Source organism: Planctomyces sp. SH-PL14, assembly GCF_001610835.1.
In the GTDB taxonomy this organism is placed as follows: Bacteria; Planctomycetota; Planctomycetia; order Planctomycetales; family Planctomycetaceae; genus Planctomyces_A.
Genome location: NZ_CP011270.1, coordinates 1,038,090 through 1,153,432 on the forward strand (window position 1 = coordinate 1,038,090; position 115,343 = coordinate 1,153,432).

A 115,343-nucleotide genomic window follows, 5' to 3' on the forward strand; every position below is an offset into this window, starting at 1 on the left:
CTCGCTGGCGAGGTTCATCAGCTCCGGTGCGCTCGTCTGCAGCCGGAAGGCCATCTCGTAGGAGTTGATGCGGGTTGCGATCTCGGGGTCGGCCATCTCGTCGAGCTGGATCCGGTTCAGGTCGCGGACGAGGTCCAGGGTGTTCCGCTGGCGGCCGGCATCGATCCCGGGCGGGTTCGCGACGTTGAGGATCGGGTCTCCCTGGTTCCGCAGCCGGACGCCGGTGTAGACGGTGGGGAGGAAGCCGCTCGACCAGTTGGCCGAGCCGCCGCTGATCCCGCTCCCCGTGCTCATGACGACGAACGCCGGAAGGTTCTGCGTCTCACAGCCGAGGCCGTAGGTGACCCACGAGCCGATCGACGCCCGGCCGGGCTGGGCGAACCCCGTGTTGAACAGGAGCTGCGCCGGGGCGTGGTTGAACTGGTCCGTCGAGACCGCCCGCAGGAGGCAGACATCGTCCGCCACGCTCCCGAGGTACGGCAGGGGGGAGCCGAGTTCCATTCCGCATTCGCCGTACTTCGAAAATGGGAACCGCGGAGCCATGACGGCGGCGTCGGGGCGAATGAAGGCGTAGCGCTGGTCACCGTAGACGGATGGCGGGAGCGGCTTGCCGTCGTGCTTGATGAGCTCGGGCTTGCGGTCGAAGAGGTCGATGTGCGACGGGGCTCCGGCCATGAACAGGTGAATCACGGCCCGCGCCGGGCCGGGGAAGTGGCTCGGCCGGGGTGCGAACGGTCCGGCGCCTGGGGCAGTAGGAGCCGCGGACGCGGAGGAGGAGCGGAGCCCGTCCTGGGCCAGGAGCGTCGCCAGCCCGATCCTGCCGAGCCCGACGCCGCACTGCTGCAGGAACCATCGCCGGGCGACCGTTGTCTGTTGGGTCCATTCCGTCATTTCGTCTCTCACTTCCCGCGCGATCTCTTCATTGGCGTGTCAACCGCCCCCTCGGCTCCTCCCATCTGTGTTGATCTGTGTTCACCTGTGGCTCCTGTCCTTTTAGCCACAGATGAACACAGATGCACACAGATAAGAGACTCTTCCAATCGCCTGCGATTCCTAGTTCCGCATGACCGTTTCATCCAGGTTCAGGAGGGCTCGGGCGACGGCGGTCCAGACCTCGACTTCCCGGGCCTGTTCCGAATGATCCTTGTTCTGGCGGGCCCGGTCCCGTTCGATCCCGACGAACTGGGTCAGTCGGCTGAGTTCGAGTCCCGACGGGACGCGTGTTGTGCAGTGGCGGAACAGGTCGCGGAGCCGGTCCGAGTCGGAGCGAGATTCGCCGGCGAGCCGCGTCCCGATCTTTCCCGCCGCCTCGTTGATCGCGGGATCGTTGAGGAGCGTCAGGGCCTGGAGCGGTGTATTGGAGGTCTCCCGCTGGGCGACGCAGCTTTCGCCGGTCGGGCCGTCGAACGTGGTCAGCATGGCGAACGGCGCCGTTCGCTTCAGGAAGGTGTAGAGGCCGCGGCGAACGCGGCTCTGTCCCTCGCTCACCTTCCAGTCGTTCTTGCCGTAGGCGACGTCCACGACTCCGTCGGGCTGCGGTGGGTAGACGGGCGGACCGTCCATCGTGTCGGAGAGCAAGCCGCTGATTTCGAGCGAGATGTCCCGGATCGCTTCCGCCTCGACGCGGAGCCGCGGGGCTCGGGCGAGAAGCCGGTTCTGCGGGTCGAGGGCGAGCAGTTCCGACGAGACGGCGGATGACTGGCGGTAGGTCGCGCTCGTCACGATGAGTCGGTGCAGGGACTTGAGGGACCAGCCGGAGTCCATCAGTTCGACGGCGAGCCAGTCGAGCAGCTCCGGATGGGTCGGGACGTCCCCCTGGACTCCGAAGTCTCCTGTCGAGCGGACCAGACCCTGGCCGAACAGAGCGGCCCACTGCCGGTTGGCGACGACGCGGGCGGTCAGCGGATTGCGCCGCGAGACGAGCCATTCGGCGAACTCGCGGCGGTTCGCGGGGACGGGGCCGCTCTCGCTACGGAGGATCTCCGGAAGCCCGGCGGCGACGGTCTCCTTGGGCTGAAGGAATTCGCCCCGGTCGTGGCGGTGCGTCGGCCGCGGCTGGTCCGTTGGACGCTCGCGGAAGACGAGGGCTGTCGTCACGGTGCTGGGCCGCTGCAGGTCGCGGATTGCTTTCGTCCGCTCAGCGAGTTCCGGGGCCTGCATCAGGAAGGCGTTCCGGAGTTCGTCCTGCTCGGTTGCGGTGAGTTGCTCGGCGGGCATTCGCAGGAGTTCTTCCTGCCGCGGCGTGAGGTCCTGGGCGACGGCACCGCCGGCGTGCGTGGTGGCCGACAGTCGGAACCGTCCCAGGGAGGCGGCGAAGTGTCGGCCGAACCGCATTCGGACCGTGGCTGGGCCGGACGTCGCCGTGGGCGCTTCCAGGACGTAGACCGCCGTGTGCCGCTCGCCGGGGCGGCCGGCACAGGTCCAGCCGGACTGCGGATTGCCGTCGAGCGTCAGCGAGGCAGAGGTCTTCAGGGAGCCGAAGTGATTCTTGGCGTAGCTCTCGGTGGCACTCGCCAGCTTGAGCGGCTGGCCCTCCCGCAGGAGCTGAAACTCGCCGAGGTAGAAGTCTCCTTTGGGGCCTTCGTAGTAGGCCAGTCCCGGGCCGTGAGCGGGGAGGCTGTCGTGCGGCAGGGCTTCCAGTCGGATTGCGGTGACGCCGGCCGGGATCTCGGCGAATTCGACATCGTAGGTGTCGTCCTTCGTGATATCGCCGGAGGCCAGGACGGAGCCGTCATTGAGAATCGTCAGCAGCGGCAGGTTCGACTTCGCCGAGCGCGGAACGAGCGTGGTCCAGGCGACCGTCGAGGCCCGGCGGGCGGCCAACCACTCGCCAGCCGCCCGGTCGAGCCGCTGTGCTCGCTCCTTCGCGAGTTCTTCCGGCGTCCGAATCACGTCGGCGGCGAACCGAAAGCGGAGGCGGCCCGGCATCTCTTGTGGCTTCGTTCCGGCCGAGACGCGGATCCGCCAGCGTCCCGATTCCTTCCCGGCTCCGGCTGCCGCCAGACGAAAGACTGCTGTCTGGGCCTTTGCGTCCTTTGCCCCCGGGACCGTCCAGGCGGTTTCCGGCTTTCCGTCGAAGGCGTGGGCCACCGGTGAGCCCGCGGGCGAGGTGTCCGCCGTCGCGCTCTCGATCTTGACCGGCTGCCAGACGGGCTCTGTACCGGACCGCTCAGCGGGAGGCTTCGGAGCAAACTCGACGGAGAGTTCGGCGACCGAGAGCTGTCCGTTGGGCCCTCGGCCCGGACCGTGACTAGGGAGGGCATCGTCTAGGGGAGCGAGCAGCTCGATCTGATCGACGCGGCCTTCGAACTCGTAGACGAACGTGGCTGAGTCTGGAACGGGCGTGCCCGCTGGCAGGGCGACGGACTGGTCATCCCGGAGGGTGCCGAGCGTACTGATCGTGGCAAAGGCGTCGACGGGCCGCGGCGCGGTCCAGTTGGGCGGATCCGTGACCGGCCATTGGGACGGAAGGGTCTTCAACAGGTCCTGCGCCTTCTGCTCACGCTCCGCTGTCTTCTGCTGATCGGCGGAGTCGACGAGGTCGATCTCCGGCTCGTCGGCGTTGTTGAGGAACGCCATCAGCCCGTAATACTCGGAGTGGCGGATCGGGTCGTACTTGTGGGTGTGGCACTGGACGCAGCCGAGGGTCAGGGCCAGCCAGGTCGTTCCGGTCGTGGCGACCCGGTCGGTCATGGCGTGGAAGCGGAACTCGAGGGGGTCGATTCCGCCTTCCTCATTCAGCATCGTGTTGCGGTGGAAGCCGGTCGCGATGAGCTGATCGCGGGTGGGATCGGGGAGCATGTCGCCGGCGAGCTGCTCGACGGTGAACTGTGAGAACGGCATGTCCGCGTTGAGTGACCGGACGACCCAGTCGCGGTACGGCCACATACTGCGGGGGCGGTCTTTCTCGTAGCCGTTCGTGTCCGCGTAACGGGCGAGATCGAGCCACTTGCGTCCCCAGCGCTCTCCGTAGTGGGGCGATGCGAGCAGCGCGTCGACAAGCCGCTCGTAGCGGTCCGGCCGGGGGTCTGCGAGGTAGGCATCGACTTCCGCCGGAGAGGGGGGAAGGCCGATGAGGTCGAGATAGAGTCGCCGAACGAGCGTTTCGGCGGGGGCCTCTGGTGACAGCGTGAGACGGGATGCCTCAAGCGTCGCGAGGATGAAGCGGTCGATCGGATTTCGGACGGAATCCGGGCTTCGGGTTGTCGGGACTGGTGGGCGGCGCGGCGGCAGGAAAGCCCAGTGTTGCTGGTAGGTGGCTCCTTCGGTGACCCAGCGTTTCAGGATTTCCTTCTGGCGATCGGTCAGGTGCTTGTGGGAGTCGGGCGGGGGCATCTGTTCGTCGGCGTCGGCGGTGAGGATCCGGCGGACGAGTTCGCTCTGGTCGGGTTTTCCGGGAACGATTGCCGGCGTGCCGTCGTGGGGGGCGGTTGCGCCGTCGAAGGTGTCGAGCCGGAGGTCTGCGGCGCGTCCGGAGTCATCGGGGCCGTGGCAGGCGAAGCAGTTGGCGGCGAGGATCGGTCGGACGTCGCGGCTGTAGGAGAGGTCGTCTCCGCGGGCGGCGCGGAGTGATAGACAGGCGGCAAGGCACGAGACGAAACCGAAGCTCCAGACCGATTGCAACATCCGGAAGGCTCGCTGGTTGACGGGACGAGGCCGGGAGGACGTTTGGGGTGTCGACCCGGTAATCCTTTCATCGTACACGGCTGTCGGTTCGGGGACAGCCCGTTGCCATTGGTGGAGGCGCCTTAGGTCCACCGGGTCCAGGGGCACCCTGGTCAGGGGGTGCAGGGGGCAGAATGCCTCTTGCCCGCCGGAGGCCTGGCCGTCGAGAGATATCTGTAGGTGGGCGTGTCCAAACGCGGACACCGTGTCGTATGCCCCCACATTGAAGACGCGGGGATTGCAAAGCAAGCGGTTTGGTTTGAGGGAGTCCTCAACGCCGGTTCCACAAAGGGGACGTCCGTTGTGTCCCACGGTTCCTCATGGAAGTGCCTCCGGCGGCAAGGGGGCGAGGCCCCCTTGACCCCGGTTGCCGTGGCACGTTGGGCTCGAGCCGGCATAGCCGTGCCGGCAAGGACGCGGTGGGTTTATGCACCCAGCGAAGACCGTAGACGGGCCAGCTGATCCTCAACTTCCGCCAACCGCGATTCCAGATCCGCGATCCGGTCCTTGAGAGACTCGACATCCGCAGAGCGGGGAGCAGGGGCCACCGGAGAAGGAGCCGCAGCGGGCGCTGGAGACGAAGTCCGCTCCACCGGCCCTTCCTCCTGATACGTCATCCGCCGGTTCTCAGTCTCCTCATAGAACGTGTGATCCAGCTCGACTCCGCGGCGATCCAGCGGCCCGTTGGTCTGGATCCACCCCTGATCCTGCATTCCCTTGAGCTCGCGCCGGAGGTCTTCGAGAGACTCAATGGCATACATCCGGCTCGCCCGAGCACGAAGCTCGCCAACCTGCTGGCGTCCGCGTAGAAGCAGTTCCCCCAGAATCGCCAGCTGCTCTTCGGAGATCGCAATCCGCTTGCGGACGTAGTGGCGGAAGCGCTCGGTCCGGCCACCGTCGGTGTGGACCGTCGCCACCAGCCCCATGCCGCGAAGCTCGTCGAGAGCCTCCTCGATCGCCTCCTCCGGGTAGTTCGTGACGGGGTCCCGGTTGTTCTTCTGGTTGCACCCCGATGTCGCCGCTTTCAACGTCAGCGGATACTGGTCCGGCGTCGTGAAGCCCTTCTCGATCAGGACCCCCAGTACTCGGCGGGCGCACCGACCAAAGGAGGTCGGGAGAGGCTCGTTGGAGACTTCGGAGGAATTCGCGTCGGACATGGGGCGTTGAGCGTCGAAGGGTGAGCGTCGGGAACGTCGCAGCGGATCGCGGTCAGCGGTCCATCAGCGCGGCGCCAGGAACTGGACTCCCTTCACCATCTCCAGGTCGCTCCCCTCCATCTGCGGAAGAAGGGAGGTCTCGACGGCGAAGACGAACGACATCTGCCGTCCGGACGGGTCGGCGATCAGGTAGTAGATCCAGGTCATCGGGATCTCGACCGCCCCCTTGTTTCCCGTGATCTCCGCCATCCCCTCCGCTTCGACGCGGTAGATGAACCGGCCGTTCTCGGTCGGGACGACCTGCTTTCTGCCGAACTGCTTGAAGCGGGCTCCAAGCGAGCGCTCGATGTCCTTATCGAACTGCTCCTGCGGGGCGTGCTGGCCGGCGGGAGCGGCGGGAAGGTTGGTGACGTTGCACTGGCAGACGAGGCTCCCCCGGTCGATCCGCCGCAGGATGACGACCTGCTGCGAGCCTTCGAGAACCGCCTGGAAGACGTGCCAGTTCCGGTCATGCCGCAGCCGGGCGTTCCAGGGGGCGGCGTGGAAGACGAGCTGTTCGGCGACGGCCGGAGCCTGGACCGGGATCTGCTCCAGGACGGTGTCGGCCAGGCGGCCCGGTGCTTCCGCGACACGACGCACGAGCGTCACGTCGAGCTTGCCGTCGATCCCGGGGGTGATCGTTCCGATCGTCGACTTGGTTTCGTACAGGAGAGCCGCACCGCTCACGGCGTTCTCTTTCGTATCGAAGTCGAACGTGCCGACGATCTTGACGTCGGTGTTCGCGCCGAGACGCTGGCCGCGGACGTGGTTGCGGACGCTGATCCGGGCGACCCCGGCATCGACGTTCTCCAGCTTGCACGAGGCCTCGACTTTTTCGACCGCTTCGACAGCGGCGAACATCTGTGAGACCCACTCAGGAGGCGTCCACTCCGCCCCCACTTCCACCGGCTCGGCGGGGAGGAGGGCGGTCAGGATCAGGGGATCGGCGGGAAGTTCCAGGAGGTCGAGGCTGTCGCGGGAGAGGAGCGTCGTGGGGGAGTAGGCGCTGACTCCTTCGAGCTGGCCGGAGGAGATGATGATCCGTTCCATCGGCAGGAGTTCGGAGGTGGTCCGCTTGTCGCTGACGAGCATCTCCATCCGGGCGGCCTGGAAGTCCCGGACGGCCCGTAGCGCCTGGGCATCCCGTCCACCGGGGGGGAGCCGCCGCTCGATGAACTCGTAGGTCGCGGCGGCGGTCATGGTGTGCCGCTCGCTCTGTCCGCCGGAGCGGCTCGTGAAGAGATGGCCGCTTGACTGGACCTTGATCTGGGCGGAGAAGGGCCGCTTGTCGGTGTAGGGCTGCTCGAGTTTGACCGGCTCCGCCGCGGCGAAGGTGCCCGCGAAGACCGTCAGGATCGCGGCCGTCGCGGAGGCGATCCCGTGGCGACGCGTGACGAGATGCGTCCTCGAATGAGCGGTTGCTCTCTCCATCCGCGGCGCTCCGTGCATGCTCCTGAACTCCTTCGGGCCAAAGGCCCTGAGACTCCGTTTTCAGCTACGACGGACGTATAGCAGCGCGGTCACTCGTGGAGAAGCCGATTCCGCGGGGAGCGGGGCTTGCGCGTTCCCAAGTGTGCGGCGACATCGCTTGCCCACCGGGGTCCAGGGGGCCCCCCCTGGTGGGGAGTGCAGAGGGGCAACGCCCCTTTGCCCGCCGGAGGCCGTCTCGTCGAGAGATGTCTGAAGGAGTACGTGTCCAAGCGCGGACAACGTGTCGTATGCCCCCTCACCAACCCGCGGGGATTACAAAGCCTGCGGTGAGGTGTGAGGGAGTCCTCAACGCCGTGACCACAAAGGGGACGCCCGTTGTGTCCCACGGTTCCACAACGAAAATGCCTCCGGCGGCAAGGGGGCGAGGCCCCCTTGACCCCAGCGGCCGTGGCACATTGGGTTTGAGCTATCAGAGCCGTGCCGGCAAGGACGCGGTTCGAGTCAGCGGGATCCGGCCGCTTTGAAAACATCCGCAAAACTTCGCCGCGGCTTTGCGTAGTTCTGAAGTGCAGGCAGAGAACAACGCGACGGTGGAACGCTCCCCAGCCTCGCAGGCGATGCCCGGCGGTTAACAATCGCCGCATCGAGAGTCATCCGCCGCATCGCTGTTTCACCTACGCCCGATCGACGGCCGGATGCTCCGCGCCGCCGGGGCAATCCCCTCGTTTTGATGGAGTCCCGTCATGAACAGACACATTCGCCGCGGTCGATCCCTGATCTTTGGCCTGGCAGCCGTGGTCGCCCTAGGAGTCGCGGCCCCCAGCGTCCACGCCCAGCAGTGCCAGGGAATGGCGGGCGGCGGTGGTGGAACGATGGCGGGCGCGACCGGGGCCGGAGCCGGCATGGGGCAGGCCGGGGCGTTGCAGGCCCAGATGGTGGCTCAGCAGGCGATGCTCAACCAGCAACTCATGGCGATGCAGCAGGCCCGGCAGGCGCAGATCCAGCAGGCCCAGATGGCCGAATATCAGAAGACCGTCGCGGAGCAGAACGCGAAGACGGCTGAAGCGACGGAAGCCCGGAAGTCGGCCCGGTCACGGGCGATCGCGTCGAAGCTGGCGGCCGCCAAAGCCAAGTCCAAGGAGGCGGCCGACAAGAAACTGGCCGCAGCGGCCAAGAGCAGCGTGAGCCCGACGTCGCTGTCACAGAAGTAGCGGATCCCGAAGGATCGGGCCGACAGCGGCCTGCGAAAACCCTTTCCCGCGTGAGGCGCGGCGGTGCCGATTTCTCCTCCGGCACTGCCGCGTCTTCGTTTTTGCCGCGTCGGCAGTCGTCAATCAGACTTTGTTCGTCGTCCGCTGGCCCAGGAAGCGGCCGCCGCTGATGAACATGCCGTTTTCACACGGCTGGCACCACTCGATCTGAACGTCGTATTCGAATTCGCGGGTCTCGCTCGCCATCCGGACCTTCACCTGGCCGGGCGAGACGCTGCCGCGATGCACGAGGCCGATCCCCGTGCGGCTGATTTCACGGGTCATGGAGGCGATCGTGTTGCCGCGGCTGGTCTGGATTTCGGCGGGGACCGAGAGTTCGAGACGCTCGGCTTCCCGTCCATGCTGGACGGGGGACTTCCCGATCGACTCCAGGATGGCACGCAAATCTTCCAGGGTCGGACGGCTCCACGGATCACGCGACATATTCGGCTCCAGACGGCGGCGGATGATGCCGCAAACGTAGGTGCGCCGGACGATGCCGCATTACAACGCGTCACATTTTTGGACGAGGAGGCGTCGTCTCTCCTCATCGCCGCGCTCGCTTCCGCGCAACCGCTACAACCGGCACAACGGCCGCGGGGAACGACGGGGCGTCGTTTACATCCGTACATGCCCTTCGGCGACCGCCATCTCCCCGGCGTGGTAGCTCGACCGGACGAAGGGGCCGCTGGCGACCATGGTGAAGCCGAGCTTGCGGCACTGCTCGCCGATCAAGTCGAACTCCTCCGGCGGAACGTAGCGTTCCACGGGGAGGTTGTTCGGGGTCGGCTGGAGGTACTGGCCCAGGGTCAGCATGTCGCAGCCGACGCCGCGGAGGTCGGCGGCGACTTCCAGGACTTCGTCCATCGTCTCGCCGAGGCCGAGCATCAGGCCACTCTTGGTCGCCATGTCGGGCGCCTCGTCCTTGACCTGCTTCAAGAGGTCGAGCGTCCGCTGGTACTCCGCGTTGCGGCGGACCCGGTTGTAGAGGCGAGGGACCGTTTCCGTGTTGTGGTTAAACACGTCCGGCCGGGCTTCCACGACCCGCGAGATGGCGGCCCGGTTCCCGAGGAAGTCCGACGTCAGGACTTCGACCTGGGCCCCCGTCTTCTCACGCACCGCGAGGACGCACTTGTAGAAGTGGTCCGCCCCGCCGTCCGGCAGGTCGTCGCGGGTGACGCAGGTGATGACGACGTACTTGAGTCCCAGCCGCAGGGCCGCTTCGGCAACCCGCTCGGGCTCATCGTGTTCGACCTGCTCGGTCTTGCCGCGGGGGACGGAGCAGAAGCCGCACGGGCGGGTGCAGACGTTCCCCAGGATCATGAACGTGGCCGTTTTCTGCGACCAGCACTCGTTGCGGTTGGGGCACTTGGCGCTTTCGCAGACGGTCTCGAGCCGCAGGTCGTCGATGACGCTGCTCGTGAACGTCATTTCCGCCGACGGCAGGGGACGCTTGAGCCACGGCGGGAGGCGGCGGCGCTTCTCCGTCGGCATCGATTCCGTGGGATCGAGGACCGGGAGGAGCGGGCTGGCGGCGGAGGAATTCGAGAGGATCGGCAGCTCAAACATGCAGGCAGACTTTTCTGGACGTCCGCCGCAGGAGCGGGTGTCCGGTGTAGATGTGAGATTCGGTGTAGCCGAACAGGTTCTGGACGTGCCGCAGGAGGGCTTCCCGGACGCGGTTCATTGGAATCCGCTGGAGAAGCTGGGCCTGCATGGAGGTCGAGGGATCGTCCGCGGGACTGGACCGGCAGACGGACAGGAACGAGGGATCGGTGGCGACGTTCAGGAACAGGCCGTGGAACGTGACGCCGTTCTTGTAGGCGATTCCGGTCACGGCAAGTTGCCCGGCCCGTCCCCAGACGCCGGGGGTCGAGGCCAGTTGCCGGGCCGGGACGTGGACGTCGCGGCAGGCGGCGATGCAGGCCTCTTCCAGGTTGTTGCGGAAGGTCGAGAGGGTGATCCCCAGCCGGTCGACGGGGAGGAGGCAGTAGAGGGCGAGTTGGCCGGGGGCGTGGCAGCAGGCGCCGCCGCCGCGTCCGAGCCAGCGGGTGTCGATGCCGTCGCGGGCGAGTTCGGCGGGCTCGCGGAGGAGGTCGGCGGAGCTCGCGTCGGCCCCGAGGGTAACGATCGGCGGGTGTTCGCAGATCAGGAGGGCGCCGGTGTGGTCGGTTCGGCCGGAGAGGTCGAAGACGAGTCGTTCCTGAAGCGCAAGGGCGGCGTCGAAATCCACGAGTCCGAGCAGGTGGATTTCCAGTGAGCCGTCGGGCGCTTGTTTTCCTTCCGTCATTGCCGTTCCGCAGGAGCCTCGCTCGCCGGTGTCGGGATCCGATCCGAAACGCCGGAGCGACCTGTCGATTCTATGGATCGAGGGGAGAAGGAACAATCGGGCGTCAACCGCGTCCTTGCCGGCACGGTTCCCATAGCTCAAACCCAACGTGCGACGGCAGCCGGGGTCAAGGGGGCACCCCCTTGCCGCCGGAGGCACTCCTGTGAGGAACCGTGGTACACAACGGAAGTCCCCTTTGTGGTACCAGCGTTGAGGACTCCACGCTCGCTTTGCAATCCCCGCGGGTTGATGTGGGGGCATACGACACGTCGTCCGCGCTTGGACACGCTCTCCTTCAGACATCTCTCGACGAGAGGGCCTCCGGCGGGCAAGAGGGGCGTGGCCCCCCTTGCATCCCCCCACCAGGGTCCCCCTGGACCCGGTCAGGAAGGCGGTCGCATCGTCCGCCCCTCTACCTTTCACCTTCAGCCTCCAGCCTCTCCCCACACAGATTGGTGCGAACCCACCCCGACAGATAGAATCCCCCCCACCTCCACTCTCGTGCCCTCTCAGGTGCCCCATGGGTCTGCTCGACAAACTTCGCGGCGAACTGATCGACATCATCGAATGGGTCGATGACTCCCGGCACACGCTCGCCTGGCGGTTCCCCCGATACCAGAACGAGATCAAGAACGGAGCCCAGCTCATCGTCCGCCCCGGACAGATGGCCGTCTTCGTCCACCGCGGAGAAATCGCCGACACCTTCGAGCCCGGCCACTTCGAACTCAAGACTGACAACCTCCCGATCCTCGGCACCCTCCAGGGCTGGAAATACGGCTTCAACAGCCCCTTCCGGGCCGAGGTGTATTTCGTCACCACGCGGCAGATCACCGACCTCAAGTGGGGAACGCCGAATCCGATCATGCTGCGGGACGCGGACTTCGGTCCGATCCGCCTGCGAGCCTTCGGGACCTACACGCTCAAGGCCCAGGACCCCAAGATCCTCCTCAAGGAACTGATCGGCACCGACAGCTCCTTCCAGGTCGATGAGATCAACGAGCTGATGCGGTCGATCATCAGCTCCGCCTTCGCCGACCTCGTCGCCAAGTCGAAGATCAGCGCCCTCGACCTCTCGGCCAACTATCGCGAACTCGGTGAACAGCTCCGGAAAGCGGCGCTGGAACGGGTGGACGACGAGTACGGACTCGACATCCCGCTGCTCAACATTGTGAACGTCTCCTTCCCCGAGGAAGTCGAGAGGGCCCTCGATACTCGAACCAGCATGGGGGTCGTTGGCGACGTCGCGAAGTACCAGCAGTTCCAGATGGGGAAGGCGATCCTCGAAGCGGCCCAGAACCCGGCCGGCGGCGGAGCGGCCGAAGGGTTGGGACTCGGCGTCGGCATGGCGATGGCCAACCGCATGGGACAGGCGAGCGGCGGGGCTCCGATGGCTCCTCCTCCCCCGCCGCAGACCGTGTGGCACGTGGCGGTCAACGGCCAGAGCCAGGGACCGTACGGGACCGAGCAGCTGATCCAGGCGGTCCAGGCAGGACAGGTCTCGCCGCAAACGCTCGTCTGGTCGCCGACCCTCAGCGGCTGGACCGCCGCGAGCCAGGTTCCGCAGCTCTCAGGCTACTTTGCCCCCTCCCCTCCTCCTCTTCCTCCGAGCCCGTAGTCCCCGGCTCGCCGCACCTCACGCGTTGATCGCACCATGAAGTGTCTGTTCGTCAGCAGCGACCTCTTTTCCTCGTCCCAGTTCGCATCGGCGATCCGCCAGGCGGGAGTCGACGTCCAGACCGCCTTTGCTCCGCCCGCGTCGCTCGAAGCGGACTGTGGGGCGGCGGTTTTCGACCTGGAGACTGCGGGAGCGATCGAGGCGATTGCGGCCCTCGCCGGCTCCGGCCGCCCGCTGATCGCCTTCGGACCGCATGTGAAGGTCGGCCTGCTCGACGCCGCTCAGCAGGCGGGAGCCAAAGCGGTCCTGACGCGGGGGCAGGCGATGCGGGACCTGGGACCACTCGTGAAGCGGGAGCTCGAGTCCGCGGCGCCTCGCTCCTGAGCGGGTGCGAGGATCTTCGTCGCGGCCAAGCATCCGGGGGTTACGACTCGATGTTGCCCGCCGCGTGCGGGTGGGCGTGCTCGTAGGTCTCGCGCATCCGCCGCGTGCTGACGTGGGTGTAGATCTGGGTCGTCGTCAGGCTCTTGTGCCCCAGGAGCTCCTGCACGCTGCGGAGGTCCGCGCCGCCGTCGAGCATGTGCGTCGCGAACGTATGCCGAAGCGTGTGGGGCGACGTGATCTGGTCGAGCCCCGTCTGCTGAAGGTACAGCTCCAGCATCCGCCCGACGCTGCGGGTCGTGAGCCGCGTACCGAACTTGTTGAGGAACATCGCGTCGGCGTCCTTGGCCTTCGCCTTGGGGGACGGGACGCGGACTTCGACCCAGCGGGAGAGCGCCTTGGCGGCGTACTTGCCGATGGGGGCGATCCGCTCCTTCTTCCCCTTACCGAAGACTCGCAGGATGTTCGCGCTGCGGTCCCAGCTCCGGACGTCGAGGCCGACAAGTTCGGCGACGCGGAGGCCGGCCGAGTAGAGAGTCTCCAGCATCGCCCGGTCCCGCATCCCGGCGATCGAGTTCGCCGGGGGGGCCTCCAGGAGCTGGACGATCTGCTCGTTCGTCAGGAAGTGCGGCAGTTTGCGGCCGACGCGGGGGGTCCGGAGCGCCTTGGCCGGATTGGTGGCGGTCATCCCCTCGCGGGTCGTGAACCGGAAGAAGCTCCGCAGGCAGGCCAGGCGGCGGGCGATCGTCGTCCGGGCGTACTGGCACTCGTGAAGGTACTGCACGTACCCGCGGAGGACCGGGATATCGATCTCCGTCGCCGGGGGGACCGCGCCGACGCGGTCCGTCAGATAGTCGAGAAAACTCTGGAAGTCCTCGTGGTAGGACTTCGTCGTCATCTCGGACGAGTTGCGTTCGTTCTTCAGATAACGAAGGAACGCGTTGATTTCACTCTGCACGGGCCGTCTCCCTGGCGTGATGCCGTCCGTCGATCGGACCGGGCATCGGGAATCCCGTCGAAGGGGCCAGCCAGATCGGATCAGGCGGACCGCCGGACGTCGGGAGTCGTACGCTCCTGCGATTCCTTCAGCCGACGAACCTTCTGGCTGAGGACGGCCGCATCATACCAGCTGAAGCTCATTTCCGGATCGGCGGCGTAACGTCCAAGGGTCTGAAGCAGTTGCGGCGTGCTCTGTTCGTCGTACAGGAAGATGAAGCGCTCTCCGTCCTTCATGAGGGCCAGCACGTTGATGCTTCGTTCCATAGTCTCTCCGCCCTCGCTACGCCGCTTCCGCTCGCCGCACTGCCGGGTCCGGCCGTCTTGACCGAAGCGCCGGCATCCCTACTGGTATCGTCCGAATCGGCCGGCAAGATTCCCCCCGTCGGCGACTTCACCCGTTCGCCAGGACGCGGCCTCGTCAAAGAAGTTGCCGTCGGCAAAGTTTCCCCCGCTTCTCCAGATCGACATTCGGCGGGCGGAATTCGCAAAGGCCCGCGCGGTCAGCGGCTTGCTGTTCCTAACCAGAAGCGTTTGAGAGCGTTTTCGAGGGCTTCCCTGTCCGGAAACTCGACCCGCGCTCGCTTTCCAGTCCATCGGTCCGGCGTCGATTCCACGAGCACGCGGACCGGAGTGCCGGCCGGAAGGCGGCCCGCCAGCCACCGGGCGAGGGCGAGGCGGTAGCGGCCCTGGGGATAGACCGGACAGCGACGGGTGCGAAAGCTCCAGTCATCCCACCGGATGTCGCACCAGTCCGAGAGAGGGGCGGGCGGGGATGCCGTCAGCCCGGCGGGGAGATGGTCCCGGTCCTGATCGCGAATCGAAACCCGCACGATCTCGGGCCGATCCGAGTAGACCGACCAGGCGGGCCAGTGATCGTAGAGACCGAGCGGCTCCAGCGCCGGCGCCACGATGGCGGTGAACAGCAGACCCCGGCCAACGACGGTCGCGATGCTCACCCCTCGGTCCTGGTCCGCGGCCCGATCATCCAGCCGAGAACCGAAGAGAATCGGATTCTGGCAGAGAAAGAACAGGTTCCAGAGCAGGACGCCCGCATGGTGGTTGTGCCCGAGTGGACCGAGGGCGATGAGGAGGGCGGTGTGCAGGGCGGTCGCGAGCCACACGCCGTAGCGGCGCGTGGAAGGGACCGAGAGAGCGGCGGCGGTCACGAGTTCGCCGATCGGCAGGAGCCACGCCAGTCGCTGGAGCTTGGCCGCTGGAATCATCGCCGGCTCGAGCCCCAGGCCCTGCAGGAGCCCCCCCAGCAGCCACGGACCGCGTTCTTGAAGGAATGAGACGTCGAGTTTGGATGCCGCCGACCAGACGTAAAGACTGATGACGAGCCACCGGATCGCGGGCTGCGATTGCCGGGGGCCGAGGCTCGCGATGGCCGCCGCTTCCAGCCAGAAGAGCCAGGCCCACGGTTGGAAGCGGTGTTGGTCGAGGAGGCACAAGCCTCCCAGGGCGATGAGGTATCCGCCCCAGGCAAAACGCCCGCAGCGGGAGCCGCCCAGCACCAGCACCGCCGCGGACGCACACAGACCAACGGCCAGCACGCGATCGACGCTTCGCGGAACGCTCTGCAGAACGTCGAAGAACAGGATGCACGGGTAATCGCCGGAAGCCCACCACATCGGCCAGGTGGAGACGATGAGCGCCAGCGTAAACAGACCGATCAGCCGCGAAGACCAGCGGGACCACACTCCACCGGCCGGTTGGGCGGCGGCCTTCACTCCGATGTTGGCCGGCGGAGGCGCGTCCGACGGCGCGTTCACGGCTGGCCCCAGCGCTTGACGAGGTCAACCGGAACGCCGAGCTGGTCACAGATCCGGCTCACAACGAAATCGATCAGGTCATGGATCGTCAGCGGCTGGTGATAGAACGCCGGCATCGCGGGGAGCACGACCGCGCCGGCGTCGACAAGACGCTTCATGTTTTCGAGCTGGATGCTCCCGAGCGGCGTCTCGCGGGGGACGACGATCAGCTTCCGTCGCTCCTTGAGATGGACATCCGCCGCCCGGTGAATCAGGTTCTGCGACATCCCGTTGGCGAGGCACGCGAGGGTCCCCATCGAACAGGGGCAGACGACCATGCCGGCCGTGGGGAACGACCCGCTGGCGATGCCGGCGTTGTAGTCCTGGTAGCGGTGGTACGTCAGCCGGCCCGGCTGCACGTCGGAATCGCTGAAGATGGAGCTTGCCTGCGGGCCGCTTCGCGACCGGAGGAGCTGCAGCTGGGGATCGACCTGGGCGTGCGGATCGGGAAGAAGCTGCTCCGGCACAAAATGATCGAGATCGACCTTCAGGCCGAGCTCGTGAGCCAGCACCTGCGTCGCCGCGGGACTGATGACGAGGTGCACGTTCCGCCCCGCCGCCAACAAGACTTCGAGCAGGCGGACTCCGTAGACGGCTCCGCTGGCGCCGGTCATGGCCAGGACGACATTATTCATGGGAGGAGGAATCGGCCGAGGTGAGGCGGAGCAGGGAGGTCAGTTGCAGCAGGGAGACGAAGGCCAGGAGGCCGAGGACTCCCTCGATCAGCGCCAGCGGAAACAGCACGGGGTAGAACGCGAACCGTATCGCCATGGCCCCGAGAAACAGCAGGACGACCACGATGCCGAACCGGACGTTGAGCCGCCGATGAAGCGCCCGGGCAGAGAGCGCGGAAAACGTCCCGAGGACCGCGTATCCGGCGCCGGCCATTGCGACGCGAGGCGACTGGAACAGCCCGATCACGACCGCCGGAATTCCCACAAAGATCGCCCCGACGCCGAGCACCAAGAGCCCGTTGACGGCGGTCGATACCTCTCGGGACGGCGCGGTCATGGCGGGGAACTCAATGACGATCTCGGGCGGGCGGCGGGCGTCAGCCCGCTGATCCTGGCGGCGGTAGGAATGTCTCGGCGCCGTGCGACAACGAACAGGTCCTCTACTTCGCCGGATCACCGGACTCCGGCCCGGCGTGTCCTCCGCCACAGCACGGGGGCGAACCGGAGGCAGGGGGCAACAGGTGTCCCATCTTCTGCCGCTTCGTCTCCATGTAGCGGTCGCGATGCGGATTCGACGGCGCGACGATCGGAACCTGGCCGACCACCTTGAGGTCGACCCACTGCTCGAAGGCTTCGGTCTTCTTGGGGTTGTTCGTCAGGATCCGGACCTTCGACAAACCCAGGTCCTTGAGGATCTGCAGGCCCACCATGTAGTCCCGGAGGTCCGCCTTGAACCCGAGCCGGTGGTTCGCCTCGACGGTGTCGAGCCCCTGGTCCTGGAGCTGGTACGCCTTGAGCTTCGAGACGAGGCCGATCCCCCGCCCTTCCTGCGGCAGGTAGACGACGGCGCCGGTTCCTTCCTCCGTGATCATCGACATCGCCATGTGGAGCTGGTCGCCGCAGTCGCAGCGGAGCGAGCCGAGGATGTCGCCGGTGAAGCAGGAGGAGTGCATCCGGACGAGCGGGGCCTCGACCGACGTCAGGTCCCCCCAGACGAGGGCCAGCGGCTCCTGGTCGTCGTGCTCCACCCCGTAGGCGATGAACCGCGGCGTGCCGTAGAGCTCCGTCGGGATCGGCACGTCCGCCTCGCGGTGGATCAGCCGCTCCCGCGTCCGCCGGTACTGGATGATGTCGGCGATTGAGATCATCGGGATCGAGTGCTTGGCGGAGAACTCCCGCAGCTCGTCGATATCCGCCATCCCGTCGCCGCGCTGGCTGCAGATCTCGATCAGGCAGCCGACCGGCGTCAGCCCGGCGAGCCGCATGAGGTCCACCGTCGCTTCCGTGTGGCCGGCGCGGCGGAGGACGCCGCCGTCGCGGGCGAGCAGCGGGTTGATGTGTCCGGGACGGACGAAGTCATCGGCAACCGACCGCGGATGGGCAAGGCTCGTCAGCGTCATCGCGCGGGAGAGGGCGCTCACGCCGGTCCCGCTGTTCGCGTGGTCGACCGGGATCAGGAACGGGGTCTGATGGGCCGAGGTATTCCGGTCCTGCTCGACGATCGGCGTGAGCTGGAGCCGGGCCGCGACTTCCGTCGTCAGCGGGGCGCAGAGGACGCCGGCCCCCTGTCGCAGCATGAAATTGACCTGCTCGGGCGTGATCGACTGCGCGGCGCAGATCAGATCCCCCTCGTTCTCCCGCTCCTGGGCGTCGAGAACGATCACCATTTTGCCCGCCCGCAGGGCCTCCAGCGCGGCGTCGACAGAATGCGTGGAGGTGGAAAGATCACTCATCACAGGCTTTTCGGGGACGATGCGGGAAACAGGTTCCCGGAGGGGGTTCGTTCCCGCATTGTTTCACCGGGGGGGAATAGTTCAATCCCCCGGAGGTCGATCGGCCCGGCCGGCGATCACTTGGGCGTGCCGCTGCCCGGTTCCGCCGCCGTCGGCGAGGAGACCGCGGCCGCCGGAGCGGGAGTGCTCGGTGCGGGCTGGCGAGGCGGGGGGAGACGTTCCGCCTGCCGCAGCGGCTTCCCGAAATCGAGACGGAACACGTCCGGTCCGCTGGCGAAGACCATGTCCCCCGGCTGGACGTTCAGCACGACCAGTTCCAGGTCCGCCCGGCGGATCAGGTCGCCGGGATGCAGGCGGAGGGTCTGATTGGTGGTCCGATCGTGGAGGATCGCCTCCCCTTTCCCGTCTCCCTCGGCCAGGCAGCCGACGAGATAGGTGTAGGCGGCGGCATCGTCCTCGAACTTCACGTTCAGGACAGCGGTCGCTTTGAGCGCCGGATCGCCGTTGTCCGAGACGGCCACGTTAAACGTCTTGCTCCCGAGCTCGGTTTCCGGCGGAGCGAGCCAGTCGATGCGTCCCGTCCGGGAGTCGATCCGGGCACCGGCGGGGGCGTCCCCTTCGAAGGCGTAGGTCAGCCGATCGTCCGGCAGGTCGACGTCCGCTCCCTTGAGCTCGATCGTCGCGTTCCGTCCGAGGTAGACCGTGACCGCCTGGGGGACCACCAGCGTGGGGGCGTGGTTGTCCGGACGGACTTCGAGGGTGAACTTGGTCGAGATCGGATCGCCGTTGTTGTTCGACGGGCGGGCCACCGCGGTGAGGGCAACCGGGCCGAGCTTCAGCGTCGTCGGCGGGGTCCAGGTCACGGCTCCGGTCGCCGGGTCGAGCTTCATCCCTTCCGGTGTGCCGTCGCCCAGTTCGAAGACCGGCTTGCCGAAGGCGGGGTTCCAGCCTTCGACCTTGAAAGTGTACGTGTACGGGACGCCGCGAGTGGCCCGCTGGTCGGAGATCGACGCAAACCGCGGGCGGTAGACCACCGGGGGCTGCGGCTTGGCGAAGAACCGCCCCGCGCCGAGCCGGGCGAGGATCGAACGGGGGTCTTCCCCGTCCTGCGACGGCGGCCGGATCGGAAACAATTCCACCGAGGAGCCTTCGATGTGCTCCTGCGCGATCGTCTGATCGACGCCCCGTTCGACCGTCCAGGTGTTGCCTTCGACGGCCGTCACGTGGAGGAACTCATGGCCGGACCGGACCAGGAACGGCGGCTTCAGCGTGAACTCTTTGGCGTCCGACACCTGCAGCGTCGTTCCCCGGGCGTCGAGGTCGGATGCGAGCGTGGCCAGCGGAAAAAGCCGCGAGCGGGGTTTGGCATCCCGCATCGCCAGGCCTTCGGCACCGATCGTGACGGTCAGCCGGGGATCGCCGTCGCTGCTGGGACTGACGGCGTGGAACTTGGCGAGGCGGTGCAGGAGGTCGGCCGACTCAAAAAGCCGGACGAAGCGGAGGACCTGCTCCGTCGTCGCTTCACCGACGATGGTGACCGGGATGGTGACGAAGGTGTTTTCGACCGCCTGCTGGCTGTTGATGGTGATCTTGAGGTCGGAGAGCCCGGCGATCTGGGCGATGTCCGTGATCCATTCCAGGTAAAGGCGGTGGGCGTCCTGCGGGTTGGGGGGGAGGCTTTGCCGCTTGTAGCCTTTGAGGCGGGCCTGAGCCTTCATCAGCTGGACTTCGCTCACCCCCTTGTCGCTCACTTCCTGAGTCAGCGAGGTAATCTGCTCGGCCCGTTCCGAAAGCGGGGTGACAAAGAGGGCTTTGAACGTGTCCTTGGCGAACCAGAGGCCGCCGACTGTGAGCAGTCCGGCCAGCAGGAGTTTTTCTCGCTGTTGCATAGGTGATCTGTGGCCGCCCGGCGACGGGGAGGTGGCGGCGGTGCGGCGGGACGGAGACCTGCCTGAATGGCGTGTTCAGTTTCCCGCGTTGGGCCATCCTAGCACGCTGCGGGACGCTGGTGAACGGCCTTTTAAACACTTCCAAGGCCTTAACTTCCGCTAAAGCCACCAGCGTCCCGCTGGACCGGGCTGCCGTGGCACGATGGGTTTGAGGTCGCGGAGTCCGTCCGGCGAGTGCGGTGTTCGAGGGAATGTCGGAAGGCGGGCCCAGGGGACGGGGGTTCATTGCGCGACTCGATGTCACTCGCCCAGTAGGTCCAGGGCGAGCGCGACTCGGCGTTGAGTGCCCCCTCACTTCTCCGTGATCTCTGTGCCTCTGTGTTTTCTTCCCCCCGAAGAGTTTTGAAACACCGAAGAACGGAGGACACCGAGAAGACGCGGAGAGAGGGGGATCCCCGGCGCCGTGTCGAGGGGGGATCGGCCGCGGGTGCCACCGTTGCGGCTCGGCTGGAGCCTCGCCCTCCCGGGACGCGGCGTCTGAGCCGTCGGCGGAACTCGGAAGTCGATCGGCGCGCGGGAGCGTTCGGCGCGTCTCGGACGGTGGGGGATTCGCCTTGATGGCAGGGGCGGGTTGGCAGAAGATCGCTCGCTTGTGTTTCCCGATCCTTGAGCGTTCCCTTGCCGATTGACGATCCGCCGCCGCCGCGTCCCTCGCTTCGAGGTGTCCTGTCCCCCGTCGCGCGGGGGATCCGGAAAGCGATCGAGCATCTCGGTCAGTACGAATTCAATGTGCTGGCGACGGCGATGGCGGTCGTGGGCGCGGTCCTGTTCTTCATCTGGATCGCGGATGCGGTCAGCGAGGGGGAGACCCTCCGCTTTGATGAGTGGGCAGTGCAGGCCCTCCGCCGGGCGAATGATCCGGCCGTCCCGATCGGACCGGCATGGCTTTCCGAAATGGGGCGGGATGTCACGGCGCTGGGGGGCGTCGGGTTCCTGTTCCTTCTGACGGCGATCGTGGCCGGATTTCTGTGGCTGCAGCGGATGTATGCGGCGATGGCGCTCGTCGTGGGATCAACGTTGGGGGGGACGGTCGTCAGTCTCGTTCTGAAATCGTTCTTCGATCGCCCGCGGCCGCAGCTCGTCCCCCATCTGTCGATCGTCCACACCAGCTCCTTCCCCAGCGGACACGCCATGATGTCGTCCGCCGTATTTCTGACGCTGGGGCTGCTGCTGGGGCAGTTTGTCGACTCCCTGCGTCTCAAGGCGTACTTCTTCATCGTCGCCCTCCTGATGACGTTTCTGGTGGGGTGCAGCCGGGTCTATATGGGCGTCCACTATCCGACTGACGTCCTGGCCGGCTGGGCGGCGGGGATGGCGTGGGCCCTCGCGTGCGGGCTGGTGGCCCGGTCCCTGCGGCGGCGGGGGCTGGTCGAGGACCTCGACGTCACGACGCACAATGCCCGGCCCGAGTCTCCGGCCGGGTGAGCGGCGATGCGTGTCGAGGCCCGCGGGGCCGAGTTTGGCAAAAGCGGCATGCGGGCGCCTCGCGAAGTCGCTAGAATGGCGTGTTCCCCGTGGGCCCGGCGAGAGTGCCGGAGGCCCCAGTGCGGGGGGAGACCGTGAGATTTCGTTCGCATGTCGCGTCGCAGCAAAGCCCGGGAAGTCGTCGTCCAGATGCTGTATCAGGTGGACCTGAACCCTGATGTGGCGACGCCGACGGTCTTTGGGATGATCGACGAGCAGATCGGCGACGAGAAGACCGCGAACTTCGCCAAGCAGCTCTTTGGCGGCGTTCTCAAGTTCCGCGACATGCTGGATGAGAAGATCACGGCCGTCGCCGAGAACTGGTCGCTCTCCCGGATGGCGGCGACCGACCGCAACGTCCTCCGGCTGGGGGCGTTCGAGCTTCTCCAGACCGAGACGCCGCACCCGGTGGTCCTCAACGAGGCGATTGAGCTGGCGCGGAAGTTCGGCAACGATCAGTCGCCGCAGTTCGTGAACGGGATCCTCGACCGGCTGGTTCCGGCGGAGAAGCGGACGAAGACTCGGCCCGCGTCCGGGACGCCGCGCCCGGCGGGACCGGGGCCTGCTCCCGCGGCCCCCTGACCGATTTCGACCCGCCCCCCCGCCCCCTTGTGCGCTGTCAGTGGAGGTAGGGCCAGAGCGGTGCCGCGCAGAAGAGGGCCGTGAATCCCGCGAGCGTTGCCAGCGGGCTGAGAATTCTGCCAGTTCGCGTTGAGCGGTCGAGACGGGCCCAGAGCCAGGCGAACGGGGCGGCGGGAATCAGGCCGAGGAGGAAAGCCCACTCGTGGGGCAGGCTCTGCGACCGCAGCGCGGCGAAGTAGAAGAGGCAGAGGCCCAGGAAGCCGAGATCGCATGCGCGGCGGAGGAGTCCGCTGGAGCAGCGGTTCGCGGCGACGACGAGCAGGAGACCGCCGTAGAGGGCGGCGGGCCAGGTGAAGGTGAACGCTTCCTGGCGGACGTTGAGGATCGGCGTGACCGACAGGCCGAGAACGATCCAGAGGAGCGGTTCCGTCAAGCCGGGGGTCGAGCGGTTGGCGGAGAGATCCGCTTCGGCCGGCGGATCCGTGGCACTGAAAGGGGACTTGCGACGGCAGAGACGGGCCAGCATCGCGAGGACTGAGGCGGGCAGCCAGACGAACAGGACCGAGGCCCGGTACCAGTCCCACAGCTCGTCTCGCTCCGGGCGCATGAAAGGGTGTTCTCGCTCGCCGCCGAGGAACGTTCCGAGGCGGAACCGACTCCATACGGGTCTCGGAGAGGGGGCCGCGGCCGTGGTGGCCCGGGAGGATGTCTGTGAAGTGGAATGCTGCGCGAGGTCGACGGCGGCGAGGCGGGACTGGGTTCGCAGGTAGAGACGGCCGCCGCTGAGAGCGGGGGCGGTCCAGCAGATCTCGTCCTGAAAGACCGTGGTTCGGCCAAGCTCGACGTATCGGGTGCGATCGGCGCGGAGGAGGATCAGCTCGCCGGCGTCGTTGAACAGGATCAGCTTTCCATCGGCGGCGAGGACCCCCGCGTGCCCGGGGAGCTCGGAGGACCAGAGGACTTCGCCCGACGACACGTCGAGGCAGCGGAAGGTGCCGCGCGAGGGGCGGTGGGCTTTGGCCTGCTGGTCCCGGAGGTCAAAGCCGTAGAGCGCGCCGTCGACGATGACGCTCGCGGCGACGTCATTGGAGAACGCGCGGGTGTGCCAGCGATGGTCCCCGCGGAGGCTCCAGTTGGCCGGCTGGGGATCGTCACCCGGCTTGATGGAGAGCGTCAGCGCCGTGGCGCCGGCCCGGAACGGGGCGGCGACGATCAGGATCGGCTCGGCGTAGAGCGGCGGGATGGAGTGTTCGTCGTATCCCTCCGAGATCTGGTGCTGCAGCAGGATCCGGCCGGTGTCGGGATCGTGGAGGAGGAGGTGGTTCCGCATCGAAGTGGCGATCAGGTCGCGGCCTTCGAGGCGGATCGGGAGGCAGGAGGCGTAGCTCGCCTGGACCGACCCGGATTTCCAGACCACCTCTCCGCTGGCGAGGTCGAAGGCGACGACCGCGGCCCCCTCTCCGCCAACCGGGACGATCACCTTCCTGCCGCGGACGAGCGGGGAGGCGGAGTAACCGAACTCGGTCCCCTTCCCCTGGAACTTCTCTCCGAGGTCGACCGTCCAGAGCTCGCGCCCGTTGCGGATGTCGGCACAGTGCAGGACGGTGTCAGGGGAGACGAAGAGCAGCTTGCCGTCGGCCGCGGCGGGGGTGGAGCGGGGGCCGGGGTAGAGTCCGAGCTGCTCGTACGTCGGACCGAACGAGGTCTCCCACAGCGTTTCGCCGCCGCGGATGTCGAAGCACAACAGATGCTGCTGGAAGGCGGACTGGTAGAGGGTGTATCCCCGGCCGTTGACGATCGTGATGCTGGAATAGCCCTGTCCCAGGTAGCGGTTCCAGACGATCGGAGGCCCGCCCGACGGCCACGTGGAGGGGATGGTTTCGCCCGGGACAATGCCGTCGAGGTTCGGGCCGCGGTAGGAGGGCCAGTCCGCGGCGGCGGACGGCCTTGAGCTCAGCAGGAGTGCCGTGAAGGCGAGGGCCGGGAGAAGCCCGCCGAGGCGCGGAGCGGAGATCCAGCTCTGCGAACGGCTTGTTGTTCCCTGGCGGACTCGTGTTCTTGCCGACCAGACTTCCATTGCGTCACCCCGTGTGCCACGGCCACCCGGTCCAGCGGGACGCTGGCTGCTACGAAATCGGCCGTTCCAACGTGAACGCGAAGTGCTATACTTTCGCCAACTTCCTCGATCCCTGCGTCCTCCGAGACGCATTGAGATGACGAATGAGAAACTGCGGCGGCAGATCGTGTTCGAGGCCGCCCGGCTGATGTATACCCGCCAGGAATCCGAATATTTTCGGGCCAAGATGCGGGCAGGCAAGAAAATCTGCGGCGGCTGGGTCAAGACCCGCGATCTGCCGTCCAACGCCGAGATCCGGGACGAGATCCTGCGATTCGCGGCGCTGTACGAAGGGGAGTCGCGGTTCGACAAACTCCGCGACATGCGGCTCGCCGCACTGCGGATGATGCGGCTCCTGCACAAGTACCGGCCGCGGCTGATCGGGAGCGTCCTGACCGGGCATATCCGGCAGGGGAGCGACATCGACCTGCACGTCTTCGCCAGCACGGTCGAGGCGATCGCCGGGGCGCTCGACGAGGCGGGGCTCTCCTATGAGGTCTCGCACAAGCACATCCGCAAGAACGGCGAGGAGGCGCTCTACACCCACGTCCATGTGGCGGGGGAGTTCGAGACCGAGCTGACCGTGTATTCGCCGGACAAGCTGGGGTACGTCTTCAAGAGTTCCATTACCGGGAAGGCCATCGAACGGGCGAGCCTGCCGGAGTTCGAGGAGTTTCTGAAAGAGACGTACCCGGACATTGCGCTCGACGGGCTCGATGAGGTCGAGGGGCAGCTCGATCGGTTCGAGATGTACCGCGCGCTGCTCGTTCCGCTGGCGTCGGTGAAGCAGCACCGGAAGTATCACCCCGAGGGGGACGCGCTCTACCACAGCCTGCAGGTGTATGACCTCGCTGCTGACGAGCTGCCGTACGACGAGGAGTTCCTGCTGGCGGCGCTGCTGCACGACATCGGGAAGGCGATCGATCCGGAGGACCACGTCCAGTCGGGGCTTCAGGCGCTCGACGGGTTCATTACGGACCGGACAAAGTGGTTCATCGAACACCACATGGAGGCCCAGAAGATTCTCGATGGGACGATCGGAGCCCGGGCGCACCGACGGTTGCGGGAGCATCCGGACTACGAGGAGCTCGTGACCCTGGCGCGGTGCGACCGGGGGGGACGGGAGGCCGGCGTCCAAGTCCCGGAGCTGGAAGAGGCGCTCGAGGCGATCCGCGATCTGGCGCAGATGTATGGGTGAGGCGAGGTTGCCGCCTCGCTCGGCGAGAACGCCACATCCCGCGGTCATCTGCGGCGAATCCGAAGGGATCAGCCACAGATGAACACGGATGGACACAGATCAGAGATCTAGAGAGAGGGCTCCGGCGATGTCAGGCCGAAAGCCTTCTGCATCTGCTTGCGGACGGTCGTTAGCCGTTCGAGGCCGCCGCCGCCGACTTCGGCCGTGGTCCAGCCGGTGAAGCCAATCTCCTGGAGCCCTTCCCGGACTTCGTTCCAGGGGAGGTCATCTTCTTCCGAGGTGATGTCGACGAACTTGCTCTTGGCCCGGCTGAAGCCTTTGACGTCGAGCTTGACCGCCCGGTGACCGAAGGCTCGCAGCCATTCCCGCGGCTGGCCGTACTTCCAGTGGTTGCCGATGTCGTAGTACATCCCGACCCACGGGCTGTTGAAGCTGTCGACGAACTTGATGAACCGCTCCGGCGACTGCTCGGGGGGAGAGTCGTGGTCGTAGTGCATCTTGTTCCAGACGTTTTCGAACAGGATCGGCTGGCCGAGAGCGGCGGCGAGGGGGAGGAGCTTTTTGATTTCCGTGCGAGCCCGTTCGTCGATCTCGTCGGCGGGACCGTCGTCACCGCGGCCGATGACGATCAGGACGCCGCTGCCGCCGATGGCGTGGGCGACGCGGATGCAGTGCTCGATGTTGGCGACCCCTTTGGCCCGCTCCTCTTCCTTGGCGCTCGTCAGCCGCTGCTGCCAGTGGGCGTGGTTGATGGCGTTGTGGCAGAAGACCCCGGACTCCTGGACCGCGGCGCGGGCTTCTTCGGGGGTGAAGGAGCCGGCTTCGTCGAAGTCGACGCCGTCGAATCCGGCGTCGCCGGCCATCTTGAGGCGTTCGACCAGGTTCAGCGCCCGGTCGCCGTCTTTCTTGGCGATCATCCCGAGCTTGCAGGAGATCAGGATCCGCTTGCCGACGGGGGGGAGGACGATGGTTGGTTTGGCCGCTTCGGCTCCCTGGGCCTTCGTTCCGGGGAGGAGGGCGGCGGAGACGGCGCCGGCTCCGGAGAGCAGGAGGGAACGACGGTTGAGTTGGAAGCGGGATGACGGATGCACGAACGACTCCTCAGTAACACCGGACGACCGAGCGCGACGCATCAACGCAGGGTGATCGTTCCAACGTCGCTGAGCAACCCCACCAGCTCTTTACCGGGTCCAGGGGCACCCCTGGTGGGGAGTGCAGAGGGGCAACGCCCCTTTGCCCGCCGGAGGCCTGGCCGTCGAGAGATGTCTGAAGGAGTGAATATCCAAGCTCGGACAGCGTGTCGTATGCCCCCTCACCAAACCGCTGGGATCCCAGAGCGAGCGGTGTAATGTGATGGAGTCCTCAATGCTGGAACACAAAGGGGACGTCCGTTGCTTACAGCGGTTCCTCACAGGACTGCCTCCGGCGGCAAGGGGGTTGCCCCCCTTGACCCCCAGTGGCCGTGGCACGTTGGGATTGAGCGAGCAGAGTCGCGCCGGCAAGGACGCGGTTCGAGACAGCGGGACAAGTGACCCCTCCCTCGTTGACCGACCACCATCCAGCGAATGCACCCGGTTCAGGGCGGACCCTGGTGGGCGGGCACGGGGAGCGGCGCGCTGAAGCGTGAACTCCAACGGCCATCAGCGGAGGACCGGGATCGTTTCGTCGGTCCAGTTATCGGAGGTCGTCGAGAGACCGCGCGGGAAGGGGCGGGTCTCGCCGACGGGGGCAAGCGGCTTGGCGTCCTTCGCAGGGGCGACCCTGGGAGGGGCGGAGGCTTCGGCAGGGGCCTTCTTCCAGGGGGCGGTCGAAGGGGGCGCGGCCGGAGCCGGATCCGGCTCGACGTCGCGCGGCGGCGGGACCGGACGGGCGTCGCCTTCAGGCGCGGCGGTCGGAGACGTGTCTTTACTGGCCCAGGGGGAGGGCTTCGCGCCGAGAGCGGGCTTGGCGTCGATGTCCTCGACCGTGACGTCCTCGAGGAAGTCGAGCTGGGCGCGGCCGACGCTCACGGGACCGGCCTCGACCGAGACTGTCTGAACTTCGTCCGGCGTTGTGACCCGCGAACGGCGGGGCATGGCAGACAGCGGCGCAAGCTTCGCCTGGCTCACCTGCTGAAGTTGAGCGGGAGGGACAATCCGGCCCGGGGCGGCGGCGAGGCCGGGGCGGACGTTGATCGTCTGGTTCGTGTCGAACTGGCGGCCGTCGGACGTCACGAGCCGGGCGTGGACGAGGATTTCCTTCCCGCCCGGGGTCTGTTCCCAGGGGAGATGAAACTGGAAGCCGGAGCTCAGGAAGCCGCTGTGCCAGTGCTTGCGGGCCTCGCCGGAGTCGAAGACCCAGCGGCCGACCCGCTTGTCCTCGCCCGTGCGGGACATGTCGTAGGCCTCGATCTCCATCTGGCCGGCGACCTTCACGAGGTCGCCGTCGGCGTCGTGCGGGGCGACGATGAGCTGGAGGGCTTCATCGGCCTGATCGCCGTCCTGGTCCTTGCCGCCGGACATGAGCCTGTTGATCGAGAGGCCGGAGATCCGGGCCAGAGCCTGTGTCTGTTCCGGGAGGCCGCTGGACGAAGGGCCGTTGGCGGCCGTCATCTGCTGCCGAAGAACTTCCTTCTCGCGGTGGGCGAGGTCGAGTTCTGACTGGACCTTGGCCATCCGCTGCTCGGAGTGCCGCAGGCTGTCCTGGGTCTGGCGAAGCTGGGCTTCGAGCGCTTCGACGTTGCCGCGGCTGGCGCAGCCGGAGGAGGAGAGAGCGGCGGACGCGAGCGCGGCGGAGGTCAGCACCAGCCATACGGGCGCGGAGCGTCGCCGGTCGCGATCGCTGCGCTGTGCGGACGTCCCTGTCCTGCCGCCAATCATCAGAACGCCATCCTCGCGGTCTGGAAACGAATCGGGGGCCTCGTTCCGAAGAACGATAGCCCCCGAAGTGTCTCAGGTTTTCTGAAACGGGCAAAGAGCAACTACGCCTGGGCGCCCGGCAGCGGGTGCGGAAGGCGGTCCAGGACCTTGTCGATGAGCTTGTATTCCACCGCTTCCTCGGCGGACATGAAGTTGTCGCGGTCGGTGTCCTTTTCGATCTGCTCCACGGTCTTTCCCGTGTGCTTGATCATGATTTCATTGAGTTTCCGCTTCATCTTGATGAGCTCCTTGGCATGGATCTCAAGCTCGAGAGCGGTCCCTTCCATCCCCGCGAGGGGCTGGTGGATCATGATCCGGGAGTTCGGCAGAGAATGCCGCTTGCCCGGGGCTCCGGCGGTCAGCAGCAAGGCTCCCATGCTGGCCGCCTGGCCGATGCAGTAGGTCGCCACGTCGCAGGTGATGTACTGCATCGTGTCGTACATCGCGAGACCGGCGGTAACCGAGCCCCCCGGCGAGTTGATGTACATGTGGATGTCCGCCTTCGGGTCGTCGAACTGCAGGAAGAGCAGCTGGGCCACGATGGCGTTGGAGACCTGGTCGGTGACCTGGCTCCCCAGGAAGATGATCCGGTCCTTGAGGAGCCGGCTGTAGATGTCCATGGCCCGCTCTTCGCGGCCGGACTTTTCGATGACGTAGGGAACGAGAGTGGTCATGGTTTGGTCGAGGGTCTAGGGATTAGGGGCTAGGGGCAAGAGGGAACAAACAGCACGCAACATTCGAGGAGACCAGGAGGGAGAATCCCCCGCCCTGGTCCCTCGTCCCTAGACCTTCTTCTTCTCGGGCCGGGTGACGATCTCGTCGACGAGGCCGTATTCCTTGGACTGCAGGGCGTGCAGATAGCGGTCGCGCTCGGTGTCCTTGGCGATCCGTTCGATCGGCTGCCCGGTGTGCTCGGAGAGGATCTTGTTGAGGACTTCGCGGGTATCGATGATTTCCTGGGCTTGGATCTCGATATCGGAGACCTGCCCGCCCACCTGCCCGTAGGGCTGGTGGATCATCATCTTGGCGTGCGGAAGAATGAACCGCTTCCCCTTGGTCCCGCCAGCGACAAGCACCGCCGCGCCGCTCGCGGCGAGCCCGACGCAGTAGGTCGCGACGTCGCACTCCAGGAACCGCATCGTATCGTAAATCGCCAGGGTCGCCGTGACCGAGCCGCCGGGCGAATTCACGTACAGAAGGATGTCCTGGCGCCGGTTCTCCGTCTGGAGGAACAGCATCTTCATGACGATCAGGTTGGCCATCGCGTCATGGATCGGCCCGTCCAGAAAGATGATCCGGTTTTCCAGCAGCAGGTCCCCGATTGTCATCTGCCGCGTGCGGGTGTAGTCCCCGCTGTTCTGCGTCTCCATCGGAGAGGTTCGTGCCATTCGCAACGGGTCCATTGAGGCTGATCCTTCTCTGAGACACGCCCGTGTCCGTCACGTCCGGCGTGCTCTCCCTGTTCCATCGCGTGATCTGTCTCCGGCAGTTGTCCGGTCACGCCGTCAAGCCGAAGGGCTGACTCCCTTGAATGAAGAGGATTTGCGCAGCGGCCTCCCCCCTTCAAACAGGTCGGGGGATTGTTCGTAAGAGAGGAAAAACGGTCAACCCCGCGGAAGACTTGTCGAAACAGCGGTCGCGGCGGGGCCAAGATCCATCGGGAAGATGGCCGTCAGAGACCCATTTTCGCCCGCTGCGTCTCGGCCCACTGGGCCAGCAACTCGCGGTTGATTTTGACGTTATGCCGCGTATCGACGGGGAGCGATTCGTGGAACAGGAACTTGTCGATGGAAGCGGTCAGCGGGTTCGCCTTGCCCAGCTCCAACAGTTCGCGCGCGAAGGTCTCTGTGGCGGCCGGGTCGCGGGGGAACTGTCCGGGTTCCGGCTCAACGACGATCACCGGCAGTTGATGCGGCTTGGGACCGATCCCGACCAGGGCGCAGCGATAGACGTCGGGATGGTTCTCGAAGATCGCCTCGCAGCAGACGGAGTACATCTTTCCTCCGTCCGTCTCGACGATGTGTGCCTTCCGGCCGCAGAACCAGAGGAGCCCTTCGTCGTCCAGATAGCCCACATCGCCGATCCGGTGCCAGAAGCGGTCGCCGTCGGGGATCTTCGCCAGCCGCGTTGCCTCGGGACGCTGGAAGTATTCGCGCGTCACGGACGGGCCGCGGACGATGATCTCGCCGATCTGGCCCGGAGGGAGAATCCGTGCTTCCTCGATGGAGCCGATGGGGCCTGCGGTCTCGGCGATGATCCGGGCGTCGATCCCCGGGAAGACGCGGCCGACACAGGTTCCCCCCCCTTCGCGGGTGCGGAAGGCGGTGCGGTGCAGGACTTCGTTCCCGCCAATCGAGGCGACCGGGAGGCTCTCGGTCGCTCCGTAGGGGGTGTGGAGGTCTGCCCCCTCGCGGCTGAAGGTCCGGGTCATCCGGTCGAGGACGTGGTTCGGGACCGGGCCCCCCGCCGAAAGGCCGCGGCGGATCGTCGGGAGCTTGATGCCATGCTCGTCGCAGTAGCGGCCGATCCGGTTCCAGAAGGCGGGCGAGCCGAAGGACTGCGTCACGCCGTTGTCGCGGATCGCCTCCAGGATCTTGAGCGGATCGACCTGCGCCGGGCGCGTCGGGTCCATGTCGGGGATGACGGTCGTCACGCCCATCGCCGCGTTGAACAGGGCGAACGGCGGAAAACCCGGGAGGTCCACTTCGCCCGGCTGAATGTTGTAGAAGTCCCGGATCAGGTCGACCTGGGCGTTGAACATCCCGTGCTCGAACTGGACCCCCTTCGGCGCGCCGGTGCTGCCGCTGGTGAAGATGATTGCCGCGGGATCGGTGGAGCGGGTCTCGGCGATCGGCGTTCGACTCCACTCGCGGCCGAGGAGGGCGCAATACGACTTCATCGCCCCGGGGACCCGCGGACCGACGGAGACGTTCCAGCGGGCGTTCGGAAACCGCCGCCAGTTCCACATCCGGATCGCGTGAACGACCGGAATCGCCACGAAGCCCTGCGGATCGACCTCTTCCAGGCAGTGAAGGATGTTCGTCTTCCCCATCCCGGGGTCGACGAGGACCATCACCATCCCGGCCTTGAACAGGCCGAACGTCAGGGCGATGAACTCCAGGCTCGGGCGGACCATCAGGACGAGCCGCGAACCGGCCGGGACCCCCCAGTCCTTCAGGCCGCGGGCGATGCGGTCGCTCTCCTGGTCGAGCTGGGCGAACGTGAACTGCGAATAGGTCCGCCGCCCCATCCAGTCCCGGCCGGCGGGGCAGACGACGGCCCGCGCCGTGGGCCACTGGCGGGCGGAGTTTCGCAGACGGTCGGCGATGTTCAGCGGCTGGGACATGCACGCAAATCGAGGGGGAGACGGACACCGGCGGCCGGCGGTGTGCTCCGCATGATGAGCGTGCAAATGGAGTTCACAAGTCAAACGGCCCGCATCCCGGCCGAGTCCCGGAAAACCGAAGCGGCGAAGGGCCGATTATTTCGCAGACGAACCAACCCGGAGGGGGTCCCCGCCGCAAAAAAACGGGCAGCGCGCAATCTCCGATAGGACGCGATTCGGAGCGACGCTATTCTGAAGACGCCCTCCGCACCCCCATTGCGCTCCGCGGACTCACGTCATGTCGTCGCACGCAATTACCGAAGTCATTGTGAACCGGATCCTCGTCGTGGAAGACGACCGGGCCGAAGCGGACTTCCTCAAGACGTTCCTGGGACAGAAGAAATTCGCGGTCGATCTGGCCCGCGACGGCGGCCAGGCGCGGGCCGCGTTCACGATGCACAAGCCGGACTTCGTCCTGATGGACGTGATCCTGCCGCACGAGGTCTCGGGCTTCGAGATCTGCGAATGGATGAAGTCCCAGTCGGACACGATCCCGGTGATGATGCTCACGGCGATCGACATGGACGACTCCCGCGATCTGGCGCGGCGGGTCGGCGCGGACGGCTACATGACCAAGCCGTACGATCCCGACGAACTCGTGAAGTCCATTCACGACGTCGCGAATGCCCTGTGGGCGAAGCATCACCTGGGCGCGACTGACACGCACGAGGTCATCAGCTTCGCCTGCCCCGAGTGCGGCAAGAACCTGCGGGTCCAGTCGAGCTACCGCGGCCGGATGCTGAACTGCTCCAAGTGCGGGCAGCACGTGCAGGTTCCTCGGTCGGCTTAGAAGGTTAAACACCAAGACACCAAGGAGGCACCAAGGACACGAAGAGGAGAAAGGTGAAGCCGAGACCGCTGGACCGTCGGGCGTTCGTGAACGAATGGCTCCCTGTCTGGCTCAGCGAGGAACGTCACAGCCCTTCTCAATCTCCCTCTTCTTTGTGATCTTCGTGCCTCCTTGGTGTCTTGGTGTTCAACTCCTCTCTCCTCCTGCGTCCCGCCCGTGCCGTTCACTGATCCCGTCGAGGGGCTTCCCGTCATCGAATCGTGCGATGGGTGCGGGGCGTGCTGTCTCGAGCAGGAGGCGCCGCCGGATTATGTCGCCCTCCGGACCCGGCCGGACTTTGCGCAGGATCCGTCGTTCGCCGAGGACTGGGAACGGCTTCAATCGCTGCCGGCCGAGGCGCTGCGGCTTCTCGATGACTTTCTCGTTCGCCGCGACGCGGGGGAGACGGGGAGCGACCGGACCTGCGTGTGGTTCGATCCCGAGTCCCGCGGCTGCCGCTTCTATGAGTGGCGGCCTTCGACGTGCCGCGTCTTCGAGCTGAACTCGATGGGCTGCCGGATCTACCGGCACCGGAACGGCCTCGGCGGGCCGGGGGAACTGCCGGCGGGCGTGTCGCTGCCGACGGGTACGCCCTCCCCACCCGCTTCGGACGCCGGGCGATAGAATTCCGGGGGGCGGTACGGTAGAAACGATGGTTTGCTCCGCCCGGCGGACTCTCTCCCTGCGAAGTGCGGGAGGAACCGGCGGCAGAATTTCCGTGGCGATCGGCAGCGAGGCCCGGCGCCGGATTGGTTTGTGACGAATGCGTGCTTTTGCGTTGACCCTGGCGTTCGCCCTCCTCCTCCCGATGAGCCTCCGCGGGGCGGATGCCCCTCCGAGCGCGGTCGGCTCCGTTCTGAAGCTCCTCCAGAGCGGGCGGGTGCCGGAGAAGAACCTCGGAACGATCATCAAGATGATCGGCGAGCGGGGGAACGAGCACGACCTCGCGTTCCTGCTCGATCAGGTCCTGACCTCGGACAAGTTCGCTCCGGCGGTCAAGGTCCAGATGCTCGAAGGCTTGGCGACCGCCGCCACGACCCGCAAGCTCCAGCCGGCGGACCATCGCGACGGAATCGCGACGCTCCTGGCTCCCGGCAAGGCCCAGAACTCGAAGCTCCAGCTGGCGGCGATCCGGCTCGCCGGCCTGTGGAAGGTGACGAGCGCGGCCGGCCCGCTCCACGATCTGGCGGTCGCAACCGATTCCTCGACCGCTCTCCGCGAGGCGGCGCTGGCGTCGCTCACGGCGCTGGGGCCCGAGTTCTCGAAGAAGACGACCGTCGCGCTGACTGCCGCCGACCAGCCGTTCGCGGTGCGGAGCCTGGCTGTCGCGGCCCTCGCCCAGCAGGACCTCGATGCCGCGGTCAAGCTGGCAACCGACGTCCTTCTTTCGGCAAAAGAACGGGACGATCCCGCCCGGCTGATGGATGCGTTCCTGGGACGACAGGGGGGGCCGGAGAAGCTCGCCGCGGCGCTCGAGTCGCGGCCCCCTTCGACCGACACCGCCAAGCTCTGCCTGCGGCACATGTATGCCGTCGGCCGGAGCGATGCCGGTCTCCAGGCGGTCCTCGGCAAGCTGGCGGGGATCGAGACGAATCCGAAGCCTCTCTCCAAGGACGAAGCGGCTGCCCTGATGGCCGAAGTCGAGAAGCACGGCGATGCCGGCCGGGGAGAGCAGGTGTTCCGCCGGAGCGATCTGAGCTGCATGAAGTGCCACGCCGTCAGCAAGGCGGGGGGGCAGGTGGGGCCGGACCTGAGCGGGATCGGTGCGAGTTCGCCCATGGAGTACCTCGTCCATTCCGTGTTCGATCCCGACCAGGCGATCAAGGAGGCCTACATCTCCAAGACCGTCATCACCGTCGACGGGCAGACGTTCAGCGGGATCGTCGCCGACCGGAGCGACTCGGAGCTGAAGCTTAAGAACGCCGACGGCCGGGAGATCGCGATTCCCCTCGCCGACATCGACGAGGAGATCGAGGGAAAGTCGCTGATGCCGAAGGGACTCCCCTCGCTGATGACGAAGGGGGAGATCATCGACCTCGTCAAGTTCCTGTCGATGCTGGGACGGCCCGGCGAGTATGAGGTCCGCTCGACCGCCCGGATGCAGCGGTGGCGGGTCTTCGCGAAGGCGGACTCCCTTGGCGCCGAGATCCCGGATACGAACACCTTCAAAGTGCGGATCCTCGACGCCGACAACTGGGTGCCGATCTACGCGACGACGAGCGGGAAGCTTCCGCTGGCGGACGCGGCTCGGGTCAGCGAATCGGCGTTCGTTTACCTGAAGGGCGAACTCGACGTCGTCGAGGCGGGTCCGGTGGAGGTCGCCCTCGACTCGGCCGACGGCGTTCTCGTCTGGGTCGACGGGAACGAGCATCCCGACCTGTCGACGCCGCTCGAACTCACCCCCGGCCGGCACTCGATCGTCCTGCGGGTCGAGACCGCCAAGCGGGCTTCGCCGTTCCTCAAGCTCGAAGTCCGGAAACCGGCCGACTCCGCCGCCCAGTTCAACGTGGTCGACGGGCAGTAGACGCTCAGCGTTGTGGGTTTCGCCGTGAGCGTCAGAATCCGCTGACGATGGCTCCACATCGTGTCGGCCCCCCGACGCGGTTGGTCGATCCGTCCTGTTCCGAATCCCTCCCTTTTCCCATCCAGTTCTGCCGTGTCGCTCTTTCGCCCGGATGTCGATCGCATCGCCGGATACGTTCCCGGCGAACAGCCCCAGGACGCGGGCTGGGTCAAGCTGAACACGAACGAGAACCCGTACCCTCCCTCGCCGCAGGTGGCGGAGGCGACGGCGGCTGCGGCCCGGCGGCTCCATATCTATCCCGATCCGCTCGGGACGTCGTTCCGCAAGGCGGCCGCCGAGTTGTTCGGCCTCGATCCGGACTGGATCCTTCCCGGCAACGGCAGCGACGAGATCCTGACGATCCTCGTCCGGACGTTCGTCGATCCGGGGGAACTGATCGCCTATCCGTACCCGAGCTACATCCTCTACGAGACCCTCGCGGACCTGCAGGGGGCCCGGCACGAGCGGATCCGGTTGAATCCCGACTGGTCGTGGAACCCCGGTGTCTCGCGGAGCATTCTGGAGCGGACGAAACTTCTCTTCTCGCCGAATCCCAACTCTCCCTCCGGCAACCGCTGGTCGGATGAGACGATGCTGGGACTCATCCCGCCGAAGGGTCTGCTCATCCTCGACGAGGCCTACGGCGACTTCGCCGACCAGCCGCACCAGATGGAGCTTCTGAAGGGGGACCACGGGCGGCGGATGATCGCGACGCGGACGTTCAGCAAGTCCTACAGCCTCGCCGGACTGCGGTTCGGGTTCGCCGTGGCCCATCCGGACCTGATCGCCGGGATGCGGAAGGTGAAAGACAGCTACAACTGCGACGCCTTGTCGCTGGCGGCAGCCGAGGCGGCCCTCCGCGACCAGGACTGGATGAAACAGAACCGGGCGAAGATCCTGGCGACGCGGAGCCGGCTGACGGCGGCGCTCCGCGGGCTGGGGTTCGAGGTCGTCGACAGCCAGGCGAACTTCGTCTGGACGACGCGTCCTTCAGGCGGACACCGGGAGCTCTACGAACAGCTGAAGGCCCGCAAGATTCTCGTGCGGTACATGCGGTTCGACGGCGCGGAGCCCGGGACCGTCCTCGATGGACTGCGGATTACGATCGGCACCGATCCGCAGATCGATACACTGCTAGAGACGTTGCGAGCCATTCTCTGACCGCCGATGGCCTGGCGGGAGGAACGGTCCTTGAGGAGGGGCGGATCCCGCCGACGATATGAGCGAGCCCTCGCCGCTTGACCATCCCGTGGTGTCCGAACGGGCCTTCCATCCGCGGCCGCAGACCGCGGAGCCGACGCGGTGGATCAACGTCGGACCGTGCGAGCTCGGCTGCTTTGTCCAGACCGTCGACCCGCACGCTGGCTGGGTGCTCTACTTTCACGGGAACGGCGAACTGGCGGCCGAATGCGATCGGCTGCTGGCGGACCTGTTCATCGACTCCGGAGTCAATGTCTGCTTTGCCGAGTACCGCGGCTATGGCGGCTCCGGCGGCGAGCCGACGCTGACCGGGATGCTGCCGGACGGCGAGCAGATCGTGCGGGCGATGGGAGTGCCGGCCGACCGGATCGTCGCCTTCGGCCGGTCATTGGGGAGCCTCTACACCATTGAGCTCGCGCGGCGGCTGCCGGATCTGGCGGGCCTTGTCCTGGAGAGCGGCATCGCGGAACTGGCGGCCCTCTGGCGGCTCGAGGACCGGATGCGGCAGATCGGCCGAACCCCGACGGATCTGGCCGAGGCCCTCTCCCGCGACTTCGATCACGAGCGAAAGCTGGCCGGGTATCAGGGGCCGGTCCTCGTCCTGCACTCGGAGGGGGACGTCCTCGTCGAGCCGTGGCACGCCCGGAAGCTGCATGCCTGGGCCGGCGGTTCCCGTAAGCGTCTCGCGCTCCTGCCGCACGGGAACCACAACTCGATCCTGTTTGCCAACGCCCAGGCGTACGTCTCGGAACTGCGGGCGTTCCTGACGGAGTGCGGAGTGACAACGCGATCGGCAACCGGTGGGGCGGACTGAGCCGACCGCCACGGTCCAGCCGCGGCGTCCCGGGCTTCATGTCCAGCCGGGGAAAGGATTTGCCAGAACGTCGGCCGCTTCGCGCCGCGCAAAAGAAAACGGCGACCGTCAGATCGGTCGCCGTTACGAGAATTGCCCGGCAGGGATTCGAACCCCGACTAAATGATTCAGAATCATTCGTGCTAACCGTTACACCACCAGGCAAAGTGGGTCCGGGAGTATATGTAACGTCATGAGGGCTGCCAAGTTCGATTGCCTCGTCTCGGGGCCGCGATTCGGGGCGAAATGGCAACGCGGCGGCGGACCGGCAGCATCCGCCGAAACCGATCTGGACACATTTAAACGGAGGCGGTCCAATCCGGCAGATTTCGCCGCGCGGATGGAGCCCCGACGAGTCGTTCTGGCACTGTCAGGCTCTTTGTGCGCAGCGCCGTCCATTCGGCCCGTGGCGAGGAAACCGCCGCCCGGCCGACATGGGCCTCTGGTCCGACAGGATGTCAACCATGGTCTCCCTCCGCTGGTCTCTCCTTGCCCTGCTCGCCCTGCCGATGGGCTGCCATGGTCCCGGTTCCAATCCGTACGGATATAGTTCCCCCTACGGCACTTACGGCGGGCAGCCGTACATGCAGCCCTACGGGACCCCGGTTCAGACCCTGACGCCCGGCCCGAGCTACGTCCCCGGCACCTACCCGCCCGGCTCGACCATCCCAGGCGGAAGCACGATTCCCGGCGGCGGACTCGCCCCGACTCCCGATCCCTATCGCAGCACCCCGGCCCCGGCCGGTGGCACGTTCGCCCCGTCGGGCGGATCGACGCGTCTGGAACCCGTCCGGGAACCGAACGGCGGCGCCGCGCCGATGTACAGTCCGCCGGCGGGGGGCGGCAACATGCCAGTCCCCTTCCCCAGCGAACCGAGCGCCTCATTCCAGCCGCCGCGTCAGCGGGAGATGGTCGCGGAAGCTCCCTTTGCCGCTCCGGCGGCGGCGAACTCGACGGTCCCCCTCGGAGGCGATCTCGGGGGAGGCAATCCGTTTGCCGCGCGGACACCGATGCCGATCAACACCATCAGTCCCGCCGCGGGGGCCGCCCTCGCGGAGGAGATGCTCAACGAGAGCACGCAGCCCATCAAGCTCGAAAAGCCGGTCATTCCGGTCAGCGGCGAGGTCCGTCCCTTTGCCTACGACGCCGACGGCTATAAGTGGATGCGGGGGATCATCAGCTACGAGAAATCGGCCAAGTGCTGGTCCCTGGTCTACAGCGACGCTCCCGATGCGACGGACGAACTCGTCGGCTGCGTCACGATCGCCGACCACCCGGATCTGGCGACGCTCAAGGATGGGGACGTCGTCTTCGTCACCGGCGAATTCTCCGGAGCCCAGGCGGACTACCGCGGGAAGCCGGTCTACGTGATCGACAAGGCGGAGCGGGTCACCAACGCGGCCGTCACCACGGCCAACTGAGACCGGCATCGCCCCCTCCCGTCTCCGGGCCGAATCCGCCGGCGCCCTCTTCCGGCAGTGCTTCCGCCGTCCCCGGCCGACCGCTCGACGCCCGCCACTTGGGTGCAACCGGTCGGCGCGAAGGGACCGGCCCTATTCGCTATAAACGCCTCATACGGAACCGGCGGACATCGCCCGGGCCGTTTGCTCTGGGACTTAGGGAAATTATTGACTCGGGCCCTGGGCTGCGTACACTGACCTGAACAGTGGTTTCGTATCGCGCGGTCGTGACGGTCGTGCACGTTGACGGGACTGCTCATTCACCGGTCAAGCCCGCTCTCGTGACGACCGACAACATGAGAGCTTGATTGTCCCAAGGCGGGGACGGCGTGTTTCGTGGCAACCTCCGGTTGCGGTGCTTTTTTCACCGCGGCCTCCGGTTGCGGACAGCCACATCCTTTCGAAGGCATTCGCCATGGCAGCTCCGTCCAAGAAGCCGGAAGCTATCCACTTTGTTGCAATCGTGTTCTTTCTGATCGCCGCCGTTTGCGGCGGCGGCTGGTACATGGTCTTCAAGGACCTGCGGCAGGTCCAGGGGCAGCTCAAGACGGCCAATGAAGGGAAGTCCGCCTCCGACGCCGCGGCGACCCGGGCCAACCAGGACGTCCAGGAGCTCAAGCAGCTCCTCGGCAACGCCCAGCCGGAAGTCGGCACGATGGCCGATCCGTCGAAGGCCAACACCGTCATCTCCGACGTCGTCAACCTGATGCGCCGCGTCGGCAGCCTGGCCGCGGAGAACAACCCGGCCGCCACGCCGCACGTGACCGCCGCCCTCAACGATTTCGCCACGCGGTTCGCCACGCAGGACGCCGAGCTCAAGAAGCTCCGCAAGGACAAGGAAGACCTGAACGTCGCCCTGCAGGCGGTCAACGCCCAGAACCAGGCCCGCGTTGACGAAGCCCTGACCTCCAAGACCAAGAGCGAAGCCGACCTGCAGCAGAACATCACGCAGTCGGAAGAGCAGCACAAGGTCAAGGACCAGGCGATTCAGCAGGCGGACGAAGCGCTGCGGCGGGAAACGATCGAAAAGGAGCAGCTCCGCGACGAGCTCGTCCGCACGAAAGAAGACTTCGAGAAGCGGATCACGACGCTGAAGCAGACGGTCAACTTCTACCGCAAGCAGCTCCAGGACGTTCTCGATCCGAACTTCGAAACGCCGGACGGACGGGTTACGGGAGTCGATCCCGAGAACCACGTCGTGTGGCTGAACCTCGGTTCGCTCGACAACCTCCGCCCGCAGACGACGTTCGCCGTCTACGTGAAGGACAACACCGGGGTCTCCCGGACGCAGAAGGACATCAAGGCCAAGATCGAAGTGACCGAGATCCTGGGGCCGCACCGCTCCAAGGCCCGAATCATCAGCGAAGACCTCCGCCGGCCGATCGCCGACGAAGACCCGATCTACTCGCCGGTGTGGCATCACGGCCAGGAGCAGTGGTTCTCGTTCGTCGGACGGATCGACTTTGACGGCGACGGCACTTACGACCGCAAGATGCTCGAAGACCGCCTCGCCTCGGCCCGGGCCCACATCGAAGTCCTCGTCAACGAAGAAGGAGTGCGGGAGCCCGCCGACTCGAAGCTGACCCCGCGGTCGAAGTTCCTCGTCGTCGGCCCGATGGAAGACCCGACGCTGTTCCCCGGCCAGGATGAAAAGCAGGATCAGATCAAGCGGGTCCTGACCGAGCACAAGGCTCTCGTCGACGAAGCGACGGAAAACGGCGTCCGCGTCATCAACCTCCAGGACTTCCTGGCGATGATGGGGATCGAACCGCAGCAGCGGCTGTATCGCCCCGGCGAGAACCGCCCGTTCAACCTCAAGGCGGGAGCCCGCAGCACGGGGATCAACGAGCCGCTCGGCGACCGGACTTCCAGCGGACGGGTCTCGGGCAAGTACACCCCGGACCGCGTCAACGCTCAGAAGGAATCGTCGGGCACGACCAGCGGACTGTTCAAGAAGTAAGACCGAGCTTTCCGTCGCCGGGGATCGTGAACACGATCCGCCAACGCGAAACTGGAATCGACCGGGGCCGGGAGTTTTCTCCCGGCCCTTTTTTCATGGACTGGCGTTCGGATGCTGTCTGTCCGTCTGCATTGCTTCGGAACGCTGCCGCCGGAGGCGGACGCGGCGCTCCAGCGGGAAGCCGCCCGGCGGCCGGGGCTGCGGCTCGCCGAAGAGTCCCCCGGGAGAACGGGGGGCGCCGAGGCGATCGATCTGGTCGTCTGGTCGGTCGAGCATCCCGACCGGTACCAGGAGCGCGAGCTGGAGCGGCTCGTCGGAGGCTTTCCCGGCGCGCCGATCCTCATCGTGGGGGGAGCCTGGTGCGAGAGCGTGATCCGCAATCGGCACCTGCCGGTCGTCGCCGTCTGGGCGACCGCAGCTGAGTTCCCTGCCCGTCTGGCCGCCGAACTCGACTCTCTATTGGAAGGGGCGGCGCCGCTGCCGCTGACGGCGGACCGCGCCGAGGCGTTTGCGTTCCTCTGCCGTCCGGAACCCCTCGCGGCGGGGCCGACGCTCCGGGTGGGAGTCGTCGGCTTTGACGCTCCGTTGACCGGCCTCTGCGTCGAGGTCCTGAGCGATTGCGGTCTGGAAGCCCGCCCGGCGCACTCGGTTCAGGAGAGCGCCGGCGCGGACATTCTGGTCGTGCATGCGGATCCGCTCTCCGCCTCGGGAGCCCCCGTCGTCGCTCCTCCGCGGGACGTCCCGGTCCTCTATGTCTCGCACACCCCGTGGGCTGCTTGTCTTCCGGCCGGGTTCCCCCACGTCCGGATCGTGTCGATGGAAACACCGATCCCGGAGTGGGCCGGCGAACTGCGGCGGCTGGAGGAGACGTTCCGGACGATGTCCGCCGCGCGGGACGTCACGGAGCGTCCTGGTCCATCAGCTCCGCATTGATGAAGTTGATCATCTGCCGCAGCCGCCCGAAGCTGCGGCGGTTGAAGTGCAGCGAGATCCGGTGGAGGTCGGCCAGGTGGGCGTCGTTCGCCTCCATCGGATGCGGCGGGACCGTCTCGATGATCCCGGTCACGAGGATGTCCTGGAACTCGGAGTTCAGCAGGGCCAGCAGTCCCGGCGTCGGCTCGACGTGCAGCCGCAGGTAGAGTTTCTCGCGGATGTACCGCATGCTGTTGTAGACGGTGTAGAACCGCAGGACTTCGTCGACCGCATCCTGCGGATCGCTGACCACCGTAAAGAGCGACATGTCCTCCGGCGAGATGAGAGACGTGTCGAGCAGGTGTTTGCGGACGTAGGTCACCCAGTCCTTCCAGTAGTCCCCTCCCGGCTGGTCGACGAGGACGATCGGCATCAGGTCCCGCTTGCCGGTCTGGATCAGGGTGATCGTCTCGAAGCACTCATCGTGCGTCCCGAAGCCGCCGGGGAAGATCACGATGGCGTGGACTTCCTTCACGAACAGCAGCTTGCGGGTGAAGAAGTACTTGAAGTTGACGAGTTTGGGGTCGTCGTTGATGACGGGGTTCGCGTCCTGCTCGAAGGGGAGCATGATGTTGAGCCCCATCGCCTTCTCGCGGCCGCACCCGATGTGCGCCGCCTCCATGATCCCGCCGCCGGCGCCGGTGACGATGTACCAGCCCTGCTTGCCGAACAGCCGGCCGCACTCGACCGCCTGAACGAACGACGGGTGGTCCGGCTTCATCCGCGCCGAGCCGAAGATCGAGACCTTGCGGTTCGTCCGGTACGGGGTGAAGACCTTGAAGGCGTACCGCAGCTCCTTGGCCGCGCGGGAGATGATCTTCACGTCCCCCGTCACCGCATGGTCTCTGACGAGCTTGTCCGCCGTCAGATGCAGGTCGGCGACGAGATCGTTCGTGCGATCGTGCACCGCGACCTGCTCCGTCGGCATCGGATCCATTTCCGAGACGTTGGGGCGGCTGCGGGGAGGGCGCTGGGCCATGTCGGCTTCATCCGTGGGGCGTCACTTCAATCATCGCGTCCGCGGCCGGAGAGCCGGCCCGCGGCGGCGGTCCTGTTCATCCCGAACGCGGACTCGCGGTCGGATTGAAGATGGCACTCGCAGTCGGAATAATCAACCCCGGCCCCTGTGAACGGGACCGCGCGGCAATCGTCAGCGCGGGCCGGTCCGGAGCCCTCCCGTCACGGTTTCCTTTCCGAACAACAAAGTGCTCCCCCTGGTCCCTGCGCTCGCCGGGAATTGGTCGGAGCCCTGCATCCAGCAGGAGACGCGATTTGTCTCCCCAGGAACTCCGCGAACTTCCCCGCACGCGCCTGGCGCAGCTCGCCCGGAGCGCGGGGATTGTCGAATGGAAGACGCTTACGCGGGTGGAGCTTTTGGACGAGCTGCAGCGGAACCGTGAGAACGGCGTGCTCGCGGTCGACGTCGCAAGTCCCCACTGGCTCACCGCTCGCTGGCGTCTCACGCCGCAGATGGAGCATCGCCCTCTGGCCAACGGGAGCGCTCGCCGCCGCGGGACGGCCCTTTTCCTGATCGTCTACGAATGCGGGGACCCGGAAGTTTCCGTGGCCTCGCGGCGGCGGCTCAAGACGCTCGCGCTCCCGGCCGATGCCACGCTCTGGCAGGTCCAGGTCGAGAATCCGGGCTGCTACTATCAGCTCGAGCTCGGGATGGGGACGTCGGCCGACGAGATCACCGTGATCGCCCATTCCGCCCTGATCCGGACCGCATCCGGATCGAGCGCCCCGAACGGGGGGAACCACCACGACACTCCCCCGCAGACGGCGATCGAGAGCGGTCCCGCGTCGATCGCCGTGCAGTGCGAGCTCTGCATCCACGGTAAGACCTCCGCCGGAGCGAGGATCACGATCGACGATGAGCCGGTCGCCGTGGACGCGGGCGGCGAGTTCGAAGCCCGGTTCCCGCTGATCGACGGCCGCTCGATGTTCCCGGTCGTCGGAACGAACGCCAGCGGCACGGAGCGGCGGACGGTGGCGATCGTCGTCGAGCACCACGCGCGGCACATCGAACCGGAGCGTCCCCGCCTGGCGGACCGGAAAACTCGCTGAACCGCGGTCGCGGGCACTCTTTTTGGCGACGCCCCGCCCACTGCTGACCGATGCGGCGTCGCCGTGCGCGCTTCGCATTCACAATTCCGCCCTTTCCGGCCCGCAAAACCGACTGCGAAGCGGGTTTCGCTCGCTCGGCATAACGAATGCGTAAGAGCCTTCGGACACGGCCAACGTCGTTGGCTAGCTCGACCGCCCGTCCGGCGGCGTGAAACCGTATTCGAACAAGGGGAGAGAACAATGTTGCGGTCCATGGGAGTTGTCGTTTCGTGTGCGGTCCTCGGCTTCGCGGGCTGTGAGAAGTCCCCGGCTGACATGAAGGCGGATGCGGTTCGCGATTCGTCGCAGCAGCAGGCGGAAACCGTCCGGAAGCAGAGCCAGGGCGAAGCGGATGCCGTCCGCAATGCGGCCGGGAAGGACGCCTTGGGGAACGCCAAGACGGACAGCGCCGAGAACAAGGCGGACGCGATTGAGTCCGCCGGCGAGAAGAAGGCGGATGCGATCGAAGACGCCGGCGAGAAGAAGGCCGACACGATTGAGAAGGTCGAGAAGTAATCGACTTCGTCTCTTCAAACGAAAATGGCGATCGGCCCGCTCGATGAGCTGTGGCCGACCGCCATTTTTTCGTTTGCCGAGGAAGGGAACTGGCTTGAACCGCGTCCTGGCCAGACGGGTTCTCATAGCTCAAACCCAACGTTCCAAGGCAGCCGGGGTCAAGGGGGTCTCACCCCCTTGCCGCCGGAGGCGCTTCCATGAGGAACCTTGGGACGCAATGGACGTCCACTTTGTGGTACCGGCGTTGAGGACTCACCCCTCGCTTCAGGATTCCCCACGGGTTGATGTGGGGGCATCCGGCAGGCTATCCGCGTTCGGACACGCACTCCTTCAGACATCTCTCGACGGCCAGGCCTCCGGCGGGCAAGAGGGCTTCGCCCCCTTGCATCCCCCACCAGGGGTACCCCCTGGACCCCGGTTCTTAAGGACTGCGCCATGCTCAGTCGCGACCGGAGCGACCTTACATGTAGTCGTTGATCAGGTTCTCAAGGTATTCCTGCCGGCCCGACTCGTTGCCGGTGATCTCGCCCTTCTCGAGCATGTACCGCTCACAGTCGGCAAAGCTCGCCTTGCCACTTTCAATCTGCGCTCCGATCCCGCTGTCGAAGCTGCGGTACCGGTTGGAGACGAACTGGTCGAGGACCCCATCCTTACGGATCGCCGCCGCAATCTTGGCCCCGCGGGCGAACGCATCCATCCCGCCGACATGGGCGTGGAACAGGTCGATCGGCTCAAAGCTCTCACGGCGGACCTTGGCGTCGAAGTTCGTCCCGCCGGAACCGAGGCCGTTCTGCTTCAGGATCACGAGCATCATCTGCGTCGTGAGGTAGATGTCGGTCGGGAACTGGTCGGTGTCCCAGCCCAGGAGCGCGTCGCCGGTGTTGGCGTCGATCGAGCCGAGGGCATTATGGATCCGGGCGACTTCCAGCTCATGCATCATCGAGTGCCCCGCCAGCGTGGCGTGGTTCGTCTCGATGTTGAGCTTCACGATCCCGTCGAGCCCGTTGCGACCGATGAAGTTGAGGCACGTGGCGGCGTCGAAGTCGTACTGGTGCTTCGTCGGCTCCTTGGGCTTGGGCTCGAACAGGAACTGCCCCTTGAAGCCGATCGACTTCGCGTGGTCATGCGCCATGTGCATGAACCGGGCGAGGTGATCGGTTTCCCGCTTCATGTCGGTGTTCAGGAGGTTGTGGTACCCCTCGCGGCCCCCCCAGAAGACGTAGTTTTCGCCGCCAAGGTCATAGGTCACCTCGATCGCCTTCTTGACCTGCGCGGCCGCGAAAGCGAACACGTCGGCGTTGCAGCTGGTCGCCGCGCCGTGCATGAACCGCGGGTTGCTGAAGAGGTTGGCGGTCCCCCACAGGAGCTTGATGCCGGTTTCCCCCTGCTTGTCCTTGAGCTTCTTGGCGATCTCGTCGAGGTTCTTGTTCGACTCCTTCAGGCTCGAGCCTTCCGGGGAGATGTCCCGGTCATGCCAGCAGTAGAACGGTGCCTGGAGCTTCTGCATGAACTCGAAGGCGACATCGACCCGCTTGAGGGCGTTCGGGATCGAGTCCGAGCCGTCATCCCACGGACGCTGGAGGGTCGCCGAGCCGAACGGGTCGGTCCCGGTGCCGCGGAACGTGTGCCAGTAGCAGACGCTGAAGCGGAACAGATCCCGCATCGTCTGCCCTTCGATCACCTCGTCCGGGTTGTAGTGCTTGAAGGCCAGCGGGTTTCTGGACTTCGGACCTTCGTACTCGATCTTCGAAACGCTGGGGAAGTATTCGGCCATCGAATCACCTGAACGCGCGGGGGTGAAGAATCGGTTGAACGGGTAGAAGAAGCGGGCGGGGCGGACAAGCCGGCCGCCAAAGCGTGACGGACGGCAGGCCGAGCCTCAACCGTCCGTCCGTGGGATTCTGTCGATCGGCCGCCGGGCACCCCGGCCGACCGGGATCAGCTGTTGACCCGGCCGAGGTATTCGCCGGTCGCCGTGTCGATCTTGATCTTGTCGCCAGCGTTGATGAAGGCCGGGACCTGGATGTCGCCGCCGGTTTCGACCGTGGCTCCCTTGGTGACGTTGTTCGCGGTGTTCCCGCGGGCGGCGGGTTCGCTGTAGGTCACTTCGAGGATGATGTGCTGGGGGGGGGTGACGCCGATGAGCTGCTCGTTCCAGTACAGGAGGCTGCAGGGGGTGGCGTCCTTGATGTACTTCATCTGGTCGGCGCAGACGGCGGCGGACAGGCCGACCTGCTCGAACGAGTCGTTGTCCATGAAGATGTAGTTTGAACCGTCGAAGTACGAGTACATGCCGTCGTTGGTGCGGACGTCGGCCGCTTCGAGGCTGTCACCGCTGCGGTAGGTGATCTCGAGGACCTGGCCGGTGAGGAGGTTGCGGTTGCGGGTGCGGTAGAGGGCCTGTCCTTTGCCCGGCTTGACGAATTCGCAGGACACCATGTCGTAGGGTTTCCCTTCGATGATGACCTTGATTCCCTTCCGAAAATCACCCGCGTTGATCTGAGCCATGAAAGCTTTCCCGGCGATGTCGACTGAGGAGTCCTGTGATCACGGTCCTGACAGGACTCGTGGGCCGGCATCTCCGTCGTCTGCCGGTCCGCGCGAGGAGGATAGCAGACGGTCAAAAGCCTGCAAAACCAGGGGCGGCCAGCGTCCAGATGAACCAGGTCCAGGGGCACCCTGGTGGGGAGTGCAGAGGGGCCTGTGTTGTTTTCTTGGCCCCTTGCCCGCCGGAGGCCTGACCGTCGAGAGATGTCTGAAGGAGTGGGTATCCAAACGCGGATAACGTGTCGTCTGTCCCTCACCAACCCGCGGCGATTGCAAAGCGAGCGGCGTGGTGTGAGGGAGTCCTCAATGCTGGCACCACAAAGGGGACGTCCGTTGCATACAACGGTTCCGCACAGGAGTGCCTCCGGCGGCAAGGGGTTGCCCCCTTGACCCCGACTGCCGTGGCACGTTGGGTTTGAGCTATGGAAACTGTGCCGGCCAGGACACGGTTTAAGCGAGCTTACGCCGCGTTGGCCGAACTCTCCGGCGGCGTGAGCATCACAGCAATCCGCACCTGCGCCGCCTTGGCCGTCCCCCCCGAGCGGCGGACACGGAGCCGAACGCCGAACGTCGTCACCAGTTCGGCATCAATCTCGATCTCTTCCGCAGCCCCGTCATCCACCGGCTCGCACTCGACACGCGGCGTAAAGGACAGGGCCGGCTGCACCGGCAGGTGAATCAGCGTCTGCCGTTCCCCCGCCGCAAACGCCGCCGTCACCTCCGCCTCGATCGTCTCCACGCCATCAACGACGGACCGGCTCCAGTTCTGCACCCGTTCCCGGCGGGAAGCCGCGTTCTGGTCATCCTGGCCGCTCAAGGCCGCGCCGGAAGCGGGTGCTGCCATAGGGTGGAGCTGCGTCGTTGCAGATTTCGGCGCCTCGGTCGTCAGCTCAGCACCGATCTCGTCGAGAAGCGAGCGGATGGCCGAAGCGCCGGCAACGGCACTCCCGGCGGTAAGCATCAGGACGGAACAGGCGATACCGAAGGACGTTGCTCCTGGGGCCATCGCGACACACATCATCAGCATCGGTGCGGAGACCAGTCCCAGCGCCGATGCGAGGCGTGTCACCGTGTCGAACGGGCGAACCCGCTCCTCCCAGGTCAGCCGCCACGCCCCCAGAGCCAGCCCGCCGGCGAGCAGCATCGCAAGCACGCGCCAGCCGGTGCCGACGATCCCGGGCCCCAGGTTCGCCCCGGCCAGGGCGCGTGAAAAAACGACCGCTCCCACAAGGAAAGCGGCCGTTGTCAGGTTGAGCGCCAGGAGCGCCTTGATCGACTTGGACATTGTGGATTCCATTCCACGGGTCGAACGTGCCGGCCACGGCCGAGGCTCCGCCGCGGCCGGGACGCGATCCAACTTAGAACTGGAACTGCGGAGCCGGAGCGCCGCCGGAGACGCCAACCGCTTCGCGGAGGGCACCGGCCTTGTCCGTCGCTTCCCAGGAGAATTCCTTCTCGCTGCGGCCGAAGTGTCCGCCCGAGGCGGTCTTGCGGTAGATCGGGCGGCGGAGCTGCAGGTGGTTGATGATCCCGAGCGGCGTCAGCGGGAAGACGTCCCGGACCGCCTTTTCGAGCTTCTCTTCCGCCACGACGCTGGAGCCGCGGGTGTCCACGCGGATGCTGACCGGGTCGGCCACGCCGATCGCGTAAGCGAGCTGGATCTCGCACTCCTTGGCGAGACCGGCGGCAACGATGTTCTTGGCGACGTAGCGGGCCATGTAGGCGGCGCTACGGTCGACCTTCGTCGGATCCTTACCGCTGAACGCCCCACCCCCGTGACGGCCCCAGCCGCCGTAGGTGTCGACGATGATCTTCCGGCCGGTCAGGCCGCAGTCCCCGTGCGGACCGCCGACGACGAACCGACCCGTCGGATTGATGTGGTAAGCGGTCTTGTCGGACAGGAGAGCGGCCGGAACCGTTTCCTTGATGACGTTGCCGATGATGTAGTCCGAGATCGTCTTGTTCTCGACCTCGGGGGTGTGCTGCGTCGAGACGACGACGGCGGTGATCCCGACCGCCTTGCCGTCCTTGTACTGGACCGAGACCTGGCTCTTGGCGTCGGGCCGCAGCCACTTGACGTCGCCCGACTGCCGCAGGTCGGTAAGGCGGTTCAGAATGCGGTGCGAGAGAGCGATCGGCAGCGGCATGTATTCCTGCGTCTGGTCGCAGGCGTAGCCGAACATCAGACCCTGGTCGCCGGCACCGTCCCGATCGACACCCATGGCGATGTCCGGGCTCTGCGAGTGCAGCTTGACGAGGACTTCGCAGGTGGAGGCGTTGAAGCCGATGTCGTCGCTCGTGTAGCCGATCTGCTTGATGACGTCCCGGGCAACGGCGGCGTAGTCGACCTTGCCGGTGCTGGTGATTTCACCCGCCAGGCAGACGAAGTCGGTGGTGCAGAGGGTTTCGCAGGCGACGCGGGACCGCGGATCCTGAGCGAGGAGGGCGTCCAGGACACCGTCCGAGACCTGGTCCGAGACCTTGTCCGGATGCCCGCTGCTGACCGATTCACTCGTGAAGATGAAGCTCGACATAAACCATTTCGCTCGTAGGTCGCCCGGAAGACAGTCAGCGTCCCCCGTCAGAAGCCCGGATTCTAGAGTGGCCGACGACTGTTGGGAACAATAAATTGCCGGTGTCTCAGGGATGAGCCGGCGCTGACTCAATCCTCGTCTGGAGTTCCGTCATGCGGACTGTTCCCGCCCTGCTTCTGGGATGGCTCTGTTTCTGCGGAGGTCTCTCGGCCGCCGAGCCCGCGCCTCCTCCGGCCTCCCCCACCGCCGCAGGGGACGGCCTCCTGCAGCGGTACTTCGCGATCCGGACCGCCGAAATCGCCCGGGACAGCGAGCGCCGGCTGCGGTCGGCCCATTGGTCCGCCGAGTCGGAGGCGTATCGCCGGCAACTTCGCGAAATGCTCGGGATCGAGCCGCTTCCGGAGCGGACGCCGCTGAATCCGGTCGTCACGAAGACCGCCGAGCACGGCGACTTCATCGTCGAGAACGTCCACTTTCAGTCCTCGCCGCACCTCTACGTCACCGGAAATCTGTACCGGCCCAAAGAGGTAAAGGAGCCGCTCCCGGCGATCCTGTACGTCTGTGGGCACGGCAAGGTGAAGGTCGGCGACGTCAGCTACGGCAACAAGACCCACTACCACCATCACGGCGTCTGGTTCGCCCGGCACGGGTATGTGTGTCTCATCATCGACAGCATTCAGCTCGGCGAGATCGAGGCCCTGCACCACGGCACGCACAACCTGGGGATGTGGTGGTGGGTCTCCCGCGGCTACACCCCGGCCGGCGTCGAGGCGTGGAACTGCATCCGGGCGCTCGACTATCTCGAAACCCGGCCGGAGGTCGACAAGACCCGGTTCGGCGTGACGGGCCGTTCGGGGGGCGGGGCCTACAGCTGGTACTCGGCGGCGGTCGATCCGCGGATCCAGTGCGCCGTCCCGGTGGCAGGGATCACGGACCTGGACGACCACGTCGTCCAGAACTGTGTGGAAGGTCACTGCGACTGCATGTACATGGTCAACACGTACCGGTGGGACTACCCGATGCTGGCGGCGATGATCGCCCCACGGGCGCTGCTGCTGGCCAACACGGACAAAGACCCGATCTTCCCGCTGGAAGGGGTGGTCCACACCTACACCGCAACTCGCGACGTCTTCCGGACCCTTCAGAAACCGAACTCCCTGGGCCTCGAGATCACCGAAGGGGGCCACAAGGACACGCAGGAGCTTCGTGTTCACGCGATGGTCTGGTTCGACCGGTTCCTCAAGAAGGTCGACCGGCCCGTCCTCCCCGCTGAGCTGAAGCTCCTCACGCCGGAGGAGCTGCGAGTCTTCGATCAGAACCCGTCCGACGAGATCAACACGAAGATTCACGAGCAGTTCGTCGCGATGGCGAAGGCCCCGGCCGTCCCCGGTTCGCGTGCCGAGTGGGATTCGCTCGTCCGCGGTTGGAAGGAAGCGCTCATCGCCAAGACATTCCGGGCCTGGCCGAAGGGGGATGACGTCGAGGGGCTCTACCTCAAGCAGCTCTCCGCCGGAAGTTCGCCCGGGGCGGTCGAGACCGAGTATGAGTTCAACAGCCAGACGCCGTACCGGCTCGGCCTGCGGATGACGGCGAAGCCGGAGAGCGTGAAGGCGCCCGAATCGAAAGTGGTCCTCCATGTTCTGGCGGAGCCCGCCTGGGGGAAGTCTCCCTGGGGAGCGGACGTGACGGATGAGGCAATCCACTTCTGGCTCGCTCCGCGGGGGATCGGGCCGACGCAGTGGAATCAGGACAAGAAGAAAGAGACGCACATCCGGCGGCGGTTCTACCTCCTCGGCGAGACCGACAACTCCGCCCGGACCTGGGACGTCCGGCGGGCCGTGACCGCGATCCGCGAGATCATGGGCGACCGGAAGTACACGCTGCAGATCGACGGCGAAGGGGACGCGTCGGTCTGGGCTCTCTACGCGGCGCTCTTCGAAGCCGATGCGGACGAGGTCCGCCTGACCGGACTGCCGGAGTCGCACATGACCGGCCCCGCGCTCCTGAACGTGCTCAAGACGCTCGACGTCCCGCAGGCGGTCGCGGCGCTCTCGACCGGGGCGAAAGTGACCGTGGTCGACGCCGCCGAGGGAGATCCCCGGACAGCGCTGCTCAAGCAGGTCGAGAAGATTGGCCAGTAAGATCGGTCAGTGACCGCGGGCGAAACCCGGGCTCAGTCGACGGGGGGCTGCCAGTCCCCCCAGTGTTCGAGGTAGTGCTTGTAGGCCGGGTGCTGCTCGGACTGCTGGTCGAGCCAGGCGCGGGCTTCGTCGACGAGTTTCTGCTCGTCGTCGAGCGAGAGGCGGCCGAGGAGGACCCGTGTCCGGAGGAAGACGAAGTAGGTGTCGAGGACGTCGCAGCGGCAGTAGTCGTTGATCTCCTTGACCTGTCCGGTGTCGTACATGTCCTGGACCTTCGAGCCGTCGATCGACGTCTTGCCCGGCTTGCCGATCAGGGTTGCCAGCAGGTTGAGGCCGCCGGTGACGCGGTAGGCGCCGAAGTTCGAGATTGTATCCAGCAGGTCGATGTGCGAGTTGATGTTGTAGCGGTTGCGTGACTGCTCGTAGGAGATGGCGTTGACGTTGAACCACTCGGGGATCGAGTAGCCGTAGCGGAAGGCGGCCAGTTCGAGCACGGGGAGGTCATAGCCGCGGCCATTGAAGGTGACGAGAACCGGCCGGTTGTAGTGTTTCCATCCCTGCCAGAACGTGCGGGTGATAACGTGCGGGCGGTACTTGGGGTCGTCGAGCGTGACGACGTCGATCAGCCGGAAGTCGCCGGAGACCTTCGCCACCGCGACTGAGCAGGGGAGCATGAACGTGGCGGGGAGGATGTCCTTGCCGTTCTGTTCCATGAGCTCCGCGCGATAGCGGGTGAGGGCGTCGGCCGGAGCGAGGTTGTCTTTGGGGTAGCGGACGTCGCCGACGAGTTTGGAGTCGGCGATGGCTTCGACGTCGAAGAGGAGGTAGGCCACCGCGGAGGGATTGGCGAGGGGCGGCACTGGGGGCTCCGGGACGGGGCTGGGCTGGGGGCGACGTTGGACGATGGGGCATGATGGCGCTTCGCGCGCCGTTCGTACAACGTGGCCCAAACCGCGTCCTTGCCGGACGGATTCTCATAGCTCAAACCCAACGTGCCACGGCAGCCTGGGGTCAAGGGGTTTCGACCCCTTGCCGCCGGAGGCACTCCTGTGAGGAACCTTGGTAAGCAACGGGCGTCCCCTTTGTGGAACCGGCGTTGAGGACTCCCTCACTCGCTTTGTAATCCCCGCGGGTTGGTGAGAGGGCATCCGGCACGGTGTCCGCGCTTGGACACGGACTCCTTCAGACATCTCTCGACGAGACAGCCTCCGGCGGGCAAAGGGGCGTTGCCCCTCTGCACTCCCCACCAGGGGCACCCCCTGGACCCGGGTGAAAAATGATGTCGGGGACTCCGTTAACCTTTGCGGATGAAGTGCTCCGCATAACTCCGAACCTGCTGACCATTCAACACATGGAACATCCGCAACTGCTGGATCGTCTCCTGGCTGAAATGCGCCAGCGGCACATGCACCAGCTTCTTCCCATGCTTCTTCGCCAGCCGACGCCACACCGCCCCCGGCGGAGCCTCGGACAAAACCGCGATGTGCTTCTCCGTCGAATAATGGAACGCCGCCAGCAGCATCCGCTCCTCCAGCGTGTCCGCCGCATCAAACCGCGAATCCCGCCAGATATCGAACACATCCCGCGGCGGGAAGAGAAACATCGCTCCCCCATACACCGCATGCGCAATCCCCGGGCCCACGATCTCGCCGCGGTAATGCGTCGCAAAGAACGACAGCGTCGACTCGTCATGGCTCTCCGCATGCCACGTGATCCGCCACGGATACTCCCGCGGATCGGCCGGCGAATCGAACAGCATGATGACGCAGTCCAGATTCCCCCGGCTCGGCGGCAGGACCTTCACATACAGGTCCCCCGTATGCCAGTTCCGCAGCGTCTCCCGGATATCCAGCCCGTCCTTGAGACTCGTCGAGAACTTCTCGATCCGCGCCAGGTCGTGCCCCAGGATCTGCAGCGCATGGTCCTTGACGTGCGTCCGGAACCGCTCGATCGCAATGTCCTCCGGCGGCCAGCTGCACTGCCGGAACGGATTCCACATCGTCTGCCACTTCTGCTGATCGATCTTCGGCGGCCGACGGTTGAGCTGGCACGTCCGCCACACGACCGGCGGCCCGGGAAGCCGCGACTTCATGTCCGCGATCGTCCCGTCCGGAAACTTGCCCCGACCGATCGACATCTCGAACTCGTCGAGCGGGTTCCACTCGTCATACGGATACTCGCGGGCGGTCTCGGCGAGATGGATGGCGAACTGGTCCCCCGCCATCTGCTGGGCAGCGACGATCAGCGTGTAGAGATCGGGTGTGAACCGCCGCTCGATCAGCGACAGGTTCCGCACGTACTTGAGGTACGTCCGCAGAAGCTGCGGCGAGATCCGGCGGGCCCGCTGCTTGAGGTCCGCCTTGTACCGGTCCCGCGAGGCGAGGAGCAGCTCCTTCACTCCGTCGATCGAAAGGTTCTCGTCATCCTCGAGCTCGAACCGGGCCCGTTCATAGAGCCCGACGATGAACGGAAGCTCGCCCAGGAGAAACAGGAGCGTCGATGACTTCACCCGGTACGCCTGGGGCTCCTCGGCTGCGGCTTCTTCGACGTCCTCCGTGGGAAGGCGTTCCTGAAACGCCTCGCGGATCCAGGGCCAGTCGAGGACCGAGCAGACGAGCAGGATCGACTTGTTCTTCTTCTCCAGCTCCCGGAGCCGCGCTGCCATGAAGCGGACCCGCTGCTCCTGCTGGGTGCCGGCGGCGGGGCGGGGGATCGCCGGGAGGACCGATGCTGCGAACTGGTCGACGGCGACTTTCTTCAGCGCATAGGCATCCGGCAGAAGGCCGGTCGCCGGCTGAAAGTCATCGGTTTCGAGGTCGATGAAGGCCCGCCGCATCCGCTCCTGGCGGGCGATCCGCAGGGCGGCGATCACCGGCTGGCAGGGATCGATCGGAACGTAGCTCGCCCGCGCCGTACTCGCGCCACCGTCCCCCTCTTCTTCACGTTCCGACTCCGGCGTCCACTCCCGCGCCATCGGCCCCGAGACCTCCTCCTGCACGACGATGGAAACCGTCGGCAGGTGCTCCATCGCCCCTTCGACCGCCGCCTGAAACGACGGCGGAAGCGGGACCGCGAGGCAGTCGAATTTGTGGGCCAGCATGACCCGCCGGACCTCGACCGCGAAATCGCCGCTTCCGTGAATCACGGGGAGCACCGAAATGCGATCGCCGATCTTGAGGAAGTCGCTCAGCATAAGGGGAGACTTAAGGCGGAAGGCTTAAGGCTGAAGGTCAGAGGCATCTCGCGAGCCGTTCACTCCGCTCTTTCGGAAGGAACGAGATCGACACCGCTGATTACAACGAAACCCAGGGCTGCCCGCTACGCGGGCGGCCCTGGGCTGTTGGACACAACGGAGAACTGCCGACGGAAAACGTCCTTACAGTTCCATATGGAACAGCGGGCTGACCATCATGATCTGTTCCTGCTGCATCAGGTCGATGTAACGGATCGCCTGGCGGATCAACTTCATCCGGGCCGGATCAAAACCGTCGACCGCGGGGCCGAGCGCCTTGAGCGACATCTCGAACGAGGAACGCCGCGGGGCCGTCTCGATCGAGAGGGTCTTCTCCTCTTCCTTCGAGGAGCTGCCGGTCAGGTCGCCGAGGAGTTCCTCGAACAGTCCCTTCGACTGCGGCAGGCTGCGGATTTCGTAGTCCTTCACGCCGGTCTTGTTGGCGACGTAGGCGATCGCTTCGTTCAGACCGCCGAGCTCGTCGACGAGGCCGAGCTCCAGCGCCTGCCGGCCGGTGTAGACGCGACCGCCGGCGATCTCGTCGATCGGCTTCTTGAGCTTGTCGCCGCGGCCGTCGGTCACGTGCTTCTTGAACTGGCCGTAGACTTCGTCCATCCAGCCCTGCAGTTCCTTCCGCTCGACTTCGGTGAACTTCGCCCCGCCGCTGAGGATGCCGGCCTTCTCACCCCGCTTGTTCGCTTCGAAGTTGATGCCGAACTGGCTCCACATCTTGGCGGTCGCGAGCTTACCGGAGATGACGCCGATCGATCCCGTGATCGTCGTCGGATCGGCGTAGATCTTCTCGCTGCGGCAGGAGACGTAGTACCCGCCGCTCGCCGCGACGTCTCCCATCGAGACGACGACCGGCTTCTTGGCCTTCACGCGCTCGGTGGCGCGGAGAATGATCTCGCTGGCGACGACCGATCCCCCCGGCGAGGTGACGCGGAGGACGACTCCCTTGACCTTGCTGTCCTCGGCGACCTTGTCGAGCGCCTTGCGGATCGTCTCGCTGTAGGCTCCTTCTTCCATGGCCGAGAACGGCGAAGACGGATCGGCCTTGCCGGTCATGATCGGCCCGTCGACGTGGACGATCGCGATGGCGTCCTTGTTCGACTTCTTGACCTTGGGCCCCTCGAGGATCTGAGCCCAGAGCTGCAGGGCCGCGAACGGGTTGTTGAGGTCGATCTGCTGGCCTTTGTTCTTGGCGTAGGAGCGGTCGAACTTGATCGTCCCACCGAGCTCGGCCCGGACGGCGTTCGAGAACTCATAACGGTCCTCGATGGCATCGATCAGCCCCGCTTCCTTGGCCGCTTCAGCGGAGAAGAGTCCCTGGGCGACCCAGTTGCGGGCCTTCTCGGCCGGCACGCCGCGGCCGGTGGCGATCATCTCGACGAAGCGTTCGAACAGGCTGTCGAACATCCAGTCGTGCATCTTCTTGGCTTCAGGGCTGGACGAGGTCCGCATGAACATCTCGCCGGCGCTCTTGTAGTCTCCGCAGGTCAGGAAGTCGGGCTCGACTCCCAGGCGGTCGAGGAGACCGCGGAGGAACAGTTGCTCCCCATAGAGGCCGGTGACCCACACGTCGCCCGTCGGGGAGACGCTGACGCGCTTGGCCCCGCTCACGAGGGCGAAGCCGCCGAACTTGAGGTCGTCCGAGTGGGCGAAGACCGGCTTGCCGTCCTTCTTGAGGCGGTCGAGCGCCGCCCGGAACTCTTCGAGCTGAGCCGTCCCGAGGGAGGCGCCGCTCATCAGGATCACGACCCCTTTGACGCTCTTGTCTTCGCGGGCCTTGTCGACACGGGAGACGAGGCTACGAAGCGATTCGGTGCCGATGGCTCCGAAGATCGGATCATCCGGCAGAGCGGTCTCCTTCACGCTCCCCGACAGAGTGAAGACCGGGACGATATTCGCCGGCTTCGCCTCTTCCGCCGCTTGAACGGCCCCTCCACTGGAGACCCAGCCGCTGGCCACAAGAAACAGCCCAAACCAGACCGACTTCATGGAAAACCCCCACCCACTCCTTCAGACGGCCCCGATGCGGCGCCGAGCCACTCCATTATCTCCCGCCGCCTCACCCCTACAAGCCGAAATCTCGATTTGGAGGAATCAGTGAATTGGCGGTATCCAACATCGCGGAAGTTTGTCCTGCATCCGAAACGGGGTTACACTCTTCGACCTTCCTTGTCAGCGGAAAAAAGGCTCTTCGCAATGTCAGACTCGCAGTCGATGGATTTCCAGACCCGGTGCGTGCATGTCGGCGTCAACAAGGACGGCACGTTCAACAGCTGCACGACGCCGATCTATACGTCGTCGACGTTCTACTGGGACAACCTGACGACGCACCGCGGGTTCGATTACACCCGCAGCGGCAACCCGACCCGCCGGGCTCTGGAAGAGAACATTGCTTCGCTGGAAGGGGGAACGGACTGCCGGGCGACGGCCACCGGGATGTCGGCGATTCACTCAGCGATGTTCCTGTTCAAGCCGGGTGACCACATCATCACCGGACACGACATCTACGGCGGCACGTTCCGTCTGTTCTACAGCGTCCTGACGGAGCAGGGGCTGGAGTTTTCGTTCGTCGACATGCAGGACCTCGACAACGTCCGCAAGGCGATCAAGCCGAACACGAAGGGGATCTGGATCGAGACCCCGAGCAATCCGCTGCTCCGCGTGGTCGACATTGCCGGGATCTGCGGGATTGCGAAGCAGGCCGGCCTCACCACGATCGCCGACAACACGTTCCTCTCGCCGTACCTGCAGCGGCCGATGGAGCTGGGGGTCGACGTGGTGGTCCACTCGACCACGAAGTACCTCAACGGTCACTCGGACGTGGTCGGCGGGGCGGTTGTGACGCGGGACAAGGAGCGGTCGGAGCGGGTTGCCTATATCGTCAACGCGATCGGCCAGGGGTGTTCTCCGTTTGACGCCTGGCTGGTTCTGCGCGGGATCAAGACGCTCGGGCCGCGGATGGAAGCGCACCAGAAGGGGGCGATCGAGCTGGCCCGGTTCCTGGACAAGCATCCCAAGGTGGAGCGGGTTTACTACCCGGGTCTTGAAACCCATCCGCAGCACGCGCTCGCCAAGTCCCAGCAGAAGGGATTCGGGGCGATGCTGAGCTTTGACGTGAAGGGGGGGCGTCCGGAGGCGGAGCGGGTGCTCAATAACCTGCAGCTGTTCCAGCTTGCGGAGTCGCTGGGCGGTGTGGAATCGTTGGTGGAGTATCCGGAGACGATGTCGCACGCGTCGATGACGCTGGAAGCGCGTCGTGCGGCGGGGATTTCGGAGCGGACGATCCGGGTGTCGGTCGGGATCGAGCATCCGGCCGATTTGATCGCCGGGATGAGCCACGCTCTCAACAAGATCTGAGTCGGCGCGAACACCGTCCTTGCCGGCGCAGCGTCGTCAGCTCAAACCCATCGTTCCACGGCCACCGGGGTCAAGGGGGCAACCCCTTGCCGCCGGAGGCACTTCCATGAGGAACCGTGGTAAGTAACGGACGCCCGCTTTGGGAAGCCAGCTATGAGGACTCCCTCAATCCACACCGCTGGGTTTGCAATCCCCGCGGGTTGGTGAAGGGGCATCCGGCACAGTGTCCGCGTTTGGACACGCTCTCCTTCAGACATCTCTCGACGGCCAGGCCTCCGGCGGGCAAAGGGGCGTTGCCCCCTTGCATCCCCCACCAGGGTGCCCCTGGACCCGGTGATGGTGAGAGGTCAGCTCGGTGACTGGACTGTGTCGCTGGAGATCGAGTGCTGCGTTCCCGTGACCGCACTCAGGTTCAACAGAATCGCGTCGAGAGACGGCGGATCCGGATCCTGAGACAGCGGGGGAACCGAACCGTTGCCGGCCGTATTGATCGACATGACGTGCCGGTCCAGCCGGCCATGCATGTAACGGATCTCTTCCTCGGCCGCTTCTTCCTCACGCCGCGTGGCAGCAATATCGAGAGCAATGTAAGCCAGAAGTCCCGCGAGACCACAAGCAAGGACGTAGGGCGACAGATCATCCGCGACGAGCTTGCCGACCGTCACCCCGATCAGAAATCCACTCAAAATGAGAATGGATGTCGTGCTGATCAGGGCACGTTCTTCGGTCGCTTTCGGTCGTCTGACCGTAGCCATGAAGTCGTCCGTTCCTTGTCAAAAAGAGTCCCGGTTTTCCGCTCTCCGCAAAGGTAGGTCGCCTGTGTTTCGGGTCAAACGGAATCTGACGGAACGGAACGATCTGATTGACCGGAACGGGCCCGAGATGCCGGAAACTCTTACCGGAACGTGGGATAGCGGACCGAGAGATGCGGCGACCGGGACGGGAAGTCCGCCGCCGTCACGGGCCTGGGGCCTCTGACGACCGCGACCTCTCAGTCAAAGCGGATGCCGTACAGCGCGCGTCCCCACCGGGCCCCGTTGCCCGCTTCCGAGGCGTTGCCCAGGATGGGAAAGTCCCGGACCATCCGCGTCCGAAACCCGCTGCGGCCCCACAGCGCCGGAGCCCGGTCGATCTGCGCCCGGCCATTCGCGATCCCGCCCCGCGGATCCATCACCTGGCTGTCGACACGCAAAGTACCGCCCCCCCCACCGCCGGTCGGCAGGTAGACCGGCCCGCGCACCGCCGTGTGCACCGCATAGGGGTCCTGTGGAGAAATGTCGTTTCCGCCGACTCTCTGGATTGAGGCGTCCCCTCGCGGCCAGTCGATGGGGTTCGGATCGCTTCCGGTCGTCCGGGGCCAGACCGCCCGCATGGCCCCCTGCCGGGCGTTGGCATGCGCCCGCACCCGCCACGAGCCGGTCGTTCCGACGAGCGTGATCATCGCAACGAAGATCAGCAGCATCGGAAGCACGAGGATCATCTCGACCATCGCGGTCCCCGGGCGCCGACAGGCGGGGGGAAGTCGGCGGTGCGGTCGAGTCTGCATAAGAATGATGCGCGCTGGTCGAAGGCCGATGAGTAGCGTACACCGGCGCGCGCTCGCGTGGCGAGTTCAGACCAGGACGCGATGGAATCGTCCGAAAGGGGCGAATTCCGTTTGCTGGGGAGCGACGACGGGCCGTAGTTTCCCTCCACACGGTGTTTCCACGAAACCGGTTTCGAATCGGGCTGTCTGATGCATCCCTTTCCGCCGCTGACGCCGATCCCGCTGAACGAGAAGGTCGTGCTGGGGCTCTTCTTTCTGGCATTGGGGCTGGCGATCGCCGGACTGGTGTTCCTGCCATGGCGCCGCGTGTTTCGATGGGAATGGGTTTTCTGGACCGCGTTTCCGATCGGACTTGTCCTCTCGTTGGAGTATCAACAGACCGACCTGACGGTCCTCCGGCCCTGGCTGCCGCCGCTCGGCCTTTCGGTTCTTGTTGTCGGCTGGATCGCTCCTCCGACGGTCCTCTACGGCGGCGCTCGACGACGGACGTGGTCGTGGGCTACGGCGATCTGCTCGGGAGGTGCGTCGGGATTAGTGTTCTTCATGATGCTTCTTCCCACCTTGAGCCATCATCCGGAGGCGAGTCGCCTCAGCACATGCAGAAACAACCTGAAACAGCTGGGCTACGCGTTCTACAACTACGAGTCGAAGTTCCGTGCGTTTCCCTCACCTGCGTTCGCAGGCGAAGGGGAACCTCCGCGTACCTGGCGGGTCGAACTTCTTCCGTGGCTCGGCGAACAGGACCTTCGATCCCGGTACGACAACGACAGCGCGTGGGATGCCGCCGTGAACAGGCCGGTGGCCACGACCTTTGTCCCGTTCTATCGATGCCCCAGCAACCGCCGGCCGCAGGATGAGGAGGGACGGTTTTACTCCGACTACCTTCTTCCCACGGGCGCCGGAACTCTGTTCGGGGAGCGGAGCGTGGGGCCGGCGATCCGTGAGATCACGGATGGTACGTCGAACACTGTCGTGATTGTGGAAAGCTGTGGGCGGCAGGTGGTGTGGACGCAGCCGCGGGACGTCGATGTCACCGAGGCTCGCCCCGACGTCAATGGCCCTGGGCCAAGCGAAGGGATGTCGAACAGTCTGCTCTCGAGCTATCACCCCGGCGGTGGGGGCGTCGCCTACGCCGCATTTGCCGATGGAGCCGTTCGGGTGATCTCGCCCGGGACGGCTCCGGAGGTGTTGAAGGCGTTGCTGTCACCTCGTGGCGATGAACCGGTTGACATCCCGCCGTCATGGTGACGTTTAACTCGGGCTCGTTCCCCTGTCACGCCTTCCTTGATCGCGGCGATTCCCTGTTGTTCGGCCGCCCTCTTCCTCCACCGTTGGGCTTCGGCCGCGAGTGGGGTGCGTGGGGCATTCAGGCGGATCACCCTGCGGTGAATTCCCGCGCGGGGCGCCGTCGTCGTAGACTGCGACTCTCCGTTGATCCTTTCCCAAGCGCTCTGGAGACCTCGCGTGTCGCTGCTCATCGCCATCGCTCTTGTACTGTTGTCGTGCGGATCGCCCGTTCTTGCCGAGGCCCCCGCTCACCGCGTCCTGGCCCAGGACAAGGGCCATATCGTCCTTGTTGAGGCGGACGGCTCGACCGGCTGGGAGGTGGAGTGCCGGCACAACTCGCACGACATCCATCTCCTTCCCAGCGGGAACTTTCTGCTCCACACGGGGGGCACGCGGGTGGTGGAGATGACGCCGGACAAGAAGGTCGTCTGGCAGTACGACGCGAAGCCGAAGGAGGGTTACACCGGCGGCGTCGAGGTGCATGCGTTCCAGCGGCTGGCGGACGGGAACACGATGGTGGCCGAGTCGGGAAACCGGCGGATCGTGGAAGTCAGCCCGGAGGGGAAGATTGTCCGGGAGGTGCCGCTGAAGGTCGAGCATCCGCATCCGCACCGGGACACGCGGATGGTCCGCAAGCTGGATGGGGGGAACTACCTGGTCTGCCAGGAGGGGGATGGGTGCGTTCACGAGTATGACCCGACCGGGAAGATCGTCTGGACGTACCGTCTCGATCTCGCGGGCCGGCCTCGGAGCGATGGGCACGGTCCCGAGGGGCACGGGACCGAGGTTTTTGGGGCGCTGCGGCTCAAGAATGGGAACACGCTGATTGCGTGTGGGAATGGGAACCGGGTGATTGAGGTGACGCCGGAGGGGAAGACGGTGTGGAGTGTGGAGCAGAAGGAGTTGCCGGGGATTACGCTCGGGTGGGTGACGACGCTGCATGCGTTGCCGAATGGGAATGTGATCTTTGGGAACTGTCATGCGGGGCCGGAGAATCCGCAGCTGGTGGAAGTGACGCGGGAGAAGCAGGTGGTCTGGACGTTTAAGGATTTCAAGCGGTTCGGCAACAGCCTGGCGGTGGCGCACGTGCTGGACCTGCCGCAAGGAACGATCCGCTAAATCACCGGGGTCCAGGGGGCTACCCCTGGTGGGGGATGCAAGGGGGCCGGTGTTGTTTTCTTGGCCCTCTTGCCCGCCGGAGGCCCTCTCGTCGAGAGATGTCTGAAGGATCGTGTCTCCAAACGCGGGCACCGTGTCGGATGCCCTCTGACCAACCCGCGGGGATTCCAGAACGAGCGGTGAGTCTTCAGCGCCGGTTCCACAAAGGGGACGCCCGTTACCTACCACGGTTCCTCATGGAAGCGCCTCCGGCGGCAAGCGGGCCTGTGTTGTTTTTGGGCCCATTGACCCCGGCTGCCATAGCACGTTGGGTTTGAGGAAATAACGTCGCGCCGGCAAGAGCGGTCTTCGAGAAAGTCCCTCCGGTTTCGTCATCGCATCAGCGTGCTATGATGCGACCGCGCCGCCATTTCCCTCATCGATTCACTTCGAGGAACGCATGAAGTTTCCGCTTTGGCTGGCACCGGCCGTGGCTCTCCTCTGGATTGGCTTTTCCCCCGCCGAAGCAGGCTGGAAAGCCGGGGTCGCCAGGACCGTCATCACGCCCGAGCAGCCGATGTGGATGTCCGGCTACGGCGGCCGCGACCACGTCGCCGAAGGAAAAGAAACAGACCTCTGGGCCAAAGCCCTCCTCCTGGATGACGGCGAAGGACACCAGATCCTCGCCATCACGCTCGACCTCGTCGGCCTCGACCGCGAGACCTCCGTCCTCATCAAGTCCGGGATCGAAAAGTCCCTGAAACTGACGCCGGGACAGGTCGCTCTCCTCTGCTCCCACACCCACTGCGGCCCCGTCGTCGGCACGAACCTGATGGCGATGTACACGCTCGGTGAAGAGGACCACGCCAAGGTCCGCAACTACACCGCCGGACTGATCCGGAAAACGGTCGCGCTCGCGGAAGAGGCAGCGAAAGACCTCTCCCCCGCCGACATCAGCTACGGCTCCGGATCGACTGACTTCGCAGTGAACCGCAGGAACAACAAGGAGCCGGAAGTCCCCGAGATCCGGGCGAAAGGGGATGCGCTGAAAGGCCCCGTCGACCACGCCGTCCCGGTCCTTCGCGTCACCTCCGGCGACAAACTCCGGGCGGTCCTCTTCGGCTACGCCTGCCACGCCACAACGCTCGGCTTCTACAACTGGTGCGCGGACTATCCCGGCTTCGCCATGATGGACCTCGAAGCGGCCCACCCGGGAACAGTCGCCCTCTTCTGGGCCGGGTGCGGTGCAGACCAGAACCCCCTCCCGCGGCGGACCGTCGCCCTGGCGAAGGAGTACGGCAAGAAGCTCGCCACGGCCGTCGAGGACGTGCTGGCCGCCACTCCGGCCGCCGTCGTCTCCGGTCCCCTCACCGTCCATTACGACGAGATCCCGCTCCACTTCGCCCACATTCCGGGACGGAGCGAAGTCGAGGAGCAGCTCAAGTCGTCGAACAAGTTCGAAGTCTCCCGAGCCAAGTTCCTCCTGAAACAGCTCGATGCTCAGGGGAAGCTGGAGGACTCCTATCCGTACCCGGTCCAGACCTGGACGCTCGGCAACGGTCCGACCTGGACGACGCTCGGCGGCGAGGTGGTGGTCGACTTCGCGCTGCGGATCAAGAAGGAGCACCCGGACCGGCCGCTGTGGGTCGCCGGCTACGCCAACGACGTCATGGCCTACATCCCCTCCCTGCGGGTCCTCAAGGAAGGGGGCTACGAAGGGGGCGGCGCGATGCTGTACTACGGCCACCCCTCTCCGTGGAACGAAGAGGTCGAGGAGCGGATCATCAAGACCGTCAACAAGCAGCTCGCGCCATAGTGGCGCGACACTCCGTGTCGCAACGATGCGGTTCGGAGAACCGCACTACAATCACGCGCCGAACATCTTCTGGATCCGCGTGCGGTGATAGGCCGCCCGCTCTTCGGAAGTCATCTTGGAAAGATCCGTCGAGCCGGCGGCCGTCGACGCGGCGCCGGCCGGCTTCTTCGGAACGCTCGTCACCTTCTCGCTTCCGGCGTAGCTGGTGACGTTCGTCTGGAGCGTCAGGTCTTCCTCCAGCGGCCAGTGGGGGCGGATCTTCAGTTTCTCCAACACGGCGTGGTACGCCCGGACCGCCTCTTCCGGTTCGATGAGGCCGTCGGCGATATGCCGCAGGAACTCGATGAAGGCGAGCTGGTTCTCCGCCTGGTTGATCTTCCGGCCGAAGAGCGCCGCCCGGGCGCCATGCTTCTGGGCCTCGTGCAGCAGCGTGAAGGCGTCGAGCGTCGTCCCCGCCGCCCCACCCAGCACCCCGACGATGAGATGCGGGTCATAGGCGACCAGCTCCTCCATTGCCTTCGGGCCCTGGTAGGCGATCTTGAGGAACACCGGCCGGCCGGCGGTCGCCACGCCGGCGAGGGTCCGGGCGATCACGTCGTTGATAAACTGCGGCCGCAGCTCATCGCTCACGGCCCCGGCGACGTTGGGGTTGAAGATCTCCATGAAGTGCCGGAAGCCCTTCCGCTCCGCTTCGGCCCGGAAGTCGTTGTAGGCTTCCAGCGTCGCGAGATCGAGCTTCAGGTCGTTGTTGAACGTCAGCGAGTAGAGGCCGAGGCTCGCCCCTCGCGGCCGCTCCTCGGGGGCGCAGTCAAGATGCCCGCACTGGGCGTGGTCGAGCAGCGCCGTCCGGAACGGCCGGGCGGGCTCGGCGCCGATGCGGCTCCCGCGAAAAACGTGGACATCGGTGGCGTCGTTGGCCCGGATCGCGGGGGTGATCGAGGAATTCTCGAACAGCCCCTCACGGAGGGTGAGCTGCTCGCTGGTGCTGACCGACATCAGGACGATGTCGACCACCCCCTGGCGGATCACCTGCCGGATCTGGTCCCGGTACTCGGCGAGGGTCTTGTATTTGAGCTCCTGGTCGTGGCGCTCCGGGGAAAGCCCCGGGGCCCCGATGCCGAACGCCATGTCGGCGTCCTTGGCATCCGCCAGGATGAAGTCGCGCGCTCCGCTGGGATCGGCGTGGATTGCCGCCAGCTTGAGATCCAATGATCTTTCCATTCCCGAAACCTTTTGTCCCCGTGACGCGAAGCGCGCCAAGGAGTATTCTCGATTGGGGAATCCGAGGACAAGCCGGAAACGCTCCGGACGCAAGATTCCGCCCGCCGCCGTCCTGCCTCCCGTTCCCCGCCCCGACGACCCCACCACCACCGGAAGCCGCCCGCGCCCCGCCGGCCCCGCCATGAACTCACTGACGGACGCTCTCCACGACATGCCGCTGCCGTCGTCCCGATTCCGGACGATTCGGCTGGCGCTCAAGAGCCTGATGCTGCACAAGCTGCGGTCCGGGCTCACGATGCTGGGGATCGTCTTCGGGGTCTTCTCCGTAATCGCCATGCTGGCGATCGGCGAAGGGGCCAGCCGGCAGGCGGAAGCGCAGGTGCTGCAGCTCGGGGCGACCAACATCATCGTCCGCAGCGTGAAGCCCCCCGACGATCCCTCGTCGAGCTCCAGTCCCGGCGGCAGGTCCCAGGTGCTGCGGTACGGCCTCACGCTCCAGGACTACCGGATCCTTTCGGAGACGCTGCCGACGGTCCTCGATTTCGTCCCGATGCGCGAGGAACTGATGGAGATCCGGCGGCAGGACCGGGTCTGCAACGCCCGGGTCGTCGGCTGCTCAGCCGGATACCAGATCGTCAACGTGCTGGAGCTGCAGCAGGGGCGGTTCATTACCGACCGCGACATCAGCCAGCTGGCGAACGTCGTCGTCCTGGGGGCCGACACCGCCCTGGACCTGTTTCCCATCTCGGATCCGCTGGGCCAGAGCGTGCTCGTGGGGGCCCGGGCCTACACGGTCATCGGCGTGACCCGGACCCGCACCGCCTCGGCCGGCATTGGCGGGAGCCTGTCGGCCCAGGACTACAACCGCGACGTCTACATGCCGCTCGACACCTTCCAGTCGCGGATCAACACGGGATTTGTCTACACGAGCTTCACGGCCGGCAACTTCAGCGCCAAGTCGGTGGTTTACGACCAGGTCACGATGCGGCTCAAGTCCCCCAATGACGTCATCGCCACCGCCGAAGTCGTGCGGGAAACGCTGCACCGGGCACACCCGCGGCGGGACTATGACGTCGTCGTTCCGCTGGAACTGCTCAAGCAGGCGGACCAGATCCGGAACATCTTCAACATCGTCCTGGGGTCGATCGCCGGGATCAGCCTGGTGGTCGGCGGGATCGGGATCATGAACATCATGCTCGCGACCGTGACCGAGCGGACCCGCGAGATCGGCGTGCGTCGCGCGCTGGGCGCCCGCCGCCGGGACATCACCCGGCAGTTCCTCGTCGAAACGATCGTGCTCTCGGGCTCCGGCGGAGCGGTGGGACTCCTGCTGGGACTGGCGACGCCGCTTGCCTTCCAGGGGATCAAGATGTTCCTGGAGGCGTACATCCTCGATCCGGGGGCTGCGACGTCGGACTTCGGCAAGCTGTTCCTCGGAATGACGCCGCAGATCGCCGTCTGGAGCCTCCCCGTCGCCTTCGGGTTCAGCGTTTTTACCGGCCTGATCTTCGGGGTCTACCCGGCCCGCTCGGCCGCGCGGCTCGATCCGATTGAAGCCTTGCGGCACGTTTAACGCGTCGCTGGCCCGCACTCGGACACCAGCTGCTTCCGATGGTTCTCGAAGGTCGTGCCCCTGGCCCCGGTCGGCGACGGGCATCGACTTGCGCAAGGAACTCCCGTTCGCGGGGGTACCTTCCAGTCATTCGCTCAAACACCGCCCTCGCCGGACGGACGCTGCTCCCTCAAACCCATCGTGCCACGGCCACCAGGTCCAGGGGCCTCGCCCCTGGCTGGTAAATTTTGCAGAGCGGCATTTTCCTCCGGTAAGTCGCGTAGCTCCTGTTGGGAACCGGCGGTAAATTCCGGAGAGCCGTTCCGCCTGGACGCGGAGCGAAGTCTTGAAGGAAGGATCTGGCCCGAAATCGCGCGAGTCTTCCTGCCATGACCGGATACACGGTTCACACCGGATCCAACGACAAATTTTCCTCGGGATGGGATCGGATCTTCCAAGGGAAGAAGAAAGGGGCCGCGGCTTCGAAGTCCGCTTCGACGCCCGCCCCAGCGAAGCCCGCCAAGGGAAAACCCGGCAAGAAGAAGACGTAGCGCGATTCAGGCAGCAGCGATCCAGCATGGAGGCGACGATGGCTGAGCAATTCGAAGACCAGGATCTGGAAGCCCGCGTCACGTACAACGCGGACGAGTACGAAGAGATCACGAGCGACGAGGTCGACCGCGTCATCGCGGCGATCGAAGAGCTGATGCAGTCCGTCTCGAGCGAGAACATCCGGGCCCACCTCAGCGCCGCGGCCGACGAAATCTTCTCCCTCGTCTACGACGAAATGGGCGAAGGCTTCGAGTCGGCGGACGATGTGCAGACCGAAGCGGCCTGAAGAACGGGTCGCGCCCACGGAGGGGGATCATGATGCGGCGCTCTCGCCACCTGCTTGCGTTGTCGCTGGGCCTGCTCCTGGCGACCTCCGCCTGCAACCAGTCCAAGGATGAACAGGCCGGCGCGCAGCCGCTGCCCGACTGGATGCAGGAAGCGGACAAGGGAGACGCTCCGAAGTCCCGCAAGAAGAAAAAGGCCGAAGACGCTCCGCATGTCTCGCTGGAGCTGCGGCTCAAGACCGGCGAGCGGTTCGGCCTGCGGAAGACCGTCGACACCTCCCTCCAGCAGGCATCCCCGGACGGCACGAATCAGGTCGTCACGGCCCGCATCGAAATGCTCCTGGGCCTGACCGTCGAGGACGTCTCCGAGAAGGGGACGCGGCTCGCCGTCCGGTATGAGCGGGTCCGGTTCTCGCAGGGGAGCGAAGGGCAGCGGATCGACTACGACTCGATGCAGCCGGTGACGCCGGTTCCGGTCCTGGCCCTCCCCTATCACAATATGGTGAAGGACGGGTTCTCGTTCTGGATCGGCAAGGAGAACCAGATCGTCGACGTCGCCGGCTTCAAGGAATTCCTCGAGCGGTGCATGGCGGGGGTCTCGGAAGCGGACCGCGTCCAGCAGATGCTTAATATGGAAGCGGCTTCCGACGAGAACGGGATCTCGGACTTCGTCGACAACACGATCGGGCTCCTGCCGTACGGCCGCTCGATCTCGCCGGGAGACTCCTGGGAGCGGACGCGGCACATCGGCCGCCCGGTCCCGATGAAGCTCCTGCAGTCTTATACGCTCAAGGACCTCAACGACAGCATGGCGGTCGTCGACATCCGCGGCACGATCACGCCGTCGACCACGATCAACGACGTGAAGCAGGAAAAGGCGGGCGTCCGCGTGACGGTCACCGGCGGTGCCCTGCAGGGGGACTGCGCGATCTACCGCGATTCAGGCCTGCCGCAGCGGTCGTATGTTGAACGCGCCGTCGACATGACCGTCATGACGACCGGCCATCACGAGTTTCGGCAAAAGAAGCTCGTCCGCACGACGGTCGAGGCGTTTCCGATGCAGGGGGCTGGGGCCCCCACCGCGATCGGCCGCGCCGATGGCGAACGCGGCCCGGTTCTCCTGCAGCAGTAACCTATTCGCTCTCGGACACAGGGCCTGCGATCGGCGTGACCCGCTTCACGCCGCCCCGGTGCTCGGCGGAACGGACTCCCCCGAGGGGGCCGCGGCGGCCGAGGGCTTTCGGAACATTCGCCAGTCCCGGCGGACGATGAGCCGCGCTCCGCGGTTGAACGTCAGGTAGGACCAGGCCCAGCTGATGACGACGAGGATCCGGTTCTTGAATCCCGTCAGGTAGTAGATGTGGATCACGAGCCACATCACCCACGCCAGGAATCCCGCTTTCTCAAAGCGTCCGACCGCCACGATGGCCCGGCTCCGGCCGATCGTCGCCATCTGCCCCTTGTCGACGTAACGAAAGGACTCTCGCGGCTTCCCCTCCACGTCGTTCAGGATGTTCCGGGCGATCTGCCGTCCCGCCTGCATCGCCACGGGGGCGACGCCGGGGAGCGGTGTGCCGGTCTGATGGGAGAACGAGGCGATATCGCCCCCCGCGAAAATGTTCGGGTGTCCGGCCACGCTCAGGTCCGGCTCGACGACGATCCGTCCGGCCCGGTCCAGCGGTAGCCCCAGGGCTCGTGAGAGCGGTGCCGCGACGACTCCCGCCGCCCACAGGACCGTCTCGGAGTTGAGACGCTCAGCGCCGACCTGAACCCCGTGAGCATCGACAGACGTGACCTTGGCGTTCGTCCAGACCTGGGCCCCGAGCTGCTCCAGGTCCCGCATGGCCCGGGCGGCGAGCGTTTCCGAGAACATCGGAAGGATCCGCGGCCCGGCCTCGATGAGGACGATCCGCGCGGAGCGGGGCTCGATCCGACGAAAATCCTTGGCAAGTGTGAAGCGGGACATTTCCCCGATCGCCCCGGCGAGCTCGACGCCGGTGGGGCCACCGCCGACAACGACAAAGGTCAGAAGCCGCCGCTGCTCTTCGGGGTCGGTGCTTCGCTCGGCGGTCTCGAACGCCGTGAGGACCCGCCGCCGGATTTCCGTCGCCTGCTCGAGGGTCTTGAGCCCCGGCGCGAACTCTTCCCACTCCTCGCGGCCGAAGTACGAGTGCCGGGCGCCGCAGGCGATCAGCAGGTAATCGAAGGGGAGGGGGCCGGCGTCCGACTGGACGAGTTTCTGAACGAGATCGACGCCGGTCACTTCTCCCTGGATGACGCGGCAGTTCTTCTGGGACGAGAGCATCGCGCGGATCGGCGCGGCGATGTCGGCCGGGCTGAGCCCCGCCATCGCCACCTGGTAGAGGAGCGGCTGAAAGAGATGGTGGTTCTGCCGATCGATCAGCGTGATCTCGAGGTCGGGCGACTTCGCCAGGGATCGGGCGGCGTTGATCCCCGCGAACCCTCCCCCCACGATGACGAGCTGACGTTTCTTCCCGGACGTGACCTGCGGCATGACTTCTCCGTCGTTCCTCTCAATTCAGGATGGAACGAGCACCTTCCAGTCTTCGTCGTAACGACGGCGTGGGGATTCAACAAGTTCGCGGCGGCCGATCGATTGCCAGCGGCGGGAATTCGCATTCGGACGAGCGGGAAAGCCAAGTCTTAATGCAGCTTGCTCCAATCCACGGGAGACTTTCGCGAACAAGCAATCGCCGAACTGCCGGGACCAGCTCTATCGCTCGCGGCGCTGGCGGTTCTGGAGCATCGGCTGGAGCTCCTGGACGAAGTCGTTGACGTCCTGGAACGATCGATAAACGGAGGCGAATCGGACGTAGGCGACCTGATCGGTCAGGCGCAGCAGGTTCATGACCTGCTCGCCGACGTAGCGGGACGGAACTTCGCGGTCGAAGTTCTCGTAAACATTCCGCTCGACGTCGGCGACGATCCGCTCGATCTGCTCGGGGCTGATCGGGCGCTTGTAACAGGCTTTTTCAACACCCGCGAGAATCTTCTGCCGGTCGAAGGGGATCCGCGTGCCGTCCTTTTTAATGACGGTGACCGGCGACTCTTCGATCTTCTCGTAGGTCGTGAAGCGGCGACCGCAGTCCAGACATTCCCGCCGACGGCGAATGACGAACTCCTGGCTGCCGCGCGAGTCGACAACCTTGGTTTCGCCTTTGCGGCAGAACGGACACAACATGCCGGCCAGTCCAATTCAATGCAACGAGCCGCAGCATCAAGCGGCTGCGGGACTGCATCCTACTTATCGCCTGCGGGCTCGAACAGCCGCCGGTTGATGAACTTTGGCTGAGAGCCGGCCGGAAGGACCTTGACCTTCCCGGAGATTTCCAGCGTCGTGGGCCGCTGGCACGTCTCGTTGTTGCACGCCTGATAGCGGATGCTGAGCGTGACCGACTCCTCTTTCCCGGCGGCCGAAGCGGGGACGTCGATCGTCCCGATCAGCACGACCTGTCCCTCGTAGACCGAGAGAGGCTCATCGAAGCCTTCGAGGGCGAAGTCGTGCCCTTTCGGGTAGACGACCCCCTTCAGCGTGGACTCGGCAGAGAACTTGCCCGTCAGCTCCGTCGCCTTCATCTGCTTGGGACGGGGCGGGTTGGCGTTGATGTGCCACTCCTCCTTGACGTCGAGGACGACCGCCACTGGGTTGGCCCGGCCAGCCACGAGTCCGTCGGCAGCGAGGTAGCCCTTGGCAGCCAGGAGCGGATGCTTCTTGGCGTTTTCGTCCGTGGCGGCGGCGAACGAAACGGGAGGGGCGTCAGGATCGGCGGCCTGCGGGGCCGCTTCCGTTTTCGGGGCGGGAGCCGTCTTCGGAGCGGCCGCCAGCGTCTGCGGCATGGGGGCGGAGGCCGGCGTTTGGGGCTCGTCGGGATCGGCGAACGTCATCGGGGGAGCGCTGAAGAGTCCGGCGACCGGACCGGCGGCCGCCGGCTGGGCACCCGCCGTTGCCAGAAGCTCATGCAGTCCGAGCAGGAGCGTCGAGTACCCCGACGGGCCGGTCTGGATGACGCCGGCAAAGGCCCGGACCGTCTCGTCCGCCGCCCGGGCATAACGGACATCGCCGGTCAGCTGACGGAGCCGCACGAGGTTCCGCACCGAGAGGCTGTTCCCCGAGGGAACGACGGAATCAAAGGCGTTCTTGGGCCGGGCGAGGAGCTGCTCCTGGTCGGCGGCGGTCAGGAAAAAGCCCTTGCCGTCGTTGTCCCAGAAGAGCCGCTGCTGCTCGTCGGTCAGGCGTGTGGCGTTTTCGAGCCACCGCTCGTCTCCGGTGGCGTCATGGAGCGCGATGAGGCCGGCCGTGAGTCCGGCATAGTCATCGACGTAGGCGGCGAGATTCACCTGGCCGCCGCGCCACGAGTGGAGGAGCCGGCCGTTCTTGTCCTTCATCTGGGTCAGGACGAACTGCGCCCCCTTCTCGGCGGCGTCGAGGTAGTCCTTCCGTCGCAGCGTCTTCCCCGCGCGGGCCAGGGCCCGGATCATGAGTCCGTTCCAGCCCGTCAGGACCTTGTCATCGCGGAGGAGCGGCGAGCGCTTCTGCCGGGCTTCGAGGAGCTTCTTGCGGGATGCGACGAGCCGGTCCTCGAGGTCCTGGACCGGCATCTGGAGGTGGTCGGCGGTGTCCGCCAGCGTCCGCGGGAGGAACAGGACCGCTCCCGGCTCGAACGACTGCGGCTCGTCCATGCCGTAGGCGGCGATGAACAGGCGGCCGTCGTCCGCTCCGAGGATCTGGTTCACTTCGTCGCGGGACCAGACGTAGTAGCGTCCTTCGACGCCGTCGGTCTCTGCATCGAGGGCCGAATAGAACCCGCCCGCCGGGTCGGTCATGTCCCGCAGGATGAAGTCGAGCGTCGACTCGACCACCTGCCGGTACGTCCGACGGCTGGTCCGCTGATAGGCCACGACATAGACGTCCGCCAGGAGGGCGTTGTCGTAGAGCATCTTCTCGAAGTGCGGGACGCGCCACTCCCGGTCGGTGCTGTAGCGATGGAACCCGCCGCCGAGATGATCGTGGATTCCCCCCGCGGCGATCCGCTCAAGCGTGTGATCGAGCGCCGCCAGGATCTCCGGGTTGGCGCTCGGGCTCTGCGACATCGTCTGCAGGAATTCGAGCCGGGTCGGGACCGGGAACTTGGACGCCTCGGGATCGGCGCCGGAGTAGTCGAGACCGCCGTGCTCCTTGTCGTACGCAGCCAGGATGTCGCGGAGTCCCGCCTCGACGAGTTCGCCGGAGATGGCGGCGGCCTCCAGATTCAGCTGCGGCTTCGAAAGCCGCTGGACTTCCTTCGTGACGAGATCGGCCGTGTTGCGGATCTGGTCCGGGTGCTTTTCCCAGACTTCGTGGACCTGCTTCAGGACCTTGCCGAAGCCCGCCTGACCGTTCTTGTCCTCCGGCGGAAAGTAGGTTCCACCGGCAAAGGGGCGGCCGTCTGGGGTGAGGAACATCGAGAGGGGCCATCCCGCTCCCTGCCCGGAGCGGATCGCGGAGAAGTAGACCTGCAGCGAGAGCATGTAGATCTCATCGAGGTCCGGCCGCTCTTCGCGGTCGACCTTGATGTTGACGAAGTGCTCGTTCATGTAGGCGGCGATCGTCTCGTTCTCGAAGACGAGCCGTTCCATGACGTGGCACCAGAAGCAACTGCTGTAGCCGATCGAGAGGAAGATCGGCTTGTTCTCCGTCTTGGCCCGCTCCAGGGCTTCCGGCCCCCAGGGATACCAGTCCACGGGATTCCTGGCGTGGAGCAGGAGGTAGGGGCTGTTCGACTTTGCGAGCCGGTTCTCTTTCCGTCCCGATGTCTCGGCGGCGGTGGCGGAGGCTGCGGTGACCATCAGCACCCCCAGAACGATCCACGGCGAAAGCGACGTCGGGAGAAGACGGGCCGAACACAAAGTCCGTTCCACAATCGAACGCATATGCGGCTTCCATGAAGGCAGAGGTGCGGACCGCCTATCATATCCGTCGGCGCCGATTCGAGGAAACGCCTACCGGGTCCGGTCTCCCATAGGCATCTCCGTATGCACCTGTTGTGCCACGGAGGGAGCGCCGGTCAGTGCGGGGCCACGGCCTTGCCGCGGTCGATCGCCTCGTCGGACTCGACCCGCCCGTCCGCCATCGAGACGATCCGGTCGCCAAAGTCGTAGACGCGGCTGTCGTGGGTCACGACGATCACCGCCCGGCCGGGGCCGATCGCCGTCCGGCGGATCAGCTCCATCACCGTCCGGCCCGACTTCGCGTCGAGCGCCGCGGTCGGCTCGTCGCAGACGAGCAGCTTAGGCTCGTTGACTAGCGCCCGGGCGATCGCCACCCGCTGCTGCTGGCCTCCCGAAAGCTGGGAGGGCATCGCCTTCCGCTTCTCCCCCAGGCCGACCGCGGCGAGCATCTCCCCGGCCCGCTCGACCGCCTCGCTGCGGCGGACGTTGCGGATCAGGAGCGGAACCGCCGCGTTTTCGGCCGCGGTCAGGGAGGGGAGGAGGTTGTACTGCTGGAAGACGAAGCCGATGTTCTGCCCCCGGAATTCGACGAGCCGCTTTCCGCGCATCGACTCGAGATGCTCACCGAGGAGCTCGACCTCGCCGCTCGTCGGTTCCAGCAGACCCGCCATGATCGAGATCAAAGTCGTCTTGCCGCATCCGCTGGGGCCAACGAGAAGCGTCATCTCTCCGAACTCGATGTCGACGTCGATCCCCCGCAGCGCCTGAACGCGGGTCTCCCCGCTTCCGAATTCCTTGACGACCTGCCGACAGATGACCGCGTGTGTTGCCATGTGGGGACGAGATTCAACTTCGAAGATATCGGTGGATTTTGCGGGGACGGGACAAACGTCACCAGCCCGAAGCGCAAGCGAGGGAGGCTCCGTTTCGTCCCTCGCTTGCGCTTCGGGCTGGTGTGGGGGCTCGGGAGAATCAGCTGCCGGAGAGCGACTGCCGCTCGGGGAACTCGGTCGTCGCCGCCGGCGCGTCGACCTCGTCTTCGATCCGCGGCCAGGTCAGCCGGAACAGGCACCCCTGTCCGGGCCGCGTGTCGACGGTCAGCTCGCCGCCGTGCTCCCGCAGGATCTTCTGCGTGACGGCGAGGCCGAGCCCCGTCCCCTTTCCTCCCTTGGTCGACTCGAACACGTTGAACAGCCGCGGCAGCTCACTCGGTTCGATCCCCGGTCCGTTGTCCTTCACGTCAACGACGATCCGCTCCTGCACCGGGTCGTACGCCGTCCGCAGGGCGACCTCACCGTGGTCGCTCCCTTCGAGGGCGTCGAGCGCGTTGCCGACGAGGTTCAGCACCGCGCGGTGGATCCCCTCGGCGTCGAACTGGGAGATGGGCATCGCCGGGTCCGGTAGGTAACTCAGCCGAATCCGGGACTCCTCGGCCCGCCCCTGCATCAGTTCGACGACCTCGCCGACCGTCTGGTTGACGTTGGCCGGCTCCAGCTTGGGCTGCCGTTCCTTGCTGAACGTCAGCATGTCCATCACGAGGTTGTAGATCCGGTCCTGGTTCCGTTCGAGGATCCGCCACCCCTTCCGGACGACGTCGTTGTTCTCCTCGTTGAGGCCCATATCGATCAGGTAGCTGCCGCCGCGGATCCCCTGCAGGATGTTTTTGACGTGGTGGCTCAGCGTAGCGATGGTCGTTCCGACCGCCGCCAGTCGTTCCGCCTTCACGAGCGATTCCTGGTACCGGTTGTTTTCGACGGCCAGGGCGGACTGCCGGCCGATGGCGGCCAGCAGGTTCAGGACATCTTCGTTGAACCGCTGGAGGGCGCGGCCGGGGACGAGCGGAGTTTCGACGGTCGTGGTGTCGACGTAGATCACTCCCATCAGCTCGTAGCGGCCCTGCATCGGGACGCACATCGCTTCGCGGATGCCGGATTGAAGGATGCTGTGCCCTTCGTTGAAGCGGGAGTCGTGCTGGGCGTCGGTCGTGAGGACGCCGATGCCGTGGCGGATGACGTACTCGACGATGCTGGTCGAGATCGGCATCTTCTGGGCGACGTCGACGCCGGGGCGGTGGCTGATGACGCGGGGTTCGATGCGGTCGGTGCGGCTGTCCGCGACGAGCATGCAGCCTCGGTCGGCTCCGAGAGCCTGGAGCGTCAGGTCGAGGATCCGCTGGAGGAGCTGGTCGAGGGGGACGGAAGGGCGGACCGCTTCCTCGGAGATCTTGTAGAGGAGCTGGAGGTTGGCGCCGGCGTGGGCCCGATTGGGGGCGATGAGTTTGGAGGCGGGGAGCTGGCCGACGATGCGGGAGCGGTCCCCTTCTTCTTCGCGGCGGAGGAGGTTGATCTGCTCGGCGACGCGGCGGCGGGGGAAGGGGGAGGCGACGCCGCGGAAGAGAAAGATGGTGCGGCCGACCTGGATCTGGTCGCCGTTGACGAGGCCGTGTTCCTTGATGGGCTGGCCGTTGACGTAGGTGCCGTTGGAGCTGCCGGCGTCGCGAAGGAGCCAGTCTCCTTCGTCCTTCTGGACGAGGAGTGCGTGGGAGCGGGAGACTTCGGTGTCGAGAATGCGGACTTCGTTGGTGGCGCCGCGGCCGATCCAGGCGGGTGGATCGTGGATTTCGAATTGTCGCCCCTGGTCAGGCCCCTGGATGACGAGGAGGGTGGCTGCAGACACACGGGCACCTGGTACGACCGAACTTGGGGGTGGAGGTGAGTTTGCTCCGCGGGACGAGGCGAATGGATGATACCGGGCGGGTGGGCTTCGCACACGGGTGCGACGTTCTCCAAACCGGACTTGCCAGTGCGGCTCTGTTACCTCAAACCCAACTTGCCATGGCCGCTGGGGTCAAGGGGGTCTCACCCCCTTGCCGCCGGAGGCATTTCGATGAGGAACCGTGGTCAGCAACGGACGTCCGCTTTGTGGGCCCCGCCATGAAGATTCCCTCGATCGACACCGCTGGCTTGGCAATCCCCGCGGAATAGGTGAAAGGGCATCCGGCACGTTGTCCGCGCCTGGACACACGCTCCTTCAGACATCTCTCGACGGCCAAGCCTCCGGCGGGCAAGGGGCCAAGAAAACAATACAGGCCCCCCTGCACCCCCTGACCAGGGTCCCCCTGGACCCGGTGTTGGCCTTCCCCGGTTAGAACTTGTATTCCTTGTTGCCGCGGTCGAAATGCTTGTCCTGCAACCCGACATTCACCTTCACATTGGTGTACGTGTACTCCTCAGAAAGCGGAGGAGCCGCATTCGCCTGCGTCGGGAAACCATAGTTCTCAATCCGGATCGGGAAGCCCGTCGACTTCTCGATGAACACCCGCGTCACATGGAACCGGAAGTCCCGCCGCGGATGCGGATGAAAACTCTCGATCACCTCGCACTCCCGCTCACCCAGCTTCGCATTCGGAAAATACTTGACGTCGATCTCGCCAAACTTCGTCTCGATCTCCCACTGGTCCAGAATCTGATTCACCAGGTTCCGCATCCCGATATGCGTGACGGGATAGTGGTTCTCCGACATCGCCTGGTCCCCCTTGGGATCCAGCGGCACCGTCCCGAACGCGGAAAGGAACCCGCTCCCCTCATGAGCCAGGAGCTGATTGTTGTTCTGCCCGTGCAGGTACAGGATCTCCCGCCCCTCCTGCTCGCCGCCGTAACGGAGATACACGCTGAAGGGCTGCTCCCGCAGTCGGATGAACATCACCTGCGTCAGCAGCTTCCCCTGGATCAGCTCCCGCTTTGTAAATGTTGCCTCGTAGTCTTGAACCTTGCTCAACGCCGTGATGCAACGATCCTTCACGAGAGCGATCGCCGGAAGGAGCGGATGCTCCTGCGCCGGGGCCGACGTCTGCGTATTCGGACGCTGACCGGGATTGGGCGCCTCAGGGACTCCCTGGGCGAACAGCGAATTGACGAGCAAAAAACAAAGCACTCCCAACGTGGACCAAGCCTGCCTCCACATGGGACCTCCCACAGTCGAACGGGGTTGCGTCCTCAAAGGACCGCCGCGCAAAGCACTGCGGGGACACAAAGTACGCAAAGACTGTACCGGACTGAAAAGAGCGCCGTAAAGCAGGACCGCGACGAAACGGTTCTACGATGCCTGAATCGCAGGCTCGTCCTGCACCGCGCCGATGTACGGCAGATGCCGGTAGTCCCCCGCAAAGTCGAGCCCGTAACCCACGACGAACTCGTCCGGAATCTCGAAGCCGACGTACCGCGGCCGGACCGCCGTGACCGTCCGACATCGCTTCCACAACAGGACGGCGGAGTCGACCGACGCGCAGTCCATGCGGGTCAGCAGGGCGATCAGCGCCTCGAGCGTGCGGCCCGTGTCGAGGATGTCGTCGACCAGAAGGACATGCCGGCCCGCGATCGGCGGGAGGAACTCGACGTTGAGAATGAGTTCCTCAGGGCGCGTGGCAGTGCCCCGATAGCTCGAGGCCTGGAGCAGGCCGAGCTGATGCGGGATATCGATCCGCCGCATCAGGTCCGCGACGAACATGAGACTCCCCGAAAGGACCCCCAGGATCGTGAGCGGACGCCCCGCGTAATCCGACGCGATCTGCCGGCCGATCGACTCCACGGTCCGCGCGATCTCCTGCGCGGAGATCAGCTCGGCAATCCGCGGTGGCGGCTCGGTCGGAGGCATCGGGGCGAGGAAGAGGACGAATGAGACTCGGACGAAACGGCGTTCGACACAGCTCTTGGGGCCGCAGAACCACCGATCGATCGGAGCTCCCAGGAAGGCCGAGAGAGTGACACGCCCTGAATCTTCGCACGGCCGCCGCGATGGCGGAAGCGAAGCGTCGGGGCGCGCCACCCGTCATGGCGCCTCCCGGCCTCTTTAGTAGGTCGGGAGCGGGTTGATGGCGGCGGTCGTCGTCGGCGTCGGAGCGACGGCGAAGGTCGTCGAAGACGGGAAGGCAGCGCTCATGGTGCTGCCGGTGGCGTAAGCTCCCTGGGCGAACGGCGAGCAACCGCCGGCGCCGCACGGGCTCGGAGCGTAAGAGGCTCCGCACGGTCCGCACGGGCTGCATCCACCGCCGCCGTAGCCGGCGCCGTGGCCGAACAGACCGCAGCAGCAACCCGAGCTGGAAACGAGGAGGAGGGTGCCGATGAGGGAGAGGGTCACGCGCTTCATAATGGAATCCTTTCGACGGGAAGTGTGACGGGAGGTGGGTGTCCGGCCGATCGAGTCGGCCGGACCAGGGGAGCATCCGGGGCACCAGAGTGCGGTGTCGGGAGGCTCGCGGCAGGTCAAACGATGAGATTGAGAAGGGAGCCGACTTGCGTTCGGCGGGCGGGAAATTACGGCGGTCCGCCGGGACGGTCAACGTGACTGGAGAAACTTGAGTCAAAATCCGGGGGGAATTGCAGAACTTGCAAGAAATCGGCAGAAATCTCCGGGAATCTCAGGCGAAACGCAGAGATTGGCTCAAGTCGTCCGGAGGAGGTTAAACACCAAGGCACCAAGGTGGCACCAAGAACACCAAGGGCTAAGAGCGGTGTGTGTGTCCCGAAAATCGGTGGAAGACTCCGACGGGGATGATTCAGCGAGCCGCATCGTTCGAGGTCGCGGCTTCGGGAGGGCGAGGCTCCAGCCGAGCCGCGGCGATGGAGAACGGGCCCCATCGCCCCCGCGAAACCGTAGTGGCTGGGGTCGTTTCTTCAGGACCGGCGGTGGGAGGCCAAAGCGAGAGGGTACGCGTCTGCGAACCATCGCGGCTCAGCAGGAGCTTCGCCCTCCCGGCCTCCTGCAACCCACCTTCGCCAGCACGGCGAAGGTCGTGAGAGAGCTGCCTTGGCCTTCTCTTCTTTGTGTCCTTAGTGCCGCCTTGGTGTCTTGGTGTTTAGCTCTTCCAGCCAAGACGCGGACTCGCCCCCGCGGCTACTTGAGCTGCCAGATCCCGCGATGGATCTGCGTTCCGAGCTTGCGCGCCTTCCGCTCGAAGCTGGTCAGATAGTCCATGTCGTGCTCGGGGGACCGCTCCGCCGGAGTCGGGAGCGCTTCGAAGCGGGGGTCGTTATTCATCAGGCCCGAGATGACTTCGAAGTACTCGGCGACGTCCGTCCACGAGTGGAGACAGCCGCGGGGGACCAGCGCCTGGACTGCGAGGTCGACGAAGGCATCGGTGAAGACCCGGCGGCGGCGATGCTTCTTCTTCCACCACGGATCGGGGAAGTAGACGTGGACCGCCGCGACGGACTGCGGACGGACCAGGTGCCGGAGAACATAGTGAGCGTCTCCGCCGACCACCCGGGCGTTTGTCCGATCTCCGCGCTGAAGCCGCTTCGCCGCCCGCCGGCCTTCCTTGAAGTCGATCTCCAGCCCCATGTAGTTCGTCTGGGGATTCGCTCCGCTGGCGGTGTGAAGAAAGAGCCCCCGCCCGGAGCCGACGTCGAGCTCCACGGGGTTGCCGTTGCCGAAGTACGCCCCCCAGTCCAGCTGGGCTCCACCGAGTTCCTGCTCCAGATCGCGGGTCGCGATAAACCAGGGACGCAGATTCTCGACGGGGGGAACGGACATCGAACGCATTCTCACAAGGGGACGCGGCAAAAGCCGCGTGGGCTTCTGCCGGCAGGGAAAGCCCGGAAGTTTAGCCAGCCCGGGTCGCGTGAGCCACGCTGCCCATGGCGAGAACGTCGCGAGCTTCCCAAGCGAAGCGGAGAGGGAAACACGACGAGTCTCAGACACCAGCAAAGACCTTCAAGCCGGGTGAACGCGAGACGGGCCGAGGGCTCCGCCATCCGGGAAGGGTGGGCGAACGTGCCTTTCCTCCGCCTCCACTCCCTTGTCCCGCATCGTTCGCCCTCGGTGTCTTCGGGGCGTCACGGTTCAGAGGCCTCTCTCGACCCGTCGGCCTCCGGCCGTGGTCCGCCCCTTCGATGCGACTCCGCTGCATCACGCCACAGGAAGGAACGGCGTCCTGATGCACTCCGCCACCATCGACAGATGTTCCTTTTCGGCAGCATTCGAGGCGGCCGGACCGATTGCAAAAGACCCGGTACAGTTCGGCACGGCCATTGCAAAACGGTTTACAAGACCTGAGATCGCCGCGGTTCTTCGGAACCAAAGCTTGAGCTCGGTTCCACATTTCGCCTTGAACGTTTTACGGTCAATGCGATCCAAAGCCGGTTGAAGGTCGAGCCGAAATCTAGCCCGCTCGCGCTCCCTTCAACCGGCTTTTTTATTTGCGCCCTAGGGATTTCTCTGTCCCTGATTGCACACGTTCCACGAGCGAACGTCGCCTCATTCTCCTGGCAAACCGCCCAGGCTTCACATTTCCCGGCACTCCGAGACTCAGGAGGCGCCGGCTTCGGTGGACGAATCAGACGCGGCCGATTGGTCGATTGGAGAGCGCGCTGTTGTTTCATCGACCACCGGCTGTGGCATCTGCTCGAGCTCGCGGGTCAATCTGGCCCGCCGGGAATCCGAAATCGACAACAGCGGATCGTCGCTTCCGCGAATCAGGATGCCGTCGATCAACGTCACCTGCTGTAGCAATTGGCTCCAGTCCCCCTCCGGCTGAATCGACTCCAGTTCCTCCAGCCGAAGCTTCCGATCCCGACGGAGGAGCTCCGCCACGATTCGCGTGCAGGCGGGAACGTCCATCTCCGCCGCCAACGCGGACCGCTTCAGCAGATCGTCCGCAAAACGGGAGAGCCGCGGCCCCAGGAGAACGGGAGTCGCGGCGAGCCGCACCAGATAGGGCCAGTCCCGCGGACCGAGCAGCGCCAGGAAGACATCGCCGGAAACCCAGGATCCCTTTCGCATCGCCTTGGCGACGACCGGAGAACGGCACTCCATCTCGTCCAGTTGCTGCCTGTTGGCCAGCGTCTGGATCCGGGTCAGGCCAAGCAGAACGCCGAGGGCGGCCAGCGACAGCATCCAGTCCGCCGTGAGCACGCGCCCCAGTCCTCCCCAGAGCACGAGGCGGACGAACCAGAACGCGAGCAGCCAGATCAGCAGGGCGACCACGGCCGTCAGGATCCCTGCCCACCAGGCCCGCCGCGCGTGCCGCGCCTGGAACCGGTCGAGCCAGAGAGACAATCGGGGCTCCAGCTTCGAGCGGGACATGGAGCTCTTGGGCAACTGGGAGGAATGGAAACGGCAGGCGATTTCGGCACTCCGCTCCGCAGGCAGAGCGATTCAGAAATCATACGGGACCACCGGGAGGTGGTGGTGGCGAATTGCGGGTCTCGCACAACGGATGATGGGCCACGCCGCCCTCATCCGAGGCGAGCGATCTTCCCGCGATCGAGGCAGGCGCGCCCTGACACCCAACGCGCTCGTGACGGGTGGAACAGGGCCGCACCGGCGTTCGGTTCTTCGCCACGGGAGCAGGCGGCTTCCCGCAGCGAGGCGCTAGAGTCGATGGGCGCCTCGTCACCGACGAACGCGAAGCCGACGAAAACGAAAAAGGCAGGCCCCGGGTTCGCCCAGGGCCGCCTTTTCGTTGACTCGTCTGATGCGCGACGCTCGCGCCGGCCGCGTCCCTTTTCTCGACAAGGGACTCCCACTCTCGGCGGCGCGAGTCCGCCATCGCCTGCTCGCGATGAGCCTGCGAGTCGCTCAGGTTACACCGGCAGCGGCTCTCTTCGTCGCCTCAGCGGATTCGCCGAGGGTGGGCCGCCGCCGGGAAAACCTCCTAGCGGCCGAAGAGCATCTCGTTCTTGCGGCGCTCGAGCTCCATCAGGCGGGCGAAGACGCCCGTCCGCTGGCTGGAGCGATAGACACCGGAACGGCGGGCGGCCTGGACAGGGGTGACGCTGGCCGCAACGACGACGATCGCAACGGCGAGAATGACAAGACGACGCATGGGATTCCTCTGTGTTCGGTGGGGGGCAGCGTTGGGTGCCCCCGATGCTGCAATGGATCGTCAGGGAGGCCGCCGGGGCTCCGGCCATTGCCCCGTGGGCACGGCCAATCGGGCAACCGGGGCGCTTTGACAGGGACTATGCCGGCGATGCGGCCGGCACCGGAGAAACGGCCTGCTCAGAATGGGCCGACTGTTCGGCCTCACAACCGGCCGGAGAGCTACGACCGGACGTGAATGTGTTGCCCAAAGTCCACGGTCCGGAAAGTTTGCGAAATCTGCACAAGGGAAATTTGCCCTTCCGCCAGCGCGATCTAGGTTTGTGACGTTCCGCCAGTGAGCCCAAGGCCACGGCGGAACCCCCACCTCGCGAAAGCGGGATGACCTCTTCGGGAATCGGGATCGGAAGAAGCGACTGCGAGTGACAGTCGCCGCCGGTCCTTAGTCGTGCGGCTGATCCCCGCGCAAATTCTATAGGACAGAAAAATGAAGAAGTTTGCCCTGAGCGTTCAGAAGTTCCTCAAGAGCGAAGACGGACCGACGGCTGTTGAATACGCGGTCATGCTCGCCCTCATCGTCATCGTCTGCCTCGTGGCGATTCGTGCCGTCGGTACGAACGCCAGCGGCCGGTTCCAGGACATCGCCGACGAGCTCGCCACGCCGGCTCCGTAATCCTGATCGGAAGACAACTGGCGAAGACACCGGGCGGGTATGGCCCGGGTCTTCGCCAGCTTTTCCTTGCGCGCTCCCCAGCGTCGCACACGCACGAAACACACACGACGGACCGGAGACCTGCCATGATGCCCTTCTGGCTCCAGTTTGACCCCCAGATGTTGCTGCAGATGTTCCCCTTCGCGCTCGTCGCGTTGGTCCTCTTCGGTCGCGTTGTCGGATGACCCCCTGCTCTCCGATTGCCCGCTCCCAGACACTCCTCGACACCCCTCGTCGTTAAAGGCCCGGATACAAAAATGGACTTGTCGACCCTCCTCTTCGAACACTGGCAGGTCAAGCTGGTTGCGGTGACGCTGATCGTCGCGGCCTGGATTGACGGCAAGCAACTCAAGGTCCCGAACTGGATCACCTTCCCGATGGTGCTGAGCGGCCTGCTCTACAACATGGTCGCCGGCGGCTGGGCCGGAACTCAGCTCTCGCTGATCGGCATCGGCGTGGGACTCATGACCCTCCTCCCGCTCTACGCCATCGGCGGAATGGGCGCGGGCGACGTCAAGCTGATGGCCGGCATCGGCGCCTGGCTCGGCGGCCCGATCACCTGGAACACCGCCATCGTCACCTACATCGTCGGCGGGATCATGGGCGCGGCCATGGCGATCTACCAGGGCACCTGGCGGAAGCACCTCGGCAACTGCGCGATGATCCTCCACGAGCTCAAGACGGTGAAGGATCCCCGGCAGATCGCGGAGAACGCCGCTCAGCGGAAGCCCAACATGCTCCTCCTCCCCTACGGCATTCCCATCTGCGTCGCCGCCCTCGGCTACTTCCTCTACATGGACATGATGTAATCGCAGCGGCAACCGCTGATTCGAAACATCCGGCGGCGGCGAACTCGGTTCGCCGCCGCTGACTGCGCACTCGATCGATGGCCGGACGCAGCGGAGGCGCCCCCTCCCTTGCCCGGCCTTCGCTCGCTCCCACCCCGCCCTCAACGATTTCCCGTGGCGGACGCGACTTTCTCCCTCTCTCTTCCGCTCCGTGAAAACGGGGCTGTCAAGATGGAGAAGATGAGGCAGTCGTCAAAACCGCTACAGGCAATCGAATCGTCACAACCGTCATAAATTGAAGCAGCGCTCCGCCCGGTGCCGATGTTTCCCCTATCGGCCCGGCGTGCGCGGGGGAGGGTTCCCCCACCATTCCGGAGACCACCATGAAACCCAAAGCGTTGATGCTGCTGGCCGTCGCCCTGGTGTGCGGCCTCGTCGCCATGATGGGCGTCCAGCAGGCAATGAGCGGAGCAAAGCCCGGACAGATCGAGACCCGCAAGGTGTTTGTTGCGGCCCACGATCTCAAGCCTGGAGTTCCCCTGACCAAGGACGATGTCGTTCTGAAGGAGATGTCCGCCGCGGCGGCTCCGCGGGACGCCATCTCCCTCCCCGAACATTATGAAGAACGGGCACTCAAGGTGGCCGTTCTGGCCGGCGACGTCATCAACCAGAAGAAGCTCCACGAGAAAGGTCAGGGGTACGGCACCTCGAACCAGATCCCCAAGGGGATGCGGGTGATGACGATCCAGGCGGACTCCTCGATCTCCCACAGCGGGATGCTGAATCCGGGGGACAAGGTCGACGTCTACGTGACGTTCAAGAAGACAGCGGCAAAGTCCGGAGCCGCCGCCCGGACGACCAAGATGGAAACCAAGGTGCTCCTCGAAGCGTGCGAAGTCTTCGCCTGCGAATCGAAGACCCAGCAGAACGGGGTGGATGCGAAGGACGCCAAGAAGGAATCGATCAAGAACGTCTCCCTGCTCCTCACACCGGAGCAGGTGCCGTACGTCAAGCTGGCGCAGGCGAAGGGAACGCTCTCGCTGTTCATGCGGAATCCGCTGGACGACGAGGTCGTGAACGCCAAGCGGGTGGATGAGTCCCTCCTGGAGGAACTCAACGATTCGATCGGCAGCGACGCCCAGATGTTCGCGATCGACGACTCGTCGGGGGAATCGATGGTGTCGACAGCGCCATCGGACATCGTTCCGGAAGGACCGATCGAAGAGCCCAAGGTCGGCGCGGACAATCCGCAGTCGGTCCAGGACTTCGTCCAGCAGAACCAGACGGCCGACCCGGCCGCCGGCAGCGGAGCGCCGGCCGCCACTGTCGCACCGGTCCCGCCGCCGGTCGATCCGAACGCCTGGACCGTCAAGATTTATAAAGGAAGCTCCGTCGCCGCAGTCACGGTGACGGATACCAAGAAGCAGGAGCCCTCGCTCTCCGGATGGCTGAATCAGCTCATGCGGACCAAGTGAGGCGGCCCTCTCCCGGAAGATCCGGGGGAGCGGAGAAACAAAGGTTGCCGGCTCGGGAAGGGGGACGTCCAAACGACGTCCTCCATCCCGAGCCCCCGTCGTGTTCGAGGTGCATGGATGCGAACCTCACTCTTCCGGAAGGTCTCACGCGGATTGGCGGCCTGCGCGCTGTCGACGTGGGGACTCATGCACACCGCATACGCGCAGGAGCCTCTTCCGCCGCAACCGCAGCCCCCCCCTTCCCTGGAAGGGGCCGGGGGCGTCAGACCCACCTCGGCGCCGGCCAACGCCGCCGATGTGCGCGGCGGCGAGCACGTCTTTACGATCGCTCAACAGAAGTCCCGGATCAGCATCATCCAGCTCCAGTCGCGGGTCTTGGAGCTTCCGAACCGGATCACCGTCGTCAAGGACTTCAACGAAGAGACGCTGGAAGTCACGGCACTCGCTTCGAACCGGGTTCTCGTCTTCGCCAAAGCCCCCGGTGCCACCTCGATCACGCTCGTCGATGAGTTCGACAACGCCTACACGGTCGACGTCTTCGTCGAGGCGGACGTCCGCGAGCTGCAGGCCTACATGGAGCGGCTGTTCCCCGGATCCGCGATCGAAGTCATCGCGCTGCGGGACAGCGTCGTCCTCCGCGGGTGGGTCACGGAACCGGACCGCATCCCGCAGATGATCGCGGTCGCCAAGCAGTTCTACGCCAACGTCCACAACCAGATGCAGGTGGGCGGCGTCACGCAGGTCCAGCTCCACGTCAAGGTGCTGGAAGTCCAGCGGTCGCGGCTGCAGCGGATGGGAATCAACTGGCTGGGCGTCGGCCAGAACTTCTACGTGCACAGCGCTCCGGGGGCCCTCGCGCCGCTCACCAACGCCGCCATCGCGCCGGGACAGATTCCGGCCCCCATCGTGGGAGCCCAGGGGATCACGAACTCGGCCGTCCAGTTCGCCGTCACCGGCACCAACGGCTTCTTCCAGGCGTTCGTCGACGCCCTCCGCACCGAAAACCTGGCCAAGGTCCTGGCCGAGCCGGTCCTCGTCGTCAACAGCGGCCGCCCCGCCACGATGCTCTCCGGCGGTGAGTTCCCGGTCCTCGTCCCCGGCAGCGTCGGGACGACGACGATCCAGTTCCGCGAGTTCGGCGTCCGGATGGAAGCGGTCCCGATCGTCCTCGGCAACGGCCGGCTCCGGCTGGACATCGCGCCGGAAGTGAGCGAGCGGGACGTGCAGAACGCGGTCAGCGTGAACGGCTTCGTCGTCCCCGGCATCGTGACCCGCCGGGTCAACACGCAGGTCGAGATGCGGTTCGGCGAGACGCTGATGATCGGCGGGCTGATCTCGCGCCGGAAAGTCGGAACGACGAACAAGCTCCCCTTCTTCGGCGAGCTGCCGTGGGTCGGGGCGGCCTTCCGCCGGACCAACTTCGAATGGGGCGAGACCGAGCTCCTGATTCTCGTGACGCCGCACATGGCGGCGCCGATGCAGGCCTGCCAGGTCCCGTTCCCAGGGATCGGCTACAACTCCGACGACCCGACCGACATCGAGCTCTATGCCGACGGCATGCTGGAGGTCCCGTACTACGGTCCGGACTGCCCGGACGGGGCCTGCCCGGTTCCGGGCGCGATGCCCGCCCCCGGCCCGGCTCCCTACGGTGCTCCGCCGCTCGCCGCTCCGGTCGCCGCCCCGCCGGTCTCTCCCGAAGCCGCGGCTCCGATCCCCTCGGGTGAAGAAGTGATCCCGGCTCCGCCGGCCGCCAATCCCCCGACCTCGGCCGACGCCGAGGACCCCGCCGCCCAGGGGCCGGCCCTGATCGAACGGACGTCGGGATCGGGTGTTTCGGCCAACCGCAGCCAGGCGATCCCCATCGGGGAGATGACGAACCCCTTCCCGGGTCGTCGGACGGACGCCAGGAACACCAAGAAGACGACTGAAAAGGAATCGCGCTCTACGGAGACCCGCCCGTCGTCCAGAGCCATGCCGGGGTTGATCGGCCCGCGGAAGGGCTCTCCACCGTGACGTTGCTCGGCGGCCCCGATGATCAGATCGAGTTGGCCGGGAGAGGAACGTCGCGAGCAGAGCGAACGGATGTCGGAACGACGGGGCCAGTGAGGGACTGAGGACATGAACGCGGTAGTTCGACTGGCGATCGTCGACCCCAATGACGGCACCCGTGCGTCGGTGAAGAATCTCCTCCTGGGGATCGACACCCTCTGGCTCGAGGCCGAGTGTTCGCGGTACGACTTCTTCACGGACCTGGTGAACCAGACCAAGCCGGACATTGCGCTGATCTCGCTCGACAACGATCCGCCGCGGGCCCTGGCGCTCGTGGCCCAGGTGAGCCAGGAGGTTCCGAGCTGCAGCGTGCTGGTGGTGAGCCGAAGTCAGGAAGGAAGCCTGATCCTGCAGGCGATGCGGAACGGTGCCAAGGAATTCCTCAGCGCCCCGCTCCGTCTCGACGATTTCATGGCCGCACTCGACCGGTTGCAACTGACCGGTGGGGGCAAGTCGGGGGGCAAGGCTCGGGGGAGCCGTGTGGTCACGATCGTCGGGGCGAGCGGGGGCGTTGGTTGTACGGCTCTGGCCACCAACCTGGGCTGCATCCTCTCCCGCAACAAGGAAAACAGCGTGGCGGTGATCGACCTCGATCTCGCCCTGGGCGACGCGGACGTGTGGCTCGACATCATTCCCGACTACACGATCCAGGACGTGGCCGAGAACATCTCGCGGCTCGACTACTCGCTCCTCAAGCGGTCGCTGACGCAGCACTCGAGCGGCTGCTTCCTGCTGCCGCGGCCGATCCACATGGAGGAACGGCCGCCGGTGACGCCGGACCAGCTCCAGCGGGTGATCGCGCTCCTCAAGGCGACGTTCTCGCACCTCATCATGGACGTCAGCAAGACGTTCACGCCCGTCGACCTGGCGGCGATGGAGGTCTCCGACACGGTCCTCGTCATCACGCAGCTTGACCTGCCGTGCCTGCGGAACGTCGTCCGTATCACGCAGTTCCTCGAAGAACGCGGGATGGCGGAAAAGACGAAGATCATCGTCAACCGGATGGGTCTCGAGGACGCGCAGATCAGTCTCAACAAGGCGCTCGACACGATCGGGCGTGAGATCTTCGCGCAGGTCCCCAACGAGTACGCCACGATCGTGGAGTCCCGCAACAACGGTGTGCCGCTCATCGAGCAGGCGCCGCGGGCCCGGGTCACCAAAGCGATCGAGGCGCTGGCCGGCCTGATCGACGCGAACTCGGTGACCGAGGGGGGGACGGCGAGCCCGATCGAGAAGCCCAAGCGGCGGCTGTTCGGCTTCCTCAGCGGCTCGAAGTAGTCTGCGTTCGGCGAGAGGCGCCGGAAGAGGTTGAGGCCAGGTGGTCAGCGAGGTTCTGTCGCGGCCCGCCTCGTGTTCGTCCTGTGTCGAGGCTGGACAGTCTCGTCGGGACGGTCTTGTCTCGTCCCTGGTTTCTAGAGTCCGGGGACAGCCCTGCGCCGCGCGCTCGTCGGCGTCTTGATCTGAAGCACTGGCGGAGATTCCGCCGTCTGAGTGACGCCCGCGTTATTCCCAGTGGGGGGGCGGCAGGCGGGTTTCGTTGACCGGGAGCTTTTCGAGGACCGGCTTCAGGCGGTCGAACGTAAAGCCGTACTGGGCGGACTTGGTGACGAAGCAGAGGTTGTCCCACCGCTCCTGCGTGAACTGCTTGATCACGAAATCGAAACAACAGGGATCGTGGCGGGGGATGAAGTCCATGAGGCGGAAGTAGACCGGGCCGAATTCCCGGTAGAAGGTGACTCCGCTCATGTGCTCGAACAGGCAGTGCCGGACGAACTTGATCCAGTAGTGCCGGTTCCACTCGTAGAGCGCCGAACAGCCGCAGTCATGCCGGGCCTTCTCGCTCTCGATCCACTTGTGTTTCCACGCTTCGAAGCGAGCGCTTTCATAGACGCTCCGCTGCGGGATTTCGCATTGTTGATCGATCATGCGCCGCCTGCGAATCGGACCACCCTTGCCGGCGGGCGGGGGCTTGTGGACTCCCGACCATCGGTTTGCGACAGATGACGCGGTGTCTGTCCGGTTCCAAGCCGGAGCGGACACAGATCTGTCTGGAAAGTCATGAAGTCGACAGGGTCGCCGGCTCCATATTCCTTTCCTTCTTCCAAAGTTAGCTCGCGATTCATTCATCGGAAAGATTGTCTCGAAAACTTTTTCCGATCCGTTCTTGACAGACGTGGAAGCAGGTGAGCTTACGGGCGTGTCACCGGATGGCCCCCCAATGTGCCTGGCTGACTGGGGTCCAGGGGGTACTCCTGGTAAGGGGCCTGTGTTGTTTTTTGGCCCTTTGCCCGCCGGAGGCCTGGCCGTCGAGAGATGTCTGAAGGAGTGAGTATCCAAGCGCGGACAACGTGCCGTATGCCCCCCACCTCTACACTCGGGGCTTGCAAAGCGAGCGGTGTGGTTTGAAGGAGTCCTCAACGCGGATGCCACAAAACGGCCGTCCGTTGTGTCCCACGGTTCCTCATGGAAGCGCCTCCGGCGGCAAGGGGTGACCCCCTTGACCCCGGCTGCCGTCGCACATCGGGTTTGAGCAAATAACGTCGTGCCGGCCAGGACGCGGTTTGACACCCAACCACCAGATGTAGAGCCCGCTGTCCATGTCAACGCGAGTTCTGACACAAGATCGATGAATTCCTTTACAACCCGCAAACCGCCTCTTAGTCTTTGCCCCGTGGTTCGACGGCCGGCAGAAATTGCCGCACCGACGAAACCAAACGGCGCGTAGCCAGTCCCGGCTACGGTCGATGCCGACCAATGGATTGGTCTGGCGATACCAGGGAGGGGTGCTCAATGGTCCGCAATGACTCTGGGATCCGCACGGAATCCAGCTGCCGCGGATCACGATCTGGAATGGCGAATCACCAGATCCTCGTGTGCTCTCGGCGCGAATCCGGCCTCCACGGCCGCCCGTCCGCGCTCGACTCTCTGACCATCGCGTTCGCATCGATTTGACGGAACGCCGCAATCACTCGTGACGACCGCCCCATGAGGGAGCGGGCTTACACTCAGGGAAGGCAAGACATGAACTCCAAGCCACTCATCGGTATCAACGCGGATTTCCGTCCCGCCAAAGGCAACGCTTACCCCTTCGCCTGGTCCCATGCCGGCTACTTCGACTGCGTGACCGCCGCCGGCGGCATCCCGGTCCTCCTCCCGCCGGTCGCCGATCCGAACGACCTTCGCCAGGTCCTCTCCCGCCTCGACGGCGTGGTCCTCTCCGGCTGCAAGCTCGATCTCGATCCGACCCGCCTCGGAATGGACCCGCATCCGGTCACCCGCCCGATGCCCCCCCGCCGCGAAGAGTTCGACCGCCGCCTCGCCAAGATGGTCTACGAGATGAAGGTCCCGACCCTCGCCATCGGTATGGGGATGGTCACCCTCAACCTGATGGCCGGCGGCACCGTCTTCCAGTACCTGCCGGACGACGTCCTCAAGTCCCTCTCCCACCGCGACACCGTCGAAGCCTGCCTGCGGCACGTCATCGAGATCGTCCCCGGCACCAAGATGGACACGATCTACGGCCCGGGCGAAATCCGCGTCAACAGCGATCACCACATGGGGATCGACCAGGTCGCCCCGTCGTTCCGCGTCTCGGCGACCGCGATGGACGGCGTCGTCGAAGCGTACGAGTCGATCGAAGACAACTGGTGGTGCCTCGGCGTGCAGTTCCATCCGCACGATGAAACCGCCTCGGCCCTCGACATGCAGGTCTTCGAAGCGTTCGTCGAAGGGGTCCGCTTCCAGCAGGTCGACGCCGAAGACAACATCCTCTCCCTCGCGGGCCGCCGCGCCGCCTGAGCCGTCGCGATTGCCGGCCCCGCGTTCCTGAACGAACGGGGCTCTGAAACGAACAAGGCCTGGTGTTCAGGCGAGCCAACGCTCGCCGCGACACCAGGCCTTTTGTTCTTGGAGAGGGGGCTCATCGCCCCCTCATCGCTTCCCGCTCATCGTTCGATCAGGACATCCGACGTTACTGCCGGGTCCGCTGCTGGAGCGGGACCGGCAGATGCACGCCGTACCGCTGCCGCAGATATTCGACCGTCTCGTCGACGACGTCCGCCTGGATCACCATCAGTTCTTCGGGGTCGAGCTTCGAGAGAGCCAGCTCGCACGCGGCGAGCGCCCCCTGGACCTGGCAGACCTTCGTCGTCCGGCCCCCTTCGCCGATCCCCTGCGAGATCAGCTTGATGATCTCGCCCGGTTCGCGGCCGCGGCAGTAGTCCCCTTCATAGAGGACCACGCGGTCGAAGTTCGTCTTGAGGATCTCCCCCTGCCGGACGAGGTCTTGGTCCCGCCGGTCGCCGGCGGTCGAGTAGACGATCGCCCGCTTGCGGTGAGGGAACCCCTGGATGGCATCGACGAGAGCGATCAGGGCCGACGAGTTGTGGCCGTAGTCGATGACGACGGTCGCGCCGTTGATGTCGAGGATGTTGAACCGTCCCGGGTTCTGGTCGAACGTCGGGATGAAGTTCTCCGCCCGGATCCGGATCAGCTCGGCCGGGATCCCCAGCCCCCACGCGGCGGCGATCGCCGAGAGGGTGTTCTCGACCTGGAACCCGATGCGGCCGGCGTGCGTCAGCGGCACACGGTCGAGGGACATCAGGTTGATCTCGTGATCGCCGGTCGCCAGGACCACCGTGTTGTCACGGGTGTAGACCGCACGGCCCCCCTTGCGGCGGTGCTCGGCAATGACCTCGTTCTCGCCCGAGCGGGCAAAGAAGATCACGCTACCAGGGCACTTCGGAGCCATCTCGACGACAAGCGGATCGGCGGCGTTCAGGATCGCGTAGCCGGTCGTGGCCACCACATCGACGATGCAGCGTTTGACCTTCGCCAGTTTCTCGAGCGTATCGATGTCGTTGAGGCCGAGGTGGTCCCCTTCGCCGATGTTCGTGACGACGGCGATGTCGCAGCGGTCAAAGCCGAGACCTTCGCGGAGGATCCCCCCGCGGGCGGTTTCGAGAACCGCCATCTCGACCTTGGGATTCGCCAAGACGGCGCGGGCGCTCTTGGGCCCGCTGCAGTCGCCGACATCGATCCGCCGATCGCCGATCGTGATCCCGTCGGTGCAGGTGAACCCGACGCACTTGTTCGTCCCCCGCAGGATGTGGGCGATGAACCGCGTGGTCGTCGTTTTCCCGTTGACGCCGGTGACGGCGACGACCGGAATCCGGCCCGCCTGGTTGTTCGGGAACATCATATCGATGAACGCTTCGCCGACCGGCCGGGGGGTCCCCGACGACGGGAAGACGTGCATCCGCAGCCCCGGGGCCGCGTTGACCTCGACGAACCGTCCCCCCGACTGCTCGAGCGGCACGGAGACGGAGGTCGCCACGAGATCGATCCCGGCGACATCGAGACCGACGACTCCGGCCGCTTCGACGGCACGGGCGGCGATCTCCGGATGGACCTCATCGGTCACATCGGCGGCGGTCCCGCCGGTGCTGAGGTTCGCGTTGCGGCGGATCAGGACGACCTGGCCCCGCTCTGGAACCGATTCCGCCGTCATCCCCTGCTCCGCCAGGACCGCGGTGGCGATCGAGTCGAGCTTGAGCTTGCTGAGCGGGGTGGCGTGATAGTCCCCGCGGCGCGGATCGGCGTTGGCGATATCGATCAGGTCGGAAATCGTGTGGGCGCCGTCACCGATGAGCTGGGCCGGTTCGCGCTTGGCGGCGGCGATCAGCTTGCCGTTGATGACGAGGAGGCGGTAATCCCCCCCCGCGACGTACTGCTCGACGAGGACCTTCGAGCTCTCCTCGCGGGCGTTCCGGTACGCCTGACGGACCTGCTCTTCGGTTGTCAGGTTGAGGGCGACGCCCCGCCCCTGGTTGCCGTCCTGCGGCTTGACGACGACCGGCAGGCCGATGTCCTGCGCCGTCTCCCACGCTTCGGTCTCGCTGAACACCGGCTCCCCTTGCGGAACCGGGACGCCGACTTCCGCCAGCAGACGGCGGGTCAGTTCCTTGTCCTGGGCAATCGCTTCGCCGATGGCGCTCGTCCGGTCGGTCTCGGCGGCGCGGATCCGCCGCTGGTGGACGCCGTGGCCGAACTGGATCAGGCTTTCGTCGTTCAGCCGGCGATACGGAATCCCCCGCTTCACGGCGGCGTCGACGATCGACTTCGTGCTCGGGCCGAGGCAGACGTCCTGCACCAGGTCCCGCAGGCGGGCGATTTCTTCGACGATGTCGAACGGGCGATCGTAGACCGCCGCCAGGCAGAGCCGCAGACCGGTCTGCAGCGCCTCGCGGCCGAGCTTCTCTTCGTGAAATTCGATCGCGACTTTGTAAACGCCTTCTTCATTGCTTTCGCGGGCGCGGCCGAATCCGACTTCGTTCCCGGCCAGCGTCTGGAGTTCGAGCGTCACGTGCTCGAGGATGTGGCCCATCCAGGTCCCGCGGCGGAGGCGCTCAAAGAAGCCGCCCCGTTCGCCCACGCTGCAGCGATGTTCGATCATGGACGGCAGCCACGCCATGACCCGTTCATTGAAACCCGGGAGCGAATCCGACGGGCTGTCCTTCAGTTCCTGCAAATCCACCCATGCTTCGAGTACGGGAAAATTTGCCCAGATGTTTGGACCCCGCAAGGCGAGCACTTTGCGGATTTCCATACTGTCCTCAGTCACACCGTTGTATCGATCAACGAAGTCGTTCCGTGGGAAACTGCCGGTCACGGAAGACCCGGCGATTGCGTCAGCACTTGACGGAAAGCAGGCAGACTTGAAGTTGTTTCAAACTTCGATCACCTCAAGTGCGGGACCGGGGTGAATTCGTTCCACCTCTCCCGGCTGCCAGGGCTGGAGACACGTTTCCCGCAATCACATCGGAAAAAGTGTCGCTCCAGATTTGTCAAAGCGTCATCTTGCCGTATCCCACGTCCTCTCCGGGACGGTCGCTTCGACATCGTCAGAGTCTTCGGCAGGCACGAGCCTGATGTCCCGGCGACCATGGCCGTACTCATCAAGATTCGCACCCGTGTGCGACGCCTATTATTGTCGAGTCGTGGTGGAACTCCAGTGTTTCTCTCCAGAATCCTGACTGGACTCCACCCGGGGGCTGATAAAGGTCTCCCCATCTGCATCACCTGTTCCATTTTGGAGTCATGAAGGCCGCGTCCGGGCCCAGACCGCGGCGGCCGGAATCCGACTCCCATTGTTTAACCCGCCCGCCGGCAATAGATTGCGTCGCGCTGGTCTCCGGCGGCCATGGCGTGGCAGCATCTCATTGATAAACAACGACTTACCTGACCTTGGCTGAAATTTCTTCAACGCTCGACCGCCGCCTCGGGGAACTTCTGCCCAAGGAAGAGACGCTCCGCGCAAGCCTCCCGCTCAACCTGAATACGCAGCTCCGCTTCGTCCCGAGCCAGCTCATTCTCACAAACGAGCGGCTGCTGCATCTGACGGGGCCGGACCTTGAACCGGAGTCCTCCTGGCCGCTGGCGCAGATCGCAACCTTGAAATTGGATGAGCGAGGGCCGATCAGCGCCCTCGACGTCGTCGGCTCGGACGGGCTCCTGGCCCAGTTCTTCGTCACCGCCGCGCTAGCCCGCGACGCGGAAAAGTTTGCCCATGCCCTCGCCGCGCTGCGCAACCCGCAGTCGCCGAGCGATGAGCAGATCTGCCCGACCTGCCATCTCCCGATCCCCCCCGACGAAACCGCCTGCCCCCGCTGCACGCTTTCGAGCGACTCCGACACCCCCGCGCCGCAGCCGGGGCGGTCGATGCTGCGGCTGCTCAAGTTTGCCCGGCCGTGGACCGGCATGATCGTCCTCGGCCTGGTCCTGACTCTCTCGGCGACCGCCGCGGGACTGATTCCGCCGTACCTGACGATGCCGCTCCTGGACGACGTGCTGATTCCGTTCCAGAGCGGGCAAGACATCAACCGCTGGCTGGTTGTCTGGTATTTGAGCGGGCTGTTCCTGGCGGCCCTCATGGCGTGGATCCTGGGCTGGGGGCGGACGTACGTGCTGGCGTGGGTCAGCGAGCGGATCAGCGCCGAGCTGCGGAACCGGACATTTTCGCACCTGCAGCACCTGTCGCTGTCGTTTTTCGGCGGCCACCGGACGGGGGATCTCGTCGCCCGCGTCGGGACCGATACCGATCGCATCTGCTACTTCCTCTCGGTCAACCTGATCGACTTCGTCAGCGACGTCCTGATGGTCATCCTGATGGCCGTCATCCTAGCGACGATCGACCCGGTCCTGGCCCTGATCACGCTCGCTCCGCTCCCCGTGATCGCCTGGCTCGTCCACCGCGTCCGCGAAAGCCTCCGCGGCGGCTTTGCCGCCGGAACCCGCGCCTGGGGCGAAATGACGAGCCATCTTGCCGACGCCATCCCCGGGATCCGCGTCGTGAAAGCGTTCGCGCAGGAGCAGCACGAGATCGAGCGGTTCCGCAAGGCGAACAACCGCGTCCTGGCGGCCAATGACCGCGTCAACCGGACCTGGTCGTTCTTCGGCCCCGTGATCGTTCTGCTGACCGACATCGGACTCTTGACCGTCTGGGCAGCCGGAGCGTGGGGAGTCTTCTCGGAACGGATCACGGTCGGCGTCCTGACGGCGTTCGTGGCCTACATCAGCCGCTTCTACTCCCGTCTCGAATCGATGAGCCGGATGCTGGCCGCCGTTCAACGAGCCGCGGCGAGCGCCCACCGCGTCTTCGAGGTCATGGACATGACCCCGGACGTCCCGACCGCCCGCAATCCGGTCCGGGTGGGACGCCTCGAAGGGGAAATCGAGCTTCGGGACATCTGCTTCCGCTACGGCAACCGGCAGATCATCAAGAACGTCAGTCTCAAGATCGCCCCCGGCGAGATGGTCGGCTTCGTTGGCCCCAGCGGCGCGGGGAAATCGACGCTCGTGAATCTCGTCTGCCGGTTCTACGACGTCTCGGACGGGGGGATCTTTGTCGACGGAATCAACCTCAAGGACATCGACGTCACGGCGTACCGCAAGAACATCGGGCTCGTCCTCCAGGAGTCGTTCCTGTTCTACGGCACGATCTCGGAGAACATCGCCTACGGCCGCCCCGACGCGACGCGCGAGGAGATCATCGCCGCCGCCAAGGCCGCCCGGGCCCACGACTTCATCCTCCGCCTCCCGGACGGTTACGACTCGTTCGTCGGCGAGCGGGGCCAGCAGCTTTCCGGCGGGGAGCGGCAGCGGATCAGCATCGCCCGCGCGCTCCTCATCGACCCGGCGATCCTGATTCTCGACGAAGCGACCTCCGCCGTCGACACCGAGACCGAGCGCGAGATTCAGCTCGCTCTCGAGAACCTGATCCAGGGGCGGACGACGATCGCCATCGCCCACCGCCTGAGCACCCTCCAGAAGGCGAACCGCCTCGTCGTCCTGGAACAGGGACGGGTGACCGAGATCGGCCCGCACGAGGAACTCCTCCAGCGGGAGGGGACTTATCGACGGCTCCACGAAGCCCAGGTGGCGATGGCGAGCGGAGACTTCGGCGGCCTGGAGAAGCCGGTCCACTTCCTCGAATAGCGTTCATTCACCCTCGCCTCTGTCTCACGTTCCTTTCGCTGGCCCACCTCCGTATACGGTGACCGCATGCTTCCGACTGCCGGCGTCACATCGTCGATTCCGCTCTTCTCGCTCGAAGTCGACGCCTATGCCCGTCTGATCTACGTCGGTCCCGATGACGAGCGGATCGAGAACGTCACGCCGGTCCGCGCGTTCCCGCTCTCGTCCCCCGAGCGATGGGTCTCGATCCGCGACCGGCAGGGGCGGGAGCTGGTCCTGATCAAGGACCCGGCGATGCTCCCGACGTCGGTCCGGACGCTGCTCGACCAGGAGCTCGCGCGCCGCGAGTTCAGCCCGCGGATTCTGCAGATCTACAACATCCACCGCGCCGACTATGGGATCGACTGGGAGGTCGAGACCGATCGGGGCCGCGCGAGCTTCCGCGTCGAAGGAGATGAGAGTATCCGGGAGCTCGGTGAGCGGGGGACGGTCATCATCGACTCGAGCGGCATCCGTTACCGGATTCTCGACGTGAACGAACTCGATCGCGCCAGCCGGCGACGCCTCGAGAAGTACTTCTGAGGATCCCCCAACGCCGCTGGCCTCACCGGGTCCAGGGGCACCCTGGTGGGGGATGCAAGGGGGCAACGCCCTCTTGCCCGCCGGAGGCCTGGCCGACGAGAGATGTCTGAAGGAGTGAGTGTCCAAACGCGGACGACGTGCCGGATGCCCCCTCACCAACCAGCGGGGATTGCAGGGCGAGCGACGAGTCCTCAACGCCGGTCCCACAAAGGGGACGTCCGTTGTGTACCACGGTTCCTCACAGGAGCGCCTCCGGCGGCAAGGGGGCGTGGCCCCCTTGACCCCAGGCGGCTGTGGCACGTTGGGTTTGAGCTATGGGAGCCGTGCCGGCAAGGATCCGGTTCGAGGAGGCGGGGCGATCAGTAGTCGTACCAGAGGCCGATACCGACCTGCCGCTCATAGCGCTGATAAAACGAGAACTGCGGGCTCGCACCGTCGTAAAGATAGAGCCCGGTTCGCAGGATGCCGTCGTTGAACCGGTCGGACTTCCACGCCCAGCCCGCCTGCATCGCAAAGTTCCCGCCGAAGTTCTGCTCCTCGCGGAGATGACCGTTCAAGGCAATGAACGGCGCCCCCTGCGGGCCGGTCTTGTACGCCGGGCCGTAGTCGATCCCGAACTGGATCTCGAGCGGCTGCGAGACATCGCGATGAACCGCGTAGCCGACTTCCCCGTACAGCCGCAGCTCGGGGATGACGTAATACGAGTACCCCATCACGAACGTGTCGCGGAAGTAGTTGAGCCGCGGATACCCCGGGTTCTTGAGGAGGAACTCGTCTCCCGTGTGCGAGCTGACGTGATAGAAGCCGAACTTCCAGCGGTGCGGGCCGTAGGCATGCGTCAGCAGCAGGTCATACCGGAAGTCGACCGCCTCAACGTCGAGTTCCTCTCCGATGTTCTGCCGCAGTTTCGCGCCGCCGAGGATATCGAACTGCCATCCCTCCGGACGGTCCTTCGCCCCGAACCGAAAGAGCCCCAGCCTCGCTCCGATGTGCGAGTCGACGTAGGGCCCGTTCCCGCGCTCGTCCACGACCTGCGTCGACAACCGCGGCTCCGCGGCGCTCGCCCAGTAGGTGTGATACAAGACCCCTTGAGGAAGGAGCTGCCACGTCCAGTCGTCCGGCCCGCAGTAGTTTTCGAGAAAGGCCGGCGCCCCGGGAGCCGGAGTATAGATCGGGACCGACTCGTAAATCGGAGGCCCTTCGGAGATCACAGCGGGCGGTCCGCCCGTTGACGGGATCGGGGCCAGGGGCCCGTCCATCACCTGGGTCCGCCACGCATCGTCATACGCATTGACGAAGGCCTCATCGATCGGCTCACCCGCCATGAGGGGGACGCCGCCGAGAGACAGGGCTGCAACGACAAAAACAACGAAGCGAATCATGGATGTCCGCACGATCCCGGTCAGACGAACGCTGTCCGAAGCCGTTGCCCCGCCGTGGGAGCTGAGGAAAAGATATGCGTGCTTACGATCAGCCCTGAAGACCGGATCCTGAGCCTCACCCGGATTCGTAATGTTCCCGTTAGAGTCGGTCGGATTCGGGACGGTATTCGGCAGAAACTGCGGGTGCTGTCTCCGCTGCGACGGGCCGCGGCCAGCGGCGGACCGCCCGTTCAAGAAGCCGTTTCAGGGAGGCGCCGGCCCGCGGCGCGTCCGGGATCTCTCGGGCGGACGGTACGATGACGAGGTCGAGCCCCGCCGGGATTTCGTGCTGCAGGAGACGAAAGGTCTCGCGGATCCGCCGCTTCCACGCATGCCGGACCACCGAGTTCCCGACCTTCCGCGAGACGCTCGTCCCGAGGCGCGAGACCTCGAGCCCGTTCCACGCCGTGAAGACCAGAAAGCAGTCGTCCCGGACCGAGTGCCGCAGGTCGTAGACCCGCTTGTAGTCGACCGGCGTCCGCACCCGTTGCTTCGATTGAAACCGCAGCCGGCCCGTCTCCGCGACGAAGGTGTCGGAAGGGGGAGGGGCAGCGGTGGCGGAGGGCCCGGCGGGCGGGTTTTGCGGCTCTCGGTGGGGCTCGGTCAACGCCAGCTCTTTCAGCGGAACGACTTCGGACGCGGTCCGGGTGATGCGGACGGAGGAATCGTCCAAGATCGCTCGCCGGCGCTCCAATTTCCACCCTCGTGGCTGGACATCAGGAGGGACAGGGCTACAGTAGGGTTTCCCGCCGGTGGAGAAGGCTACCTTATGTGCGGTGGGACCGTATGAACCGGGTCAGGCGGAAACGAGCAGCCCTAAGTATCTTACCAGGTGTATGTGAGGTAGCCTTCCCCCCCGGAAATGGGGTCGTGGGACTGTGGTCGATGGCCGAAGTGGCGGACGACTAAAGTCTCCGCGCCGGAAAGCTGAGTTCGCGGACGGGCATTCTGGTCTCCGCGGTGCGGCGGATCGACAACGCCCCTGATAAATGACGGCCCATGTCGCCGGAACTGCTGATCGACGGCTACAACCTGATGCACGCCGCCGGGATTGCGAAGAAGGTGGCGCGGCCCGGTGAACTCGAACGGTGGCGGCACCGCCTCATCAAACGGGTCTCGCAGGCCCTGCAGCCCTCTGAACGTCAGGGGACGCTGATTGTCTTTGACGCCAAGGAAGCGCCCGAAGTCGGGAGCCGCGAGGATCTTGTCGAGGGAATCCGGATCCGGTACGCCGACCGTGGTCACGAGGCGGACGACCTTATCGAACAGCTCATCGCGGAGCACCGCTTTCCGCATTCGCTGCGGGTGATCTCCAGCGACCACCGGATCCAGAAGGCAGCCCGCCGCCGGCACGCCAAGTTTCTCGACAGCCCCAAGTTCCTCGACGAGCTCGACGAACGTCAGCACCGCCGCCCCCCGGAGAAACCAGAGGGGGTCCACATCATCACGCCAAAGTCTGCGAAGGGCTCCGGCCCGGCGCCGCTACGTCCGGCGCCTGCGCCTCGGCCGAGCGAGGCGCCAGCCGTCAGCAAGCCCGAAACGTCGAACGTCGACGACTGGCTCAAGGAGTTCGGCGATATCGAAGTCGAGCAGCTCGGCGAGCCCGAACCTCCCACGGTTGAACCGCCGACGAAGACGGGAAAACCGGCCGGCAAGACGAAGCCGACTGCACAGACCGAGATCAACGCGCGGCCCTCTCCGAACCGGCGCGCTCACCGGATGCCGGCCGAAGAGCCGAGCGGCGGCCCCCCGATCGATCCCGTCCTCAACGATCCCGCCTTCTGGCAACAGCGGATCAATGAACTGAAGGACGACTGAGCGGGCCGAGCCTGCGGGCGGCAGCTCAGAGAAACTTGGGCGGGTGTTGTTAAACACCAAGGCACCAAGATTTCACCAAGAGCACAAAGGCTTTCAGCCGCGAGTTCTCTTCCTTGGTGTTCCTGGTGCCTCCTTGGTGTCTTGGTGTTTAACCTCCGGGACTTAGCCCAGGACGTCATGGATGACGTGGCCGTGGACGTCGGTGAGGCGGCGGTTCGCGCCGTTGTGTCGGTACGTCAGACGCTCGTGGTCGATCCCCAGGAGATGCAGCACCGTGGCGTGAAAGTCGTACGTGGTCGCTTTGTTCGCCGCAGTCTTCCAAGCCCACGGGTCGCTCTCTCCGTAAGCCGCTCCGCCTCGCACGCCGCCCCCCGCCATCCATCCGACAAACGTTCCGCCGTTGTGGTCCCGGCCGGTTGCCCCCTGCGTGAACGGCATCCGCCCGAATTCCGTGTTCCACAGGACGAGCGTGTCTTCGAGAAGTCCCCGCTGCCGAAGGTCCGCCAGGAGCGCGGCGACGGGACGGTCCGTCGCATTCGCCATCTTCGGCAGCTCAGTGATGATGTCGGTGTGGTTGTCCCAGTTGTTCGACGGTCCCCCCGCGCCGCTCCAGACCTGGACGAACCGGACGCCTCGCTCAATCAGCCGCCGCGAGAGCAGGCACCGCTTGCCGAAGTCTGCCGTCACCGGATCCTGTGTCCCGTAGAGGCGGTGCGTCGCCTCCGATTCGCCGGAGAGATTGAACGCCTCGGGCGCTGAAAGCTGCATCCGCGCGGCGAGCTCGTAACTCGCGATCCGGGCATCGAGACGCGTGTCGCCGGGATGCTCGGCCCGATGATGTTCATTTAGAGACCGCAGGAGCGTCTGCGTCTCCCGTTCGCTGTCGGACGTGATGTACCCGGCGGACGAGGGGGCTTTGAGGTCGTTGATCGGGACTTCGCTGGCGGTGTTGATCGTCGTCGCCGTGTGGGCCACGGGGAGGAACCCTGACGAGAAGTTTCCCTTCTGATTGTACGGGAGCCCCCCGGGGTCGGGCAGGACCACGAACGTCGGCAGGTTCTCTGACAGGGAACCGAGCCCGTACGAGACCCACGCCCCGAGGCTCGGAAACCCCGGCAGGAGGAACCCCGTATTCATGAGGTAGCTCCCCGGACCATGGACGTTCGTCTTCGACTCCATCGCCATCAGGAACGCCAACTCGTCGACATGCTGCGCGACGTGGGGAAAGACGCTGCTGACCCACCGGCCGCACTCCCCGTACTGGCGGAACGGGAACGGCGACTTCATGAGCTTGCCGGGCGCGCTCGTGGCCGCCTCGACCCGGATCCCTTCGCCGGGATCGAACGGCTGATCGTGTCGCTTCTCGAGCTCCGGCTTGTAGTCGAAGGTGTCCATTGGACTGGCACCTCCGTTCATGAATAGCTGGATGACCCGCTTTACTTTGGGGGGATGATGCATCCCCGGTCCGGTGTGACCATCGGCTGCCGAAGCCACCGGACCAAACGTCTCCTGGCCGAGGAGCATCGCCAACGGAACGATCCCCAGTCCCCCGGCCGACCGCTGGAGAAACGACCGTCGTGATTGGAGTTCCTCACCTGGATACATGGGGGACAACCTCAGGAGGGAGAGGACGGGGCGATGGCACCGCCGGTCACTCGACGTACAGGAACTCGTTGCTGTTCAGCAGCAACCGGCAGAGGTTCGCCAGACCGTGTCGCGCCGTGTAGGAGGCAAAGTCCGTCTGCTCGGGCGCGGTCGGCTCGCGAAGGAGGATCTCACGGAAGGCCTGGGCCGTCTGGATCTCGACGGTGGTCGGCAGACCGGTTGTAGCGACAACCGCGAGTCGGTCGGCCAGCAGCGAGCTGTGCCGCGTCACGAAAGGATTGTTGAGCAGCGTGAAGGCCTGCAGGGCCGTGATCGACTCCGTCCGGACGGGGGCGAGCTGGTCGCCGGCGGGGCAGTCCATCGACTCCATCAGCGGATCGGGGAGCGTCCGGAACAGAAAGCGATAGATCGAGCGGCGGGTGTTCGTCGGATCGTCCGGCAGGAACGCCACGTAATCGACCTTCGGAGTGACGTGGATCCCTGGAGACATGACAAACTGCCGGTCGGACGGTCCCCCCATCCGGTCGTTGAGGCGGCTCGTGAGCCGCAGGAGCGAGTCGCGGATCACCTCGGCGTCGAGGCGCGTGCGGTTCATCCGCCACAGGAGCCGGTTGTCGGCATCCATCGCCGTCGCCCGCGGATCGTGCGTCACCGCCTGCCGGTAGGTCCGGCTGAGGACGATCTCGCGATGGAGGGATTTGAGCGAACCGCCGCTGTCGCGCAGACGGAGCGCCAGCCAGTCGAGCAGCTCTGGATGGCTCAGGACGCCCCCCATCTTTCCGAAGTCATTCGGTGTCTCGACGAGCCCCTTGCCGAAGTGGTAGTGCCAGACCCGGTTCGCGATCGATCGCCAGAACAGCGGGTTGTCCTGATTGGTCATCCACCGGGCGAGCGCCGCCCGCCTCTCGGCTTCGTTCGCGCCAGCCGGGAGTTCAAACCGCGCGGGCAATTCTCCGAGGCAGGAGAGCGATCCTGGTCCGATCTCCTTCAGCGGACGAGTGATCTCTCCCCGCTGCAGCAGATGGACGGGACGCGGCGCTTCGGAGGGGCGATGGCTGCCGTCGGCGAGGAACGCGCCGGATCCGCTGTAGACCTTCGCCAGTTCGGGGAGCCGGGCCCGTTCGCGCGCGAGATGTTCATGCAGAAAGACGCGGTCGAGTTCCCGCTGCTCCTCCGCCGACCGCTCGGCGCGGGGCTTTCGCAGCGTCTGCGGATTCGCGACATGGACCGCCATCGTCAGCGATGGGGTCCGGGCCGAGGTCATGGACAGACGGAACCGGCCGAGCGTGTGCCGTCCCCCATGCTGCTGGTCGAGGACGATCTTCCAGGTCCCGCGAATCTCGGGAACGTTCTCCAGTTCGAAGACTGCCGCGTGGGGCTTTCCGACTTCCGGATAGATCCCCCAGGCGGTCTGAGGGTTTCCGTCGATCGCCCGTGTGATGTCCCATCCCGCCTGGTCGAAGTCCGCCTTCGCGGTCTTGATGGGGACTGCGACTTCGGCCCCGCCCCCTTCGGGAAGGATCGAGATCCGGACTTCCGAGAGATGCAGGTTGCCGTTGTCCTGGCGACCCGGCCCGCGCTGGTGCAGCGAATCGTCCGGCAGAACTTCCAGCCGGATCGCTGTCACGCCATCAACAGATGCCACCGCGGTGACGGTGCAGGTCTCGGTTTCCGGCGATGTCCCGGTCGCCAGGATACTTCCGTCCGGCTGCCGGCTGAGCGTCGCCCCTCCGGCTGATGTGACGTCGAGCGACGACACGACTGTCCACGTTTCCGGGTACGTCAGGAGGTCCTGTTCCCAGGTGGCCTGGGCCGCGCGAAGTGTCTCCGGGAGAGCGAACGTCCCTGCCTTCAGCTCACGCTCGAGCTCATCGAGTTCTCTCCGCCGACGGGCTGCCTGGGCCGTCGTGTCGAATGTCCGCGTCCCTTTGCCGGTCCCGGCAAAGACTGCCTGGAGACCGTAGTAATCCTCCTGCGAGATTGGATCGAACTTGTGATGGTGGCAGCGGGCACAGTGGACTGTCGTGCTCGTGAACGTCGACATGACGTTCGTCACGATGTCGTCCCGGTCGAGATACCGGGCGATCTGCCGGTCGAGCGTGTCCTCGCGGATGTCGCGGAGCGAGCTTTCGTCCCACGGACCGGCGGAAAGGAAGCCGAGAGCGCGGACCCGCGCCGGATCGTCCGGAGCGAGAACATCGGCCGCGATCTGCTCCGCCGCAAACTGCGGATACGAAACATCCGCATTAAGGGCTTCGATGACGTAATCCCGGTACGGCCAGGCGTTATCGCGGGGCCGGTCCTGGTCATGCCCATGCGTCTCCGCGAAGTGGACGACATCGAGCCAGTGCCGCGCCCATCGCTCCCCATAGGCGGGCGATGCCAGCAGTCGATCGACGAGTTCCTCGTAAGCCAGCGGCGACGGATCGGCGACGAACGCCTCGACCTCTGCAAACGAAGGAACCAGTCCCGTGAGATTGACGGTGACGCGGCGAATGAGGGTGCGGCGATCCGCCGGGAGAGATGGACCGAGCCCGTTCTCAGCGAGCCGCGCGCTGATGAACCGGTCGATCGGAGAGCGGTCGTTCTCGAAGGCTCGGGGCGGAACGGCGGGAGCGACGAGTGGCTGAATGGCCCACCATGTGCGCGGCGCTTCGTCGGTTGCCGGCGCTGTTCCTTCGGGCCACGGAGCGCCGGCCGCCAGCCACGTCCGCAGGAGTTCCACTTCGGACTCCGAAAGCGGTTTTCCTTCGGGCGGCATTCGCTCGTCTGCTGCGGAGGCGGTGATCCGGCGGATCAGGAGGCTTGGCGTTTCGGGCAACGCCTTCAGAAGAGAACCGCTGTCTCCGCCCCGTTCGAAACCCGCCTTGCGATCGAGACGCAACCCGCCGTTCGACTCGGTGGCGCCGTGGCATTCGATGCAGCGAGCCCGGAACAGTTCGACCGCGCGGGTGGCCAGCGTCGCGTCATCCCCCGCAACCATCCCGGTCCACAACGCGGCGAGGACGAAGACGGTGACGCGGGTCGTCGGCACAGGGGCACTCCACGCAGGTCGCGGCCTCCTCGGGAGACCGACCTACAGAATAAGGCCTCGCTTATGTGAGGGCGAGCGAAAGACCGGGTCCAGGGGTACCCTGGTGGGGAGTGCAGAGGGGCAACGCCCCTTTGCCCGCCGGAGGCTGACCGTCGAGAGATGTCTGAAGGAGATTGTGTCCAAGCGCGGACACCGTGTCGTAGGCCCCCTCACTAACCCCGCGGAGATTGCAAAGCGAGCGGTGAGTCCTCAACGCCGGTTCCACAAAGCGGACGTCCGTGGTTTACCATGGTTCCTCACAGAAGTGCCTCCGGCGGCAAGGGGGCGAGGCCCCCTTGACCCCGGCTGCCGTGGCACGTTGGGTTTGAGCTACGGACGCTGCGCCGGCAAGAGCGCCGCTTGAGGCCAGCAGGGCACATTCGTGACCCGACAAAAAAGAAACCGACGGCCCTTACGGACCGTCGGTGACATTGAACATTCCTCATTCGCCCCCTTCCCATTGAAAGAGGCCAGTCTCGAACCACTTACATCAGAGGCAGCGGCTCGGGAATCAGTAGGAACGGGAAGACGCGGAGCGGACGGCCGATCTCCAGGTCGTTGGGATACCGGAGCTGCGCGGCGCGGTCCGCGGCGAACTGAAGAAGCGTGAAGTCCAGGCCGCAGAACTGGTCGCGGTCCGACTCGGCGGCCACGTCGGCAAAGACTTCCCCGGCCGAGGCCGCATGGCGGCGGACACCGTGGATGCTCTCTTCGCGAACCTTGATCCCGGCGGCGGCCAGCTTGACGAGTCCCTTGAGGAACTTGCCGACTTCGGTGTCCGGACCGGACGCCTTCCACAGGCGGTCCCACTCATCATGGGCTTCCCAATAGAAGCCCAGGTTGAAGAAGTCGAGACCGATCAGATAGGACCGGCTTTCGGCCCAGCGGTCTTCGCGGAGCGGACGCGGCATCATCGGCCGCTGGTTGTAGCTGTGACCGCGCGGATCGCGGTACGGATGCGGCGTTCCCGACCCCGGAACGTGGGTGTACCGCGGCAACTCCGCTGAGCGGAGAAGGCGGACAAACTTCTTCATCTTCGGTGTCGGGATCTCTGGAGTTTCCGTGCTCATTTTCTTCTTCGACTTCGTCTTTTTCAGCATACCCATACCAGGCTCTCCAGACGGTCGCATGACGACAACAGCATCGCCGCGAAAATGATCCAGACACCGTCGATGGTGAGCGATTGTCGATCCGTCAGTCATGAGGATCACAGGCAGGCGGAAGACTCGTCGCAGCCCAGGCGGGGGATGGGGGCGGCGTCAAATCGACCGGCAAAAGTCAATCCAGCCGGTTTGACTTTCACGAAACCCATTAAATCATCGGACCGAAAAAATAACAGAGGGATTTCGGCAAAATGTCGAAACCGAAATCGTCGCGATGTCCCGGTCCCCCTCCGGCTTGCGTCATCCGCGCCGAATGACCGGATGAGCCTCTGTTCCTCAAGAAACGGCCGGATTTCCGCAATTGGTTTTGACGGTCCAGACCGCTCGGGGAATCTCCTGAGTCCATGACGTCTCATGAGCTGACGGCAGACATCGCGGCTGGATGCCGGAGGACTGCCGATGGGTCTACCGAGTATCGGCAGGAAGTGCGAACCGCTGTCGCAGTTCTTCCGCGAATTGCCCTGCTGCCGCTTCGACGGATCCGGCGTTGTCGACCACGAACGAGGAGCGCCGCCGCTTCTCGTCAAGTGGCAGCTGGCTCTTCTCCCGCATCTGCAGTTCTTCAAGCGACCAGCCCCGCGTTGCCGCCCGCGCCGCCCGCTCTTCGAGCGGCGTATCGATGAACGCCACCGTGTCGCAGATCTCGTCCCAGCCGCTCTCCAGAAGGACCGGCGCGTCCAGAAGGATCACGTCGACCTGCGGGGCGGCGCGGGCCTCGCGAAGCTGGGCCTCCAGATCGGCCCGGATCCACGGATGGACGATCCGTTCGAGGTCGCTGCGATTCCGCTGATGTTCAGGGGTTGGCCCGAAGACCTCCCGCGCAAGTGTTTTTCGATTCACCTCTCCATCGGCCCCGAGGATCCGCTCTCCGAACCGCTCGACGAGCCGCCTGCGGATTTCTGCGTCATGAAGAGCCCGATGCCCGGATTGATCGGCGTCCAGCGTCAGGATCCGCCAATGCCGGGCCAGGGCCCGCGCGACGGCGCTCTTCCCAGCGGCGATCCCTCCGACAAGACCGATCACGGGGATGCGAGGCGCGGCCGATGAAGTGGGGGACGTCGGGACCAAGTGGCGTTGTTCTCAGGAGTTGGAACGGATCGGCGGTCGAGGGCCATCCTCAAGCCGCCCCCTAGAAACGTCAAGCGGTCCTTTTCATTCAGGGCCCCCTCCTTAGAATCGAAGCTCTGTCCCGCGCAAATCCCTTCAGGAAACGTAGTGTCCACTTTGTCCGCGATGACCCTCGATGAGCTGATCCAGGAGTTTGACGACCTGGGGGACTGGGAGGCGCGATGCGACTTCCTGATCGACCTGGGCAAAGAGCTTCCGAAACTCGACCCGGTGAACCGCACGGAGGAGAACCGGGTCCACGGCTGTCAGAGCAACGTCTGGCTCGTCGCCGAGATCCACCGCCGTGCCGATGGAGAGCCGGAAGTCGAGTTTGTTGCCAACAGCGACGCCATGATCGTCAGCGGTCTCATTGCCGTCCTGTCCATCATCTATAACCACCACACGCCGGCGGAGATCCTGGCGACCGATATCACGGGGATCTTCAAGCGTCTCGAACTGGACCGGCACCTCAGCCCGCAGCGGCGGAACGGCCTGTTCGGGATGGTGAAGCGGGTGCGGGAGATCGCTGCCCACGCTTGAACGCGGCGGCGAGGAGCATGCCATGACGATCGAAGCGACCACCGCCGAATCCTCTCCGCCGGCTCGCCGGGCGTATGACGTCGAAGCGATCCGGGCCGACTTTCCCGCGCTGCAGCAGAGGCTCCCCAGCCGCAAGCATCCCGAGGGGCTGCCGGTCACCTATCTCGACACCGGCGCCTCGGCCCAGAAGCCGCAGGTGGTGATCGACAAGGAGCGGGAGGTTTACGAGAAGTACTACGCCAACGCCTATCGCGGCGTGTACCGGTTCGGGGCGCTCGTCGACGAAGGGCTGGAGGAATCCCGCGACAAGGTGGCCCGGCTGATCGGAGCCGCCTCGTCCGACGAGGTGATCTTCACCAGCGGCACGACGATGTCGATCAACCTCGCCGCGCACGCCTACGGAAAGAAGATGCTCTCGGCGGGAGACGAGATCCTCCTGAACGAGATGGAGCACCACGCCAACCTCGTCCCCTGGCAGATGCTGGCCAAGGAAATCGGCGCGGTCCTGCGGTTCATCCCCCTGACGGCCGATGGCCGGCTCGACCTGTCCCAGCTCGACGCCGTCCTGACGAAGAAGACCAAGCTCCTGGCGGTCACCGGGATGTCGAACGTCCTGGGGACGCTCAATCCCGTCGGGCTCCTGGCGGAACGGGCCCACGCCGTCGGCGCGAAGATCCTTGTCGACGCCGCGCAGAGTGTTCCGCACGTCGAGACGAACGTGGTCCGGGACGGGATCGACTTCCTCGCCTTCTCGGGCCACAAGCTTTACGGGCCGAGCGGCGTGGGGGTGTTCTACGGGCGGGCGGAACTGCTCGACGCCATGGATCCGTTCCTCGGCGGCGGGCACATGATCGAGCGGGTTTACCGCGATCACGCGACCTGGAGCGTTGCTCCGGCCAAATTCGAGGCCGGGACGCTGCCGATCGCCCAGGCGATTGCTCTCGGAACCGCGGTCGACTACGTCCAGGCGATCGGGATCGACGCGGCCCATGCCCATGAACAGGCGCTGGTCGCCTACGCAGCGGAGCGGATGCAGACGATTCCGGGGCTGAAGATCTTCGGACCGCCGATCTCCGACCGGGGGGCGATCCTGAGCTTTGAAATGGACGGGGTCCATCCGGAGGACCTGGCGCAGCTCCTCGACCTGCAGGGGGTCTTCGTCCGGCACGGGCACCATTGCACGATGCCGCTGCACGATCTCCTGGGAATTCCCGCGTCAGTCCGGGCAAGTTTCGGGCTGTACAGCAACCGCGAGGACGTGGATCGCTTCTGTGCCGCTCTTGAGACGGCCCGCCACAAGCTCTTGTAATTCCGTCTGTTACGGCCGCTCTCTCCTTAGCGAACCTCGGTTTTGGGGCCATTCGCCGGGGGAGGATGTTTTCCTAGGTAAAGGCATCTGTTACCCTTTCCGACGGTCAGGCGTGTCAGAAATGACGCATTTCAGTGAACCGGCGTGCTCCTCGCCCGGGCAGGCGAGTGCGTGTCCCCTTTGAATCGCGGACAAATGACAGAGAGAGACGGACGAGTCGTCATTACGGGGCTCGGCATTATCAGCCCCATCGGGATCGGCGCGGAGGCCGTGACCGCGAGCCTCCTGGAAGGCCGTTCCGGAGTTGCGCCGCTCAAGAGCTATCAGGGTTCCGCGCTGCCGAATCAGCTGGCGGCGGAAGTCATCGATTTCAACGACGAGAGCGCTAAGAAGGTCTACCTCAAGGACCAGCGGAAGTGGATCAAGGTGATGTGCCGGGAGATCCAGCTCGGCAGCGCCGTCGCCACGCTGGCCCTCAAGGACGCCGGGATCGACACCGACAATTTTCCCCATGAGCGGCTCGGCGTCGAGTTCGGCGCGAACCTGATGTGCTTCGCTCCCGACGCCTTCTCCGATCCGATGCGGGTCTGCGTCGACGAGAAGGGGGACTTCGTCTTCTCCAAGTGGGGGGGCCAGGGGAAGGACAAGCTCGAGCCGCTGTGGCTGCTCAAGTATCTCCCGAACATGCCGGCCTGCCACATCGCGATCAATGCCGATGCCCGCGGGCCGAGCAACTCCCTCACGCTCGATGAAGCGTCCGGCAACGTCACGATGCTCGAAGCCCTCAGCGTCATCCGCCGCGGGGCGGCGGACGCGATGGTTGTCGGGACGACCGGCAATCGCCTGACCCCGACCAAGACAATCCAGGCCCGCCTGTGGGAAGAACTCGCCCGGGGCGAAGACGACCCGCGGCATCCCTGCAAGCCGTTCGACAGCAAGCGGTCCGGCCAGGTGATCGGCGAAGGGGCGGCCAGCGTCATCGTGGAAGGGGAGGCCAAGGCCCGCGAACGCGGCGCCAAGATCCTCGCCCGCGTCCTCGGCGGTGGAGCTTCGTGCGTCGCCGACAAGGATGGCGTGGGGGATGTCCGCAAGGCGGTCGGCAATGCGATCCGCAACGCCCTCCACTCGACGGGACTCCAGCCCGACCAGATCGGCCACATCAGCGCCCACGGCACGGGAACCCGCGCCGGTGACCTCGCGGAAGCGGCTGGAATCAAGGACGCCTTGGGCGCGACCGGCGGCCGGATTCCGGTTACCGGGTTCAAGGGGGCGGTCGGCAACAGCGGTGCGGCCTGCGGCAGCATCGAGCTCGTGGCGGGTCTCCTGGGAACGGCCCGCGGCGTCGTGTGGCCGACAATCGGGACGACCGCGCCCGATCCCGAGTGCGGCCTGAACGTCATCACCGGGAAGCCGCTCCCGATCGACAACAAGACGTTCCTCAAGATCAGCTACACGAACTGCGGCCAGGCCTCGGCGATCGTCGTCCAGGGGCTCTGAGGTTCGGCTGGCTGTCTGCCGGATGTGTCCTGCGGGGCGGTGTGTGAGCACCGCCCTCATTGACCACGCTGGCTGTTGCGCTCGATCAGGCTTGAGTAGAGCCGCTCATACTGCGCTGTAATCGCCGCTACGGAGAACTGCTGGCGGAGGTGCTCGACGGCGCTCCGCGTCCGATCGGCGGCCGAGTCTCGATCGGTCAGGACGCGACCGATCGCCGAGACGAGATCCGGCACGGAGTCGATCGGCACCCGCAGCCCGAACTCGTTATTCCCGAGCAGTTCCGGGATCCCCTCGGCCTCTGTCGAGACCACGGGACAGCCGGCGGCCATCGCTTCGAGGACGACGTTCGGCATCCCCTCCCAGCGGGAAGTCAGGACGAACGCCGACGCGTCTCGCAGGAGCGAGGGAACATCGCGGCTGCGGCCGATGAGGTGGACCCGGTCTTCGATCTGAAGCTGCCGCGCCTGCTGCCGTAAGCCTGACTCCAGCGGTCCCTCCCCAGCGATCACGAGGTGGAGATCGGGGAACGACGGAACCAGTTTCCCGAGGGCCGCCAGGAGGACGTCCTGGCCTTTCTGCGGCGAGAGGCGGCCGACGTTGACCAGGACCCGCGCGCCGGGCGGGAGCCCCAGAGTGGAGAAGTCGACGGCGGGCACGTGCTGGTACGCCTCGACGTCGATCGCGTTGGGGATGACCGTTGTCCGCTCGGGAGCGATTCGCATTCGGTCCCGGGCAAAGCGGGCCACCCCTTCGCTGACGCAGACGTGATGCGTCACCAGCCCTCGCGTGGCCCGTTCGAGGGCGATGTGCCAGGGATGTTCGCGGTCGGCGACCCGGATCCCGGAGACGACGATCGGGACGCCCGCGAGGGGGGCGGCCAGGCGGCTGACGATGTTCGCGTGAAACAGGAACGACTGGATCAGGGCGGGGCGGAGGTCGCGGAGCTGGCGTTTAAGCCGCCAGACGACGCCGACATCGAATCGGCGGCGGACGTCGAGGCATGTGACCGGGACGCTTGCCGACCGGATCTCGCCGGCGAGCGGTGTGTCGGGGCCGAGGCAGAAGACGTGCGGTGACCAGCGTTCCCGGTTGAGGCTTCGGACGAGCCGTGCCATGGCCCGTTCCGCTCCACCCGGATCGAGTTCCGTGATGCAGAAGGCGATCGGCCGCGGCGCGAGACCAGACTGATCGGGCCGTTCGGGCATTCGTGGAAGCGGGGGGGAAAGGCGAGGGGCTGGCGACGGATTGTATCTGAGGTTCCGTGTGCCGTTTCGTCAATCACGTCCTGGCCGGCGCCCCCATCCGGGTCCAGGGGCACCCTGGTGGGGACTTCAGAGGGGCCTGTGTTGTTTTGCTGGCCCTTTGCCCGCCGGAGGCCGTCTCGTCGGACACCTTCGGAAGGGGCGTGTGTCCAAGCGCGAACACCGTGTCATATGCCGCCTCACCAACCCGCGGGGATTGCAGAGCGAGCGGTGAGTCCTCAACGCCGGTTCCACAAAGCGGTCGTCCGTTGCTTACCCCGGTTCCTCATGGAAGTGCCTCCGGCGGCAAGGGGGCCAAGAAAACGACACAGACCCCCTTGCCCCCCGGCTGCCGTAGCACGTTGGGTTAAAGCGGGCATCGTCGTCCCGGCAAGAACATCGTCCGGGCCGGCGAGACAGGACACTTCGGTTCTTGCAGATTCTCTAACCACCATCCAGCACACGAAGCCCACGGACTTCACGCCGTACTCAGACGTGAGATTCCAGCCCGCTTCTGCCATCATCTCCCACCGTCGCATCCTTCGGAACAAAGCGGAGTTCATGAAGCGGCTCGTCCCCCTCCTGATCGCGGCCGTCGGCGGCATCGCCCTCATCGTGGCCTACTTCCTCCCCGCCACCGAATCGTGGGGAGTGGAGCTCGCCGTCTGGTTCGACATCCTCGCGGCGATCGCCTTCATCCTCGGCGGCGGAAACCTCCTCAAGGTCCACCTCCAGAAGGTCAGCGAAGGGAAGGCGGGCTGGGGCTACTCCGGCCTCATCATTGCCTCGTTCCTGGTGACGCTGATCTGCGGCCTGTGGAAGGTCGGCTCGAAACCCGCGGACAACACCGAGCACTACGGCGAGACCTTCGCGACACTCCCCGTCGAAACGCTCCCGGTCTTCACCGTCCCGCGCCCCCCCTCCGCGATAAGCATCCCGAAACCGCCGCTGTCCCTCCGCCGACAGTTCTCCGTCACCGCCGACGAACTCCGCTTCCAGGGTTGGCCAACGCCGATCCAGGCCAACGACCTCACAGGGCTGCGGCCGGAACTCGAATGGCAGTGCGCCGTCGAGACACTCCTCGGGAAGGCGGTCCCCCCTCCTGAACTGGCCGGGAAGATCGCCTACTACGCCGACGACCGAGCCCTCAGCGTCCGCGGCACCATCTCCCCGACTCAGGAGTCGGCTCTCCGCTCGCTCCTCGGCGACTCCGCCCCGGCGAAGCAGGCGGTCGATGAGCTCGCCGCCGCCGCCCGCAAGGCGACATCCGTCCCGGTCCCCCAGGCATCGGCGCCGCCAGGCTGGGCGATTCCCGAGCCGCAGCGCGAGGCGGTCACGCTCGCCGACGGCCAGCTCCGCGTCCTCGGTCCGGTCTCCACCGGTCTGCGGAACGCGATGGCGGACGAATGGTCGAACTGGCCGCGGCTCCGGCCGAAGTCGAAGGACCAGCGGACCGCGTACCTGGCCGAACTCACGGGGGCCGCGCCCTGGAGCCCTCCACAGATCACCGCCTTTGAGCGGCAGCTCGAGGCCGTCTGGACGCCGGTCCAGCTTCAGACGGCCGTCGACATCGCGGGGGTCCCCGCCCCCTCCGAGAAGACCGCTTGCGAATGCCTCGCCGAGAAACAGGCGGGCGCGACCGACATTCAGCGGACCGTCCCCCCGACCGGCTCCCCGCAGACGCTGAACGCGGCCCAGGTCGCCGTTCTCGACCGCCTGGCCTACGACCCGGCCAGCACGCCGGACCAGTTCGTCTCCGAAGTCACGGCCGCGGGCCCGCTCTCCCCGCCGCAGGCCGCCGCCATCCGCCGGTTCCTGGCCGCGGCTCCGACGGTTGCCCAGTTCGAGCGGGATCTTTACTTCGCCGTCCGCAAACTCGGTCCCGTCACCGCCGAGCAGGCGGAGCGGCTCCTGGCCGGGTTTCGCCGGCAGTTCGAGTGGCGACAAACCATCGGCCGCCTCTTCGTCCTGGCCCACCAGCCCAAGTCCCCCTGGTCCGGCGACTACACCGAGCAGGGGACCCCGTTCTGGTGGATCTACCTCTACGTCCTCCAGCCCCTCATGACGACGACGTTCGCGCTCCTGGCGTTCTACGTCGCCTCCGCCGCCTTCCGGGCGTTCCGGGCCAAGAACCTCGAAGCCTCCGTCCTGCTCATCACCGCCTTCATCGTGCTGCTCCGGAGCACGCCGATCGGCGCGAGTCTCTCGGGCCTCCTGCCGGAGGAACTGAGCTTCCTCAAGCTCGACTCCCTGACCGCGTTCATCATGAAGGTGCCGAACACCGCCGGGAACCGGGCGATCATGATCGGCATCGCCCTCGGGATCGCCGCCACGAGCCTCAAGATCCTCCTCGGCCTCGACCGCTCCTATCTGGGCTCGGATGACTAGGCTGTCGTCGATGTCCAAGCGAGGCGGCTCTGGTCCGGACCAAGAGCTAAACACCAAGACACCAAGATTTCACGAAGGCCACCAAGGGATTCGTCTCCCCGGCGCTGCTCGATCATGAACCTGGCAGCACTCCGTCGACACCAACAGGCCTCAATCGTTGTGCTCTTGGTGCTCCCCTTGGTGCCTTGGTGTTTAACCAACAACGGCTATGCAGACCCTCTACCACCTCGGCTTCGGCGGGAACCTCGGCGACGTCGCCGCCACGATGCGGCGGGCCCTGACGCTCTTGGATGAGTCCGCCGGGACCGTCGTCGCCGCGAGTTCGCTCTACCACACCGCTCCGATGGGAACGGAGGCCGGAACCGGCTATCAGAATGCGGTCGTGGCCCTCTCCTCGGACTGGTCGCCCCCCGCCCTCCTGGCGATCACGCAGCAGATCGAGCGGGAATGCGGCCGCGAACGGCTGATTCACTGGGGGCCGCGGACGCTCGACATCGACCTGCTGCTCGCCGGACCGACCGTCATTCAGGCTCCGACGCTGACGATTCCGCACCCGGGACTGGCATACCGCCGCTTCGCCCTCGACCCGCTCGTCGAGATCGCCCCCACCGCGCGGCATCCGCTGTGGAATCTTCCGGTCCGGGAGATCCAGGCCGCCCTTCGCCAGCGGCCCCTGCCGGTCGCCGTCCGAACCGAGTCCCCGTTTGGACGCCGGGCGCTCCTCGAACAATGGCCTGAGTCCCTTCGCCGGCAGATCGCTCTGGCACCGGCGGACCACGGGCCTGACCGCGCGGGCCGGTGGGTGATCGATCTCACGTCGTCGGTCCCCAACACGACGCCATTCCACCTCACGTTGGAGGGGATGACGTCGCTGGAGCGGCTGGAGGAGATCCTCTCGGCGATGCTCGACGAGCCGCAGGTGATCGGCGCGCTCGCCCCAGCCTGAGACGGGATCATTCGTCCGTCGTCGCGATCCCCTGATAGGCCCGCCCGCGGATCTCGCGGAACTGCCGGCTCCC

Annotated in this window: 90 protein-coding genes and 1 tRNA gene (2 of these 91 cut by a window edge); 38 read left to right on the forward strand and 53 right to left on the reverse strand. The window is 65.6% G+C overall.

The features are described 5' to 3' along the window. The 4 genes from VT03_RS04165 to VT03_RS04180 form a co-directional block, all read right to left on the reverse strand. Nucleotides 1–891, reverse strand: the 5' portion of a protein-coding gene (locus VT03_RS04165) for a DUF1501 domain-containing protein (RefSeq protein WP_075091825.1). The gene continues 564 nt to the left of window position 1, outside the view; 891 of the gene's 1,455 nt are visible here — the first part of the coding sequence; the start codon lies at nt 889–891; its stop codon lies off the left edge, out of view. Nucleotides 892–1,053: 162 nt separating this feature from the next. Then, nucleotides 1,054–4,626 (reverse strand): PSD1 and planctomycete cytochrome C domain-containing protein, encoded by a 3,573-nt coding sequence (locus VT03_RS04170; protein WP_075091826.1) that lies wholly within the window; start codon nt 4,624–4,626, stop codon nt 1,054–1,056. A 464-nt stretch (nt 4,627–5,090) separates the two neighbouring features. After that, complete coding sequence (locus tag VT03_RS04175) at nt 5,091–5,822, reverse strand: YceH family protein (RefSeq protein WP_075091827.1); 732 nt, start codon at nt 5,820–5,822, stop codon at nt 5,091–5,093. A 63-nt stretch (nt 5,823–5,885) separates the two neighbouring features. Next, complete coding sequence (locus VT03_RS04180) at nt 5,886–7,292, reverse strand: hypothetical protein (protein WP_156514278.1); 1,407 nt, start codon at nt 7,290–7,292, stop codon at nt 5,886–5,888. A 743-nt stretch (nt 7,293–8,035) separates the two neighbouring features. Here VT03_RS04180 and VT03_RS04185 point away from each other — a divergent pair. After that, nucleotides 8,036–8,503, forward strand: coding sequence for a hypothetical protein (locus VT03_RS04185; RefSeq protein WP_156514279.1), 468 nt, complete (start codon nt 8,036–8,038; stop codon nt 8,501–8,503). A gap of 123 nt (nt 8,504–8,626) precedes the next feature. On the opposite strand, the gene VT03_RS04190 is transcribed toward VT03_RS04185, so the two are convergent. The 3 genes from VT03_RS04190 to VT03_RS04200 form a co-directional block, all read right to left on the reverse strand. Then, the gene (locus VT03_RS04190; RefSeq protein ID WP_075091830.1) at nt 8,627–8,986 is read right to left on the reverse strand and encodes a PilZ domain-containing protein; all 360 of its coding nucleotides are present in this window, start codon (nt 8,984–8,986) and stop codon (nt 8,627–8,629) included. A gap of 174 nt (nt 8,987–9,160) precedes the next feature. Further along, entirely contained in the window at nt 9,161–10,036 is an 876-nt protein-coding gene (gene lipA / locus VT03_RS04195) for a lipoyl synthase (protein WP_075096918.1), read from the reverse strand. Between the two features lie 67 nt (nt 10,037–10,103). Further along, nucleotides 10,104–10,832, reverse strand: a complete 729-nt coding sequence (locus VT03_RS04200; protein WP_075091831.1) for a lipoyl(octanoyl) transferase LipB — start codon at nt 10,830–10,832, stop codon at nt 10,104–10,106. Between the two features lie 559 nt (nt 10,833–11,391). Here VT03_RS04200 and VT03_RS04205 point away from each other — a divergent pair. Further along, complete coding sequence (locus VT03_RS04205) at nt 11,392–12,486, forward strand: SPFH domain-containing protein (protein WP_075091832.1); 1,095 nt, start codon at nt 11,392–11,394, stop codon at nt 12,484–12,486. A 36-nt stretch (nt 12,487–12,522) separates the two neighbouring features. Next, nucleotides 12,523–12,870, forward strand: coding sequence for a hypothetical protein (locus VT03_RS04210; RefSeq protein ID WP_075091833.1), 348 nt, complete (start codon nt 12,523–12,525; stop codon nt 12,868–12,870). 40 nt (nt 12,871–12,910) lie between these two features. Here the strand turns inward: VT03_RS04210 and xerC are convergent, their stop codons facing one another. From xerC to VT03_RS04245, 7 genes are all read right to left on the reverse strand, one after another. Then, nucleotides 12,911–13,825 carry a tyrosine recombinase XerC gene (gene xerC, locus VT03_RS04215; RefSeq protein WP_075091834.1) on the reverse strand — a complete coding sequence of 305 codons (915 nt, stop codon included), beginning with the start codon at nt 13,823–13,825 and terminating at the stop codon, nt 12,911–12,913. An 80-nt stretch (nt 13,826–13,905) separates the two neighbouring features. Continuing rightward, nucleotides 13,906–14,130 carry a hypothetical protein gene (locus VT03_RS04220; RefSeq protein ID WP_075091835.1) on the reverse strand — a complete coding sequence of 75 codons (225 nt, stop codon included), beginning with the start codon at nt 14,128–14,130 and terminating at the stop codon, nt 13,906–13,908. A gap of 236 nt (nt 14,131–14,366) precedes the next feature. After that, nucleotides 14,367–15,638 (reverse strand): MauE/DoxX family redox-associated membrane protein, encoded by a 1,272-nt coding sequence (locus tag VT03_RS04225; RefSeq protein WP_075091836.1) that lies wholly within the window; start codon nt 15,636–15,638, stop codon nt 14,367–14,369. After that, nucleotides 15,635–16,312 carry a UbiX family flavin prenyltransferase gene (locus tag VT03_RS04230; protein ID WP_075091837.1) on the reverse strand — a complete coding sequence of 226 codons (678 nt, stop codon included), beginning with the start codon at nt 16,310–16,312 and terminating at the stop codon, nt 15,635–15,637. Before VT03_RS04230 ends, VT03_RS04225 begins: the two co-directional genes overlap by 4 nt. Further along, nucleotides 16,305–16,688 (reverse strand): hypothetical protein, encoded by a 384-nt coding sequence (locus tag VT03_RS04235; protein ID WP_075091838.1) that lies wholly within the window; start codon nt 16,686–16,688, stop codon nt 16,305–16,307. The genes VT03_RS04230 and VT03_RS04235 overlap by 8 nt, the downstream gene beginning before the upstream one ends. A 103-nt stretch (nt 16,689–16,791) precedes the next feature. Continuing rightward, nucleotides 16,792–18,084, reverse strand: coding sequence for a bifunctional 3,4-dihydroxy-2-butanone-4-phosphate synthase/GTP cyclohydrolase II (locus VT03_RS04240; protein ID WP_075091839.1), 1,293 nt, complete (start codon nt 18,082–18,084; stop codon nt 16,792–16,794). A 116-nt stretch (nt 18,085–18,200) separates the two neighbouring features. Continuing rightward, nucleotides 18,201–19,973, reverse strand: coding sequence for a putative Ig domain-containing protein (locus tag VT03_RS04245; RefSeq protein WP_075091840.1), 1,773 nt, complete (start codon nt 19,971–19,973; stop codon nt 18,201–18,203). A 678-nt stretch (nt 19,974–20,651) separates the two neighbouring features. Here VT03_RS04245 and VT03_RS04250 point away from each other — a divergent pair. Together VT03_RS04250 and nusB are read left to right on the forward strand one after the other, a co-directional pair. Then, on the forward strand, nt 20,652–21,458 hold the full coding sequence (locus VT03_RS04250) for a phosphatase PAP2 family protein (protein WP_156514280.1): 807 nt from the start codon (nt 20,652–20,654) through the stop codon (nt 21,456–21,458). 150 nt (nt 21,459–21,608) lie between these two features. After that, on the forward strand, nt 21,609–22,079 hold the full coding sequence (gene nusB / locus VT03_RS04255; RefSeq protein ID WP_075091841.1) for a transcription antitermination factor NusB: 471 nt from the start codon (nt 21,609–21,611) through the stop codon (nt 22,077–22,079). Between the two features lie 37 nt (nt 22,080–22,116). On the opposite strand, the gene VT03_RS04260 is transcribed toward nusB, so the two are convergent. Next, complete coding sequence (locus tag VT03_RS04260; RefSeq protein ID WP_075091842.1) at nt 22,117–24,156, reverse strand: PQQ-binding-like beta-propeller repeat protein; 2,040 nt, start codon at nt 24,154–24,156, stop codon at nt 22,117–22,119. Between the two features lie 136 nt (nt 24,157–24,292). On the opposite strand from VT03_RS04260, the gene VT03_RS04265 reads away from it, so the two are divergent. Beyond that, entirely contained in the window at nt 24,293–25,393 is a 1,101-nt protein-coding gene (locus VT03_RS04265; RefSeq protein ID WP_075091843.1) for an HD domain-containing protein, read from the forward strand. Nucleotides 25,394–25,500: 107 nt separating this feature from the next. Here the strand turns inward: VT03_RS04265 and VT03_RS04270 are convergent, their stop codons facing one another. The 5 genes from VT03_RS04270 to VT03_RS04290 all read right to left on the reverse strand — a co-directional run bounded on the left by VT03_RS04270 (nt 25,501) and on the right by VT03_RS04290 (nt 31,636). Continuing rightward, nucleotides 25,501–26,484 (reverse strand): sugar phosphate isomerase/epimerase family protein, encoded by a 984-nt coding sequence (locus tag VT03_RS04270; RefSeq protein WP_075091844.1) that lies wholly within the window; start codon nt 26,482–26,484, stop codon nt 25,501–25,503. A 549-nt stretch (nt 26,485–27,033) separates the two neighbouring features. Further along, nucleotides 27,034–28,176, reverse strand: a complete 1,143-nt coding sequence (locus VT03_RS04275) for a hypothetical protein (RefSeq protein ID WP_075091845.1) — start codon at nt 28,174–28,176, stop codon at nt 27,034–27,036. Between the two features lie 176 nt (nt 28,177–28,352). After that, nucleotides 28,353–28,964, reverse strand: coding sequence for an ATP-dependent Clp protease proteolytic subunit (locus tag VT03_RS04280; protein WP_075091846.1), 612 nt, complete (start codon nt 28,962–28,964; stop codon nt 28,353–28,355). A gap of 108 nt (nt 28,965–29,072) precedes the next feature. Next, on the reverse strand, nt 29,073–29,678 hold the full coding sequence (locus tag VT03_RS04285; protein WP_075091847.1) for a ClpP family protease: 606 nt from the start codon (nt 29,676–29,678) through the stop codon (nt 29,073–29,075). Between the two features lie 284 nt (nt 29,679–29,962). After that, nucleotides 29,963–31,636, reverse strand: coding sequence for a fatty acid CoA ligase family protein (locus VT03_RS04290; RefSeq protein ID WP_075091848.1), 1,674 nt, complete (start codon nt 31,634–31,636; stop codon nt 29,963–29,965). 277 nt (nt 31,637–31,913) lie between these two features. On the opposite strand from VT03_RS04290, the gene VT03_RS04295 reads away from it, so the two are divergent. The 5 genes from VT03_RS04295 to VT03_RS04315 all read left to right on the forward strand — a co-directional run bounded on the left by VT03_RS04295 (nt 31,914) and on the right by VT03_RS04315 (nt 37,081). Then, the gene (locus tag VT03_RS04295; protein WP_075091849.1) at nt 31,914–32,465 is read left to right on the forward strand and encodes a response regulator transcription factor; all 552 of its coding nucleotides are present in this window, start codon (nt 31,914–31,916) and stop codon (nt 32,463–32,465) included. Nucleotides 32,466–32,681: 216 nt separating this feature from the next. Continuing rightward, nucleotides 32,682–33,128 (forward strand): YkgJ family cysteine cluster protein, encoded by a 447-nt coding sequence (locus VT03_RS04300; protein ID WP_075091850.1) that lies wholly within the window; start codon nt 32,682–32,684, stop codon nt 33,126–33,128. Nucleotides 33,129–33,267: 139 nt separating this feature from the next. Next, the gene (locus VT03_RS04305; RefSeq protein ID WP_082845925.1) at nt 33,268–35,028 is read left to right on the forward strand and encodes a c-type cytochrome; all 1,761 of its coding nucleotides are present in this window, start codon (nt 33,268–33,270) and stop codon (nt 35,026–35,028) included. A 132-nt stretch (nt 35,029–35,160) separates the two neighbouring features. Next, on the forward strand, nt 35,161–36,228 hold the full coding sequence (hisC, locus tag VT03_RS04310) for a histidinol-phosphate transaminase (RefSeq protein ID WP_075091852.1): 1,068 nt from the start codon (nt 35,161–35,163) through the stop codon (nt 36,226–36,228). A 58-nt stretch (nt 36,229–36,286) separates the two neighbouring features. Further along, nucleotides 36,287–37,081, forward strand: coding sequence for an alpha/beta hydrolase (locus VT03_RS04315; RefSeq protein WP_075091853.1), 795 nt, complete (start codon nt 36,287–36,289; stop codon nt 37,079–37,081). Nucleotides 37,082–37,213: 132 nt separating this feature from the next. Here VT03_RS04315 and VT03_RS04320 read toward each other — a convergent pair. Next, a tRNA-Gln gene (locus tag VT03_RS04320) sits at nt 37,214–37,285 on the reverse strand. Nucleotides 37,286–37,584: 299 nt separating this feature from the next. Between VT03_RS04320 and VT03_RS04325 the strand changes: the two genes are divergently transcribed. The 3 genes from VT03_RS04325 (at nt 37,585) to VT03_RS33165 (ending at nt 41,473) form a co-directional block, all read left to right on the forward strand. Further along, nucleotides 37,585–38,541, forward strand: coding sequence for a hypothetical protein (locus tag VT03_RS04325; RefSeq protein ID WP_156514281.1), 957 nt, complete (start codon nt 37,585–37,587; stop codon nt 38,539–38,541). A 454-nt stretch (nt 38,542–38,995) separates the two neighbouring features. Then, nucleotides 38,996–40,540: a hypothetical protein gene (locus VT03_RS04330; protein ID WP_075091855.1), complete on the forward strand. Its 1,545-nt coding sequence runs from the start codon at nt 38,996–38,998 to the stop codon at nt 40,538–40,540. Between the two features lie 111 nt (nt 40,541–40,651). Then, complete coding sequence (locus tag VT03_RS33165) at nt 40,652–41,473, forward strand: hypothetical protein (RefSeq protein ID WP_075091856.1); 822 nt, start codon at nt 40,652–40,654, stop codon at nt 41,471–41,473. Here the strand turns inward: VT03_RS33165 and VT03_RS04340 are convergent. Further along, nucleotides 41,439–42,491, reverse strand: coding sequence for a TIGR00730 family Rossman fold protein (locus VT03_RS04340; RefSeq protein WP_075091857.1), 1,053 nt, complete (start codon nt 42,489–42,491; stop codon nt 41,439–41,441). The genes VT03_RS33165 and VT03_RS04340 overlap by 35 nt on opposite strands. A 293-nt stretch (nt 42,492–42,784) precedes the next feature. Between VT03_RS04340 and VT03_RS04345 the strand changes: the two genes are divergently transcribed. Further along, a complete protein-coding gene (locus tag VT03_RS04345; RefSeq protein ID WP_075091858.1) occupies nt 42,785–43,579 on the forward strand; it encodes a DUF4912 domain-containing protein in 795 nt (264 codons plus the stop codon). A gap of 240 nt (nt 43,580–43,819) precedes the next feature. Beyond that, nucleotides 43,820–44,134, forward strand: a complete 315-nt coding sequence (locus VT03_RS04350; RefSeq protein WP_075091859.1) for a hypothetical protein — start codon at nt 43,820–43,822, stop codon at nt 44,132–44,134. A gap of 460 nt (nt 44,135–44,594) precedes the next feature. On the opposite strand, the gene xylA is transcribed toward VT03_RS04350, so the two are convergent. From xylA to metK, 4 genes are all read right to left on the reverse strand, one after another. Further along, entirely contained in the window at nt 44,595–45,908 is a 1,314-nt protein-coding gene (xylA, locus tag VT03_RS04355; RefSeq protein WP_075091860.1) for a xylose isomerase, read from the reverse strand. 164 nt (nt 45,909–46,072) lie between these two features. Further along, entirely contained in the window at nt 46,073–46,642 is a 570-nt protein-coding gene (gene efp, locus VT03_RS04360) for an elongation factor P (protein WP_075091861.1), read from the reverse strand. Between the two features lie 499 nt (nt 46,643–47,141). Beyond that, nucleotides 47,142–47,966, reverse strand: a complete 825-nt coding sequence (locus tag VT03_RS04365; protein ID WP_075091862.1) for a hypothetical protein — start codon at nt 47,964–47,966, stop codon at nt 47,142–47,144. A 73-nt stretch (nt 47,967–48,039) separates the two neighbouring features. Beyond that, nucleotides 48,040–49,215 (reverse strand): methionine adenosyltransferase, encoded by a 1,176-nt coding sequence (gene metK / locus VT03_RS04370; protein ID WP_075091863.1) that lies wholly within the window; start codon nt 49,213–49,215, stop codon nt 48,040–48,042. A gap of 152 nt (nt 49,216–49,367) precedes the next feature. On the opposite strand from metK, the gene VT03_RS04375 reads away from it, so the two are divergent. After that, nucleotides 49,368–51,356, forward strand: coding sequence for an alpha/beta hydrolase family protein (locus VT03_RS04375; protein WP_075091864.1), 1,989 nt, complete (start codon nt 49,368–49,370; stop codon nt 51,354–51,356). Between the two features lie 32 nt (nt 51,357–51,388). Here VT03_RS04375 and VT03_RS04380 read toward each other — a convergent pair whose 3' ends face one another. The 3 genes from VT03_RS04380 to sppA form a co-directional block, all read right to left on the reverse strand. Next, nucleotides 51,389–52,216 (reverse strand): 3'-5' exonuclease, encoded by an 828-nt coding sequence (locus tag VT03_RS04380; RefSeq protein ID WP_075091865.1) that lies wholly within the window; start codon nt 52,214–52,216, stop codon nt 51,389–51,391. Between the two features lie 434 nt (nt 52,217–52,650). After that, on the reverse strand, nt 52,651–54,549 hold the full coding sequence (locus tag VT03_RS04385) for a hypothetical protein (RefSeq protein ID WP_075091866.1): 1,899 nt from the start codon (nt 54,547–54,549) through the stop codon (nt 52,651–52,653). A gap of 183 nt (nt 54,550–54,732) precedes the next feature. After that, nucleotides 54,733–56,589: a signal peptide peptidase SppA gene (gene sppA / locus VT03_RS04390; protein WP_075091867.1), complete on the reverse strand. Its 1,857-nt coding sequence runs from the start codon at nt 56,587–56,589 to the stop codon at nt 54,733–54,735. Between the two features lie 225 nt (nt 56,590–56,814). Here sppA and VT03_RS04395 point away from each other — a divergent pair, with 225 nt between their 5' ends. Continuing rightward, nucleotides 56,815–57,957 carry a PLP-dependent aspartate aminotransferase family protein gene (locus tag VT03_RS04395; protein ID WP_075096920.1) on the forward strand — a complete coding sequence of 381 codons (1,143 nt, stop codon included), beginning with the start codon at nt 56,815–56,817 and terminating at the stop codon, nt 57,955–57,957. A gap of 347 nt (nt 57,958–58,304) precedes the next feature. Here the strand turns inward: VT03_RS04395 and VT03_RS04400 are convergent, their stop codons facing one another. Next, nucleotides 58,305–58,712 (reverse strand): hypothetical protein, encoded by a 408-nt coding sequence (locus VT03_RS04400; RefSeq protein ID WP_075091868.1) that lies wholly within the window; start codon nt 58,710–58,712, stop codon nt 58,305–58,307. A gap of 236 nt (nt 58,713–58,948) precedes the next feature. Then, nucleotides 58,949–59,446 carry a hypothetical protein gene (locus VT03_RS04405; protein WP_075091869.1) on the reverse strand — a complete coding sequence of 166 codons (498 nt, stop codon included), beginning with the start codon at nt 59,444–59,446 and terminating at the stop codon, nt 58,949–58,951. 246 nt (nt 59,447–59,692) lie between these two features. On the opposite strand from VT03_RS04405, the gene VT03_RS04410 reads away from it, so the two are divergent. The 3 genes from VT03_RS04410 to VT03_RS04420 all read left to right on the forward strand — a co-directional run bounded on the left by VT03_RS04410 (nt 59,693) and on the right by VT03_RS04420 (nt 63,704). Beyond that, on the forward strand, nt 59,693–60,751 hold the full coding sequence (locus VT03_RS04410) for a DUF1559 domain-containing protein (protein ID WP_075091870.1): 1,059 nt from the start codon (nt 59,693–59,695) through the stop codon (nt 60,749–60,751). A gap of 216 nt (nt 60,752–60,967) precedes the next feature. Next, nucleotides 60,968–61,909 (forward strand): PQQ-binding-like beta-propeller repeat protein, encoded by a 942-nt coding sequence (locus VT03_RS04415; RefSeq protein ID WP_156514283.1) that lies wholly within the window; start codon nt 60,968–60,970, stop codon nt 61,907–61,909. 439 nt (nt 61,910–62,348) lie between these two features. Beyond that, entirely contained in the window at nt 62,349–63,704 is a 1,356-nt protein-coding gene (locus VT03_RS04420; protein WP_082845929.1) for a neutral/alkaline non-lysosomal ceramidase N-terminal domain-containing protein, read from the forward strand. A gap of 51 nt (nt 63,705–63,755) precedes the next feature. Here VT03_RS04420 and VT03_RS04425 read toward each other — a convergent pair whose 3' ends face one another. After that, nucleotides 63,756–64,925, reverse strand: coding sequence for a hypothetical protein (locus VT03_RS04425; RefSeq protein ID WP_075091871.1), 1,170 nt, complete (start codon nt 64,923–64,925; stop codon nt 63,756–63,758). Nucleotides 64,926–65,106: 181 nt separating this feature from the next. Between VT03_RS04425 and VT03_RS04430 the strand changes: the two genes are divergently transcribed. The 3 genes from VT03_RS04430 to VT03_RS04440 all read left to right on the forward strand — a co-directional run bounded on the left by VT03_RS04430 (nt 65,107) and on the right by VT03_RS04440 (nt 68,445). Then, nucleotides 65,107–66,498: an ABC transporter permease gene (locus VT03_RS04430; RefSeq protein WP_231870595.1), complete on the forward strand. Its 1,392-nt coding sequence runs from the start codon at nt 65,107–65,109 to the stop codon at nt 66,496–66,498. A gap of 568 nt (nt 66,499–67,066) precedes the next feature. Continuing rightward, nucleotides 67,067–67,315 carry a hypothetical protein gene (locus tag VT03_RS04435; protein ID WP_156514284.1) on the forward strand — a complete coding sequence of 83 codons (249 nt, stop codon included), beginning with the start codon at nt 67,067–67,069 and terminating at the stop codon, nt 67,313–67,315. Nucleotides 67,316–67,344: 29 nt separating this feature from the next. After that, nucleotides 67,345–68,445 (forward strand): DUF6263 family protein, encoded by a 1,101-nt coding sequence (locus tag VT03_RS04440; RefSeq protein WP_075091873.1) that lies wholly within the window; start codon nt 67,345–67,347, stop codon nt 68,443–68,445. A 45-nt stretch (nt 68,446–68,490) separates the two neighbouring features. Here VT03_RS04440 and VT03_RS04445 read toward each other — a convergent pair whose 3' ends face one another. The 11 genes from VT03_RS04445 to VT03_RS33175 form a co-directional block, all read right to left on the reverse strand. Further along, nucleotides 68,491–69,828, reverse strand: coding sequence for an NAD(P)/FAD-dependent oxidoreductase (locus VT03_RS04445; protein WP_075091874.1), 1,338 nt, complete (start codon nt 69,826–69,828; stop codon nt 68,491–68,493). A 219-nt stretch (nt 69,829–70,047) separates the two neighbouring features. Next, nucleotides 70,048–70,515, reverse strand: a complete 468-nt coding sequence (gene nrdR, locus VT03_RS04450; protein ID WP_075091875.1) for a transcriptional regulator NrdR — start codon at nt 70,513–70,515, stop codon at nt 70,048–70,050. 59 nt (nt 70,516–70,574) lie between these two features. After that, nucleotides 70,575–73,244, reverse strand: a complete 2,670-nt coding sequence (locus tag VT03_RS04455; protein ID WP_075091876.1) for a DUF255 domain-containing protein — start codon at nt 73,242–73,244, stop codon at nt 70,575–70,577. Nucleotides 73,245–73,378: 134 nt separating this feature from the next. Further along, on the reverse strand, nt 73,379–74,095 hold the full coding sequence (locus tag VT03_RS04460) for an ABC transporter ATP-binding protein (RefSeq protein WP_075091877.1): 717 nt from the start codon (nt 74,093–74,095) through the stop codon (nt 73,379–73,381). A 139-nt stretch (nt 74,096–74,234) separates the two neighbouring features. Next, nucleotides 74,235–75,938 (reverse strand): ATP-binding protein, encoded by a 1,704-nt coding sequence (locus VT03_RS04465; protein ID WP_075091878.1) that lies wholly within the window; start codon nt 75,936–75,938, stop codon nt 74,235–74,237. A 468-nt stretch (nt 75,939–76,406) separates the two neighbouring features. After that, nucleotides 76,407–77,183, reverse strand: a complete 777-nt coding sequence (locus tag VT03_RS04470; protein ID WP_075091879.1) for a DUF1571 domain-containing protein — start codon at nt 77,181–77,183, stop codon at nt 76,407–76,409. 174 nt (nt 77,184–77,357) lie between these two features. Further along, a complete protein-coding gene (gene hpt, locus VT03_RS04475; RefSeq protein ID WP_231870596.1) occupies nt 77,358–78,086 on the reverse strand; it encodes a hypoxanthine phosphoribosyltransferase in 729 nt (242 codons plus the stop codon). A 24-nt stretch (nt 78,087–78,110) separates the two neighbouring features. Beyond that, nucleotides 78,111–78,407 (reverse strand): hypothetical protein, encoded by a 297-nt coding sequence (locus VT03_RS33170; protein ID WP_156514285.1) that lies wholly within the window; start codon nt 78,405–78,407, stop codon nt 78,111–78,113. A gap of 747 nt (nt 78,408–79,154) precedes the next feature. Beyond that, entirely contained in the window at nt 79,155–79,793 is a 639-nt protein-coding gene (gene trmB / locus VT03_RS04480) for a tRNA (guanosine(46)-N7)-methyltransferase TrmB (protein ID WP_075091880.1), read from the reverse strand. Between the two features lie 774 nt (nt 79,794–80,567). After that, complete coding sequence (locus tag VT03_RS04485; protein ID WP_156514286.1) at nt 80,568–81,344, reverse strand: hypothetical protein; 777 nt, start codon at nt 81,342–81,344, stop codon at nt 80,568–80,570. A gap of 571 nt (nt 81,345–81,915) precedes the next feature. Beyond that, nucleotides 81,916–82,086, reverse strand: coding sequence for a hypothetical protein (locus VT03_RS33175; RefSeq protein WP_156514287.1), 171 nt, complete (start codon nt 82,084–82,086; stop codon nt 81,916–81,918). 483 nt (nt 82,087–82,569) lie between these two features. Between VT03_RS33175 and VT03_RS04490 the strand changes: the two genes are divergently transcribed. The 5 genes from VT03_RS04490 to VT03_RS04510 all read left to right on the forward strand — a co-directional run bounded on the left by VT03_RS04490 (nt 82,570) and on the right by VT03_RS04510 (nt 88,384). Beyond that, a complete protein-coding gene (locus VT03_RS04490) occupies nt 82,570–82,755 on the forward strand; it encodes a Flp family type IVb pilin (protein ID WP_075091882.1) in 186 nt (61 codons plus the stop codon). Nucleotides 82,756–83,051: 296 nt separating this feature from the next. Next, nucleotides 83,052–83,603: a prepilin peptidase gene (locus VT03_RS04495; protein WP_197489192.1), complete on the forward strand. Its 552-nt coding sequence runs from the start codon at nt 83,052–83,054 to the stop codon at nt 83,601–83,603. Nucleotides 83,604–83,965: 362 nt separating this feature from the next. Next, nucleotides 83,966–85,057 carry a Flp pilus assembly protein CpaB gene (gene cpaB, locus VT03_RS04500; RefSeq protein WP_075091883.1) on the forward strand — a complete coding sequence of 364 codons (1,092 nt, stop codon included), beginning with the start codon at nt 83,966–83,968 and terminating at the stop codon, nt 85,055–85,057. A 117-nt stretch (nt 85,058–85,174) separates the two neighbouring features. Continuing rightward, complete coding sequence (locus tag VT03_RS04505) at nt 85,175–87,070, forward strand: type II and III secretion system protein family protein (protein WP_075091884.1); 1,896 nt, start codon at nt 85,175–85,177, stop codon at nt 87,068–87,070. A gap of 105 nt (nt 87,071–87,175) precedes the next feature. Continuing rightward, nucleotides 87,176–88,384 carry a CpaE family protein gene (locus tag VT03_RS04510; RefSeq protein WP_075091885.1) on the forward strand — a complete coding sequence of 403 codons (1,209 nt, stop codon included), beginning with the start codon at nt 87,176–87,178 and terminating at the stop codon, nt 88,382–88,384. Between the two features lie 225 nt (nt 88,385–88,609). Here the strand turns inward: VT03_RS04510 and VT03_RS04515 are convergent, their stop codons facing one another. Next, entirely contained in the window at nt 88,610–89,032 is a 423-nt protein-coding gene (locus VT03_RS04515) for a hypothetical protein (protein WP_075091886.1), read from the reverse strand. Nucleotides 89,033–90,127: 1,095 nt separating this feature from the next. Between VT03_RS04515 and VT03_RS04520 the strand changes: the two genes are divergently transcribed. Beyond that, nucleotides 90,128–90,904, forward strand: a complete 777-nt coding sequence (locus VT03_RS04520) for a gamma-glutamyl-gamma-aminobutyrate hydrolase family protein (protein WP_075091887.1) — start codon at nt 90,128–90,130, stop codon at nt 90,902–90,904. A gap of 172 nt (nt 90,905–91,076) precedes the next feature. Here the strand turns inward: VT03_RS04520 and cphA are convergent, their stop codons facing one another. Then, nucleotides 91,077–93,713: a cyanophycin synthetase gene (gene cphA, locus VT03_RS04525; protein WP_075091888.1), complete on the reverse strand. Its 2,637-nt coding sequence runs from the start codon at nt 93,711–93,713 to the stop codon at nt 91,077–91,079. A gap of 638 nt (nt 93,714–94,351) precedes the next feature. Here cphA and VT03_RS04530 point away from each other — a divergent pair. Both VT03_RS04530 and VT03_RS04535 read left to right on the forward strand, forming a co-directional pair. Then, the gene (locus VT03_RS04530; RefSeq protein WP_075091889.1) at nt 94,352–96,601 is read left to right on the forward strand and encodes an ABC transporter ATP-binding protein; all 2,250 of its coding nucleotides are present in this window, start codon (nt 94,352–94,354) and stop codon (nt 96,599–96,601) included. 66 nt (nt 96,602–96,667) lie between these two features. Continuing rightward, the gene (locus tag VT03_RS04535; protein WP_075091890.1) at nt 96,668–97,162 is read left to right on the forward strand and encodes a DUF1854 domain-containing protein; all 495 of its coding nucleotides are present in this window, start codon (nt 96,668–96,670) and stop codon (nt 97,160–97,162) included. A gap of 359 nt (nt 97,163–97,521) precedes the next feature. Here VT03_RS04535 and VT03_RS04540 read toward each other — a convergent pair whose 3' ends face one another. Both VT03_RS04540 and rnpA read right to left on the reverse strand, forming a co-directional pair. After that, complete coding sequence (locus VT03_RS04540; protein ID WP_075091891.1) at nt 97,522–98,544, reverse strand: DUF1207 domain-containing protein; 1,023 nt, start codon at nt 98,542–98,544, stop codon at nt 97,522–97,524. Nucleotides 98,545–98,683: 139 nt separating this feature from the next. Further along, nucleotides 98,684–99,256, reverse strand: coding sequence for a ribonuclease P protein component (gene rnpA / locus VT03_RS04545; RefSeq protein WP_075091892.1), 573 nt, complete (start codon nt 99,254–99,256; stop codon nt 98,684–98,686). Nucleotides 99,257–99,582: 326 nt separating this feature from the next. Here rnpA and VT03_RS04550 point away from each other — a divergent pair, with 326 nt between their 5' ends. Next, on the forward strand, nt 99,583–100,401 hold the full coding sequence (locus VT03_RS04550) for an NYN domain-containing protein (RefSeq protein WP_075091893.1): 819 nt from the start codon (nt 99,583–99,585) through the stop codon (nt 100,399–100,401). A gap of 162 nt (nt 100,402–100,563) precedes the next feature. Here VT03_RS04550 and VT03_RS04555 read toward each other — a convergent pair whose 3' ends face one another. From VT03_RS04555 to coaE, 4 genes are all read right to left on the reverse strand, one after another. After that, the gene (locus tag VT03_RS04555) at nt 100,564–102,006 is read right to left on the reverse strand and encodes a DUF1501 domain-containing protein (protein WP_075091894.1); all 1,443 of its coding nucleotides are present in this window, start codon (nt 102,004–102,006) and stop codon (nt 100,564–100,566) included. 46 nt (nt 102,007–102,052) lie between these two features. Continuing rightward, nucleotides 102,053–105,040: a PSD1 and planctomycete cytochrome C domain-containing protein gene (locus VT03_RS04560; RefSeq protein ID WP_075091895.1), complete on the reverse strand. Its 2,988-nt coding sequence runs from the start codon at nt 105,038–105,040 to the stop codon at nt 102,053–102,055. Between the two features lie 524 nt (nt 105,041–105,564). Then, entirely contained in the window at nt 105,565–106,185 is a 621-nt protein-coding gene (locus VT03_RS04565; protein WP_231870597.1) for a DUF309 domain-containing protein, read from the reverse strand. Between the two features lie 462 nt (nt 106,186–106,647). Beyond that, a complete protein-coding gene (gene coaE / locus VT03_RS04570; RefSeq protein WP_075091896.1) occupies nt 106,648–107,265 on the reverse strand; it encodes a dephospho-CoA kinase in 618 nt (205 codons plus the stop codon). Nucleotides 107,266–107,457: 192 nt separating this feature from the next. Here coaE and VT03_RS04575 point away from each other — a divergent pair, with 192 nt between their 5' ends. From VT03_RS04575 to VT03_RS04585, 3 genes are all read left to right on the forward strand, one after another. After that, on the forward strand, nt 107,458–107,889 hold the full coding sequence (locus tag VT03_RS04575) for a SufE family protein (protein WP_231870598.1): 432 nt from the start codon (nt 107,458–107,460) through the stop codon (nt 107,887–107,889). A gap of 22 nt (nt 107,890–107,911) precedes the next feature. After that, nucleotides 107,912–109,198 carry an aminotransferase class V-fold PLP-dependent enzyme gene (locus VT03_RS04580; protein ID WP_075091898.1) on the forward strand — a complete coding sequence of 429 codons (1,287 nt, stop codon included), beginning with the start codon at nt 107,912–107,914 and terminating at the stop codon, nt 109,196–109,198. A 195-nt stretch (nt 109,199–109,393) separates the two neighbouring features. Next, a complete protein-coding gene (locus VT03_RS04585; protein ID WP_075091899.1) occupies nt 109,394–110,695 on the forward strand; it encodes a beta-ketoacyl-[acyl-carrier-protein] synthase family protein in 1,302 nt (433 codons plus the stop codon). A 56-nt stretch (nt 110,696–110,751) separates the two neighbouring features. Here the strand turns inward: VT03_RS04585 and VT03_RS04590 are convergent, their stop codons facing one another. After that, complete coding sequence (locus tag VT03_RS04590; RefSeq protein ID WP_075091900.1) at nt 110,752–111,900, reverse strand: glycosyltransferase; 1,149 nt, start codon at nt 111,898–111,900, stop codon at nt 110,752–110,754. Between the two features lie 597 nt (nt 111,901–112,497). On the opposite strand from VT03_RS04590, the gene VT03_RS04595 reads away from it, so the two are divergent. Beyond that, a complete protein-coding gene (locus VT03_RS04595) occupies nt 112,498–114,324 on the forward strand; it encodes a hypothetical protein (RefSeq protein WP_075091901.1) in 1,827 nt (608 codons plus the stop codon). A 208-nt stretch (nt 114,325–114,532) separates the two neighbouring features. After that, nucleotides 114,533–115,270 carry a 2-amino-4-hydroxy-6-hydroxymethyldihydropteridine diphosphokinase gene (gene folK, locus VT03_RS04600; protein WP_075091902.1) on the forward strand — a complete coding sequence of 246 codons (738 nt, stop codon included), beginning with the start codon at nt 114,533–114,535 and terminating at the stop codon, nt 115,268–115,270. Between the two features lie 7 nt (nt 115,271–115,277). Here folK and VT03_RS04605 read toward each other — a convergent pair whose 3' ends face one another. Continuing rightward, nucleotides 115,278–115,343, reverse strand: the 3' end of a protein-coding gene (locus VT03_RS04605) for a DUF1592 domain-containing protein (RefSeq protein WP_197489193.1). Its footprint extends 4,083 nt past the window's final position; 66 of the gene's 4,149 nt are visible here — the last part of the coding sequence; its start codon lies off the right edge, out of view — the gene reads right to left on this strand; its stop codon occupies nt 115,278–115,280.

Bases quoted from the DNA above. Each gene is read 5' to 3' on its own strand.
- VT03_RS04175 (WP_075091827.1), bottom strand. From the start codon at position 5,822: ATGTCCGACGCGAATTCCTCCGAAGTCTCCAACGAGCCTCTCCCGACC.
- VT03_RS04540 (WP_075091891.1), bottom strand. From the start codon at position 98,544: ATGATTCGCTTCGTTGTTTTTGTCGTTGCAGCCCTGTCTCTCGGCGGC.
- cpaB (WP_075091883.1), top strand. From the start codon at position 83,966: ATGAAACCCAAAGCGTTGATGCTGCTGGCCGTCGCCCTGGTGTGCGGC.
- VT03_RS04190 (WP_075091830.1), bottom strand. From the start codon at position 8,986: ATGTCGCGTGATCCGTGGAGCCGTCCGACCCTGGAAGATTTGCGTGCC.
- VT03_RS04550 (WP_075091893.1), top strand. From the start codon at position 99,583: ATGTCGCCGGAACTGCTGATCGACGGCTACAACCTGATGCACGCCGCC.
- VT03_RS04495 (WP_197489192.1), top strand. From the start codon at position 83,052: ATGGACTTGTCGACCCTCCTCTTCGAACACTGGCAGGTCAAGCTGGTT.
- VT03_RS04565 (WP_231870597.1), bottom strand. From the start codon at position 106,185: ATGGGTATGCTGAAAAAGACGAAGTCGAAGAAGAAAATGAGCACGGAA.
- nusB (WP_075091841.1), top strand. From the start codon at position 21,609: ATGTCGCGTCGCAGCAAAGCCCGGGAAGTCGTCGTCCAGATGCTGTAT.
- VT03_RS04405 (WP_075091869.1), bottom strand. From the start codon at position 59,446: ATGGTCGAGATGATCCTCGTGCTTCCGATGCTGCTGATCTTCGTTGCG.
- VT03_RS04350 (WP_075091859.1), top strand. From the start codon at position 43,820: ATGTTGCGGTCCATGGGAGTTGTCGTTTCGTGTGCGGTCCTCGGCTTC.
- VT03_RS04245 (WP_075091840.1), bottom strand. From the start codon at position 19,973: ATGCAACAGCGAGAAAAACTCCTGCTGGCCGGACTGCTCACAGTCGGC.
- VT03_RS04445 (WP_075091874.1), bottom strand. From the start codon at position 69,828: ATGCCGCAGGTCACGTCCGGGAAGAAACGTCAGCTCGTCATCGTGGGG.
- VT03_RS04510 (WP_075091885.1), top strand. From the start codon at position 87,176: ATGAACGCGGTAGTTCGACTGGCGATCGTCGACCCCAATGACGGCACC.
- nrdR (WP_075091875.1), bottom strand. From the start codon at position 70,515: ATGTTGTGTCCGTTCTGCCGCAAAGGCGAAACCAAGGTTGTCGACTCG.
- VT03_RS04265 (WP_075091843.1), top strand. From the start codon at position 24,293: ATGACGAATGAGAAACTGCGGCGGCAGATCGTGTTCGAGGCCGCCCGG.
- VT03_RS04485 (WP_156514286.1), bottom strand. From the start codon at position 81,344: ATGTCCCGCTCGAAGCTGGAGCCCCGATTGTCTCTCTGGCTCGACCGG.
- VT03_RS33175 (WP_156514287.1), bottom strand. From the start codon at position 82,086: ATGCGTCGTCTTGTCATTCTCGCCGTTGCGATCGTCGTCGTTGCGGCC.
- VT03_RS04455 (WP_075091876.1), bottom strand. From the start codon at position 73,244: ATGCGTTCGATTGTGGAACGGACTTTGTGTTCGGCCCGTCTTCTCCCG.
- VT03_RS04340 (WP_075091857.1), bottom strand. From the start codon at position 42,491: ATGGCCCAGCGCCCTCCCCGCAGCCGCCCCAACGTCTCGGAAATGGAT.
- VT03_RS04515 (WP_075091886.1), bottom strand. From the start codon at position 89,032: ATGATCGATCAACAATGCGAAATCCCGCAGCGGAGCGTCTATGAAAGC.
- VT03_RS04410 (WP_075091870.1), top strand. From the start codon at position 59,693: ATGCATCCCTTTCCGCCGCTGACGCCGATCCCGCTGAACGAGAAGGTC.
- VT03_RS04365 (WP_075091862.1), bottom strand. From the start codon at position 47,966: ATGTCCAAGTCGATCAAGGCGCTCCTGGCGCTCAACCTGACAACGGCC.
- VT03_RS04585 (WP_075091899.1), top strand. From the start codon at position 109,394: ATGACAGAGAGAGACGGACGAGTCGTCATTACGGGGCTCGGCATTATC.
- efp (WP_075091861.1), bottom strand. From the start codon at position 46,642: ATGGCTCAGATCAACGCGGGTGATTTTCGGAAGGGAATCAAGGTCATC.
- VT03_RS04395 (WP_075096920.1), top strand. From the start codon at position 56,815: ATGGATTTCCAGACCCGGTGCGTGCATGTCGGCGTCAACAAGGACGGC.
- VT03_RS04430 (WP_231870595.1), top strand. From the start codon at position 65,107: ATGAACTCACTGACGGACGCTCTCCACGACATGCCGCTGCCGTCGTCC.
- VT03_RS04305 (WP_082845925.1), top strand. From the start codon at position 33,268: ATGCGTGCTTTTGCGTTGACCCTGGCGTTCGCCCTCCTCCTCCCGATG.
- VT03_RS04185 (WP_156514279.1), top strand. From the start codon at position 8,036: ATGAACAGACACATTCGCCGCGGTCGATCCCTGATCTTTGGCCTGGCA.
- VT03_RS04520 (WP_075091887.1), top strand. From the start codon at position 90,128: ATGAACTCCAAGCCACTCATCGGTATCAACGCGGATTTCCGTCCCGCC.
- VT03_RS04235 (WP_075091838.1), bottom strand. From the start codon at position 16,688: ATGACCGCGCCGTCCCGAGAGGTATCGACCGCCGTCAACGGGCTCTTG.
- VT03_RS04330 (WP_075091855.1), top strand. From the start codon at position 38,996: ATGGCAGCTCCGTCCAAGAAGCCGGAAGCTATCCACTTTGTTGCAATC.
- VT03_RS04460 (WP_075091877.1), bottom strand. From the start codon at position 74,095: ATGGCAACACACGCGGTCATCTGTCGGCAGGTCGTCAAGGAATTCGGA.
- VT03_RS04590 (WP_075091900.1), bottom strand. From the start codon at position 111,900: ATGCCCGAACGGCCCGATCAGTCTGGTCTCGCGCCGCGGCCGATCGCC.
- VT03_RS04210 (WP_075091833.1), top strand. From the start codon at position 12,523: ATGAAGTGTCTGTTCGTCAGCAGCGACCTCTTTTCCTCGTCCCAGTTC.
- VT03_RS04400 (WP_075091868.1), bottom strand. From the start codon at position 58,712: ATGGCTACGGTCAGACGACCGAAAGCGACCGAAGAACGTGCCCTGATC.
- VT03_RS04580 (WP_075091898.1), top strand. From the start codon at position 107,912: ATGACGATCGAAGCGACCACCGCCGAATCCTCTCCGCCGGCTCGCCGG.
- VT03_RS04205 (WP_075091832.1), top strand. From the start codon at position 11,392: ATGGGTCTGCTCGACAAACTTCGCGGCGAACTGATCGACATCATCGAA.
- VT03_RS04595 (WP_075091901.1), top strand. From the start codon at position 112,498: ATGAAGCGGCTCGTCCCCCTCCTGATCGCGGCCGTCGGCGGCATCGCC.
- VT03_RS04220 (WP_075091835.1), bottom strand. From the start codon at position 14,130: ATGGAACGAAGCATCAACGTGCTGGCCCTCATGAAGGACGGAGAGCGC.
- VT03_RS04505 (WP_075091884.1), top strand. From the start codon at position 85,175: ATGCGAACCTCACTCTTCCGGAAGGTCTCACGCGGATTGGCGGCCTGC.
- VT03_RS04375 (WP_075091864.1), top strand. From the start codon at position 49,368: ATGCGGACTGTTCCCGCCCTGCTTCTGGGATGGCTCTGTTTCTGCGGA.
- VT03_RS04435 (WP_156514284.1), top strand. From the start codon at position 67,067: ATGGCTGAGCAATTCGAAGACCAGGATCTGGAAGCCCGCGTCACGTAC.
- VT03_RS04535 (WP_075091890.1), top strand. From the start codon at position 96,668: ATGCTTCCGACTGCCGGCGTCACATCGTCGATTCCGCTCTTCTCGCTC.
- VT03_RS04240 (WP_075091839.1), bottom strand. From the start codon at position 18,084: ATGAGTGATCTTTCCACCTCCACGCATTCTGTCGACGCCGCGCTGGAG.
- VT03_RS04425 (WP_075091871.1), bottom strand. From the start codon at position 64,925: ATGGAAAGATCATTGGATCTCAAGCTGGCGGCAATCCACGCCGATCCC.
- VT03_RS04180 (WP_156514278.1), bottom strand. From the start codon at position 7,292: ATGGAGAGAGCAACCGCTCATTCGAGGACGCATCTCGTCACGCGTCGC.
- VT03_RS04200 (WP_075091831.1), bottom strand. From the start codon at position 10,832: ATGACGGAAGGAAAACAAGCGCCCGACGGCTCACTGGAAATCCACCTG.
- VT03_RS04385 (WP_075091866.1), bottom strand. From the start codon at position 54,549: ATGCTGAGCGACTTCCTCAAGATCGGCGATCGCATTTCGGTGCTCCCC.
- VT03_RS04490 (WP_075091882.1), top strand. From the start codon at position 82,570: ATGAAGAAGTTTGCCCTGAGCGTTCAGAAGTTCCTCAAGAGCGAAGAC.
- trmB (WP_075091880.1), bottom strand. From the start codon at position 79,793: ATGTCCGTTCCCCCCGTCGAGAATCTGCGTCCCTGGTTTATCGCGACC.
- lipA (WP_075096918.1), bottom strand. From the start codon at position 10,036: ATGCCGACGGAGAAGCGCCGCCGCCTCCCGCCGTGGCTCAAGCGTCCC.
- VT03_RS04170 (WP_075091826.1), bottom strand. From the start codon at position 4,626: ATGTTGCAATCGGTCTGGAGCTTCGGTTTCGTCTCGTGCCTTGCCGCC.
- VT03_RS33170 (WP_156514285.1), bottom strand. From the start codon at position 78,407: ATGAAGCGCGTGACCCTCTCCCTCATCGGCACCCTCCTCCTCGTTTCC.
- VT03_RS04290 (WP_075091848.1), bottom strand. From the start codon at position 31,636: ATGTCCCAGCCGCTGAACATCGCCGACCGTCTGCGAAACTCCGCCCGC.
- cphA (WP_075091888.1), bottom strand. From the start codon at position 93,713: ATGGAAATCCGCAAAGTGCTCGCCTTGCGGGGTCCAAACATCTGGGCA.
- xylA (WP_075091860.1), bottom strand. From the start codon at position 45,908: ATGGCCGAATACTTCCCCAGCGTTTCGAAGATCGAGTACGAAGGTCCG.
- VT03_RS04555 (WP_075091894.1), bottom strand. From the start codon at position 102,006: ATGTATCCAGGTGAGGAACTCCAATCACGACGGTCGTTTCTCCAGCGG.
- VT03_RS04260 (WP_075091842.1), bottom strand. From the start codon at position 24,156: ATGGAAGTCTGGTCGGCAAGAACACGAGTCCGCCAGGGAACAACAAGC.
- VT03_RS33165 (WP_075091856.1), top strand. From the start codon at position 40,652: ATGCTGTCTGTCCGTCTGCATTGCTTCGGAACGCTGCCGCCGGAGGCG.
- metK (WP_075091863.1), bottom strand. From the start codon at position 49,215: ATGTCGAGCTTCATCTTCACGAGTGAATCGGTCAGCAGCGGGCATCCG.
- VT03_RS04420 (WP_082845929.1), top strand. From the start codon at position 62,349: ATGAAGTTTCCGCTTTGGCTGGCACCGGCCGTGGCTCTCCTCTGGATT.
- VT03_RS04440 (WP_075091873.1), top strand. From the start codon at position 67,345: ATGATGCGGCGCTCTCGCCACCTGCTTGCGTTGTCGCTGGGCCTGCTC.
- sppA (WP_075091867.1), bottom strand. From the start codon at position 56,589: ATGAAGTCGGTCTGGTTTGGGCTGTTTCTTGTGGCCAGCGGCTGGGTC.
- VT03_RS04230 (WP_075091837.1), bottom strand. From the start codon at position 16,312: ATGAATAATGTCGTCCTGGCCATGACCGGCGCCAGCGGAGCCGTCTAC.
- VT03_RS04280 (WP_075091846.1), bottom strand. From the start codon at position 28,964: ATGACCACTCTCGTTCCCTACGTCATCGAAAAGTCCGGCCGCGAAGAG.
- VT03_RS04285 (WP_075091847.1), bottom strand. From the start codon at position 29,678: ATGGCACGAACCTCTCCGATGGAGACGCAGAACAGCGGGGACTACACC.
- VT03_RS04315 (WP_075091853.1), top strand. From the start codon at position 36,287: ATGAGCGAGCCCTCGCCGCTTGACCATCCCGTGGTGTCCGAACGGGCC.
- VT03_RS04325 (WP_156514281.1), top strand. From the start codon at position 37,585: ATGGTCTCCCTCCGCTGGTCTCTCCTTGCCCTGCTCGCCCTGCCGATG.
- folK (WP_075091902.1), top strand. From the start codon at position 114,533: ATGCAGACCCTCTACCACCTCGGCTTCGGCGGGAACCTCGGCGACGTC.
- VT03_RS04295 (WP_075091849.1), top strand. From the start codon at position 31,914: ATGTCGTCGCACGCAATTACCGAAGTCATTGTGAACCGGATCCTCGTC.